Genomic DNA, 105,977 nt, shown 5'->3' with positions numbered 1-105,977 from the left:
GGTCACACCCGTTCCCATCCCGAACACGGAAGTTAAGCCCTCCAGAGCCGATGGTACTCCGCGGGAAACCGCGTGGGAGAGTAGGTCGCTGCCGGATTCTTTTTGAAAGCCCCTGGTGCCGCAAGGCGCCAGGGGCTTTGTCTTTGCGGGCTTGTGTCACGAAGCTCAGGCGCACGCTTCTTCGTGGATTGATCCGACGGGATGCGAACGTACAGCCGCCTGGCTTTGAGGCTGGCCTGACCCTGGCTGCTTTGCTTGAGTGGCGCTCCTTCCCCCCTCTCTGGACAGGAGCCTCTCGCATGCATCTGCTTCGAATCTACGCCGCTGGTCTGTTCGCACTGGGGCTCCTGCTGGCGCCCGCGGAATCCAAGGCGCAGCAGTCCGGCGTCCGCCTGGGCGTGGGGGCGGACTACTGGGTCGACACCAGCGCCGCGTTCAACTTCACGCTGGGCGTTGAAGGGCATGTCGCGGGTCCACTCTTCGTGGGTGCCCGGTTCGGCGCGGTGCTCGTCACGGACGGCAACATCATTGGCGTTCCGTTGGACATCTCGCTTCGCGCGACGGTGGGCCGGAACGTCTACATCGAGGGTCTCGCGGGCCCGTGGATCTTCTTCAAGGGGGACACCTTCAAGGCCCATGCGGCGTTTGGTTTTGGCCTCCAGGGCAAGGCCGCGAGCATCGGCATCGAGGTGGGCTACCTCGATCCGAATCCCATCATCGGCCTGCGGCTGGGCTACAAGTTCTGAGGTCCTGGCTCAGTAGTGCGGTGGCCGCTCCTGTTGGCGGGCGTCCACCAGGCCCGGCTCGGCGTCCAGCTTGCGCTTGAGCTGGTCCAGCTCCCCCCGGAGCGCGTCGATGACGCGCCCTTGCTGGTAGAGCACGTCGCTCAGCTCCTGCAGCAGCTCCTGCTGCTGCGTGTAGCGGATTTCCAGCTCGACCAGGCGCTTGTCTTCCATTGCCGTCTTCTCCGCTCGGGGACCGTGCCCCATGAATACCCTTGAATACCTGCAGCGCGCCCGCGAGCTGCTTGGACGCGGACAGCCCGAACTGGCGGAGTCCGCGCTGAGTGATGCCATCGATGCGGCCGTGGCGGCGGAGGACCTGGTCCTCCTCACCCAGGCACGGTTCGCGCTGGGGGAGTTGCTCTTCCAGCAGGGCCGGGATGAAGAGGCAATCCCCTTCCTCCAGGCGGTGGTGCGCACCGAACGGGCCGACGGGTCCGTGGACTCGCCGGTCATCGCCGCGGCGCGGATGCTGCGCCAGATTCGGGGGCAGGAGCCGCGCTGAACTTCACGGCAGTCGGCACTGCTCCCGGATGGCGTCCATCCGCTGTGGGAAGCGCCGCTCCAGGTCCGTGCGCGTCTGACGTGCTCCCTCGAGCTTTCCCGCCTTCACCTGGAGGGTGCAGAGGGTGCCCAGCGCCCGCGTGTCGGACACGTCCAGGCGGTCCGCCTGACGAAGGGCCTCCTCGGCGGCGGTCTCGTTCCCCAGCTCGAACCAGGCGATGCCCAACTGGAAGTGGCCTTCCGTGAGCTTCGGGTCCTTCTGCACTGCCTGCTGCAACAGCCCCACGGCTTCGCGGCTCCGGCCATTCTTGGTCAGCACCAGCCCCTGTTCCACCAGGAGCCGGGCCGTGGGGACCTTGCCCTCCAGGGAGGTGAAGACCTTCAGGGCGTCCTCGGGCTTGCCCATCCGGCTGAGCAGCCGGCCGTAGCGCATGCCGATGAGGGGATCGCCTGGAGTGTGGCTGTACGCTCGGGACAGGGCCTCCGTGGCTCCGCCGACGTCGCCCTTCGCCTCGCTCAGGTCCGCCTGGAGCAGCTCCGGCCTTGGGTCCGCCGGCGCGAGCTTCCGCGCCTTTTCGAGCGACTGGTCCACGCAGCGGGACATCCGCTCCCGGTCGCAGATGCGCGCGAGCAGGAGTTGGGTCTCCAGGGCGTTCGGGTCCCTCCGCTCGGCTTCCAGGGCCAGGTCGTGCGCTTCCGCGGGGGCTCCTTCTCGCAGGAGCTCGGCCGCCTCGCGCAGGTCCGCCGCCGTTGCCTTGTCGTTGTGCTTCAGGGGCACCAGGAACCGCAGGCGGCCCTCCACGTTCTCCGTGGCCCTCGCGATGGCCAGTTCCTGCTCGGGCATGTCGCGGGGCAGGAACAGGGGAATGACGTGGATGGCGAGCGCCGCCCCGCAGACCCAGATGACGCCCCGGAGACCCTGGTTCCGGCGTCGGCCGCTCCGCTCCTCCGGTTCGTTCGCTGGGTCGCTCATGGGGCGTTTCTAGACGGCCCGGAGGTGTGGGCGCAGCCCCGACGGCAGTTCCAGCTCGCAGCTCCAGCAGAGTTCGAAGTTGGCGGGGTTCTCCTCGCCACAGCGTGGACACGTCACAGAACGGCTGGCGGCTTCCTGGTTGGCCTGGAGCTCCGCGAGGACCTGGCGCCCGGCTTCCAGTTCCTGGGGCCACAGCCACAGTTCCACCCAGGCCTCGGTGCTGGGAATCTCTCCGCTCAGTGGGACCAGGGACTCGCCGCGGATGTCGACCGAGAGCCCGGCCAATTCCAGGGCCCCCGCCAGCATCCGTGCCTCTCCAACCGTGCGGTGCACGGAGAACTGCACGCGCTTCATGCTTCTTGTCTGTCAGAACCGGGCCTCCAGGGCAACCGGCCCCGGCTGCTCCCCTGCTGTGCCCCGGGCGACGCGGCCCTCACGGACCGTACGGCCTCCGTCATTCATCGTGACGGAGCTGGTGGGGGAGGACGGCGTGGGCGTGGCGAGGGGCTCGCGCGTGGAGCTCCGCCGACAGCAGGGCGTCCAGCTCCGCGAGCAGGCGATCATACCCGCCTCCCTTCGCGGGCAGCCGCTCGGTGGCGAGCCTCAACCGGGGCGTCTCCTCGTCCTCGAAGGCCAGGGTCACCGCCAGGATGTCCGGGCTTCCTGCTTGGGGCGCGAGGGCGGCGGGTTCGGGCTCCTGCTGCAGGGGTTCCAGCAACGGGGCCAGGCGGCGGATCTCCTCTGGCGTCAGGTCCCGCTCCACCACCGGTTCGCCCTGCTCCAGGACTCGCAGGTGCTTGAGGCCTTCCACTCGCAGCGCCTGCGCCCCGGTGTTCGTCTGGCCACTGCGCTCGTAGGTCACGGTCTTCACGCGCCGCACCTCCCCGGGGTCAAGGAGTAGGCATTCGCATCCTCCCTGGCATCCGGAGGAGACCGCGGCGAGCGATCCCTGGACGGGGAGGGCAGTCCGAGCGACCGGTGCTGGACACCAGGCAGCGCCCGCTGGGCCCCTGCGCTTCCTGGAGGCGTCTCCCTACCGTGCCTTCCGTCCGGGCGCCCATGTCCGGACACACGGAGGACGCCGCACGATGAGCAAGCACAAGACCCCGAACCCGAATGATCAGCGCTCCAACACGAAGAACCCCGAGCGCCCGGAGCACAAGTCCGCCCAGGACAACCGCTCCAACCAGATGAACCCGAACCGTCCTCCGAACCCGCCGTCCAACATGCCGTCGCACGGCGGTGGGGGCATGACGGGCGGGGATGATTCCTCGAAGCGCTGAGTGAAACGGGAGAGGCCGGCCGCGCGTTCGGGCCGGCCCCTCCGGGGGCGTTGTCCTAGCGGACGCGCGGCGAACACTCGCCTTCGCCGCGGTAGTGGCCCACGGTTCGCACGAGCGCCGTCACGAAGTCGCGCAGCGTCCGCACGCTGCCCGCGCCTCCCGTGCCGTACTGGTCCGAGGGCAGAGTCGTCAGGTTCACCAGGCCCAACTCATCCAGGGTGATTTCGCCATCCGGGCCGACCACGCCCGTGCTGTCCGCCGCGGCGATGGCGTCGAAGCGCATCTTCGCGTCCGGCGACTGGAGGTCGTCGAAGAACAAGTGGTCGCCGTGGATGGTGAGCTGCACCGTCTCCGTGCTGCCCTTGGGCACCGTGACGCCGTTGCCGATGTCCTCGTTCTCGCAGTGCTCGTAGAGGGTGTTGGTCGCGAAGCCCCAGTGGAAGCGCTTGGTCGCCGCACCCTTGGTGGCCGTGCCCTCGACGTAGACGGACCAGCCTTCGGTGTTCATCCGCGTCACGTCCTCCGCGTCCGCATTACCGGCGGTGGCGTTCGTGACGGGGGCGATGGCGTAGCTCACCTCGTCCCATTCCTCGGCGGCCAGGTCGCTGAACTTCGCGACGTCCACGGGGCCCGGACGGTGCACGTCGTAGACCTTCGCGGCCGTCTGCTCGGCGGCGGTTTCTCCCTCGTGGTTGGCGACCTTCACCTCGCTCAGCTTCACGAGGAATTTGGTGTACTTCACCGTCCAGCCGTCCTCGAAGGCGCTGGCGGGGATCTCCTTTTCGATGAAGTCCTCCCCGTACGCGGTGAACGTCACGTTGCCTTGACCCGACGAGCAGGCGACCAGGGCCAGGCAGGACACTCCCATCAGCCAATGCTTCCTCATTCCGCTGCTCCTTCCACCCACGTCACGACGTAGGCGCTGGTGTCTTCCACGCCGCGCACCAGGCCGTTCTGGGCCTGGCTGTTGGCGGGGAAGGTGGAAACGCCAGCCGCGTCAGGAAGCGACGCGGTGGCGAAGTCGATGCGGTCCATCCAAGTCCCCAGATCCACCGCGATGCGCACGAAGCCGGCCTCTTGCTGGAGGTCGCGCTCGAAGCGCACGCCTTCGATGGCCTTGGGCAGATCCACCGTCGCGTCGAAGCGCACCGTGGCTCCGGACGTGTGGGTCGCGGTGCCTCGCACGTGGGCCTGGTGGCCTCCGAGGACGTTCTGTGCGTCCGTGGCCGCTGTGGGCGTCACGAGCGTCAGTTCCAGTGAGCCGTACGCACCGGTGACGGCGTTGGCGTCACCCAGGTTGCCGCCCGCGAGCAGATCCACGGTCCGGGTGTTCAACACCTCGCCCAGCGCGTCGCCCGGGACGTAGTGGCCGGGGTGCGCGTGCGCGGTGCCCCCGATGAGCGAGTACCAGTCGAAGCGGGGCAGGCGTTGCGACAGCAGCACGCGGCCCTCGAAGAAGCGCACCGAGCCCACGGAGAGCTGCGCGGCTTCGGGCGTCACCGTCCAGCCGTACTCGTTGGGGGCCGTGGGCGCTGTCGCCGTCATCGTCACGGCGAAGGTGCGGCGCTCCGCTTCGGTCTTTCCTCCGCAGCCCAGACTCATCAGGGCCACGGTCAAGGCCAGTGCAATCGGGTTCATCACAGGTGGACCTCCAGGGTGAGCGAGGCCACGCGTGGTGCCCCCGCGGTGAAATGTCTGGCTGGAACGAGGCTTGGCTGGGCGGTGGGGTCGAAGCGCGAGCTGTAGACGAACTCGCCGTCGCGCCAGCGCGTGTTGAGCAGGTTCTTCACGTCGAGCCGCAGCGCGAGCGCGCCCCGGCGCAGCGCTGCCTGCACGTCCGCGAGGAACACGGTGTGGCTGTATTCGTCGTAGGGCAGGGGCCTGGGCCCGATGAGCGTGAGGCCCGTACCTAGCGACAGCACGGAGTCGATGCCGGGCAGCGGCTTCTCCCAACCGATGTCCGATCGAGCGACCAGCGGCGCGAAGTAGGGGAGCTTCGCGTTTGTCTTCGTCACCGTCGCGTTCGCCACCGTGGCGCTCAGCGCGGCCGTGACGCCTTCGAGCGGACGCGCCTGCAGGGACGCGGAGATGCCCGTGCGCAGCGTCTCTCCCGTGAAGACGGTGGTGCCCACCGTGTGGTCGAAGAAGAAGTCGTCCGCTACCTGCGAGCCGAAGACGCTCGCCTGGAAGGACAGACGTTCTCCATCCCTCCTCGTGCCCAGCTCCGCGCCGTGCACGTTCACGAAGGGCGCCTGCTCTCCTTCCGCGAGGCTTCGCGCCTGCGGGGAACGGAAGCCGTCTCCGTAGCTGGCGAAGAGGGCCCAGGTGTCCGTGAGCGCGTATTCGACGCCAGCCTTCGCGCCCCAGTGCACCCCGAAGGCGCTGCGCGAGTAGCCCTGCCCGTCGTAGTAGCGCGGGTCTCGGAAGGCGAGCGCGTCGAAGACCTCCACGCCCAGCGCGTCCGCGCGGCCTCCCAGCCGGAAGGCCCAGCGTCCCAGTGGGAGCCTGGCTTCGGCGTAACCCCAGACGTCCGTCTGGGTGATGTTCGCGTCCACTTCTTCCGCGAAGAAGGTGCCGTCCGTCTCGCGGTAACGGCGTTGCGTCTGGTGGATGCCGTCGCGCCTTCCTCCCAGGCCCAGCTCCAACGCTACGGGGCGGTCGAAGAGCGTGACCTGGCGGCGGTGCTCGGCTCGCAGGCCCAGGGTGGAGCCGTCGTGGGTCTGCTCCAGGCCGTCGCCCCGGTCGTCCACCCGGTAGCCCGTGAAGTTGTTGCGCAGGCGCAGGTCCGAGAGGATTCCGAAGGCCTCCAGGCGCGTGCGCGCGGTGCCCTCGCGCGGGAGGTCCACGCCCATGAGCAGCTGGTGCCTGGAGACCGTGCCTCCCTGGCGGTCGAAGGAGCCGGAGTAGAAGGTGCGGCGCCCGGCTTCGAGGTCGTCCTCGCGCACCACTCCGGGGGAGTCGAAGCGCGTGACGTAGCTTCCTCCCAGGATTCGCGCGCTCAGGCCGTGGCCCAGGTCCAGGTTCGCCTGGGCGAGCAGGGTGGCCCGGCCGTAGCCTCGCTGGGGGCCGAAGCCGTCGCTCTCTCCGATTTCCGCCGCCGCGAAGGTTCCGGGGTCTTCGCCCGGGCGCACCGTCACGACGAGCCGGCGCATGTTGAACTGGCCCAGCGTGCCGGCGAACTCCACCCCCTTCTCGCGGGCGCCCAGGTCCATGCGCACCGTTCCCGCCACCGCGAAGTCACCCTGGAACGCGCGGTAGGAGCCCTCCGTCACCTCCAGCGATTGGACGAGCTCCGGGATGATGAAGTTGGTGTCCGCGTAGCCGAGCGCGTGGATGTGGCTCACCTCGTTCACCGGCAGGCCTCCGACGTTCAGCTCCACGTCCTGGCCGTGGAGCGCGTCGAAGCCTCGGAGGAAGAGCTGCTGTGCCTTGCCCTCGCCGCTGTGTTGCGAGGCCACGAGGCCCGGGACCACGCGGAGCACGTCCGTCGCGTTCATTCGCGGTGCCGTGTCGAGGATGTCCCGGCCGATGGTGACCTCGGCGGCGCTCTGGGCCGGACGTGTGCCTCGCACCACCGTGGACCGCTGCTTCCCGGTGGCCTCCGTGAGCTGTTGTGTCTCGGGTTGCTGATGTTCCGGCGTGGCTTCTGTCTCCACGTGACCGGTGACTTCCTGGCGCGGCTCTTCCTGTGCGGCGGGCATGGCCGAGGGAAGACTCGTCGAGAGCGTGGCGAACGCGATGAGCAACATGGTCACGGTGGGGACGACACGAGGAGACGACGGCACGTCCCCGGCTCGCGTCGGGACGCGTTCCGGAGCGTGCGGGTTGAAAGACAGACGGGGCTCGAGGACACACGCTCACGCAGGCCCGTGTCTGGCCTGGGCCAGACGGTCCGCATGCTCGCGAGTCATCCTTCCGGAAGTCCGACGGGGGCTAGGGGCCCTGCGGCATCGCCGCGGACCGCAACCGCTGACCCGGTGACCACTCCGGGCTTCGCTCCGGCTCCACGCGCCAGGACACCCAGCGCAACTTCGGCGGCACGAACACCGTCCAGCTCGCCGCCACCGCCAGCAGGTGCTCCACCGAGCCCGTCAGGTGCTGGTGGCCGTGGCCCTGCTTCGCTCCTTCCGGCGTGCCCTGTTCGGACTCCGTCGGACACGCGGCCCGGGTCGCGTCACATGCGGCCTGGGTTCGGTGGACGTGGGTGCTGACGCCGTGTTCGTGGCGCCCCAGGCCTCCGCCGTGTCCCACCACCGCGTGCAGCACCGGCGCCACCGCGAGCCCGTACACCAGGACCCACAGTCCCAGGAACGCCAGGTCTCGTCGGTCTCGGGTATCCCACACGGCGGTTCGGGGTACGGCGGCGGAGCGTCCAGGACGGGGGAGGTGAGGCGGCTGCCTGCCTATCCGTCCTCCCCACGACACGCAAGGCGGCCTCCGCCGCCCGCTGCCAGACAGTTCCTTGCCGCCCAGTCCCATGACCCCGTGGACCGCTTGACGCATTGCATCGGAATCCGCTGCGGCCACAGACTTCCCGTCATAGACTCGTCACGTGCGTTCCGAATCCGCCGTTCTTCGTTCCCTGCCTGCCTCTACCGAGGTTCCCGCCCCGCCCTCGCGCGCCGACCGTCTGCGTGCGCTGGGGAGTGAGTCGTTCGACCTGCTCGTCATTGGCGGCGGGGTGACGGGGGCGGGTGCTGCTCGGGACGCGGCGCTGCGGGGCCTGAAGGTGGCCCTGGTGGAGCGCGAGGACTTCGCCAGCGGGACGTCCAGCCGCTCGTCGCGCCTCATCCACGGTGGCCTGCGCTACCTGGAGCATGGCCACCTGGGGCTCGTCTTCGAGTCGAGCATCGAGCGGCGCCGCCTGCTCCACCTGGCGCCTCACCTGGTGCGCCCGCTGGCCTTCATCTGGCCCGTCTACGAAGGGGCTCGCGTGCCGCGCTGGAAGCTCAACGCGGGCCTGATGCTGTACGACGCCCTGTCCCTGTTCCGGAACGTGAAGGCGTATCAGCGCCTGTCGCTCAAGCAGTTGGTGGAGGCCGAGCCCGGCATCCGCTCCGAGGGGCTCAAGGGCGGCGCCCGCTACTACGACGCGGCCACCGACGATGCTCGCCTCACGCTGGCCAACGCGCTGGGCGCGAGCGAGGCCGGCGCGGTGGTGCTCAACCACGCCTCCGTGAAGCGGCTGGTGCTGGAGGACGGCAAGGTGAAGGGCGCGGTGGTGATGGATCACCTCACCGGCCTGGAGCACACCGTGCACGCTCGCGCCGTCGTCAACGCGACCGGGCCCTGGAGCGATGAGATCCGCCAGCTGGATTCGTCGCAGCAGGAGCGCACGGGGCCCGCGGTGCGCGGCAGCAAGGGCGTGCACATCGCGGTGCCCCGCTCGCGGCTGAACATCGGGGATGCGCTCACGCTCCTGTCTCCCGTGGATGGCCGCGTGATGTTCATCCTGCCCGCGGATGCGTTCACCCTCATTGGCACGACGGAGACCGCCACCCGCGCCCATCCGGCCGAGGTGCGCGCGAGCGAGGCGGACGTGGCCTACCTGCTCTCCTCCGCCAACGCCTTCTTCCCCGAGGCGAACCTCACCCGCGAGGACATGGTCAGCGCCTGGGCCGGCATCCGCCCGCTCGCGGCGAGCGGCTACCACGGCAACAGCGACGCGGGCAGCGCGAGCCGCGAGCACTCCATCGACGTGAGCCCGTCCGGCGTGCTGGCCATCAGCGGCGGCAAGCTCACCACCTTCCGGGTCATGGCCCGCGACGTGGTCAACGCCGTGGAGCGCCACCTGTCCCGACCGCACAAGAAGCCCGTCACCCACGAGCAGCCCCTGCCGGGCGGCGACATCCTCAAGCTGGACGCGGAGCTCGCGGCGGCGAAGCAGGAGGTGGGGGATGCCGCCACGGGCGAACACCTGGTTCGCGCATACGGCAGCCGCTGGCACGCGGTGTGGGCGCTCACTCGCGAGTCGCCCGCGCTGGCCGAGCCGCTGGTGGAGGGCCTGCCCTACCGCCGCGCCGAGGCCGCCTGGGGCGTGTCCCACGAGATGGTCCAGACGCTGGCGGACCTGCTCATCCGCCGCCTCAAGGTCGCGTTCGAGACGCGCGACCAGGGCCGCGCCGCCGCCGTCCGCGCCGCGGAGGTGATGGCGCCTCTCCTGGGGTGGGACGCCGCGGAGACCGAGCGTCAGCTGGCGGCCTATGCCGTGGATGCCCAGCGCATCTTCGGCGTGGATCCTTCCGACGCCTGACGTCCTGCCAGGTGGCCGGGCACGGTGCGTCATGCCGGGCCGGAGGTCCTGCCGCGAACGAGGCGCTCCCCACGAGCGTTGAGCGCCTCACGATGGACCGGCACCGGATGGCCGTCGGGCGCACGACAGCCGCCCGAGCAGTCGTGCTGCGTCCATGCTTAAATCGTCTGGGGAACGGGAAGCAGGGTCGGCCCGTTCTTCCCGGCCCCCTTTTCGGGGGCGGCAGGTCACGGCGCGGTAATCCACGTTGGCCGGGCGAAGGAGATACACCCCATGAAGCGTTGGCTTTGGCTTGGGCTCGGGTTGTCCGGACTGGTGGCGAGCGGCTGTGGCAGCGACCCCGAACCCATCGATGTCCTGCCCCAGGCGTGTCCTGGCACCGCGGAGGTGTCGCTGCCGAAGCCGGGCGTCTCCCCGCTGAGCACGGACACGGCGCCGGACGGCGTCATCATCACCTACAAGTCGAAGGTGTCCGCGAGCGCGCTGGCAGCTTCGGCGGACATCGCGGCGGCCGTGGAGCGCGAGGGCGGCACGGTGAAGCGCCGCATCCCGAACATGAACGTGGTGTCCGCCCGGCTGTCGCCGGAGGCCATCTCCGCGCTGAAGCTCCACCCGGACGTGCTCTCCGTGACGCCCAACCGCCGCGTGCGCGCGCTGGGGCTGCCCACGCCCCCGCCGCTGGCGTCGTGGCAGGGCGCGTACAGCACGCAGGGGTCGGTGGGCGAGTACACCGAAGGGCTGAAGCTGATCCAGGTCCCCCAGCTGTGGGACGCGAACAACGACGGCGTCATCGACCCTGGCGCGCCCACGGGCGAGGGCGTGAAGGTGTGCGTCATCGACAGCGGCTGGGACAGCAAGCACCCGGAGCTGAAGGCGGCGTTCGTCATGGGCAAGGATTTCGTCGACGACGATGACGACCCGTCCGACCAGAGCGTGTCCCAGGGCGTGGTGAAGGTGGGCGGCGGCCACGGCACGCACGTGTCCGCGACCATCCTGGCGCAGTTCGGCGCGGGCTCCGGCGCGCGCGTGGCGCCCGGGGAGGAGCCGAACGGCGTGGTGGGCGTGGCGCCGGGCGCGTCGCTGCTCGTCGCGCGCGTGCTGGACACGGACGGCGGCGGCCGCACGGATGACGTCATCGCGGCGGTGGACTGGTGCCATTCACAAGGGGCGAGGGTTGCCTCGCTGTCGCTGGGCGCGCCGGATCCGTCAGAGACCGAGCAGCTCATGTTCGAGAAGGTCTGGGAGAACGGCAACGGCATGCTGTCCGTCGCGGCCAGCGGCAACGACGGCAAGCGCGGCATCGCGTATCCGGCCGCGTACCTGCCGTCGGTGATGGCGGTGGGCGCGGTGGACCTGCAGGGCGAGTACGCGCCCTTCTCGCAGTTCGGCCAGGAGCTGTCCGTGGTGGGGCCCGGCGTGAACGTGCTGAGCGCCACGGTGCTGGGGGCGGCGTCGCTGTCCTCGGTGACCGCGGCGTCGGCGCCCGTCACCTCGTCGCCGCTCACGTACACCGCGCAGGGCACGTACACGGGCCGGCTGGTCAACTGCGGCCTGGGCGCGGACCGGGCGGCGTGCGGTGAGACCGCCACCTGCGACGGCTTCGTCGCGTACGTGGACCGCGGCGACCTGTTCTTCGAGGAGAAGGCGCGCAACGTCATCCAGGCCGGCGCCCGCGCGGTCATCATCGGCAACAACGTGGCGGACGACGCGGAGGGCACCTTCACGCTGGGCTCCTCGAACTCGCACTGGGTGCCCACGGTGTCGGTGTCCATGGCGGCCGGCGCGTCCCTCAAGAAGCTGCTGGGCCAGGATGTGACGGTGTCCATCACCGGCCTGGACTACCAGCGCGAGTCGGGCACCTCCATGGCCACCCCGCACGTGTCGGGCGTCGCCGCGCTGGTGTTCAGCGCCCGGCCGGACCTGAGCGCCGCGCACGTGCGCGCGGTGCTGGAGAAGACGGCGAAGGACGACAAGACGACGCCGGGCAAGGACGAGAAGTACGGGTATGGCCTGGTGCAGGCGGCCAAGGCCGTGGAGCTGGCGCGCACGCTGCCCCAGGGCGGCGGTCCGCTCCCGCTGCCGTAACCGCGCGCCTTCGCGCCCGTGGGCCTGACGCCCCCGCGTCCCTTCGTGGGACCGGGGGCGTTTCCTTTTCCCGAGCAGGCGCCGGGTCGTGGGTTGGCAGCCCGGGCGGGCAGGCGACCGCAAGTCCTCCGGGCGGGTGGTTCGCGCCGCGTGCGCGTGCACCTTCCCACGAAGGGAGGCACGCGGCGCATGAAGCGAGACACCTGGCTGGGATTGGGGATCGCGGGGCTGGCCTGCCTGCTGATGTGCGCCGGGACTCCATCCGGCGGCATGGAGGATGACGCGGCGTCCGAGGAGACTCCTGCTCCCGCGGGTGCGCGAGTCATCACGCCGCGGACTCCCGCGGCCACGCCGCAAGCTCCGGCGCCCGTGCCGCAGCAGCAGCCGGGGACGGGCGGCTCCGGGACGAACACGCAGGCTCCCGCTGGGACGGCTCCTGGCACCACGCCCGCGCAGGGCACCGAGGCTGGGTCGGATCCGAACAGCCCCAGCGCGGAGCCAAACCCGGAGGGACAGACGACTCCGCCCAACCCGGGCCCGGAGACGAACTCGGGCACGGGGGGGACGGGCAACACGGGGACAGGGGCTCCCTCCACGGCGAAGCCCTCCGCTCCTGGCGCCTCGCAGGGCGTCGCGGTGGTGGACGCCATCTACCGGGGGAAGGTGCGCTCGGTGTCCGACACGGTGGTCGTCATAGACAACGATGGCTCACGCCTGCCGCTGGAGATCAGCACCCAGACGCGCGTCGTCCGCGACGGTGAGGACATCGGTGTGACGGAGCTCAAGGAGGGCGAGCGTGTGCGCGCCACCGTGAACCTGGTGGGCCGGAGCCACACGCGGGAGATCGCCGTGCTGACCGGCGCCGAGGCCCGGCGCGACGCCGAGACTCAACGCCGCCGGTAGCCCCCGGCCCCTCCGTCAGCCGCATGGCCCCGTCCGCGTCTCCCGGACGATGACGGTCTACAACCGATACCGAACCCTGTTGCACAAGTTGGCCCTCGTCCGCGCCTGCGCGCCCGGCGGGGATTCACCCGAAGCGGATGCGCTGCTCGACACGATGGACGAGGTCTGGGACGCCCTGTCCGACGGCGAGCGCGCCGCCATGGAGCGCGAACGCGCCCGGTTGGCCTTGTCCGCGGACATGCGCGCCGTGCCCGCGTGAGGCCTTCGCGTCACTCCCGCACGGACCCCATGGGCGCACCCGTGGGCCCATGGGGAAGGTGCGAGGACGGCCGTGACGGCGGCAGTTCCCGGCGCTGACGCTGACGCCACACCGCCCGCGTGTAGTCCACCACCGACGCCAGCGACAGCAGCGCGACGAGCGCCACGAGCGGCCGCACCAGCGGCGGGTAGAGCAGGACGCACAGCAACACCGCGAGCTGCAACGTCGTGACGACCTTGCCCAGCATCCGCGCCTTGAGCTCGACGGCCCGCATGTCCGGCCGCACCCTGGCGACGATGAAGCCGATGGCCGTGCCGATGTCCCGCAGGAGCAGCAGCGTCAGCTCCACGGGGTCGATGAGCCCGTCCAGCAGACACACGATGAAGGCCGTCACCATGAAGGCGCGGTCCGCCACCGGGTCGATGAGCGCTCCCATGCGCGTGGCCAGTCCCCGGTGCCGGGCAATCCAGCCGTCCAGGAAGTCCGTCGCCGCCGCCAGCACCACCAGGAAGGCCCTCATGCGCAGGTCCGACACCGCGATGAACACCGCGGCGAGCGGCAGTCGCGACAGGGACAGCGTATTGAGCAGCACGAGGCTTGCCCGACGGTGCATGGCTTTCAAAAGGTAGTGCTCGGCCCCCGGGGCGCACCTGCCCGGCATGGCGAGCGTCCAGCGAAGAACTCCTCCGGTGCCCTCGTGGATCCACGTTCAACGAAAGGACCCCGCGGCCCGCGTACGGTGTCCCAGGGCATGGCCCGGGATTTTCCCCGGCCTCCGTCCTCCTGGAGTCCGCCTCTTGAACGCGATGGGAACCTTCCGCCCCCTGCTGGCACTGGCCACCCTGCTCACCGTCGCGCTGCCGCTGGCGAGCTGTGAAGCGGCCGGACGGGCGAAGGTCGCGACCCGTGCTCCCACGGCGGAGGAGCGGACGCGCTACCCGTGGCTGCCAGCCTCCGCCCAGGTGCGCTCGCTGGAGGAGACCTTCGCGCCTCCGGAGGGCTACGCGCGCATGCCCCTGGAGGCGGGCTCCTTTGGCGCCTGGTTGCGCGGCCTGCCCCTGCGCTCCGATGGCTCCCCCGTGCGCGACTTCCAGGGCAATACCGTGCTGGCGGCCTCCGACTCCCGGCTGGCGGCGGTGGGGGAGCTGGACGTGGGCACCGCGAACCTCCAGCAGTGCGCGGACTCCATCCTGCGCCTTCACGCGGAGTGGCGCTGGGCGTCCGGCCAGTCGGAGCGCATCGCCTACCGCTTCACCAGCGGCCACCTGGCGTCCTGGCCCAAGTACGCGGCCGGGGAGCGGGCGCGCGTCTCCGGCTCGAAGGTGACGTGGGTGCCGGGGAGCGCGGCGGCGGACAGCTCGCGGGCGGCCTTCCGGAACTACCTGAACCTGCTCTTCACCTACGCAGGCACCCTGTCGATCCAAGCGGAAGGCTCCCGTCCCACGCGGGAGCAGCTGCGCCCCGGGGACTTCTTCGTCCTGGGCGGCAGCCCCGGCCACACGGTGCTCGTGCTGGACGTAGCCACCAACGCGAAGGGTGAACGGATGGCGCTCGTGGGCCAGGGCTTCACCCCCGCGCAGGACTTCCACGTCCTGGCGGGAAGGGACGGGGCCTGGTTCCCGCTGGAAGGGGAGAGCCTGGCGACGCCCTTCTGGGCGCCATTCCCCATGACGTCCCTGCGACGCCTGTCCTCGCCCTGATCGACTGGAAACCTGAAGCACCAACGAGGTGCAGCCTGGGGGACGGGCGCCCTCCTGGTGGGTCTCCTGGCGGACGGGAAGGCGTGAAACGGGCAACTCCCGAGGGTTCTTCTGGAATCGACGGGAGGCAGGAGGCAGGTTGCGGCGTGGAGTGTTGTCCTGCCGTCAACGGGCGACACACCGAAGCCGGGCCCGTCCCCCGCCGAGTGCCCGTCAGCCTAAAGGGAAGAGGAGCCCGTCCCCCGAGCCTCCACCATGTCCTCCGCCGCCGCATCCGTGCCCGCGTCTTCTCCCAGGGCCAGCATCCTCATTGTCGACGACACGCCCGGCCACCTCCTGGCGCTGGAGGGCATCCTCTTGCCCCTGGGGCAGCGGCTGGTGCGCGCCACCTCCGGACGCGAGGCCCTGCGGCGCGTGCTGGACGAGGACTTCGCCGCCGTCCTGATGGACATGAACCTGGGCGACATGACGGGCGTGGAGGTGCTGGGCCTCCTGCGCGAGCGCGAGCGCAGCCGCCGCACGCCCGTGCTGCTGATGACCGCGGGCGACGGCGACGAGAAGGAGTGGCTGGCGGCGTACGCGCACGGCGCGGTGGACTACCTGCGCAAGCCGCTGCGGCCTGAAATCCTCCTGGCGAAGGTGTCCATGTTCGTGGAGCTGCACCTGGCGCGCGAAGCCGTGCAGCGGCGCGAGGAGTCGCTGCGCGAGCGCGAGCGCGACGCCCTGGAGGCCGTCCATCGCGAGCGGCTGCACGCGTTCTTCATGCAGGCCCCGGTGGGCATCTCCATCACGCGCGGGCCGGACTTCGTCTTCGAGCTGGCGAACCCCTACTACGAGCTGCTGGTGGGCAGGCGGGTGACGCCGGGACAGGCGCTGACGGACGTGTTCCCGGAGATGGCCTCGCAGCCGGAGGTCATGGAGGTGCTGCGCGGGGTGGTGCGCACGAGGCAGCCCTTCGTGCGGCCGGAGTTCGAGGTGAAGCTGGTGCGCGACGGCCAGCCGGACTCCGTCTTCTTCAACGTCATCTACCACCCGATGGTGGAGGTGGACGGCACCGCGTCAGGCATCATCACGCTGGCCACCGACGTGACGGAGTTCGTGCGCGCGCGCCGGCACACGGAGGCGCTCACGCAGGATTTGCGAAAGCAGCAGGCCGCGCTGGCGGACAGCGAGCAGCGCCTGCGTCTGGCGCTGACGGCCACGGCGCTGGGCACCTTCGACATGGACGTGGTGACGGGCGAACTCAGGTGGGACGCGCGCTGCAAGGCGCTCTTCGGCCTGCCGCAAGATTCGGAGTCGTCCTACGAGTTGTTCCTCGCGGGCCTGCACGTGGAGGACCGGGACGCCGTGCAGCGCGCGATCGCGCTCAGCTGGGACCCCACGGGCAGGGGCGACTACGACGTGGCCTACCGCACCGTGGGGTTGAAGGACGGCGTGGAGCGCTGGGTGCGCGCCACGGGCCGCACGCACTTCCATGACGGCAAGCCGGTGCGCTTCGTGGGCACCGTGCAGGACATCACCGCTCGCAAGCGCGCCGACGCGGAGCGGACCCGTCTGATGGCGGGCGAATTGCGCCGCACCGAGCAGCTTCGCGGCCTGTCGCGCGCGAGCCTGGCGCTCAACGCGGCGGGCAGCGTGCCGGCCATCCTGGAGCTCGTGACGCTCAAGGCGCGCAAGCTGATTGGCGCGAACCAGTCCTTCGTGCGGGTGGCGGATGGACGGGACGCGCCGACGCTCGGCGCGCTGTCCGCGGTGGAGCATGATCCGCAGGCGCCCGGCGCCGCCCAGGTGGGCGTGGACGAGCGCGGACTCTTCGCCCGGGTGTGCCAGGAGAACCGGCCGCTGCGCCTGACGCGCGCGGAGCTGCGTCAGCACGCGGCCTACTCGGAAGCGCCCGCCGCGCCGCAGCCCGCGCTGCCCCTGAAGGGCTTCCTGGCGGTGCCGCTGGTGGGGCATGACGGCCGCAACCTGGGCCTGATGCAGGTGTCCGACAAGCTGGAGGGCGACTTCGACGCGGAGGACGAGACCATCGCCGTGCAGCTGGCGCAGATGGCCAGCGTGGCGCTGGAGAACGCGCGCCTGTACGAGACGGCGCAGGCGGAGCGGCGCAACCTGTTCGCGGTGCTCAAGCAGCTGCCCGCCGCCATCACCGTGCTGCGCGGGCCGGAGCTCGTCTTCGAGATGGCCAACGACCTGCGCCTGAAGCTCACCGGGTCCCGGCCGCTCCTGGGGCTGACCGTGCGCCAGGCGCTGCCGGAGCTGAACGAGCAGGGGCAGGTCGCCCAGTTGGAGGCGGTCTACCGCACCGGCGAGACCTACCGCGGCCACGAGGTGCCCATGCGCCTGGGCCGTGACGTGGGGCAGGACGCGCCCGAGGGCTACTTCAACCTCACCTTCCAGCCGCTGCGCAACGCGGAGGGCAAGGTGGACGGCATCGTGTCCGTGTCCTGGGAGGTGACGGAGCAGGTGCTGGCGCGCCGTCGCATCGAGGCGCTGGCCGCGGAGCTGAAGGAGCGCGAGCAGCAGTTCCGCACGCTGGCGGACTCCATCCCGCAGCTGTCGTGGATGGCGGAGCCGGAGGGGCGCCTCTTCTGGTTCAACCAGCGCTGGTACGACTACACCGGGACGTCGCCCTCGCAGGTGGGGGAGAAGGACTGGAGCGAGCTGATCGACCCGGAGGACGCCGCGCGCGTGCTGGAGCACTTCAACGCGGCCCTGCGCGAGGGGACGTTGTGGGAAGACCAGTTCCGCCTGCGCCGCGCGGACGGCAGCTACCGCTGGTTCCTGTCGCGCGCCAGGCCCGTGCGGGACGGCGAGGGGCGCATCGTCCGCTGGTTCGGCACCAACACGGACATCGACGACGAGCGCCGCACGCTGGAGAGCCTCAAGCAGGCGGAGGAGGAGATCCGCCACCTGAACACGGGCCTGGAGAAGCGCGTGCGCGAGCGCACCGCCCAGCTGCAGGAGGCGAACAAGGAGCTGGAGTCCTTCAGCTACTCCGTGTCGCACGACCTGCGCGCGCCGCTTCGGCACATCACCGGCTTCGCGCAGTTGCTGGAGCGGCGGGCGGGCGCGAAGCTGGACGACGTGGCGAAGGGCTACCTCTCCACCATCGCGGGCGCGGCGAAGCAGGGCGGCACGCTGGTGGATGACCTGCTCGCGTTCAGCCGCATGGGCCGGGCGGAGCTGCGCCAGTCGCGGGTGGACCTGGGCCAGCTGGTGGAGGAGGCCCGGCGCGACCTGATGCCGGAGGCCACCGGGCGGCAGGTGGAGTGGCGGGTGGGGAGCCTGCCCACGGTGGAGGGCGACCCGTCGCTCCTGCGGCAGGTCATCCACAACCTGTTGGCGAACGCGCTGAAGTATACCCGCCCCAAGCCGGAGGCCCTCATCGAGGTGGGGGCACGCGAGACGGAAGGCGAGGTCGCGGTGTGGGTGCGCGACAACGGCGTGGGCTTCGAGATGCAGTACGTGGATAAGTTGTTCGGCGTCTTCCAGCGCCTGCACACGGCCGAGGAGTTCGAGGGCACCGGTATCGGGCTCGCGAACGTGCGGCGCATCGTGTCTCGCCATGGAGGACGGACCTGGGCGGAGGGCGCCGTGGGGCAGGGCGCGTCCTTCACCTTCACCCTGCCCCGCGCTTCTCCCGTGGAGAAGAAAGTCGAGACGCACGCGTGATTGACCTCAAGCGGATCCTCCTGGTGGAAGACAGCGCCAACGACGTGGCGCTCACACTGGCGGCGCTGGAAGAGGTGCACCTGGCCAACGAGGTGGTGGTGGTTCGCGACGGACAGCAGGCGCTGGACTACCTCTTCCGCAAGGGCGAGTACGCGAACCGGCAGGACGGCCACCCTGCGGTGGTGCTGTTGGATTTGAAGCTGCCGAAGGTGGACGGGCTGGAGGTGCTGGAGAAGGTGAAGGGCGCCCCGGAGCTGAAGGCGGTGCCGGTGGTGATGCTCACCTCGTCGCGCGAGGAGCGGGACCTGGCGCGCAGCTACGGCCTGGGCGTGAACGCCTACGTGGTGAAGCCCGTGGCCTTCCCGGACTTCGTGTCCGCGTTGCGCGAGCTGGGGTTGTTCTGGGCGGTGGTGAACCAGCCGCCGCCGGGCTCTCCCGGCACGACGGGAGCCCCCAAGTGAACGCACGCGGCGGTGCCGCGCTGGACCTGACGCCCCTGCCTTCGATGGAACGGCCCCTGTCCATCCTCTTGCTGGAGGACAGCCCGCTGGACGCGCAGTTGGTGGCCGCGCAGTTGGAGGAGGGCGGGCTGCCTTCGACGCTGGAGTGCGTGCAGGGGCGGGCGGCCTTCGTCGCGGCGCTGGAGAAGGGGAAGTTCGACCTCATCCTGTCGGACTACAACGTGCCGGGCTTCGACGGGATGAGCGCGCTGGAGGCGGCGAAGGCCGTGTGTCCGGACACGCCGTTCCTCTTCGTGTCCGGCGCGCTGGGCGAGGACCGCGCCATCGAGCTGCTCAAGCGCGGCGCCACGGACTACGTGCTGAAGGACCGGCTGGAGCGGTTGGGCCCCAGCGTGCGGCGGGCGCTGCGCGAGGCGGAAGGGGTGCGGCTGCGCAAGCGCACGGAGGAGGCGCTGCGCCGCTCCGAGGAGCGCTACCAGCTGGTGGCGCACGCGAGCTTCGACGCCATCTGGGACCTGGATCTCCAGACGGACACGATGCACTGGATTGGCGACGCGACGGAGGAGGTCTTCGGCTTCCCCCTGGAAGAGGTGGACGCGGACGCGGCGTGGTGGCGCCGGCACATCCACGGCGAGGACCGCGAGCGGGTGCTGTCAGGGCTGCAGCGGGCGTTCGATTCGGACGAAGACCGGTGGCAGGACGAGTACCGCGTGCTGCGCAAGGACGGGGAGTACGCGTACGTGGCGGCGCAGGGCTCCATCCTGCGCGGAGCGAGCGGGAAGGCGCGGCGCATCGTGGGCGCCATGCGCGACATCACGGAGCGGCGGCGGGCGGAGGAGGAGCGGCAGAAGCTGGTGCACGAGGCGCAGGCGCGGGTGGAGTTCGAGCAGCAGCTCATTGGCATCGTCAGCCACGACCTGCGCAACCCACTGGGCGCCATCCTCACGGGCGCATCGCTGATGCTCCGGCGCGACGACATCCAGCCGTGGCACGCGAAGGCGGCGGCGCGCGTCCTGTCCGCGGCGGAGCGGGCCACGCGGATGATTCGCGACCTGTTGGACTTCACGCAGGCGCGCATGGGTGGCGGCATCCCGGTGCACGCGGCGCCGTGCGACTTCCATGCGCTCACGCTGCAGGTGGTGGAGGAGGCGCGCACGGCGCATCCGGAGCGCATCCTCCAGATGGAGCAGGTGGGGGACGGGCAGGGGGCGTGGGACTCCGACCGGATGGCGCAGGTGCTGTCCAACATCCTGGGCAACGCGCTGAAGTACAGCCCGGAGGACACGCCGGTGCGCGTGGAGAGCCGGGGCGAGCAGGACGCTGTCGTGGTGAACGTGCGCAACGGGGGGGACCCCATTCCCCCGGAGATGCTCCCGCGCATCTTCGAGCCGCTCCAGCGCGGCACGACGGCGGGGCGCTCCGAGCGCAGCATCGGGCTGGGGCTCTACATCGTCCGGCAGCTGGTGCTGGCGCACGGCGGGACGGTGGACGCGCGTTCGTCCGCGGCGGAGGGCACGGTGTTCACCGTGCGCCTGCCGCGGGTTCCGCCGAAGGAGCTGACCGTTCCGGCGCTGGAGTAGGGCGCCTCAGGGCAGGTCGGTTCCCCCGAGGAACAGCACGTCGTTGCAGCGCCGGATGCGCGCCCGGGTGCGGAGGCCTCCACGCCAGAGGCCGTACTTCTTCAGGGACTGGAGCCCGTACATCGAACACGTGGGCGTGTAGATGCACTGCCGCTTCCAACGGTGGGGCACCGCGTGGCGGTACAGCAGGACCAGCCCCACCGCGACCAGGCACAGCGGGTTGAGCCACCAGGGCAGGCGGGTGGGCTGGGGCGAGGGTGCGGCCTGGAGCTCGCGGGCCTCCTCGGGGAAGAGGGCGAGGGCGGAGTAGGGGTTGCCTTCCCAGGGCGGAGGGCCCGGGCTCATTCCTGCTTCGTCCGCTCGAAGACGCACACCAGCCAGGAGCCCGTCGCGGTGCCACAGCCCTTGGTCGCGGTGACGGCGCGGTACTCGCTGGAGTGCAGCTTCCAGCCCTGCGCGGCGTAGTTGTTGAGGAACTTCGCGAAGTCGCCGCAGCGCTTGGGGTTCCAGCCTGGGTCCGTGGAGTTGCAGCCGGGGGCGGGCGGGACAAAGGCATCCACGTGATACTCGTACATCCAGGGCTCCTTCGGGGTGTCTGGGATTGGCGGCGGATGCTGTCTCAGGCCGGCCGCGTGGCAAGAATTCATGCTTCAACCCATTGCGTGGGTTTGGCCATACCCCGTGCGTGGGATGGCTCGGACCTCGACGGGCCGGCAGGCTCGCGTGGGACGCCGCGTATGGGGTTCGCGTGCCTGCCTGGAGGACGGACAAGGAGGGGCCGCTCCAGCAGGGGACCTCCGCCGGTTAGGATGCGGGGCTGGCCTCATCGTGGAGGATGGACGCATGTCGAAGCCGCTGGAAGTCGTGAACGCCGTGCTGAACGCGGGCTTCGATGGTCTGGGGCCGCTGTGTAGCGCGACGGGGCTGGCGGACGAGTACCTGCGGGACACTCGCTACGCGGACCACGAGGCGCGCATCAATTCGCTCATCCACTGGGAGACGGGGAAGCTGTTCACCACGGGCTTCCTGGCCGGGCTGGGCGGCCTGCTCACCCTGCCGGTGTCGCTGCCCGCGGGCCTGGGCGTGTCGTGGATGGTGCAGGCGCGGCTGGTGGGTGCCATTGCTCGCATCCACGGGCATGACGTGGAGGAGGACCGCGTGCGGACCCTCACGCTGCTGGCCATCGTGGGGGACATTGGCAAGGAAGTGGTGAAGCAGGCCGGTATCGAAGTGAGCCAGCAGCTGGGCATGCGCGCGCTGGAGGCCGTGCCGATGCATGCGCTGAGCAGCATCAACCGCGCGGTGGGCTTCCGGCTGGTGAGCAAGGCGTCGCAGAAGGGCGTCGTGAACCTGTCGAAGGTGGTGCCGCTGGCCGGTGGGCTGGTGGGCGGCGCGGTGGATGCGCTCGCGTGCCGCGCGGTGGGGGCCACGGCCCGGCGGTTGTTCGCTCCAGGGCTTGGGGCCCTGGTGCCCGTGTCACCTGGATGACCGGGCGCGGGGCTTGTCGTTGACGGTGGGCCTTCGCGCTGGAGTCATCCGGGCGCATGGGCCGCCTCCTTGTCCTCCTTGTCGCGCTGGGCCTCGCTGTTGGAGGCTGCCGGCGCTCGTCCGAGGAGGCGGGCACGGGGGGCCGCACTCGCATCGTCTTCAAGTTCCAGCCGCTGTGGGGTGACCCGAAGCCGTTCCGTGAGCTGCTGGCGCAGTACGAGCGCGCCAATCCGGACGTGGAGTTGGTGACGGAGGCGCTGCCGAACTCGTCGGACCTGGCGCACCAGTTCTTCCTCACGTCGTTGCAGGGCCAGGCCACGGACTTCGACGTGCTGGTGGCGGACGTCGTCTGGGTGCCGGAGTTCGCTCGCGCGGGCTGGGTGGCGGACCTGTCCGAGGACTTCCCCCCCGAGCGCCTGCGCCAGGAGTTCCTGCCCGGGCCGGTGGACGCAGTCGTGATGAACGGGCGCACGTACGCGGTGCCCTGGTACGTGGACGTGGGCGTCCTCTACTACCGCACGGACCTGGTGCCTCGCGCGCCGCGCACCTACGAGGAGCTGCGGCGCTTCACCCGCGACGCGATGGCGAAGACGCCCGGCATCCAGGGCTACGTGTGGCAGGGCCGGCAGTACGAGGGCCTGACCTGCAACGTGTACGAGGCCATCTGGGGCCACGGCGGGCAATCCCTGGGCGAGGACGGGCGCGTGCTCCTGGAGACGGAGGCCGCTCGCGAGGCGCTGGCGTACCTGCATGGGCTCATCGCGGACGGGTTGTCTCCTCCCACGGTCACGGGCTTTGGCGAGGAGGAGTCGCGGCGCGTGTTCCAGGAGGGCCGCGCGGTGTTCATGCGCAACTGGCCCTATGCGTGGAGCGAGGCGCAGGCGGAGGGCTCTCCCATCCGGGGCAAGGTGGGCATCGCGCCGCTGCCGACGAAGGATGGACAGCCAGGGTGGGGAACGCTGGGCGGGTGGCAGCTCGCGGTGAACGCGCATGTCTCGCCCGCGCGGCGCAAGGCCGCGGCCCGGCTCATCGCTCACCTGACGTCGCCGGAGGCGAACCGCGTGCTGGCGCTGCACTACGCGCGCAACCCGCCGCGGATGGCCCTGTATGACGACCCGGAGCTGCGTGCGGCGGAGCCGTTCATCGCGAGCCTGAAGGAGGCGCTGGTGCGGGCTCGCCCCCGGCCGGTGACGCCGTACTACCTGCTCATCGCGGACGTGCTGCAGAGCGAGTTCTCCGCGGCCGTGGCGGGCCTGCGGACTCCGGAGGTGGCGCTCACGCGGGCGCAGAAGCAGGTGGATCACCTGACCGGTGAGCAGCCTCCGGAGGAGGAATGAGGGGCGCGGGTTCGCAGGCTCGGGAGCGGCGGCAGGCGTACCTGCTGGTGGCGCCCGCGGTGGTGGTGCTGGCCGTGGTGGCGCTGTACCCGGTGCTGGCGGCGATATGGCTGAGCCTGCACCGGTTCATCCTGGTGTTCGGCGAGCGGCGCTTCACTGGGTTGGAGAACTACGCCTACCTGATGGGGGACGTTCGCTTCTGGTCCGCGCTGGGGAACACGGCGTACTTCACGGCGGTGGCGGTGACGGTGGAGCTGCTGCTCGCGGTGCCGTTGGCGCTGCTGCTCAACCGCGCGTTCCCGGGGCGGGGCTTGTTGCGCGCGTCGGTGCTGGTGCCGTGGGCGATTCCCACGGTGGTGAGCGCTCGGCTGTGGGCGTGGATGTTCAACCCGGACTACGGGCTCATCAACCGGCTGCTGGGTGGGGCGGAGATCAACTGGCTGGGGGCGCCGGGGTATGCGTTGCACGCGGCCATCCTGGTGGACGTGTGGAAGACGACGCCCTTCGTGGCGCTGCTGGTGCTGGCGGGGCTGCAGGGCATTCCGGAGGACCTCTACAAGGCGGCGCGCGTGGACGGGGCGTCGGGGTGGCGGCAGTTCCGGTCCATCACGATGCCCCTGCTGAAGCCCGCGCTGCTGTTGGCGGTGCTGTTCCGGTCGCTGGATGCGTTCCGTGTGTTCGACGCCATCTACGTGCTGACGGAGGGCGGACCGGCGAACACGACGGAGACGCTGAGCATCTACGCGTACAAGACGCTGATGCGCTCCGGGGACTTCGGGTACGGCAGCACGCTGTCGGTGGCGACGTTCCTGTGCGTGGTGCTGCTGGCGGTGGTGTGGCTGCGCTGGCTGGGGCGCGAGGAGGGGCGGCGATGAAGCGGCCAGGGTTGGGCACGGCGCTGGCCGTGGTGGCGTTCCTCACGTTCTTCCTGGGACCGTTCCTGTGGCAGGTGCTCACGAGCCTGTGGCCGGACGGGGAGTTGACCCGGCCGTGGCCGTCGCACCTGACGGGGGCGAACTACGAGAGTGTGTTGTTCGGGCGGCCGTTCCTGTGGGCGGTGTTGAACTCGCTGGTGGTGGCGACGCTGACGACGGTGTTCTGCCTCACGGTGGGCGCGTCCGCGGCGTTCGCGCTGGCGAAGCTGGAGTTCCGGGGGAGGGGACTGCTGCTGTCCGCGGCGCTGGGCGTGTCGATGTTCCCGCCCATCGCGACGGTGAGCCCGCTGTACCTCATCCTCAACGCGGTGGGGCTGAGGGACAGCCTGGTGGGGCTGGCGTTGCCGTACACGACGTTCGCGCTGCCGCTGACGCTGTGGGTGCTGACGTCGTTCTTCCGCCAGCTTCCGGACGAGCTGTACCGGGCGGCGCGGGTGGATGGGTGCACGCCGGTGGGTGCGTTCCGAAGGGTGTTGTTGCCCCTGGCTGCGCCGGGTCTGGCGACGACGGCCATCCTGGTCTTCATCTTCGCGTGGAACGAGTTCCTCTACGCGCTGACGTTCCTGTCCACGCCGGAGAAGCGCACGGTGCCGGTGGCCATCAGCCTCTTCGCCAGTGAGTACAAGGAACCGTGGGGAGAAATCGCCGCCGCGTCGGTGGTGGCCACGTTGCCGCTGGTGGTGCTCACGGTGCTGTTCCAGCGGCGCATCGTGTCCGGACTCACGGCTGGCGCTGTGAAGGAGTAGGCGCGGGCCTAAAGCTGCTCTCGCGTACGTCTCAAGTGCTCCGCGATTTTTCGCTGCACGTCTTCAATGCTCATGGAGTCATCGAAGGCTTCCTGCGAGGCGTCACTGCCGCTTGTGTTTTCATCCAGGCTGAGCAGCAGCTTGTACGCAAGCCAGGCACGTTCCAAAGGGGGCAACTTCAATGCCTGTTCAAAGACCTCTTCAACGGTAACGGCTTCCATGGTTCCTCCTCGGTCGCGGAGGAACCTTCCTACCTGAAGGGTCTGACAGCTACCGGCCTACCGCTTCGACCTCCGCCCACAGGCGCTTGCCCTCAAGGGCCGTGTCGAGCGGTGCCCGTCGCTCCGAGATGCGCAGGAGCACGGCGGCCAGTTGATCCAGGTGCATGGGCTTCAGGTGGTGCAGCAGCGGCAGCTTGCCCAGTGTGTGCAGGATGCCGGGCGGTGCGTGGTATTCGCCCTCCAGCGCAGGGGGCCGCACCATCGTGTAGGGGATGCCGCTCTCCCGGACGATGCGCTCCGCTTCCGCCTTGGCCTTGAGGTACGCGCCCACCGGGCTTCCCGCTCCCACCGACGTGAGCAGCACGAAGTGGTCCACCCCCGCCGCCTTCGCCGCGTCCACCAGCTGCCGCGTGGTGCCGATGTCGCTCGTCTCGTAGGTGTCCCCCGCCGCGAAGCGCTTGCGCATCGTGCCGATGAGCTGGAGCACCGTCGTGCTGCCCTTCATCGCCTCCACCAGCGCGGGCCCGTCCGCCAGCTCCAGCACCGCCTTCTTCGGCCAGTGGTTCGCGGGCTCCGTGTTCGCGCTCTTGGGGCGCACGTGCGGCGTCACGGAGACGCCCTGGGCCAGGGCCTGCCGCATCAGCGTGCGGCCCGTCGCGCCCGTGGCGCCCGCGACGAAGAGATGACGAGGAGCTGCGCTGCTCATGGCGATGCCTCCCGGCCGCGAACCTCGCGGCCCCTGGAGCGCTTCTTGAGCACACGGCCCGCCCCTTGCCCACTGTTTCCAGGGGGCACGCGTGAAAGCGGACAGCCAGCCTCAACGTCCGGCGCGCTCGGCCTGGACCTCGCGCGCCTTCGTGAGGTCGTCCAGGAAGATGGCTTCCAGCTGACGTGCCGCCTCCACGTCCTCCAGTACGAGTGAACCCTCTTCCAGCAGATTGAACGACAGCGCGTCGTAGTTGATGGACCCCACCAGGATGAGCCGGTCATCCACCAGCATCGTCTTCGCGTGCATCATCGACGGCTGGTACTCCCAGAGGCGCACGCCCGCCGCCCGCAGCGTGTCGTAGCTCTGACGCTGGAGCAGCGTGATGGCCCGCTGATCATTCTTGTCCCCCGGCGCCAGCACCCGCACGTCCACTCCCGCGCGTGCCTTCTCCACCAGCAATGCCGTCAGCGCGTCGTTGGGCGTGAAGTACGCCTGCGAAATCCACAGCCGCTTCTTCGCCGCCTTCACCATCAGCTGCGTCAGCCGCTCCGCGCGCGTCACCTCCGGGTTCGCCGTGCTGCTGACGAAGGCCGCCCAACCTTCACCCGCGGCGTCCAGGCCGGGCTGCTCCACCGACAGCGTGGGGAAGTCCGTCTGGGGCAAGAGTTCGCCCGTCGACTCCTGCCAGTTCTCCGCGAACGCCTGCTGGAGCTGCGCCACCACCGGGCCCTGGACGCGCACGTTGGTGTCTCGCCATTCCTTTTCGTTGCGCGCGTCGCCCAGCCACTCGTCCTGGATGGCGAGCCCGCCGGTGATGGCCACCTTGCCGTCCACCACGAGAATCTTGCGGTGGTTGCGCGCCAGGTTCTCGTCCGCTGGCAGCGGGCGGAACAGGTGCGCTTCGCAGCCGGCTGCTTCCAGCCGGGGCTTCACCTCCGTCTCGAAGGGGCCGCTGCCCAGCGGATCCACCAGCACGCGGCAGTGCACGCCCTTCCGGGCGCGCTCGGCCAGCGCTTCAATCATGCGGTCGGACGCACGGCCCGGCCGCCAGATGAACATCACGATGTGAATGGAGGCGCGGGCCCGGCCGATTTCTTCCACCATCACGTCGAATACGGCGCCGTTGTTCGCCCACCGGATGCGGTTGCGCGGTTCCATCCGCACGCCCGTCGTCTGGTACAGCGCCGATGCGAAGCCCGCCCCACGCGACCCCACCTGCCCCGTGAGCTGGAATGGACGTGACGACTCCTTCGTGTTGCACGCGGACGGACATCCCGCGAGCAGCAACGCCCCCATCATTCCCACCAACCATCGCCCGCCCTTGTCCACGTCCGTTGCCCGCGCCTCCTGACCTTCAGGGGTAGGCACCCCGGGGTGACGTGTCACCCGTGAGCACGAGACGAGTGTTCTCTGTCCACGGTGTGGGTGTGCGCACAGGGTGGTGAGGTAGGCATGTCGATCTCCGGCGACGTGGGCCGTCTTTTTCGGCGAAACCCCCAACTGTCTCCCGAAAGGTCCGTCCCATGGCCCGCTACCTGATGCTGCTGCACGAGAACCCCGCCCACTTCGCCGCCATGTCCCCCGCCGAGTTGCAGGCCATCGTGGAGGAGTACGCCCGGTGGAGTGACGGGCTGCTCCAGGAGGGGCGCCTGCTCCAGGGCGAGAAGCTGCGCGACGAGGGCGGCCGGCGCCTGAAGCAGCAGGGCGGACAGTTGCTCGTGTCGGACGGGCCGTACGCGGAGGTGAAGGACGTGGTGGGCGGCCTCTTCATCCTGTCCGCGGATTCGTATGACGCCGCAGTGGCCCTGGCCCGGACGTGTCCGCACCTGCGCTACGGCGGTGAGGTCGAGCTTCGCGCCATCGAAGAGGTCTGACGGCGTGTCCTCCGTGACGCAGGCGCTGGAGTTGGCGTTCCGCGAGTGGTCCGCGGGGCTCGTCGCGGCCCTGGCCCGGCGCGTGGGGCTGGGGCGGTTGGACCTGGCGGAGGACTCGGTGCAGTTCGCCATGCTCCAGGCGGCGCGGACGTGGGGCTTCCACGGCATCCCGGAGCAGCCTCGCGCGTGGCTGCTGCGCGTGGCGCTGAACCGGCTGACGGACCTCTTGCGGCAGCGCGCGCCGGAGGTGCCGGAGGACTCGGAATCCGTGGAGGAGGCCACGCCGACGGAGGAGCCCACGCGCTTCGTGGCGGAGCTTCCGGATGATGCGCTGCGGTTGCTGTTCGCGTGCTGTCATCCGGCGCTCTCCCGCGAGATGCAGGTGACCCTCACGCTGAAGGTGGCGTGTGGCTTCTCCGTGCGCGAGGTCGCCGCCGCGTTGCTCGCGGACGAGCCCACCGTGGCGCAGCGCCTGGTGCGCGCGAAGCGGACCCTGCGCGCCTGTCGAGCCACGCTGGAGGTGCCTTCTCCCGAGGCGCTACCGGAGCGGCTGGGCGCGGTGCACGCCGCGCTCTACCTGCTCTTCAATGAGGGCTACGAAGCCTCCGAGGGCCACGACCTGTCCCGCGCGGAGCTGTGCTTGGAGGCGCTGCGCCTGGCGGAGGTGTTGCTGTCGCACGCGGGGACCGCGACGCCGGAGGGCCATGCGCTGGCCGCGCTGTTCTGCTTCCGCACCGCGGGGCTTCCGGGCCGCGTGGATGCGCGGGGCGCGTTCGTGCCGCAGGAGGCGCGAACCGGGACGGAGTCTTCGCCCCTCTTGATGTCTCGAGGGCTCTGGCACCTGCGCGCTTCCATGGGGACGGTACTGACGCCGCTGCACCTGGAGGCGGAGATCGCCTTCGTGCATGCGAAGACGTCCACACCGGGGCCCGAGGACAGCGCTCGGTTGCTGCGGTTGTACGACGCGCTACTGGCTCTCAAGCCGTCGCCCATCGTCGCGCTGGGACGCGTGGTGGCGCTGTCGCGCGTGCGCGGGCCGGCCGAGGCGCTGGAGGCGTTGGGGCCGTTGCGCTCGGAGGCCGTGCTGCGGCGGTATCCGTACCGCTTCGCCGTGGAGGGCATGCTGCTGGAGCAGGTAGGGGCGCGGGGGAGGGCGGCGGATTGCTTCCGTCAGGCCGCGGCGCTGGCGCGGACGCCTCCGCAACGTGAGTACCTGCTCTCCCGGGCCCGAGCCTGTGAGTAGGAAGCCGCGTGCTACCGTCCCGCTCCGTCGAGACACCGGGAGCGGACATGGCGTTGAGCACGTCGGCGGACTTCAAGTCGGATCTGGGGATGGATCCCCGTCACCTGCTGCCCCTCGTGTCGCGACTGGATGATTTCATCCGGCCGTTCTGCGCCGCGCTCGATGCGTTCCATGCGGACTGGAGTGGCTGGGGCAAGGCCTCGTACTTCTTGACGGGCAAGCAGACGTGGGTGGACGCGAAGCTGAAGGCGCTCGATACGGCGGAGCATCTGCTGTACCGGCTCTGCGACGTGGAGCAGGAGCGGCTCGCGCATTCCACGGCGTCGCGGCTGCTGTTGATGCAGCTCCTGGTGGAGATCCAGGAAGCGCACATCGAGATGGTGGACTACGTCCACGTGAACAACCTGAAGCTCTACACACCGGACCGCGGGACGCTGGGGACCGCCGCGTTGAACCAGCTGGACGCGGACTGGAATGCGCTGCGCAACGGCACGGGCGCGGTGAAGCTGCCCACCGGTGCGCAATACGCGCGCGGCAACCGCGAGGTGCGCGCCATCCACGCCCGGTTGCTGTCCCGTTCGCATGGCCGGGAGTTGATGCGGTGGATCCTCAGGGACACGGAGGCGGATCCGGAGTGGCCGGTGACGCTGGTGTTGACCCAGGCCTTCACGCCCTCCTCCAACTTCCGGCAGAAGGTGGTGGTCAACAAGCAGCGGCTGCAGGCGACCTCCGATGAGCTCAAGCGCCTGGAGGCCGAATACGAAGGGATGACCCAGGAGCTGTCCCGCATCGAGGAATCCGCGCGGCGAGGCAATGAGCCGTGGGGCGAACTGCGCAGCCGCCTGGCGTCGACGTCCAGGCCCTACGCCGAGCTGGCCGAGGCACGTGACGCGCTAAGCCCGCGCATGGGCGCGATGGAGGTGGAGATCGGCTGGTACGACGAGGACGGCCACGGCGAGGATTACCTGCTGAGCGAACCCGCGCCGGGGCTCGCGGGCAAGCGCCCCAGCGGGGGACGCGGCTCACAGCTCAGCCTGCGCTCGGGACTGCGTGACAGCACGCAGCGCAACTACTCCCGCGACCAGCACCCCATCCCCGCGCCGGCGTTCATCGTGTACGGGCACGAGCTCATCCACATCCTGCAGAACCGCTACCCCACGCGGATGGTGTTGCAGCCCCAGCCGTACACGAACGTGCACGCGAAGCACGGCTACAGCAACACCACGGAGCACGAGACCATCCGCGCGCTGCGCAAGGTCCGCACGGCGGAGCACCTGCCCTTCTACGAGAACCAGCTCCGTGATGAGCACCAGCTCACGAAGCGCAAGCACCACACGGGCACATCGGCTTTCGAGTTGGGCGAGACGGACTAAAGGGGCTGCCATGGCCTCCAGTTACCGGGAACAGTGGAAGGACCTGCGGCGGCGCGACCGTCTGGTGCTCGTGGGGTTCCTGCTCTTTCCGCTCGTCCCTGTCGTGGGATGGGCCCTGCAGGGGCTTCCAGGAGGAAGGCGAATCCTGTTTGCCTTCGTGCTGGGGTCGATGCTGTTCACCATTACTGCATCGATTCGAGCGGGGGCTTTCCGATGTCCCCGCTGTCGAGAGCGGTTCTTTCTCGACGGGAACTACAGGAACTCCTTCACACGGAAGTGCCTGCGCTGTGGTCTTCCGAAGTGGGCCGACCAGGGCTGAGCGTCAGACGCGTATCCTTTGCTGCCCTCGCTAGGGCATTCCTGGGAGGCGCGTATGAGAATGATGTTGCTGATGCTGGTCGTAGTGCTGCTGGCTACGGGATGTGCCTCCTCGCCGCGTCCGCGGAACTTGAGCTACGCGCCGAGTGGAACGTCCGTCTTCTCTGGACCGGAGCAACGGTCGCTGCGCCGTCAGGGCGTACGTGACAGCGATGCACTGACGCGTGATGCAGTCCTCGCGGGCATTGCCGACGTGAAGGGCTCCCTGGGCGGCGTTGAAGCCGCGCTCTCCAAGCTGGCGGACCGTCCACCGCCCCTCGTGGGATGGAGCCTCAACGGTGTCTTCACCCGCTACCTCGACCATGGCTCCAGTCAGGTGAAGTGGATGAAGGGTTCGCTCGGGAGTGCCACCGCGCTGACACGCGTGGCTTCGGATGTGGGGAACTCGGACATGGAGTAGGGGCTCCTGCGGATGACGGGGCCGAAGCTCCAGGCGGCCCTGTTCGGCAGCCTGCTGCTGGCCACCTGGGTGGACTTCCTCCACCTCGCGGATGCGGTGCTCCAGAACTGTCCGACGTGCAGTGTCGAGAAGCTCTTCGTCGACCTGCATCGTGTGCAGGAGTTGATGGAGCCTGTTCTCGCGGACCTCGCCTCCCAGGACCCGGAGCGGGTGGAGGCGGCGGCGATTGCGATGCCGGAGTTGATGGGGAAGCTGACCCGTGAATTCGACGCGATTCATCGGGAGGCCCGCGCGAGTATGAAGCTCGGTGGGCAGGTCCTCGCGGCGGTGCGGGCGGTGGAGATGGTCGCCATGATTTCCACGCTGAAGGTGTCGCTGCCGCGGCTGCCTCCCTCAGCGCCTGCGTCGCTGGGCGTGGGCTTCGTGATGAGCTCGGGCGGAGTGATGACGGGCTCGCGGCTGGTGGTCTCCGCCGAGTGGGTGGAGATGATGCGGAGGCTCGTAAGGGCGGGCGTCATCTCCGTTCCTGCTGTCAGCTCCGCCGTCCTCATCCATGGCGGACAGGTGCTGATGGCGCAGGCGCCTCGGGACCTGCCCAAGGGCGTGCGCGATGCGTTGGGGGACAGTCCTGAGGTGCGCGGCATGCACGAAACCGGCAGGGCAGGGGCGGGCATGTCCGATGCCCCGAAGCATCATGTGCTGCCTCAAGAGCACCGTGAATGGTTCGAGCGGCGCGGATTCAAGGGCGACATGGACATCGACAAATTCTGTGTCCGGATGGAGCAGGCCCACCACGAGGCGATTCATGGCGGCGGTAACTGGGGAATGGGCCGCGAGTGGCCCGGCGAATGGAACCGAATGATCATGCTGGCACTCAACAAGGCTGAGAGCGAGACAGGGCGGATGTTGACGCGAAATGAGATCCTGCGGATCGTCGCAAGAAACATGAGAAATCATAAGATCCCGATGAACTTCGTTCCTGGGAGAAGGAGATGAGCGGGGACCGTTCTTGGGAGGGCAATTGGAAGGCTCGGCTGTTCGAGAGGGTCCGCGAGCGTGGTTTCAGCTCATTGACGGCCTTTGCCGAGGCGCGACCTGCCGTCCCGCTGTACCTCCTCGCCGAGGAGCTCGGGAAGGATGACATCGCCGGGATCCAGGTGTTGAGAGAGCTGCTCGACGAAGCGAAGCGTCGCAAGCAAGTCACACGCTTTGCTCGTGATGTGCTCGTGCGCGAATTGTCTGAAGGACTTCCTGACGGTTGGCCGACCACGATGGACGACGAAAACCGCTTCCAGGTCGCCCAGGCACTCGGCTGCTGGTACGGGCACATTCCAGAGACCCACCTGGAGCGTGCCGATCAGCTCATGGCCGCGCTTCGCGCCAACCCACCCCCAGCGGGCTGGCGCCCTCTAGGCCCTGACGATGAACTTCTCCGGACACTCATGCCTGACAAGGAAGCCTGAGCGGGAGCCGCGAACTTTCAAGCTGGTGAGCGAAGTGTTTGGAGAGCTGACCGATGACCGATGGACGCCCATGGCAGGGCAATTGGCGAGTCCGCTTGTACGAGCGGGTCCGCGAGCGCGGTTACGATTCTCTCACTGCCTTTGCCGAGGCACGTCCTACAGCCTCATTGGTTGCGCTGGCCAGGGAGTTGGGGCCTGACGACATCGCCGGAGCGCAGGTCTTCAGCGGACTGGCAGCCGAAGCAGAGCGCAGTCATCGGGTTACGCGCTTGGTGCGCGGGCAACTCGTGCGCGAACTTTGGAGGAGCCTGCCCGACGGCTGGCCTGCCGTGCTGGATGACGCCAATCGTTTCAAGGTCGCCAAGGCACTTGGCTTGTGGGCCGGCTTCACCCCAGAAACCCACAAGGAGAGCATGAGGCGGGCCGGTGACGCGCTTCTCGCCAACCCTCCGCCTCCCGGCTGGCGTCCCCTGGGCCCTGACGACGAGCTGCTCCGCATGCTCCTCCCCGACGAAGAGGCGTGACTACTTACGAGTGTCCCCCGGAGGCGTGGCCACCACCTCTCGCCCCAGCTCCAGCAGCGTGGCGCTCTCGGACGGATCCGGGCGCTTGTCGCGCAGCGTGACGAACTCCTCCGCCGCAGTGGGGTGGATGCCCACGGTGGCGTCGAGCTGCTTCTTCGTCACGCCGCACTTCAGCGCCACCGCGAGCCCCTGGATGATCTCCGGCGCATCCGCTCCCACCATGTGGAAGCCCAGCACGCGCTCCGTGCCTCGCTCCACCACCACCTTCATCATCGACCGCTCATCCCGGCCCGTCAGCGTGTGCTTCATGGGCCGGAAGCTGGAGACGTAGACGTCCACCTTGCCGTGGCGCTCCATCGCCTCGCGCTCCGTGAGCCCCACCGTGCCCACGGGCGGCTGGCTGAAGACCGCGGACGGGACGTTCTCGTGGTCCATCGTCACCGGGTTGTTCCGGTACAGCGTCTCCACCATCGCTCGGCCCTCCGCGATGGCCACTGGCGTGAGGTTGAGCCGGTCCGTCACGTCCCCCACCGCGTAGATGCTCTCCACCGATGAGCGTGACTGCGCGTCCACCACCACCGCGCCGCGCTCATTCAGCTTCACACCCGCCTCCTCCAGGCCCAGGCCCTTCGTGTTGGGCACTCGGCCGGTGGAGTACAGCACCGCGTCCACCTCCAGCGTGTCCCCCATGCGCGTCAGCAGGCTGAGCGTGCCGTCCTCGCGCTTCTCGATGTCCTGGACGAACGTCTCCGGGCGGATGTCCACGCCCTTCTTGCGCATCTCCTGCGTCAGCGCCGCGCGGATGTCGTTGTCGAAGCCTCGCAGCACCGTGTCGCCGCGAATCAGCATGGTCACCTTCGCGCCCAGCGCCGCGAAGATGCCCGCGAACTCCACGCCGATGTAGCCGCCTCCCACCACCGCCACCCGGCGCGGCAGCGTGGGCAACTCCAGCGCCTGCTCGGACGTGAGCGCGTGCTCGATGCCCGTCACCTCCGGCAGGTAGGGCCGCCCGCCCGTGGCCACCAGGATGCGCTCCGCAGTGTAGCGCTTGCCCGCGACCTCCACCGTGTGCGCGTCCACCACCCGGCCCCGGCCCTCCACCAGCGTCACGCCCGCGTCGCGCAGCAGCCGCCCGTAGATGCCCGTCAGCCGGTCCAGCTCCTTCGCCTTCACCGTCTGGAGCTTCTTCCAGTCCAACGCGGGGCTGTTCACCGTCCAGCCGTAGCCGGCCGCGTCCTCCATGTCGTAGCGGTAGTGCGCCGCGTACACGAGCAGCTTCTTGGGCACGCACCCGCGCAGCACGCACGTGCCGCCCACGCGCCCCTCCTCGCAGATGGCCACCTTCGCCCCGGAGGCCCCCGCTCGCCGGCTGGCCGCCACGCCGCCCGACCCCGCGCCCAATGTGAACAAGTCGAAGTCGTAGCCCGCCATCCGGTGTCCTCCCTGCATCAAGAAATGGTGTTTCCACTCTTCAGAGGGAAGGAGCCCTTCCGGGCCCTGCCCGCCGGGTTGCTCCCCAGGGTCCGAAGCGCCTACTGCTTCGGCTGCCCCGGACGCATTCAATCCCCCTCCCGCACGAGAAGGGGGGATATCCTCATCCGTACGTAGGGCGGCTCCCCCTCATGTCTCACCCCCCCTCCTGTCAGACCTCCTCCCGGGCGGACGCCCCGGACATCGACACGTCTCCGGGCATGGATCCGGAAGTCGTGGGGCGCCGGTACCGCATCCTCGACCTGCTGGGGCGCGGCGGCGCGGGCACCGTGTGGCGCGCGCAGGACGGACTGTCCGGGCCGGTGGCCCTCAAGCGGCTGCACAAGACGGTGGCGGACCTGGCGCGGCGGCCCGGCCGGGGCACCCCTTCCGCCTTCGCCACGCAGGGCATGGCGCTGTCGCTGGCCCATGAGTTCCAGACGCTGGTGTCGCTGCGCCACCCGCACGTCATCCGCGTGCTGGACTACGGCTTCGACGCCGAGGGCCGCCCCTACCTGGCCATGGACCTGCTGGAGGACGCGCGCACGCTGGTGGAGGCCGGCACGGACGCGCCCCTCGCGACGCAGGTGGGGCTGCTCATCCAGACGCTCCAGGCGCTCGCGTACCTGCACCGGCGCGGCATCATCCACCGCGACCTGAAGCCCGGGAACGTGCTGGTGGTGCGCGGCCAGGTGAAGGTGCTGGACTTCGGCCTGGCCGTGGGGCGCGACCAGCAGGGCCGCCGCGCGCAGCCCGCGGGTACCCCCGGCTACCTGGCCCCGGAGCTCTTCGAGGACCAGCCCCCTTCCGAGCTGACCGACCTGTTCGGCTTCGGCGCCATGGCGTGCCAGATGTTCTTCGGCCGGCTGCCCCACGCGGGCCAGGTGTTCGCCACGCCGGGCTTCCCGCCCGCGCTCAAGGCCCTGCTGGAGCAGCTGGTGGCGCCCGAAGCCCACCGCCGGCCGCGCGACGCGGAGGCCGTCATCACCGCGCTGAGCGACGCCGTGGGCCAGCCCCGGCCCGCCGAGTCCGCCGCCACGCGCGAGAGCTTCCTCCAGTCCGCGCGCTTCGTGGGCCGCGTGGCGGAGCGCGAACACCTGACGGACGTGCTCGACGCGGCGATGGCGGGCCAGGGCGGCGCGTGGCTCATCGGCGGCGAGAGCGGCGTGGGCAAGTCGCGCCTCCTGGAGGAGGTGCGCTCGCTGGCGCTGGTGCGCGGCGCGATGGTGCTGCGCGGCCAGGCGGTGGACACCGGCGGCGTGCCCTACCAGGAGTGGCGCGCGGTGCTGCGCTGGCTGCCCATGCTCACGGAGCTCTCCGACCGTGAGGCGCGCGTGCTCCGGTCGCTGGTGCCGGACCTGGACGCGCTGCTGGGCCGCGAGGTGCCCGCCGCGCCGGAGCTGGACGCGGACATGGCGCAGCTGCGCCTGCACCAGACGGTGGAGGACCTCTTCGCCCGCCTGTCGCAGCCCACCGTGGTCATCCTGGAGGACCTGCATCAGGCGCACGCCGAATCCCTCCAGCTCCTCGCGCAGCTCGCGGCGAGGTCGCCGGGGCTGCCGCTGCTGTTGCTCGTGAGCTTCCGCGACGACGAGTCCCCGCAGTTGCCGGAGCACCTGCCCGGCACTCGCGTGCTGCGGCTGCAACGGCTGAACGCGGAGGAGATCGCCCAGCTGGGCGAGTCCATGCTGGGCGCCGTCGGCCGCCGGCCCGACGTGGTGTCGCTGTTGCGCCGCGAGTCGGAGGGCAATCCGTTCCTGCTGGTGGAGGTGGTGCGCGCGCTCGCGGAGGACGCGGGGGGCCTGGACCGGCTGGGCGCCGTCGCGCTGCCCCAGCGCGTGTGGGCGGGTGGCATGCGCGCGCTGGTGCAGCGCCGGCTGGAGAAGGTGCCTCGGGAGTCGCGGGAGCTGCTGGACGTGGCGGCGCTGCTGGGCCGGGAGCTGGACCTGGCGGTGCTGGAGCGGGCCGCGCCCGGCGTGGACGTGGAGGCGTGGCTCACCGACTGCGCGGCGGCGGCGGTGCTGGACGTGGCCGACGGCCGCTGGCGCTTCGCTCACGACAAGCTGCGCGAAAGGTTGCTGGAGGACCTGTCCCCGACGCTCCGCCCCGCGCTCCACCGGCGCGCGGCCCTGGCGCTGGAGGCGGCCCACCCCACGGGCCACGCCGCCGCGCTGTCGTACCACTGGGGGCAGGCCGGGGACGCGGCCCGCGAATCGCACCACGCGCGGATCGCGGGCGAGGAGGCGCTGGCGGTGGGTGCGTGCCGGGAAGCGGTGCCGCTGCTCTCGCGGGCGCTGGCGGTCGCGCCCCAGGCCACGCCGCTGGAGCGGGGCCGCGTGGAGGCGCTGCTCGCGGAGGCGCGCTTCCAACTGGGAGACCTGGAGGCCTTCCGCGTGCACGCGGAGTCGGCGCTCGCGCACTTCGGATGGCGTGTGCCTTCGTCGCGCGTGGCGTGGGTGCTGGGCACGCTGACGCAGGCGCTGTCCCGGCTGGCGCAGAGTGCCCGGCCGGATGCGTACGTGGATGATTCCAGGCGGCGCCGGGAGTCGCGGCGGGTGGCGGGCCGGCTGCTGATGCGGCTCACCGACGCGTTCATCTACGCGCAGGAAGCGCTGCCGGTGCTCTGGAGCGGCCTGCGCATGCTCAACCTGTGCGAGCCCGCGGGGCCCACGCCGGAGCTGGCGCGCGGCTACACGGTGATGGCGGTGGTGGCGGGCACGGTGCCGGTGCACCGCGTGGCGGACGCGTGGGTGAAGCGGGCGCAGGAGGTGGCCGAAAGCGTGGGCCGCCCGGCGGACCTGGCCTACGTGCTCAACCGCAACGCGGTGTGCGCGGTGTACCAGGCGCGCTGGCAGGACGTGGAGACGTGGCTTTCGCGAGCGACGGCCATCGTGGACTCGGTGGGGGACCTGCGGCTGGCGGAGGAGTGCCGCGCGCTGCTCACCGTGTCCGCCATGTACCGCGGCCAGTTCGCGCGGGGCCTGCCGCTGATGGACTGGCTGGAGGCGTCCGCGGTGCGCCGGGGCTCGGCGCAGACGCAGCACTGGGCCCAGCATTACCGCGCGCACATGCTGCTGCGGCTGGGCGAACACGCTCGGGCCCGCGTGGCGCTGGAGCCGGCGCTCGCGTGGACGGAGGCGCACGGCGGCGCCACCGACCGCATCATCGTGGACGGCACGCTGGCGCTCTTGTGCCTGCGCGAGGGCGACACGGCGGGTGCTCGCGCGGCGGCGGAGAAGGCGCTGGTGCGGCTGTCCGCGGGCAAGCCGGTGGCGCACTTCGTCTACTTCGGCGCGACGGCGGTGGCGGAGGTGCTGCTCACCCTCCTGGCGCGCGAGACGCCAGGGCCCGGATTGCAGGCGCTCACGCACAGCGCGCGGTCCGCGCTCCAGGAGGTGGAGCGCTTCGCGCGGGTGTTCCCCTTCGGCGAGCCCTCCGCGTGGCTGTGGCGCGGCTGCGAGGCGTGGCTCGCGGGCAAGCACCGCAAGGCCTTCCGCGCGTGGAAGCGCTGCCTCGCGGAGTCGGACGCGCGGGGCATGCCCTACGAGGCGGCGCGCGCTCGGCTGGAGTGGGCGCGGCATCTGCCCTCGGACGACGCGGAGCGCGCGGAGTTGCTGCGGCGCGCGGCGGAGGATTTCACCCGGCTGGGGGCGCGCGAGGACCTGTCGCGGACCCTGGCCGAACAAGGGACGGCAGGGTGACGAAGCGATGATGTGGCTGCGGGACGTGGCGTTGCTGGCATGCCTGGATTGCCGGGGCCAACTGGTGTGGCACGGGCAGAGCGAGGACGACCGGCTGGACGAGGGACGTCTTCTCTGCGGTAGCTGCGGCGAGACGTGGGAGGTGGCGGACGGGCTCGCCCGGCTGTACCGCGAGGACCGCGTGCAGGGCACGGACCGCCTGATGCGCCATGTCTACGACGGGCTCCCCGCGCTGCACGACCCGCTGACGGCGGTGCTGACGCCGCTGTTCCAGTCCGTCTCCGAATCGCGGATGCGCGACGGGTACATGCGCAGGTTGGAGTTGGGCGCGCTGAAGCCGCACGACGACGGACAGCCCGTGCGCGTGCTGGAGGTGGGCGTGGGCGCGGGCGCGAACCTGCCGCGCATCCGGGGCGCGCTGCCGCCGGGCCTGCCCGTGGAGGTGTGGGGCCTGGACCTGAGCACCGGCATGCTGGCGCATTGCGAGAAGCGGCTGCGCAAGGGCCGGGGCGTGAAGGACACGCGGCTGATGGTGGCGGACGCGCACGCGCTCCCGTTCAAGGACGGCCTGTTCGACCGCGTCTTCCACGTCGGAGGGATTGGGGGCTACCGCCAGCCCGCGGTGGCGCTGCGGGAGATGGCGCGCGTGGCTCGGCCCGGCACTCCGCTGGTGGTGGTGGACGAGCAGCTGGACGCGGCCTTCCGTCCGTCGCTGCTCCAGCGCGCCGCCTTCCGCGCCCTCACGTTCTACACACGCGACGCGAAGAGCCCTCGCGACCTGCTGCCGCGCAACGCCGAAGACGTCATCGAGGAACAGGTGTCACCGTTCTACTACTGCCTCACGTTCCGCGTTCCGGCCGTCACGGGTTGAGCACCAGGTCCAGCAGCTTCAGCGTCATGCCGCCCGTGAAGTCGATGGTGGCGCCGTTGAACCACGCGGCGTCGTCGCCCACGAGCACGGTGACGAAGCGGGCCACCTCGTCCAGCGTGCCCATGCGCCCCGCGGGGTTCATGGCCGCGTGGCGCGCTTCCAGCCGGGCCAGCGCCTCCGGCGAGTAGACGTGGCGCAGCGCGGGCGTCATCACCGTGCCGAACTTGAGCAGGTTGACGCGGTGGCCCTTGGGGCCCAGCTCCATGGCCAGGTGGCGCACGTACATCTCCAGCGAGGCCTTGGCGGCGCTGATGAGGCCGGTGTTGCCCAGGTGCGTCTCGTCCAGCGGGTTCTGCAGACCCAGCAGGCGCGCGCCCGGGGCCAGCAGGTCGCGTTGAACAAGCGCCTGCGTCCAGTACACGAACGAGTGCGCCATGCAGTCGAACGTGCGCTGGATGCGGCGCGGGTGCAGGCGGTCCGGGCCCTCGGAGAGGAAGCGGCCCACGGACGCCCCGGCGATGGCGTGCACGAACAGCTTCACGCTGCGGGGGCCGGTGCGCTGGAGCAGCTCGTCCGCGCCGGCCTCGGCGGCTTCGGGCGTGGAGGCATCCGCCTGCCGCAGGTGCACGTCCCGGCCCGCGTCGCGCACGCGCGTCTCCATCTCGCGCGCGGTGTCCGGGTAGCGGCCCCGGTGCACGCCGAAGACGTTCAGCCCCGGCTTTCGCGCGACGGCCTCCGCGATGGCAGCGCCCGAGCCGGAGGAGGCACCCAGGATGAGCGCCCACGCCGGGGGAGCACCCTCCGATGCGGCTGGAGGAGATCCGCAGGGGACAGGGGGCTCGTGCATGGTGCTCATCATAGGAAGCCACGCGGGGTGGGGCTCGGGAGACGGCAGGGGTCCTCGACGGAAAGGGGAACGGAGTGGAAAGATCCACCCATGCCCTCAGTGAAGCTCCTCTTCGCGTGCCGGGTCGTGCCCGTCCTCGCACTGCTCGCGGCCTGTGCCCATGGCTCCTCGGACGAAACGAAGTCGGAGTCCGAACAGGAGCTCACCACGCTGTACCAGCGCACCTGCGGTGGGAGGCTGGCGCAGGCGTGCTTCGAACAGGCCGAGCGCCTCCGCGTGGGCGACGGCGTCACGAAGGACGTCGCTCGCGCGGCGACGCTCTATGAACTGGGCTGCAACGGCGACGACCTGCGCGCGTGCGTGGCGCTGGGGGTGTTGAAGGAAGAGGGGCGGGGCGTCGCGAAGGACGAGGCGGAAGCGGCGCGCCTGTACGCACGGGGCTGTGAGCGGGACCTGCCGGAGGGCTGCGGCCACCTGGCGCTGCTGTACGGCGAGGGCCGGGCCGTGGCGAAGGACCTCGCGCAGGCGGTGCGCCTCTACGAGCGCGGCTGCGCCGGGGATGACCGGCTGTCGTGCAACAACCTGGGCGTGCTGAAGCTGATGGGCGGCTTCGGCGTCGAGCAGGACGTGGCGGCGGGCATGGGGATGCTGGTGCAGGCGTGCAACCGGAGCCTTGGGGTCGCCTGTCTCACGGTGGCGCGCGAGTTCGACCAGGGCGTGCGTACACGCAAGGATGCGCGGCTCGCGTCCAGCTACTTCCGCATGGCGTGCGGCATGGGAGCGCAGGAGGCGTGCACGTCCGCGAACGCGGCGGTGGTGGCGAAGCCGGAGCCCACGCCCGCCGTCACGCCGGAGGAGGGCGCGAAGCTGGATGGGGTCCGCGCCATGTGTGAGCTGGGCACCGGCGTGGGCCTGGGCATGGCGTGCCACATGATGGGCACCGCGTACGAGAAGGGCGCGGGCGTGGCGGTGAACCCCGGCCGCGCGACGATGTACTACCAGCGCGCGTGCGACCACGAGGTGCCGGAGGCCTGTGGCGACGTGCGGCGCATGCTGGGGCTCACGGCGGACGGCGCGAAGACCGAAGGGCCGAAGCAGTCCGTGCTGCAGTCGCTCCAACTGGACCCGGCGAAGACCGCTCCGGAGAAGCCGAAGCAGTCCGTGTTGCAGTCGCTCCAACTGGATGCGGGCAAGGTCTCCGCGAACGCGAAGCCCGCGCCGCGCGCGTCCGTCGACCGCTGGAAGGAGGAGTGCCAGGACGGAAAGGGCGAAGGGGATGCGTGCGCCCGGCTGGGGGCGGTGCTGCTGGAGGGGAGCGCCGGGCTCCAGGTGGATGTGAAGCGGGGCATGAAGTTGCTGGAGGACGCATGCCTGAAACGCGCGCCCGCCGCCTGCGTGCGGCTCTGGAGCGTGCTGTCCTCCGGTGATGAGGCTTTGAAGATTGGACCGGCTCCACTCGTGGGACTCGCCTTCCTGGAGACGGGGTGCGAAGCGCGCGACGGCGGCGATGCGTGCAACCTGCTGGGCATGGCCCTGACCAACACCCCCCGCCCGTACGCGAACCTGGGGAAGGGCATTCAGGCCTGGCGCGACGGATGCCTCGGACATGAGGACACGAACAGCTGTGTGCTGTTCCTCGCCATGACGCGGAAGCTCGCCGCCTCGGGGCCGGAGGCGTTGAGGGCGGACGCGCAAGGCAGCATCCCTGGTATCCAGGCCCAGGCCTGCAAGGCGCGCATGAAGGACGCCTGCGAAGCGCTGGGCCAGCCGATGCCGAAGGACGTCCTGCGGGTGCGCCACCTGCGGACGGACTGCGACGCGGGCGACCCGGATGCCTGCGCGGACCTGGCCCTCAAGTACCGTCAGGCCAACGAAGGCAGCCGGTTCGCCACGGTCGAGCGCAACCTCGAGGAAGAGCTCCGGGTGGCGGAGAAGGGGTGCTCCGATGGCAGCAGCGACGCCTGCTGGCAGCTGGCGAAGCGCTCCAGCGAGGAGAGGGTCGCGGGCGCTCCCCGCGACCTGGAAGCCGCCCTCGCACGCTCGGAGCTGGCCTGCGCCATGAAGTCCGGGGACGCGTGCGAGCTGCTCGCGAAGCTCCTGCGGGAGCACCGCCACCTGGGGCCGGATGCGCCCCAGGTCCAGGAGGCCCGGGCGCGAGCTTGCCTCTACCTGGCGGCGGGGTCCTGGAGCGCGAGGGAGTGCGGGAAGTGAGCGTTCCGTCGCGTCATCCGTGCCGGAGCTGAAACCCCGCGGCCACGGGCTTCGTGAAGTTGCGCCGTCCGCTGGTGGAAAGCCCGCTGCACGAAGGGATGGATGGGTTGTTCCCGGGTCCGTCCGCGTTTACCGATGAAGGACGCATCCCCAGCGCCGTGGAGAAGGAGCCTCCCTTCGTGCGTACTCCAGAGAAGGTCGTATTCGGCCACACCGTCGAAGGCCTGCTGGTGGCCCTGGAGGGGCATCTGGAAGGCCCGCTCCGGACGCGGTTGAAGGCCGTGGGGCTGGACCTGGACCAGAAGCTGGCGCCCGCCTATCCCCGGGACCAGTGGCACCAGATGTTGCTCCTGGGGGCGCAGGTGCTCTTCCCCCATCACTCCGTCGCGCAGGCGCACTGGCACCTGGGCCAGCGCTTCGTCACGGCCTACTTCGCCACCCGAATCGGCCGCGCGCTCCAGGGCGTGCTGAAGTTCCTGGGCCCCGCGCGCACGTTGGAGCGCACGACGCGCAACATGGCCTCCGGCAACAACTACCTGCATGTGGACGTGGAGCGCCTGGCCGCCACCGAGTACCGGCTCCGGGTGAATGAAGGCGGCATCCACCCGGAGTTCATCGGGGCCCTGTGCCACTTCGGCACGTTGACCACCGGCGTGAAGGGGCTCACCACCGTGGTGGAGGGCCGCGAAGGGCCCTCCGCGACGTACCGGATGCGCTGGTAGCGGCCCCGTGCTCAGCCGTGGGAGATGACGAACTCCTGCGCTCCCACGCGCACCTGGAGCAGGCGCTGGATGCCCGACCCCAGCTTCCACCGGATGGCGAGCTGATCCATCCACGCGACGAACGCGGTGACGCGGAAGTCGTCGCAGGCCAGGTCGTCCAGGGACGTGAACACCTGCTGCACGGCGGAGGTCGCGTCGTTCTCCGCGATGACGGCTTCCGAATGGATGGCCTTGTTCAGCGCGATGAGCTTGTCGAGCAGGTCCCTCCAGAACACGTACACCTTCCCGTACGGCTGGCTCCCGATGTCGCCTGCGTAGCGTGACGACTGCACGAGCACATCCGAGAACGTGCCCGTCCCGCCGCTCTGCTCCCAGTGCGACGCGACGAAGCCGTCCGGTCCTGCATGGTTCTTCAGGTGCCAGGCCACGCTCGCCTTCGCCCGGTCGAGCGTCCAGTCCTTCGCCCCGTCCTTGAGGTACGCGTCCCAGAGCGGCGTGTAGAGCTCTTCCCTGCGCTGGAGACTGGTGCGCACGGGTTGGCTCGCCCGGGGCATGGCTCGCGCCAGGGCTCGTGCGAAGGCGTTGCGTTCGAAGGCGGGTTCGGAGCCCAGCTTCGCCAGCAGCCGCCGGAAGCTGGGGTTGTCCACGCGCAGGTCCAGCCGCGTTTCGGTCTTCGTGCCGGCGGGCGCCGCGCGGAAGAGGCGGTCCACCAGCGCCGGCGCGTCCTCCGGACGGACCGCGCCCCAGACGGTGGCTGCGTCCACCGCGCGTTGGATGAGCTCCTTCGACAGGCCGTCCTCCACCTGGCTCTGGGCGAAGAAGGAGTATTCGAACTCGTCCGCGCTGGGCGTGAGGCTGAAGCGCGGCATCTGGGCGCTGAAGTCGAGCCCCCAGCGGGAGGTCTTCCCGTACAGCACGCCCGAGCTCGTGTAGCTGCGCGCCCCCAGGAACGCGTAGCGGCGTGGGCCCTGCCGGTGGTCGCGGGACGCGTGCTGGACGACGGCCTTGAGCTTCCGCCGGTCCTCCTGCGAGGCGAAGTTGACGTCGCGCCAGCCCAGGCCCAGGCCCCAGACGCGCTGGGACTCCACGGACTTCATGTGGAAGTAGCGCCGCAGCCAGGCGTCATTCACCCGGTGCTGGATGGAGGCCAGGTCGCCGGAGACGAACGCGCCGTGCGCGCCCGCCAGCTCCTCCACGGGCACCTCCAGCTCCAGGAGCGTCGCGTCCTCGGTGCTGCGCGCGTACTCGTATTCGAAGCCGGCCTTGAGCGTGCCGCTGACCACGCTCTCGACGAAGTCCTTCAATTCTTCGTACGCGGCCGTCACCGACGCGAGCGTGGCCTCCACCGGCTTGTGGAACCCCAGCTGCTTCAGCAGCGCGGCGGCGACCTGGAGGAGCGCGGGCGTGAGCGAGCCCTGCTCCAGTCCGTCGACGATCTTCAACGCGTCCTGCACCTTCGCGTCCACGGCGCCCAGGATGGAGGCGAGCAGCGGCGACGAGTACCCCAGCGAGACCCCGGCGGATATCTGGGCCGCCGCGGAGTCCGAGGTGGCCTTGCGGACCGACACGCGGAACGGTCCGTCCTTCGGCCGTGAGAAGACGATGCGGAACTCGTCCTGGAGCGACACGGTGCCGCCGATGGACGCGCCCACCTCCGCCTTCAGCTCGAACACCAGCTGCCCGGCCAACCGCTTCGCGAGCGCCCCCACCAGGGACGTGCTGATGGCGGACCAGGAGACCTTCACTCCGGCCTTCAGGGCCACGCGCGTCTGGAACGACAGGGCATCACCGGGTTGGAGTGCCTGCACATCCCCCAGCACGAAGGGCAGGCGCAGGGACTTCGCGTCCGAGCCCAGCGCGGCCTCCAGGATCTGGGTCGCGGCGTGGTGCCGGTAGTCCGCCACCTTCACCTGGAGTGATCCGCCGCCGCTCAACTCGACGAAGGGGAAGTTCCCCTGGCCGTTGGCCTCCGCGCTCAGCTCCGCCGCGTACTTCAGCCAGCACGCGGTCCCGTCCGGGGAGAAGAGGGGCTCCACCGAGGCGCCGTCCAGCTGCTTCGGAGGCACGCCGATGATGCCGTACGCGTCCTTGTCGCTCCGGTCGTTGAAGAGCTCGACGGGGACCTTGAGGGCGCCCGTGAGGGACACCTGGCCTCCCTGGATGGGGATGGCCTTGTTGCCGTTCAGCTCCGCGTGGCCCAGCGCCTGTTCGTGAGCGGCGTTGCCCAGCGCGAGCTTGAGCGTGTTCACCGCGGGAATGTGGATGCTCCAGCTCATGAGACTCCCCCACCTTGGATTGCCTGTGTCCCTGGGACCGCTGAGCAATCATTGACGTGGGGCCTGCCTGGCCGCTTCTGACGGCGGGGAGGTGCGACTGTCCTCACCGCGAAATCGTCATCACCCCGGGGATGTAGGGGTTGTTCACAAGTCGGTGTTCGGACTAACCAGGGGGCACCCAAGCCACGTCATCCCCCGAGCCGTGGCGGAGGAGCCCCTCGTGTCGAACCCCTCGGAGATCGTCTTCGGCCATACGGTCGAAGGTCTGCTGTTGGCCTTGAAGGGCCGGCTGGAAGGCCCGCTGCGCGCGAAGCTGAAGGACGCCGGGCTGGACCTGGACCGGAAGCTGGAGCCCGCGTATCCGAACGCCATCTGGCAGAAGCTCCTGCAGATTGGAGCGACGGAGCTGTTTCCGAACGTGTCCATGAACGAGGCGCAGTGGCTGCTGGGTGAGCGCTTCGTCGTGGGCTACTTCGAGACGAACATGGGCCGCGCGCTGCAAACGGTGCTGAAGCTGCTGGGCCCCGCGCGCGCCCTGGAGCGCACGTCGCGCAACCTGGCCTCCGGCAGCAACTTCCTGCACGTGGAGGTGGAGCGGCTGTCGGACTCGGACTACCGCATCAAGGTGAATGAGGGCGGGACCTACCCGGAGTTCATCGGCTCCATCTGCCACCACGGGACGATGACCACCGGCGTGAAGGGCCTGACCACCGTGGTCGAGTCCCGCCAGGGCCGCGCCGCCATCTACCGCGTGCGCTGGTAGTCACGCGCCGCGTCCAGCGGGTGCCCTTGCCACCTGGGGGGCCCTGCTTGATGCTGAGGTCATGACGCAAGGGCCGCCCACGGATGACGCCTCGGATGCCCTGCGGGAGCTGGGCCGCCGGCTCTCCAGGCGGAGGAAGGAAGCCGGGCTGGAGGTGGAGGCCCTGGCCGCGCGTGCGCGGGTGTCCGCGCATCTCATCCGGACCTTCGAGCTGGGCGAGCAGGCGCTGGGGCTCAGCGCGTTGACCCGGCTGGCCTCGGCGCTGGGACTTGCGCCTACGGCCTTCTTCCACACGTCCGCGCCTGTCGAGCAGGTCCCCGTGGAGCCCGCGGCGCTGCTGAAGGGTGGCGCGGTCAGCGCTTCGCTCTCCGATGTGGATCGGGACTTCCTCCTGGAAGGGCTCCGGCAGGCACGGGCCTTCAGCCTGCTTGGAGCGCTCCGGCAGGTCCCCCGGTTGGCGGAGCAGTTCCCTCCCGAGCCGCCCCCCGCGAAGAACGCCCACCAGGCGGGATATGCGTGCGCCCGGAGGGTCCGAGCCCTGCTGCCGGAGCGTCAGGGCCCGCTGCGCAATCTGGGCCGGCTGATGGAGAGCCATTTCGACGTCCTCGTCCTCCGGCATGCCTTCACGAATCCCGCCGTGCATGGCGTCAGCTGCCGCTCTGGCAATGCCCGCCTTATCGTCATCCATTCGGAGCTGACGCGTGAGCCGGTGCGCCGCTTCGTGCTGGCTCACGAGCTGGCGCATCAGCTCCTCGACCTGTCGGAGAGCGACGTCCAGACGGACGAGGGGCGCTTGGACTCGTCGCGCTTCTGGATGGAGAACCCTCCCGCGGAGAAACGGGCGAATGCGTTCGCCGCCATGCTGCTGGCACCCGAAGAAGCGGTGACGCAGAGCCTGGGGGCCGCGAAGCCGGAGGGCTATGGCCTGAAGGAAGCCCGTGAGCTGGTCATCCGGGCTCGCACGCACTTCGGCCTCAGCTTCGCCGCCATGGCCTGGCACCTCTACAACCTCCGGTACATCCGGGAGCGGGAGACCGTGGAGGCCCTCTTGATGTCCCCGGACGAGACCGTCCTGGAGGGCTTCGAGGACGAAACGCGCTTCACGGGCATCGAACGTCGTGCCCTGGATGCGCACGCCCACGAGTTGATCTCATCGAGCCGGGCTCGCGAGCTGCTCGGACGCCCTGTCGAGGACCTGCTCGCGACATGAGCCGATACGTCGTCGACACCGACGTGCTGGCGAACGTCCAGCGCGCGGGGCATGCCGTCACGCTGGGGGAGTTGGGGACCCTGCCCGTCGTCATCACCGACACGGTCTGGGATGAGTTGACCGTGGGCGCCTCGCTTGCCGGCGCTCCGGAGCGTCTGGTCCAGGAAGCGGAAGCGATGCTCAAGGCCATCGCGGGCGCGCCCACCGTGTTGGTGCCGCAGAGCCCGGAGGCCCAGACGCTGGTCCAGCTCCAGCTGCCGCCGGTGACAGAGGGGATGGGGGAGCACTCGGTGATTGCCTATGCCTGTCACCATCCCGGCGCGACGGCGATCCTGCATGACCGACGCGCCCTTCATCGGGGCATCGAGGAGCTTCGCGGACGGGTCCTCTCCCTTCATGGGTTTTTGGACGTGCTTCGTCGGGAGCACGGGCTCGCACTGAAGGCCGCACACCAGATTTCAGAGTGGTACTGCGTCCGGAACAAGCCGCAGCGCCGCCCGCTCTGGTGGTAACGCTCAGGACGGACGCGCCGCGTCCAGCAGTCCCTGCACCGCGCCCGTCACCTCGCGGTGCACCGTGAGCAGTGCCTCCCGGTCCGTCGCGTCGAATCCCGGGGTCAGGTGGGTTGTCAGTGACTCTCCAACCCATTGGGTCATCTTCACCGGGAAGGACAGGGACAGCGGCCACAGGCCCGTGGCGCCCACGCCCAGCCACAGCGGCAGCCTTCCGGGCATCCCCACGCGCTTGCCCCACGCGTAGCCGTCGTTCAGGCCCACGTAGGCGTCGTCCATGCCGTGGCCCGCGATGGGGACGATGGGCAGGCCGTAGCGCACGGCCAGGCGCAGGTAGCCCAGCCGTTCTCCCCAGTCCACGCGGTAGCGGTGCCGGAAGTCGCGGCAGCCCTCGCGTGTGCCGCCTGGCTGCACCAGCACGTGCTCGCCCTTCTTCACCGCTTCCTCCAGCAGCGGCCCGTCGCTGGTGACGAAGCCCAGCCCGTCCGCCACCTGGCGCATGCCGGGGATGCGGTCGAACGCTCCGTGCGCGATGCCATGGGGCAGGTAGCCCAGCCGGTCGTGCAGCGTCACAGTCAGCATGCACAGGTCCACCGCCAGGGGCCGGCCGTGGTAGCCCACCAGCAGCTTCGCTCCAGGGCGCAAGAGCGGCTCCAGGTTCACCACTTCGTAGCGGTGGTAGCGCTGGAGCAGGCGGAACGTCGTCAGCCACGCGGCCCGTGCCGCTGTCGCCGTGACCGTCACCCACCCACCCGGTACAGCACCGCGCCGTGCGCCACGCCCGCGCCCACGCCCACCATCAACACGCGGTCCCCCGGCTTCACCGGCCGCGTGCGCCACAGGCGATCCAACCCCGTACCCAGCGACGCGGAGCCCACGCTGCCCGCCGTGTCCACCACCGTGACGCTCTTCTCCTCCGGCACCTCCAGCGCCTGGAGGATGGCCGCGAACATGCTCCCGTTCGGCTGGTGCGTGAGCACCCACTCCACGTCCGACACCGTCAGCCCCGCGCCCTGCAGCACCGTCGACGCCGCGCGCTTCAGTTCCCCCAGCGCGACGCGGGTCATGTCGCGCGCGGGCGTGAGGAAGCGCATGCCCTCGCGCTGGCCTGTCTGGTGCGGGTTCTCCAGCACGACGTCCGGCGGCAGCGTGCCGTCGTTGCCGAACGCGGCTCCCAGCACGCCTTCGCCGGGACGCGCTTCGCCCAGCACCACCGCCGCCGCAGCGTCACCCAGCACCAGGTAGGGACGCGGGTCTTCCGGCCGCGTGGTGCGTGACAGCAGCTCCACGGACACCACGCCCACCGGCCCCAGTCCCGTCGCCGCCGAGCGTGCTGCCAGGTCGAACGCGCTCAGGAAACCCATGCACGCATTGCTCACGTCCATCGCATCGCACGTCCCGGACAGCCCCAGCGCCGCCGCCACCCGGCTGCCGTTGGCCGGCGTGGTGACGTCTCCGCCCATCGACGACACGAACAGGATTCGCCGGAGCGCCGTCGCCGGGAGTCCCGCCGCCTCCAGTGCGCCTCGCAGGGCCTGGGCTCCCAGGTCCGCCGCGCGCATGCCCTCCGGCGCGAAGTGCCGCGTGCGGATGCCTGTCTTTCGCTCTACCTCCGCCGCATCGCGGCCGACTCGCGCGCAAACCTCCGCGGTCGTCACCGGCGGACCCGGCAGCACACTCGCGGTGCCGAGGATGCGGACCGGAATCACGCCGCCCTCCGGCCACCGGCCGCGCTCCTGCGTCCTCGCAGCGCTTCCCAGGCCTGCTTGAACTCCAGCAGCTTCTGCTCCAGGCCCATGTCTCGCGCGGCCTCGTCCAGCACCTCATCCACGTGCGTGAAGCGCATGGAGCCGAGCAACGGATGCTCGCGCGTGCCCACGTCGTAGCGCAGGTCTCCTCGCGCGGACTCCAGGTCGCCGTTGCGGTGCAGGAGCAGCACTCCGCTGGCCAGCAGGTCCTTCGCTCGTGCCACGGGGTTGAGCGCGGAGAGGAACAGCCCCACCGCTCCCGGCAGCAGCGGCCGCGCTGCGTGGTGGTGACCCGCGGGGAAGATGTTGCTGGAGAAGACCAGGTCCGCGCCCGCGTGGAGCAGCACGTCCACCGGCACCATGCTGGTGAAGGCCCCGTCCACGTAGCGCGCGGGAGGCTGGAGCGTGGGCGCCCAGACGCCCGGCGCCGAGCCACTCGCGCGCACCGCCAACGCCAGCGGTCCCTTTTCCAGCACCACGCAGCGGCCCGTGGTCAGGTCCGTCGTCACCGGCAGGAAGCCCATGGGCAATTCCTCCAGCGCCAGGTCCCCCAGGTCGCCGCGCACCAGCCACTCCATGGCCTGCGTCGTCACGACGGAAGACAGCGCGGCGGCGGACAGGTGCCCGACCCGCGCGCGGTGCTGGAGCCGGCGCAGGCCGTCCAGGCCTTCACGCCCGTCGCGCGCGGTGCCGCAGTAATACGCGCCCACCAGCGAGCCCATGCTGGCGCCGCTGAGGAAGTCCACCGGCACGTCCAGCGCCGCCAGCCTCCGCAACAGGTGCGCGTGGTAGAAGCCCCACACGCCGCCGCCACTGAGCGCCAGACCCACGCGCCGGCCGGTGATGGCGCGCGCCCACCGCGACAGCGCATCCCTCGTCCCTGCGTCCAGGCCCAACGCCGCCAGGGGCCGAGAATCCCCGGGCCGCACCACCAGCCGCTCCCAGTCCAGCCGCAGCCGGCACCCGGGCGGCGGCGCCTCCTCGTCCCATCCGTCCTCGTCCGGCAGCGAGCGCCCCTGCAACATCGTGCTGCCCTGCGACCGCCACGGCGACAGCAGTACGGTGAGCAGCACCGGCGCTCCCTGCGTCCCCACTCTGTTCGTCTCTCCTCCACCCGGCGGCACCAGCCGCACCTCGCGCGGTGTCAGCACCTCCGGCACCGGCACTCCATCCACCAGCACGCAGTCGAAGTCCTCACCTTCGGCGAGGAGCGGCGCGCCCGGAGTCACCGTGCGGCGGAACACGCCGTCGGCTCCGCGCACCGCGCCTTTCGTGCGCTTCGCCCCCGCGCGCACGAGCAGCACCCGGTCCCCGAAGTCGTGGACCATCACCTTCGCCACCAGCTCCACCAACACGGACCGCGTCGCGGGCGGCAGGTCCAGCCCCTGCTGCGCGTGGAACGTCACCACGTCCGGCCGCGCCGCCGCGCTTCCTCCAGGGCTTCCAGGCCGAAGCACCGCCGCCACCGCCTCCAGCTCCACTCGAGGAAGGAAGAGGGCATGCGACGCGGACACCGCCGTCACCGTGACGGGCCAGGTGCCGCGCGCGAGCGCCTCCACGCCCAGCGACATCCCCGAGCGCAGGTGCAGCAGCACCGTCCCTCCTGTCGTCATCCGCCACTCGCCCGAGCGCAGGAGGTAGATGCCGTCCACCGGCTCGCCCTCGCGGCAGATGCCCTCGCTTGGCTGGGGCTCCACCGGCCGGGCCCGCTCCAGCAAGCGGAGCAGGGCGGACGCACGCGCGTGGCGCAGCACGGGGGCTTGCTTCAACGTGTACAGCCAGCGACGCCGCTCATCGACAGTCAGAGGAGAAGGCATGCGTCGCCCAAGGATAACCAGGACGCTCCGGCGCGGGGTAGCGCGCCGGAGTGCCTGCCCGCTCCGTGCGGGTCGTCGTTACGCCGGCTGGGGTCGCGGTGGCTCCCCCTCGGGAGGGATGGCCGGCGGCGGCGGGTTGCTCGGACCGCGAGGTGAATTGCCGTGCTTGCGGTGTTTCAGGACCTTCGTGCGCGCGCCTTCCACCAGCGCGTAGAGCACCGGGATGAAGATGAGGTTCACGAAGGTGGAGAAGAGCATTCCGCCGAAGACGGCCGTGCCCAGCGACTTGCGCGCGGAGGCGCCCGCGCCGCTGGCCAGCATCAGCGGCACCACGCCGAAGAGGAACGCGAAGGACGTCATCAGGATGGGCCGCAGGCGCGTCTCCGCCGCGTTGATGGCGGACTCCACCACGCCCTGACCCTGCGCGCGCAGTTGCTCGCCGAACTCCACGATGAGGATGGCGTTCTTCGACGCGAGGCCCACCAGCATCACCAGGCCCACCTGACAGAACACGTCGTTCACCAGCCCGCGCAGGTTCTGCAAGAGCAGCGCGCCCATCATCGCGACGGGCACCGCGAGCATGACGACGAAGGGCAGGGCGAAGCTTTCATACTGCGCGGCCAGCACCAGGAACACGAACACGATGCCGAGCGCGAAGATGACGAGCACGGTGTTGCCCGCGCTCTTCTGCTCCTGGGACAGGCCCGTCCACTCGAAGGTGAAGCCCGGCGGCAGGGCCTGCTTCGCCACCTCCTCCATGGCGTTCAAGGCCGTGCCGGTGGAGGTGCCGGGGCTGCCCTGGCCGTTGATGTTGGCGGAGCGGAAGAGGTTGTAGTGGGTGATGTTCTGCGCGCTGGTGATGGGCGTCACCCTCACCAGCGCCTCCAGCGGCACCATGGCCCCGGTGTCCGAGCGCACGTAGAAGCTGCCGATGTCCTTCGGGTTGTCGCGGAAGGGCGTCGCGGCCTGCACGAACACGCGGTAGACGCGGTTGGCGAAGGTGAAGTCGTTCACGTACTGGCTGCCCAGGTACACCTGGAGCGTGGAGAACAGCGAGGACAGGGGCACGCCCATGGCCTTGGCCTTCTCCCGGTCCACGTCGATGTTGAGCTGCGGCGAGCCCGCGGTGAACGCGGAGAACACGCCGCGCAGCCGCGGGTCCTGGCCCGCCTTGCCCACCAGTGCCTGCGTGGCCTGCGCCAGTTCCTCCAATGTGCGGCCGCCCTGCTGGTCCTCCAGCACGAACTCGAAGCCGCCCACGCTGCCCACGCCACGGATGGCGGGCGGTTGCAGGGGCAGCACGCGCGCGCCGCCCACCTGGCTCAGCGGACCGCGCAGGCGCTCAATCAGGCCCGCGACGCTGGACTCCTTCGTCTTGCGCTCGTCCCAGGGCTTCAGGTTGATGAAGAGCGAGCCGTAGTTGGCGCCCGTGCCCAGCAGCGAGAAGCCGCCCACGGTGAAGATCTGCGTCACCTCCTCCTGCTGCTTGATGATGCCCTCCACCTGGATGAGCACGTTGCGCGTGTACTCCAGCGACGTGCCCTCCGGGCCCTGCACCGCGATGATGACGTAGCCCTGGTCCTCGTCCGGGATGAAGCCCGTGGGCGTGGCCCGGTAGAGCAGGCCCGTGGCGACGAGGAACACCGCGAAGATGCCCACGACGACCCACCGTGCCTTGCCCAGCATCACGCCCAAGAGCTTCCCGTAGCCGCGCCGGAGCGCGTCCAGGCCCTCGTCGAACTTGCGTGCGAGGACGAACTTCTGGCCCTCGTTCGGGCGCAGGAGGCGCGCGCACAGCGCGGGGGACAGGGTGAGCGCCACGAGCGCGGAGAGGCTGATGGAGAACGCGATGGTGAGCGCGAACTGGCGGTAGATGGCGCCGGTGGTGCCGGGGAAGAAGGACACCGGGATGAACACCGCGGACAGCACCAGCGCCGTGGCCACCACCACGCCGGACACCTGCTGCATGCCCCGGTGGGTGGCCTCCTTCGCGTCCACCTTCTCGTGCTCGATGACGCGCTCCACGTTCTCGATGACCACGATGGCGTCATCCACCACCAGGCCCGTGGCCAGCGTGAGGCCGAAGAGGGTCAGCGTGTTGAGCGAGAAGCCGAACGCGTTGACGAACATGAACGTGCCGACCAGTGACACCGGCAGCGTCGTCACCGCCACCAGCACGCTGCGCCAGCCGTGCAGGAAGATGAAGATGACCAGGATGACCAGGAGGATGGCTTCACCCAGCGCCTGGAGCACCTCCTCGATGGAGGCGCTCACCGCGGCCGTGGTGTCGAACGCCACCTGATAGGTGAGGCCCGGCGGGAAGTTGGCGGACAGCCGCTTGAGCTCCGCCTCCACGCCCTCGCGCACCTCCAGCGCGTTGGAGCCGGGCAACTGCGTGATGCCCAGGCCCACCGCGTCCTGGCCGTTGAAGCGCAACAGCTGCTGATAACTCTCCGCGCCCAGCTGCGCGTTGCCCACGTCGCGGATGCGCACCAGGGCGCCGTCAGCGCCGCGCTGGATGACGATGGCGCCGAACTCGTCCGCGGACGTGAGCTGGCCCTTCACCTGGAGGGACAGCTGATACGCCTGCTCCTTGGAGGACGGGGCCTGGCCCACCTTGCCCGCGCCTACCTGGACGTTCTGTTCTTGAAGCGCGTTGACCACGTCCTGCGCGGTGAGGCCGCGGCGGGCCAGCTCCGTGGGGTCCAGCCACAGGCGCATGGCGAAGCGGCGCTCGCCGAAGATGCGCACGTCGCCCACGCCCTTCACACGCAACAGCGCGTCGCGGATGAAGACGTCCGCGTAGTTGCTGATGAACTCCGTGTCGTAGCGCTTCTCCTTGTCATAGACGCCGAAGGAGACCAGCAGCTGCGTCTGCGCCTTGCGCACGGTGACGCCCAGCGCGTTCACCTGCGCGGGCAGCTGGGGCGTGGCGGTGGCCACGCGGTTCTGCACGTCCACCGCGGCCAGGTCCACGTCGCGCGACGGGTCGAACGTGGCGGTGATGGTGGACTGGCCGTCGTTGGTGCTGGTGGAGGACATGTAACGCATGCCCTCCATGCCGTTGAGCTGGCGCTCCAGCACGGTGGTGACGGCGCTCTCCACCGTCTCCGCGGACGCGCCGGTGTACGTGGCGGTGATCTGGACCTGCGGCAGCGCCAGCTCCGGGTACTGCTCGATGGGGAGGCTGGGAATGGAGATGGCGCCCACCAGCGTGATGAGGATGGACAGCACGCTGGAGAAGACGGGGCGCTTGATGAAGAAGTCGGTGAACATGGCAGCCCCCTACTGACCCGCGTCCGAGCCACCGCCCATGCCCTGGGCAGGGGGCAGGGGCATGCCTGCTGTCTGGCCCTGCGACTGCCGCGCGGGCTTCGGCTGGATGGGCATGCCGTCCCGCAGCTGCTGCACTCCGCTGATGATGACCTGGGTGCCCGCGTCCAGGCCCTTGAGCACCTCGTAGTCGTTGCCCTCCACCAGCCCCAGCGTCACGGGCTGGCGCTTCACCACGGTGCCGGCGTCGCCTTCCCCCACCACCATGGCGAAGGACTGGCTGCCCTGCCGTGTCACCGCGGTGGTGGGCATCTTCAAGGCGTCGCGCACGTCGTAGACGAGCTGCGCGCGCACCAGCTGTCCGGCCCTGAGGCCCACGGTGTTCTCGAAGGCGGCCTGCACCTCCACCAGCTGCGTGTTGGGATTGGGTGTGGTGGCGACGAAGAAGGCGGGGGCGCGGACGATGGGCTCGCCATCCTCGTTGAGCACCTCCAGTGGCGTCTCGCCAATCTTCACGCGCGCGGCCTGGTCCACGGGCACCTGCACGGACAGCTCCAGCGCGCGGCTCTGGTCCAGGATGGTGAGCGCCGTTTGCGGCGTCACGTAGTCGCCCAGCTTCACCGGGATGTCGCCCACGACGCCGTCGAAGGGGGCGCTCACGTTGAAGAAGCCCAGTTGCACCTGCTGGTTCTGGATTTGCGCTTCCGCCGCCTGGGCCTGGGCCTCGGATTGCGCCGCCTGGGCCACGGCCTGGTCGTAGTCCTGGCGGCTGACGAGTCCTTCCCTGAGGAGCTGCGCGCTGCGCTCGCGCGTCCTGCGCGCGAACTCGCGGTTGGCGACGGCGGAGGCCTTCTGGGCCTGGGTGGCGCGCAGGGAGGCTTGCTCCTGGCGCGGATCCACCACGAGCAGCACCTGGCCCGCCTTCACCTTCTGGCCCTGGCGAACGGGAATCTTCTGGATGTAGCCGGCGACCTGCGGGACGACGGTGATGCTGCTGCGCGAGATGAGGGTGCCCACGTATTCGCGGGTGTCGCGCACCGGGCCGGGCTTCACCGCCATCACCTGCACAGGCGTGGGCTTGCCTCCGCCCTGGGTCTGGCTGCCCGCCTGGGGGCCGCCTCCGGGCGCGGCCTGGCCGGGGTCCTTGCCGCCGCTGCACCCGCCCGCCGACAGCGCGAGCACGAGTCCCCACGCGCCCCAACCGCCCCTCACCAATCGCATGCCGCCTCCGACAGGAATGCATCCACCACGGCCTGGCGGTACTGGAAGTCGCGGATGACGAGCTCCAGTTCGGCCTGCCGCAGGGCCCCGGCCGCGTCCACCAGCTCGAGGCTCGTTCCGGTGCCCACCTCGAAGCTGCGGCGGGTGAGCCGGTCATTCTCTTCCGCGAGTTTCCGCTGGCGGTCCGCCAGGTCGCGCGTCTCCTGGGTCACCTGCACGGCGCGCTTCGCCTGGGTCACTTCGATGACGATGTTGCGCTCGCGGCCGGTGACCTCCGCGCGGGCCTGCTCCAGCTGGCCGCGGGCCTGGCGCAGGCGGCCCTCGCGCGCGCCGCCATCCCAGAAGGGCAGCACCAGGCTGGCGCCGACGTTCCAGATGGGCACCTCCGCGAAGCCCGGGTTGACGGTGAGCGCGGTGGTGCTGCTGGTGAGGTCCAGGGTGGGCGCGTACAGGCGATACACCTCGCCGATGGCGCGCTCGGCCACCACCTGGCGCGAGCGGGCGGCGGCGATGTCCGGGCGGTTCTCCAGCTCCTCCAGCGTGCGGCAGGTGGCCTTCGCGCCCTGGAGCAGCGTGGTCAGCTCCAGGCCCGGCTTGAGGCCCACGGCGGACGGGGTGCCCAGGGCCAGGCCCAGGGACTCGCGCGCCTTGCGCAGGTCCTCGTCGCCGGTGACGACGTTGCGGCGGGCGATCTGTGCGTCCTGCTCCACGCGGACGACGTCCAGTCGGGTGCCCGCGCCCAGCTCGAAGCGGCGCTGCGCCAGGGCCAGCCGCTCCAGCGAGGTGCGCAGGTTGACGCGGTTGACCTCCGCCAGGCGCTCCGTGGAGGACACGGAGACGAGCGCCTGTGCGAGGCCGCGGGTGAGCTGCCGGCGCGTCTCCGCGAGCGACAGGCCGGCGGTGCGCCGCGACTCCTTGGCGCTGCCCAGGGCATAGAGGCTGGCCAGGTCCACCACGGGCACGTTGGCGGTGAGGATGCCCACGCCCAGCAGCTCCGTGGGTGTGAAGCTCCCGCCGCCCGTCACCGCGCCGCCCGTGCCGCCGCCGAAGGCGACGATGCCCGGGTTGAGGACGTTGTACTGCGCGGTCAGGTTGCCGGAGACGGAGGGCAGCAGGTTGGCGAGCGCGATGCGCCATGTGCCCGCGGCGACTTCAATCTGGCCCAGCGCTGCCTGGAGGTCGGGGGAGCGCTGGCGCAGGAGCGTGAGCGCTTCGTTCCAGGACTGGAGTTGTAGGGGCGCGGCGGGTGCGGGCGTGAGCAACGGATCCGACACGTTCGCCTGGAACGGCGGTGGCACCTCGGGGACGTCGTCCGGGTCCTGGGCCGACGGCGTGCGGGTCCGGTCGGGCTGCCGCGCGGGAGTCCGTGCGTTTGGCGCGGCCGGTGTCCGCGCGGGTGCGTTCGGAGCCGGGGCACTCGGCGCGGCCGGAGGCTGCTCGGGTAGGTTCAGGACCGGGGCGTTCGGCGCGGGCGCGTTCGGAGCCTGGGTGTTCGGTGTCGCGACGGAAGGCGTGGGCGGCGGAGGCGCGGGTGGAGCGCGCTGCGGTGGCGCGGTGTATTGCGCGAGGACGGGACGGAGGGGTCCGGAGCCGTGCTGTGCTGGCGCCTCACCGGGGATTCCGGTGGGAACCAGCAGGGCTGCGAACACGAGCGCGTTCATAAAGGGATGCTCCCCAGGTAGGGGCGAAGCCAGCCCCCGGCCACGGTTCGCGCCCCCCGGCGCTCCAGTGGACAACACAGCAGGGCGAGGTTGTGCTCAGCAGTCGATGAACGGACCTCGGGCCAGGAGCGGGAGGTCCGGGGTTGCCCTTACGGACGCAAGGGCGGAGAAGGTGGAGGGGCTCGTGGAGACATGGCGCGTCCTGACGGTGGCTGGGGCAAGGGAAGAGCCAACGTGCGTCGCGATCGCCGAGCGGGCGTCTGTCTTCAAGGGAGGGCGGGCGTTCAACACGCCACGGGTGGAGCCCCGCTACTCGTAGAACTTGCCCGCGAACAGGATGCTCGCGCACCGGTGCCAGGGATTGGCGGAGCGGTCCTGGTCCTGGGAGTCCTCGCCCCAGGAGGCGCCTCGTTCGAGGAACGCCCCGATGGTGCCGTTCTCCCATCCGAGGGGGCTCGGTGCGTGCGGAGCAGGAGGCCGACGGGCAGCCTCCGCGCGGTCCTCCTCGAAGTCCTCGCTCAACGCCTGGACGAAGCGCAGGAAGGACGCCTCGTCCGTGACCTCTTCCAGGAGTTGGTGCAGGTCATGGGCCATGGCGCACTCCGGTTCCAGCATCCGGGGCAGGCGCCTGGATGAACGGCAAGGGCACGGAGCCATCCGGTGGATCGAAGGACCGACCGACCTCCGAAGTGGGAACCAGGATGCCGGGCCCAGCATCCGTGGGCGCCATCGATTCATCCGGCTCTCCATCCCGAAGGCGGCGGAGGATCCGGCCATCGCTCCCGACCGCGTACTGCGCGCCCGAGTGCAGCGCGGGAACAGTCAGTCCACAGGCCCGGGGATCCTCATCGATCCGGACGAAGAGGATGCCTTGCCGCTGCATGACCCTGTACCGGTGTGACTCGCGCCGGTCGACGCAGGGTGTGTTGGCATCTTGTGGGCCCAGGAAATCGGCGGCGGCGACGTCGAGCGCATGCAGGACGGTGCCGCTCAGTTCGACCGCGCCTCTCTCCGCGCTCGCTTCCACGGCAGGCTGCTCGAAGAACCGGGGGAACTCGATGGACGCGTCATTCGTCCACGCATCACGCGTGGGCGTGGGCCGCAGGCAGCCCGCCAGGAGCAACGCTGCCGGAAACACGCGCCACGCCACGCTCACGCCGCGCATCCTCATTGCGGCAACATGCCCAGCCGCTGCTTCGCGGACTTGTTCTGCGGATCGAACCGGAGCGCTTCCTCCAGCCGCTCGCGGCCCTTCGCCGGGTTGCCCTGCACCACGTAGAGGTCCGCCAGCCGCACCAGCACGTCCGCGTTGTAGGGCTGCAGGTCCAGCGCCTGTTCGAACTCACGCGTCGCCGTGGTCACGTCCCTGCGGCGCATGGCCAGCTGCCCCAGCATCACGTGCGGCTGCACCAGGCCGCGCGTCTCCGGCTCCGTCGCCAGCGCCTGCAACGCCGGCATTCCCCTCGCGTCTCCGAACGCCGCCAGCGTCAACGCCGCGCCCTGCCGCACCCACAGCGAGCCGTCCTTGAGCAGCGACGCCAGGTCGTCCGTCGCCTCGCGCGCGTTCGCCGCGCCCAGCCCGTCGATGATGTCCGAGCGCAACGTGCTGTCCGTCGTCCCCTTCAACGCCGCCCGCAGCGCCGGCACCGCGTCGTGCTTGAACCGGCGCGCCAGGAACTTCGCCGCCGCGCCCCTCAGCGTGCCCGCCTCCGCCGTGTCCGCCAGCACCGCCTCCAGCGCCCCACGGCTCTGCGCCGCCGTCTTCTCGTCGAACGCGTCCGCCAGCCGCAGCCGCCGCGCCTGCCGCGCCTCCGCCTTCGGCCACCACTTCACCAGCGCGTCCTGCATCGCGTCCGGCGTCTTCTTCTCATGACAGGTGTTGCACGCGTTGGGGATGTCATGGCGCGCCGTGTTCTGGGGCGCCGGCACGTCCAGCGCGTGGTCCGCGAAGTGGTCCAACACGCCCGACACCACCGGCGGCATGTGACACGCCAGGCAGTCCTGCGCCGCCGCTGCCTTGTGGTGCGTGTGCTGCTCTCCCTGCGCCACCACCTCCTGATGACAGCCCTGGCACGTGGACGCGTTCACCGACGTGCGCGCCGCCACCGGCTTCTGCTTGCGCACCTCGTTGGGCGCGTTCGCGTCGTGCGGCGCCGTGTGGCACGTCAGGCAGGTGGCCCCGCCCTTCAGGTGGCACTGGGACTGGATGAGCGCCTGGTACTCGAAGCTGGAGGTGCTGGGCCGCCCGTCCGCGAAGAAGTCCCCGGAGCGGTCGTTGCCCACCAGCAGCACCATGGGCTGATAGCTCGCGTCGTAGCGCTGGCCGGGCAGGAAGTGGTGCTTCGCGTCCAGCATGGGGAACAACGTGCGGCGCGGCCCGTGGCACTGCGCGCACACCGCGAAGCCCTCCTCCTTCGACAGCTTCGCCGGCTGGATGATGTCCTCCGGCGCCTGCGACTCCGCGTGCTGCCCGCCGGGCCCGTGGCAGGACTCGCACGCGACGCCCGCGTCTGCGAACTTCGTCTCCCACTGGTGGCTCGCCCGGTCATAGTGCGCGTCCAGCCCCGTCACGTGGCAGTCCAGGCACGCGTGCTGCGCGCTGCGGCGGAAGTTCGTCCAGAAGAACGGGTGGTCCGGCGACAGCGCCCCCTGCTTCTTCTCCGAGTAGTCCACCCACTCGGCCTTGCCCGTGACGTGGAAGTACACCGGCATCACCTGCCAGCGGCCGTCCGGCAACAGCGTGATGGGGTCCTGCATCCGCTTGCCGCCCACCACCCACTGCACCGGCCACTCGCCCAGGTTCCCGTCCGCGCCCTTGGTGCGCATCAGGTACTGGCTCCCGTCGCGGCGCATCCAGGCCTCGCTGGACTCGCCCTTGAAGTGCGTGCTCGCCGTGAATGTGCCCACCACGTACGGCTTCGTCGCCGGAGACAGCGCCCGCGCGTGCCAGTCGTGCTTCCAGCCCGTGTGCTGCTCCTCGTGGCAGTCCGCGCACACCTGCGAGCCCACGAAGTGATTCGGCTTCGCGGGCGGCGCCTCCACCGTCTTCACCGGCACGGGCGCGGCCACACTGCCCGCGTCCAGCGGGGTCTCCGGAGCCGGAGTCGGCGCCTGTGTCACCGGTGGGGACACGGAGGGCGTGGGCGCGGACGAAGAGCGCAGGAAGAAGAACAGGCCCGCCGCGAGGACCACCACCGCGAGGGCGACAAGGACAGGGCGAGAGGAGCGCATCCGGAAGGTGCCGCCCATGCTCCTCCCAAGCGCCGGGCCGCACAAGCGGCGCTCCGCGCAAGCCCTTCTCCTCCAGTGGACAATGACCTCCCAGGGAGGGCTGCGGTCCTGGCGAGCCCTGGATTAGGGTCTCCCTCCAAGCCAAGGGAGGCCGTGCCCATGCCCATGCGATCCGTGAATGGAACCCGGCTGTACTACGAGGACACTGGTGGTTCCGGGGACGTGGTCCTCTTCAGCCACGGGCTCCTCTGGAGCACCCGGCTGTTCGACCCGCAGGTGGAGGCCCTGCGCGGCCGCTTCCGCTGCATCGCGTACGACCACCGGGGGCAGGGCCAGAGCGACGTGCCGCCCGAGTCCGCCATCGACGTGGAGACGGTGTACGCGGACGCGGTGGCGCTCATCGAGTCCCTGGGCGTGGCGCCCGTCCACTTCGTGGGCCTGTCCATGGGCGGCTTCGTGGGCATGCGGCTCGCGGCGCGCCGGCCGGACCTGCTGCGCTCGCTGGTGCTCCTGGAGACGTCCGCGGACCCCGAGCCCATCGCCAACGTGCCGCGCTACACCGCGCTCAACCTCGTCGCCCGCTACGTGGGCCTGGCCCCCGTCGCGACCGCGGTGATGCGCATCATGTTCGGCGCGTCGTTCCTCTCCGACCCGGGCCGCGCGGAGGAGCGGGCGCTGTGGCGAACGCGCCTGACAGGCAACCGCCGCGACATCTACCGCGCCGTCAACGGCGTCATCAAACGCAAGGCCATCACGGAGGAGCTGCCGCGCATCCGCACGCCCACGCTCGTCATCGTGGGGGAAGAGGACCGTGCGACAGTGCCCGCCAAATCGGAGCGCATCCACTCGCTCATTCCCGGCTCCCATCTGGTGCGCCTGTCGCGCGGAGGCCATTCGTCCTCCGTGGAGGAGCCGGCGCTCGTCAACGCGGAGCTCGCCCCCTTCCTCACGCAGCACGCGTCCAACCAGGCCGCGCACGCGGGCTGACGCGCCGTTAACCAGCACTCCAGGAGGGTTTCCCCATGCCAGTCGCGAAATGGAACGGCACCGTGCTCGCGAAGAGCGACACCTACGAGACGGTGGAGGGCAACATCTACTTCCCGCCCGACAGCCTGGCGCGCGAGCACTTCAAGCCCAGCGCCACGCACACCACCTGCCCCTGGAAGGGCGAGGCGAGTTACTACTCGGTGGAGGTGGACGGGAAGACGAACGCCGACGCGGCCTGGTACTACCCGGAGCCCAAGCCGGCCGCGTCCAACATCCAGGGCCATGTGGCCTTCTGGAAGGGCGTGACGGTGGAGCGCTGACTCAGAGGCCGGTGAGGTACTTGCCCCAGCGCAGGCTGTTGCGCATCTGGGTGACGATGAAGGCGGGCACCCACTGGAGCAGGTTCGCCTCCGGCTGCACGTCGTAGCCGTTCCACAGGTCATCGTCGATGCGGTTGGGGTCCAGGACCGTGGGGGCGGGCGCGGGCGTGCCTCCGAAGCACTCGCCCCGGGCGAAGAAGAGGTTCCACAGCGTGGCGGCCTCCGCGTGGTCGTCCGCCATGAGGCGCGTGTCCACGCCCAGCAGCGAGCCCAGCAGCTTCCAGAAGGAGTACCAGCGCTGCTCGTTGTACTCGTAGCCCTTGTTCACCCACGCCTGCGCGACGACGTGGGAGAACGTCAGCAGCGTGAACGCGACCGCGCTCTGGTTGTAGCAACGGTCCCGCCCCGTGTGATGGGACTGGTAGTGGCTCAGCGCGACGTTGTGCATCTGCGCCAGTAGCAGCGTCGTGGCCAGGGTGCGCGTGCTGTAGATGCTGCCCCAGCCCATGTTCATGTTGCCGTAGAGGATGCGCAGCATGATCTGCGCCGTCTCGATGACCCGACGGGACACGACGGCTTTGATCTTGCTGTGCCGCCGCTGCTCGAACAGCGCGGACACGTCCTTGTGGTAGTACGTGGCCTTGAAGGACACGCCCGCCAGCTGGTTCACGGACGTGGCCTGGAAGAAGACGTAGAAGGCCTCGTCTCGCGCGGCCTCGAAGTCGCGGAGGAACTGCGCGGCGGACTGCGCGCCCGTCACCGCCGCGGTCGCATTGGCGTCGTGGTCGTAGAGCACCTTCGCGAGCCGGTGGTCGCTGTACGTGGTGCCCCAGAAGCCCGTGATGTCGGAGAAGGCCTTCAGCGCGGGCCGCCACCCCTGGAAGGCGGTCACGGTGCTGACATGCTTCGACCAGTGTGTCCGCAGCCCCTGCAGCAGCTCCGGCTCCGCCGCGTTCATGATGCTGAACAGGCTGTTGGCCGCGTTGAGCGGGTCGCCCAGGATGGCGTCCAGGTTCTGACCACGGAAGATGAAGGGCATGGGGCGGGCGCTCCGGCGGACGGCGTTCCCGGCGCAGTGTAGAGAACTGTTGAACCTGTAACAAACCGCCCGCCATGGAAAACCCGACACGTAGGGGATGTGACGGGGCACGTGGGGATGGGGCTTCGCGGGCGGACGCGAGCGGCGATGCTGGGGCCTTTCGCGGGGCGTGGCCCTGAGTGGAGGAGCGGAGCCTTGGCGACGGTGTCCCTGCAGGACGTGCGCAAGGTGTACCGGGGTGGGGTGGCGGCGGTGAAGGGCGTGACGCTGGACATCGCGGACGGCGAGTTCGTGTCGCTGGTGGGCCCGTCCGGGTGCGGCAAGTCCACGACGTTGAACCTCATCGCCGGGCTGGAGGAGCTGTCGGGCGGCGAGCTGCGCATCGACGGGCAGCGGGTGAACGACCTGTCGCCGCGCGAGCGGGACATCGCGATGGTGTTCCAGAGCTACGCGCTCTATCCGCACCTGGACGTGGCGGGGAACCTGGCGTTTCCGTTGAAGGTGGCGGGGATGGGGGCGAAGGACGTGGACGCGCGCGTGCGCGAGGTGTCCGGCGTGCTGGGGCTGGAGGCGCTGCTGGCGCGCCGGCCGAAGGAGCTGTCGGGCGGGCAGCGGCAGCGGGTGGCGCTGGGGCGCGCGTTGGTGCGCAGGCCCAAGGTGTTCCTCTTCGACGAGCCCCTGTCCAACCTGGACGCGGCGCTGCGCACGCAGATGCGCGGCGAAATCAAGAAGCTGCACGAACAGCTGAAGGCCACGTTCATCTACGTCACGCACGACCAGTCGGAGGCGATGACGCTGTCGGACCGCGTGGTGGTGATGAGCCAGGGCGAGGTGCAGCAGGTGGCCCCACCGCGCGAGCTGTATGACGCACCGGCGAACCTCTTCGTGGCGGGCTTCTTCGGCTCGCCGCGAATCAACCTGGTGAAGCCCCAGACGCTGGGTCTGTCCGAAGGTGACGCGGTGCTGGGCCTGAGGCCTGAGCACCTCCAGGTGGGGCAGGGCGCCATGCCGGAGGACGCGCGCGAGGGTCGCGTGTACCTGGTGGAGCCCATGGGCGCGGAGGTCTGGGTGACGGTGGAGACAGGCGGCGAGCGCCTGGTGGCGCGGGCGCCCGGGGACTTCCGCGCCGCGAGCGGAGACACGGTGTGGCTGCGCCACGACGCGCGCTACCTGCGCCGGTTCGACGCGAAGACGGGGCGCGCGGTGTGAGTCACGGGCGGAGCCGCAGCCGGGCTTCCGCCAGGACGCAGCTGGCCTCACGCGCGACACGCGCATGGCGCGTCATCAGGGCTTCCTGGGATGCACGAGGCTGTGCCTCGAACAGGTCCCAGAGGTACTGCTCCTCCAGGACAGGGACGCGATACCCCAGCTCCTCGCCATAGCGACGCAACCGCTCCAGGGTGGCGAGCAGGTACTTCCAGTTGGTCAGCGGGCGCAGCAACAGCACCTCCCGTCGCTGGTGGGACTCGGATGCGAGGGAATGCACGTGCCCCCGCCACCGGCCTTCCTCGTACTCCACTCCGATGGCCGAGAGGCCCAGGTCGAACCTGGAAAGGCGCTCCTCCAGGCTCGCTGGCGTGCAGTCATGGGCCACTTCGAGTCGCTGCCCCGAAAACTGGAAGGTCGTCTGGAATGGAGGGTTGTCGTCCAGCAGCACGGCTCCGAGTGCTTCCAGGTGCAGCAGGAGCGCCTGCCGGTCCTGGAGGGTCGCTGGCCAGAGGTCCAGGTCATGAGGGGAACGACCATGGAGCAGTGTCTTGAACGCACCCCCGGCCAGGAAGAATCGACCTGGAAACGCGCGGGAGACAATCGGAGCGAGCTGGTCCCGAGCAAAGGCGATGACCGAGTCCGGCGCGAGAGGCGAGCACCTCATGCCGGATCCAGAAGGCGTGCACGCAACTCGCGTACGGTGACGCCCTGCTCGTCGATGACCTGGAGCGCGCCGTCCAACGTCTCCACGCGGGACTGTCCGTTGTAGAAGGGCTCCACGATGGCGAAACGCCGGGTGTAGAGCGCGTCTCCCGCGGCGTCGACGTGATGCCAGCCGCCTGCGTCCCGGGCACGCGCGAAGCCCTTGTGGAAGACATCCAGGTCCAGGAACCGGCGCGCGTTCAGGGGGTGCCCCTGCTTGTCGATGTGCAGGTGGAGACCCGAGGACTCCTGCACCACCGCGCAGCCGTCCCGGAAGTCTCCCGCGTAGGCATACCGTTCCAGGTAGGCCGCATCTCCCCGGCCGTCGATGTGGAAGTAGCGGCCGTCCTTCGCCCGGACCGGACAGCGTCCGTCCTGGAAGTTGCCGCACCACGCGTGGCGCCCTGGGGTGAGCTCCTGCCCATCCACTCGCAAGTGGAACGCACCCGCTGCATCCACGACCGCCGCGAGCCCTTCATAGAATCCAAACGTCCGGATGAAGCGGCGGGAAGAGAGAGCGTTCCCCCTCAAGTCGATGTGGAATGCTCCCGAGGCGTCCCTGACGGCCGCGAGCCCTGGCTCGTGAAAGGAAAGGACCTCGGTGAAGCGCGCGGCATAGAGCGGCTTGCCGTCCACGAGATGATGGGTCCTGTCAGGCGAGACCCGCGGATGGGAGCTGGGGTTCAAGGGGCCTCCTTCACCGGCTGACGCATGTTGCATCCACGGCACAGGGGATGGTCCTGATAGCCGTTCAGCAGCCGTTGATAGGCCGGGCCCGTCCACACCTCCTGGATGCCCACCGCGTTCAGGTTGCCCAGATTCCCGAGCGTTCGTCGTTCCTTGTCGGGAGCGCAGCAGGGGTCGAAGCGGCCCACGGCGCTCACCCATGCCTCCTTCCCCAGGAAGGGGCAGTGCGCGCCTGGCGCGAGGTCCGTGACGGCCTCCGCGCCCAGGGGGAGGATGTTCTCCAGGAGCACCTTGCTCCCATCTGGCCGACGGCACTCCTCCGCGACGGCATGGGCCTGCCGGACGGCCTCGTTCCAACGGTGGATCGCGGATGCGTCGCGCCTCATGGACAGGGGCTGGATGGCGGCGAAATGGGCCCAGAGGTGATGCCCCTTCACCCGGTCGACGCCCAGTCCCGCCGCGAGCCGCACGATGTCCGCCAGCTCGCCCACGTTCGACTCCAGGAAGGTGAGCTGGAGCGTGACCCGGCAGCGGTGGCCTCCCTGGTGGGCATGCGCATCACGCTCGGCCAGGAACTGGCGGAGGTTCTCCAGGACCTGCTCCCAGCGCGTCCCTGGCATCACCGTTTCGTGGGTCTGCTTCGTGGCCCCATTCCAGGACACCTTCACGTCGGAGGTGATGGGGACCAGTCTGCGTGCCCACGCGCGTGCTCCGCGCCTGGGAAACGTCCCGTTGGTGGTGAGGTTCAGCCACACCCCGTGCGCCATGCACAGGTCGATGATGTCGTCGAAGTGGGGATAGAGCAGCGGCTCCCCCATGGTGGACGGAATCACCTCCCGGAGGGGCGTGCCATCACTGTCCTCCATGACCCTTCGCAGGAGCTCGAGGGGCATGCGGCGCTTCGGCTGGCCTGCTTCCCTGCGCAGCCGCTGGGTGTCGCTGTGGTGCGAGTGGTCCTCGCACATGATGCAGTGCAGGTTGCAGTCGTCGGGGTTGGTGTCGAAGGTGATTCGCCAGGGGCCGGGCCGGGTGGCAGGACGGCGGGCACGGTGTTCCCGGATGGCGCGTGCGTAGAGCGCCTCCACGGCCTCCACATGGGCTTGCATCCCCTGCACGTCGCCGCTTTCGCCCCAGAGGTGCCCACGGCTGCCCAGGCGCACCGCCAGGTCCGGGGCATCCACGAGCTGCTGCATGGCCTGGGCAAGCGACCCGGGGTCGCGGTGGGTGAAGAGCACGCCATTTTCTCCATCCCGGACGTACTCGCGCATCCCTCCTGCATCCGCGGTGATGACAGGCACCCGCGCCTGGAGCGCCTCGTGGATGACCAGCGGAGAGTTCTCCACCCAGATGGAGGGCACGACGATGGCATCCACGTGGTTGAAGACATCCGGAACGATGTCCGCGTTGCGGTACTCGGGAAGCCACTCCACGCGCGTGCTGGCATCTCCCGGGAGGGCGCGGGCCATGGCCTTGAGCGTCTCCGTGTGTTCGCCGCGAGGCCGGCCCCAGATTTTCAGCCGGGCCTTGCCGCGCACCTGCCCGAAGGCCTGGATGAGATGGTGGATGCCCTTGGCCGGGATGTGGGTGCCGATGTAGCCGAAGACGACGTCGGGTTCGGGCGTTCGCTGCCGGTGGCGCAGTCGCTCCAGGTCGAAGCCGTAATCCAGATACACCGCCTTGTTGGCGGGCAGCCCGAAGTCCCGCTGGAAACGCTCCAGCAGGTAGCGCGAGGGAGCGATGAAGAGGTCCACGTGCTCCATCATCCGGCGCACATGCTCCATCCGGTCGCGCACCCACTGACTCCAGTGCGCGACGTCCTGCTCCCGCGTTTCGGGGCCTCCAGAGAAGTAGCGCGCGTAGCAGCGCTCCGCGCACTTCCGGTCCTCCTGGCCTGAACATGCGGACCAGGGCTCGCTCCCAGGTACGGAATGCATCTGCATGAACTGCCCCCGGGGACACATGAGCCAGTAGTCGTGCAGGGTGAAGACGATGGGGATTCCACGGGCCGCGCCTACCTCCAGCAGGGACGTGGACAGGTGGTTCAGATGGCCCACGTGGATGACGTGGGGACGGAAGCCGTCCAGCACCTCCTCGAAGCGTTGATCCACCCCTTCATGCCGGTAGCGGTCACGACTGTTGGGGAGGTTGACCAGGTGCAGCAGGACACGTGGGTCGTCCGGATCGCGCTCCTGCGTCAGCGCGTAGTCTGGGAGGAACGGGTCCTCGCGGCGGGTGAAGACCTGGACCTCGTGCCGGCTCGACAGGCCTTGTGAAAGTGCCTGGGTATACACCTCCGAGCCTGCGTTGAAGCGCATGGGATAGCCATGGATGACCTGAAGGACTCGCATGAGAGGGCCCGGGCGTCATGGCTCCTGGCCACGACACTGGTTGAAATGAGAGGGTGTGGAACGCCGCGACACGGCTCCGCCCACATGCGCGAAGCCGTGTCTCCATGTGGGTGGCTGGATCTCTACTTCAACGCGGGCGTGGCGGGCGCGGGAGCCTGAGGCTTCTGGGTATCCACTTCCTCTTCGGAGGGACGACCTTCTTCGCCACGAGACTGCCAGTACGCGTCATGCTCGGAATTGAGCTGACGCGAACGGTTATCGATATCTGCCTGCGAGGGTTGGTACTGCTTCGAAGACCTGCTCATGGGCATCTCCAGTGTCGGATTTGCCGGCGGTGCTCGTGGTCATGCCGGATTCAACGGCCAACCAAGCCTCCGTCCAGACGGACGGCCACGGACCCACGTGGAAATTCCTGGCCAGTTGGGGTTCTGCGGGCTGCATCAAAACCATACACAGGCGGGTCGCGCATCGCAACCCGCCTTGGGGTGGGTGTGAGGAATTGGGCGGGGAGGTTGTCAGGCGTAGACCTGTTCGCTCTCCACGACCGGTTCCAGCCGGCGCTGGAGGGCGGCGAGCCGGTCGTAGCGCTGGTGCAGCGCTTCCTTGAGCTCGCGTTGTTCCGCGTGGGCGATTTCATCCAGCAGCGTGTTCAGTGCGGAATCCACTGCGTCCTTCAACACGCGCGATTCGTCGTTCGACAGTTCCAGCAGCATGGGGGCCTCCTTGAGGCAACGTTAGGCACCGCGCGACGGGGCCGCGCGCAGGGCAGGCACACAGGCGTGGAAGAAGGCGGCCCGAGGGCCCACCGGGCTGCCTGTCACATCGCGCACGGCGGCGGGAGCGACCCCACTCTTGGTGAGGACCCCATGAGCGCGAGGAGCGACGCGATGATTCACGCAGGAGAGGTTCGCGAAGGCATGTCGGTGCGCACCGCCGACGGACAGCGGCTGGGCCGGGTGGCGGGCGTGGGCGACACGCACTTCGAACTGGAGCAGGGGGTGGTGCCCATTCCCCGGCGCGACTACCTGGTCGAGTACAGCGACGTGGAGGCCGTGAGCGGGGATGAAGTCCTGCTCAAGCCGGCGGACCACTCGCAGCTCACGCTGGAGGAGGACGACGACGGCGGAGCCCTGCCGCCGCGCCACAGCGAGGGCCTGGAAGCGGAGCCCGCGAACGACCCCGTGGGTCCCATGAGGCACTGATGCGGAAGGGCCCGGCGCGCCTCCGGGACTTCGGGATTTCCAACCCGGAGGGCAGGGCAAGACCCTGGAATCACAGGGTCTTGCAGGAGCCTGGGTGTCAGACCGGCGGGTTAAACGGACCCCTCGACCAGACGTCCCGGTGGGGCCATGCGACGGTTTTCGACTTCTTGCGTCACGATGCTGTGGTTGGGAGTGGTGTTCGCGTGCGGGCCCGCGCCGCGCGCCGATGCGGGCGGCGTGGAGGCGCCGGTGCCGGGCGTGTTGTCCACGCCGAGGCGGCTGTTGCCCTACCTCGCGTTGGACGACGGGAGGGTGCTGGCGGCGGGAGGGCATGACGGCAACCGCACGCTGGGCAGTTGCGAGGTCTTCGACCCGGAAACAGGGCACTGGAGGTCCACGGGAGCGCTGCGCACGGCGCGGCGCAACCACGCGGCGGTGCGGCTGCTGGATGGGCGCGTGCTGGCGGTGGGCGGCTCCAACGGCGTGACGGTGGGCGCGCTGGCGAGCGCGGAGCTGTACGCGCCGGACACGGGCGTGTGGACGCAGGCGTCGCCCATGAGCGAGGCGCGCAACGACCCCGCGGTGGTGGTGTTGCCGGACGGGCGCGTGCTGGTGGTGGGCGGCACCACGACGCAGGCGGCGAGGACGGCGGAGGTGTACGTGCCGGAGCGCAACGCCTGGGAGTTGGTGGAGGCGCCGGCGGTGCCGCGCGAGCACCACGCGGCGCTGCTGACCGCGGAGGGCGCGGTGCTGGTGGTGGGCGGCGAGCACTCCTCACGAGGCACACTGGACTCCGCGGAGCGCTTCGATCCGGCGAAGGGCCTCTGGACGCAGGCGCCCACGCTGCATGAGCCGCGAGGGGAAGCCGGAGCTCTGTGGCTGCGCCGGGGCACGGTGCTGGTGGTGGGCGGAGTGAACGAACTGGGCACCCTGGCCACGAGCGAGGAATACGTCCCCGCCCCCGCCGTGGCCCAGGTCACTCCGGGAGAGTAGGCCCGGCTTCGTTCATGAACGGGGGATGTCCGGGACTGGAGGGCGAGGCCGATTCGAGAAGCGTGGCAGCTGTAGTTCTGCTGAGCTTCCGCGCATGACCTCTGGCCCTCCGCACCACGCGTCCATCAGCGACCCCGTGGCCGACGACTACTGGTCCTTCGAGGATGACCACGGACACCAGCACGTCTCCCGCGTCACCCTGGGCCGGCCCGCGCCCATCCCCCAGGATGCCAACGGAGATTGGTACTGCCCGCTGATCATCGGCCACGCGGTGCCCATCACCGTCAGCATGGTGGGCGTCGGTCCCGTGGATGCCCTGCTCAACGCCGCGCGGTTCGTCCGCGAGCACTTCCACGAGCTGCGCAAGGTCAGCCCCCGCGCCACGCCCCCAGGCTCCACGGATTCGAAGTGAAGCCAGGACAGTGTGTCTGGCTTTTCCGCGAATGACTGACAACGGCGGTTCCTGACGGCCTTTTTGCGCCGCGCGGCGCGACAGGGCGCGTGACAGACTGCGCGCCCATGCGCTCCTGGAAACACTTGCTCGTCGTCCCGCTCGTCTGTTCCTCCGCCTGCGCCACCGCGCCCGCCGCCCCCTCGAAGCCCGAGGTCCCGGTTGCGGCCGCTCCGGCCGCTCCGGCTGCTCCCGCCGCCCCGGTGCGCCCCTTCGGCACGCTGCGCGAACAGTCCGTGCGTCAGCAGGCGTGGCTCAAGGAACGGCTGGAGACCGGCGTGCCCCAGCTCATGCGCAAGTACGGCGTGCGCATGTGGGTCGTCCCCATGCGCGAGTACAACGAGGACCCCGTCTTCAAGGCGCTCGTCTCCCCCACCACCTTCGCCGCCCGCCGCCGCACCATCTACGTCTTCTTCGACCGCGGCGCGGCCAAGGGCGTGGAGCGGCTGGCGCTCGGCGGCAGCACCCAGGGCGGCCTCTATGAAGCCCGCCGCGCTCCCATGATGGTCGACCGCGGCGGCTCGCAGCGCGCCGCGGAGCTCCTGGGCCCCGAACAGTGGCTGCTCCTCAAGCAGGTCGTGGAGGAGCGCAAGCCGGACTCCATCGCCATCGACGTGTCCCCCGCCATCGCCTTCGCGGACGGCCTCACCCACGGCGAATACGAAGGCATGGCCCAGGCCCTGGGCCCCACCTGGACGAAGCGCCTCAAGCCCGCCGGCGGCCTGCCCCTGGACGTGCTCGGCTGGCGCGGCGCTGACGAGGTCCGCTTCTACGCCGACCTCCAGAAGTACGCCTGGAACCTCATCCAGACCGCCTTCTCCAACGCCGTCATCACCCCCGGCACCACCACCACCCAGGACGTGGAGTGGTGGATGCGCCAGCGCCTGGCCGACGAAGGCCTGGACACCTGGTTCCAGCCGGACGTGGACGTGCAGCGCCAGGGCTCCACCGACGAACAGCTGGGCGACAGCCCCGTCATCCAGCGCGGCGACGTGCTCCACTGCGACTTCGGCGTCACCGCGCTCCGCCTCAACACCGACACCCAGCACATGGGCTACGTGCTGCGCGACGGCGAGACGGACGCGCCCGAAGGCCTCAAGGCCGCGCTCAAGGCGTCCAACCGGCTCCAGGACATCGTCACCGGTGAAATCAAGCCGGGCCGCACCGGCAACGAGGTCCTGCGCGCCTCGCTCGCGCGCATGAAGTCCGAAGGCATCAACGGCAGCGTGTACTCACACCCCATTGGCCTGCACGGCCACGGCGCCGGCCCCATGATTGGCATGTGGGACCGCCAGGAGGGCGTGCCCGGCAACGGCGAGCACAAGGTGATGCCGGACTCCTGGTTCTCCATCGAGCTTCAGGCCACCAGCCCCGTGCCGGAGTGGAAGGACCAGCCCGTGCGCTCCGCCCAGGAGGAGGACGTCGTCGTGGACTCGCAAGGCGCCGTGCACTGGGCCTTCCAGCGTCAGACGTCCTTCCACCTGGTGCGCTGAAGGCCTACTTCGCCGCGCCCGTCATGGACTTGAGCAGCGTCACCAGCGCCTGCTTCTCCTCGCTGCTCAGGTCCAGCTTGACGATGGTCTCCGTGCGCACGCCCACGAAGGTGCCGGCCGGGTCGCCGCCCTCGTTGTAGAAGTCGATGACGTCCTCCAGCGTCTTCTCCGCGCCGGTGTGCATGTACGGCGCGCTCAGCGCCACGTTGCGCAGCGTGGGCGTGCGGAACGCGCCCTCCACCTCCGTGGGCTTGCTCTGCGCCTGCGCCTTCAGCGTGGACAACCGCGCCGCGTCGATGCCCGACGGCGCGTCGCTGTAGGGGCCCGCGGCGTTGAGCGGCCAGGACACCAGCGTGTCCACCACGTCCGCCTGCCCGCGCCGCCCCGCGCCCGTGTCCTTCAACCCCAGGTTGTGGAACTTGTCGTCCGACAGCGAGCGGCCCTTGTGGCACACCACGCACTGGCCCTTGCGCACGAACGTCTTCAGGCCCAGGTACGCCGGGTCCTTCTCCTGCGTGCCCGCCTCCACCGCCTGCAGGAAGCGACGCACGTCCGCGTCGAAGGGCGCGTCGGTGCGGTTGAGCGTGCGCTGGTACGCCGCCAGCACCTTGCCCAGGTTCGCCATCAGCCGGTCGGAATCCGACTCGTCCGCGGGGGCCTTGCCGAACAGCTGCGTGTACCCCGCCGTGTACGAGGGCTCCTCGGACAGCCGCGTGCGCACCACCGTCGCGTCCGAGTCCATCTCGATGGGGTTCGTCAGCGGCAGCACCGCCTGCGACCAGAGCCGGTCCGCCCGTCCGTCCCACATGAACCAGCGGCTGTAGCCCACGTTCAACAGGCTGGGCGGGTTTCGCTCGGACTGGTGGCCTCCGCAGCCCTCCGCCGTCGCCGTCTCCACCGTGTAGGACTCACCCGCGTGGCAGCTCTTGCAGGACACCGTCCCGCAGCGCGACAGCTTCGGGTCCTCGAACAGCCGCTGCCCCAGTGACGCCGCGTCCGGGTTGTCCGCCCACTTGTTGGTGGGGTCGGCCTCCGGCTTCACGCTCTGCGTGTGCAGGGCGCTCAGCTGGTCCAGCTCGTCTTCGGTCGGAAAGGGCACTTCGGATTCGCAACCCGCCCCCAGCAGGGCCAGGGCGAGCACGGCGGTACGCGGACGGAAACCAGTCATGGGCCGATGCAGCTTCGCGCCCTTGTGTTCAGCAATCAATGGTTCCTGTCCCCCCGCCGGGCATGCGGCCATCCACGCACGAAGGCCGGGGACCCCTTTCGAGGGCTTGCCCCGGCCTTCACGGCGTGAAGCACTTCAACGGGACTTCGGGAGCGCTACTCGCAGGCCAGCTTGAAGCTCACCACCGGCGCCGAGAATTTGGCGATCTTCATCTTCGTGGGGCCCGGGGTGACCGTGGGCGCCGCGCCGTTGGCGCACTTGAGGCCCGCGTCCAGCACCAGCTCCACGTTCAGCTCCTTGTCCTCCGGCAGCGCGCTGACGTTGTAGCTGCAACGGTTGTTGCGGCTCTGCTTCACCTCGCCCCGGCCCAGCGCCACGGCGTCACCCTCCGTCACCTTCACCCCGACCGACGTGCACGGATCACCCTGCAGGCCGCTCGCGGGGTACGCGACGCTGCCCGTGACCGTGGCGTTGCCCGCGCGACCCGAGGCCGCCGCGCCGCTCGAAGAGGCGCAACCCGTGGCGGCAACGACGAGGGCGGCAACAGCAATTCGAAACATGGATATCCTCAATTCAAGAATGAGATGTTTTTCGCGCCGGGTTGGCCGCCTTCCCGGCAGCCATTGGCGCGCGCCACGTACAATCCCGGCGCGCATTCATTCCACGCAGCAGCGCATTCTCGATTTCATCACTCGGAGCATTTTTGGGTTCCCCAACAGCCACGCTCCGCGTCCGTGATGCGCTGCTTACGTCTCCCATGAATTGAGAAGTGGGTGCGTCACGGCAGCCGTTGCAGGGCGTCTCGCGCGCGCACCAGGCCGTGGCCGAACACGGGGTCCCGGCCCGCGATGCCCAGGTCGCGCGCGGAGGACTCCAGGGCGTCGCGCACCTGTTGGGGCGTGAGCTCCGGCCGGGCGCTCCAGAGCAGCGCGGCCACGCCGCTCACGTAGGGCGCGGCCATGGAGGTGCCGGAGACGTGGGTGTAGTCCACCGGAATCAGTGACAGCCGCGCGTCCGCGCCCAGCCGCTCGCGCAGCACGGTGCTGGCCGCCTGGTTGACGCTGACGGCGGGGGCCCAGCGGCCGATGCGGGGCAGGGAGAGGATGTCCACCGCACCGCCCGCGGGGGCGTCGTCGGAGCCGAAGACGACGGCGCGCGCGCCCTGCATCATCACGTTGGCCATGGCCTCGGACACCGGCACCGCGCCCGGCCGCACGTAGGCGACGAAGCCGTCACAGGTGGCGCCCAGACACGCGGCCAGGGAATCCCCCAGGCCGCAGTCCACCAGCCGCCCCGCGGTGTCACCCGTGGGCGAGTACAGGAGCGAGCGCGACATGGGGGACGTGTCGTCCAGGGACATCTCCGCGAAGGCGCCCAGGCCCCGGGGGAAGGTGGACAGCACGTCCACGCCGGGCGCCACCAGCGCGAGGTCCGCGCCCATGTTGGAGAAGCTCGCGCGCCGCTCGTTCGCGTCCACCGCGCCCACCGCGAGCACGGACGGGTCGGACGCGGGGTACAGCACCGGGCCGCCCTGGTTGCCCGCGGCCGCCACCACCAGCAGGCCGTGATCCGCCAGCGCGCGGAACGCCTCCACCGTGCTGCGCGTGGGGTTGCCACCGCCCAGCGACAGCGACACGACGCGCGCGCCCTGGGACTCGCACCACTCCATGGCGGAGAGGACCACGCTCATCTGCGTCTGCCCGGACAGGTCCAGAACGCGGGCGATGAGCAGCGACGCTTTGGGAGCCACGCCCACCATGCCGCCCGGCGCGCCCCGGGGGCCGGTGTCGCCGCCCTGGCCCATGCGCGCCGCGATGATGCCCGCCACGTGCGTGCCGTGGCCCTGGCCCCACTGGCCCTGGGGGCCGCGGTCATTGGCGTCGTCGTCTTCATCCAGGAAGTCATGGCTTCCCGCCACCGCGCCCTGGAACTCCGGGTGGTCCATGTCCAGGCCGCTGTCGATGACGCACACCCGCACGCCCTCGCCCGTGGGCGCGCCCACGTCCAGCACGCCGTCCCGGTCCGCGTCCCACACGTCCGGGGCCTGCACCAGGTGCAGGCCCTCGGTGTACTCGTCCCCCGGCATGGGCGTGACGGCCGTCACCTGGCGCGGCAGCGGCGCGAGCAGCCCGGGCGTCAGGCCCTGGGCGACCCAGATCTGGTCCGCCTCGATGCTCTCCACCAGGGGGCTGCGCTCCAGCAGGAGCCGCTCCTGGGGCGACACGCGCGCGGCCACCGCGGGGATGTTGCGGTAGACGGCGCCCACCTTCGCGCCGGTGCTCGCCGTGAAGCTGGCGCCGGACGCCGTGACGCTCGAGGCCTGGGTGCGGTCTCCCCGGCGGAAGCGGATGATGACCGGCTCGCGCCCGTCATCCTGCACCCGGGAGGGCAGGTTTCCATCCAGCCCCTGGCGGACCGTCATCCCTCCGGCGACGACGCCCGGGCACACCTGGCCCTGCGCGGAGGTGCGTGGGGACGACTCCGGCGCACATGCGGCCAGCGCCAGCAATCCGACGAATGTCCAATGCCTCATGATGCGACTCCTTCCAAGCAGGACGCCCCTCCTGAGGGCGGTCCCCCTACATGGCGGAGGACCGGGAGGTGCCCGCCCCCCTCACAGAGGAAGGAAGCGGCGTGCTGCGATGAGGGAACGCATCCCCAGGCTGACTCGCATCGTCTCCAGGCCCCGGGTGCATCCCGGACGTGCGCGGGTGCACAACAGACCTGTTGTCAGTCGGAACACAGGCTCGGGAATTCCGTTGGCCCCGGGACTTTCTCTTTTTCGCGCCGGGGGTGTCCGAAGGCTGGCAAGGAGGGGTGGCGCGACGTGCGCGGCTTGATTCCATGGGGGAGTCCATGCTGCGCTCCGGAGCCGAAGCCATGAGCACCGCACCCACAGAGTCCCCCCGTTTCTTCGGGCGCTATGAGCTCGTCCACCTCCTGGGCCAGGGCGGCATGGGAGAGGTGTACCTGGCGAAGCTGTCCGGGGCGGCGGGCTTCGAAAAGCCCTGCATCGTGAAGACCATCCTGCCGGGGCTGGTGAAGGACCGGCAGTTCCTGGACCGGTTCCACCACGAGGCCAAGGTGCTGGTGCACCTGGTCCACTCCTCCATCGCCCAGGTGTACGACATGGGCGAGGCGGACGGCACCTACTACATGGCCCTGGAGTACGTGGCGGGCGTGGACCTGGGCTATCTGCTGGAGCAGGCCCGGGTGCAGGGGCGGGCGGTGCCGGCGCCTGTGGCGCTCTACATCGGCCAGCGCATGGCGGAGGGCCTGGGGTACGCGCACCGCAAGACGGGCACGGACGGCGAGCCCCTGGGCATCGTCCACCGCGACGTGTCCCCGCACAACGTGATGGTGTCGTACGAGGGCGAGGTGAAGGTCATCGACTTCGGCCTCGCGAAGTCCACCGCGCGCAGCAAGTACACGCTGCCGTCCACGGTGATGGGGAAGCTGGGCTACATGTCCCCGGAGCAGGTCCGCGCCGAGCCGCTGGACCATCGCAGCGACATCTACTCCTGCGCGGTGGTGGTGTGGGAGATGCTGGCGGGCCGTGGGCTGGTTCCCCACGGCACCGTGGGCGAGATGATGGCGGCGATGTCGCATCCGGTGGTGCCGCCGCTGACGGACTTCCGTCCGGACGTGGAGCCGTCGCTGGAAGCCGTGCTGCGCCGCGCGCTGGCGCCGTCGCCGACGGACCGGTACGGGCGGGCGGATGAGTTCGCGCGGGCGCTCAACGCGGAGCTGCTGCGCTCGGGGAATCCCATTGGAGCGGAGGAGGCGGGTGAGTTCGTGCGCGCGCTCTGCCCGGAGGCCTTCGCCGAGCAGCGCAAGCTGACGTCCAGCGTGCACGGGGAGCGGAGAACGCCGTCGCCCGCGCCCCGGGGCGGTTCGGGCACGGGGCTGTACGGCGGTTCCGGCAGTGGCTCGGCGGATGTCCAGGCCACGGCGCCGGGGACCGGCGAGGAGTCCGCCGGGAACAGGCCCAACACCGGGCGCATCGACGTGGATGGGCCAGGGCTCGGGCCGGGGGGCACGTTCGTGTCCCATCCCTCGGGCTCTGGCGGCGTGGCGCCGAGCACGTCGGGCTCAGGCGGTGTGGCCCTGCCCACGTCGGGTTCGGGAGGCGTGCGGAGCACGTCGGGCTCCGGTGGGGTGGCGCGGGGCACGTCGGGCTCTGGTGATGTGGCGCGCGGCACGACGGGTTCCGGTGGCGTGGCGCGGAGCACCGACGAGGTGGACGCGGCCGCGCTGGGCGCCACGGCGGTGCACCTGGCCGCCGCGCCGTCCCAGGGCGCCGGGGTGGCGGGCACCTCCGGACAGCTGCCGGCGCAGACCGGGTCTCGCAGGCCGGTGGCGCGGATCGCCGTGGCGGCGCTGCTGCTGGTGGGCGCCTCCGTGGGCATCACCGCCTACGTGCTGCGCCCGAATACGGCCGAGCAGCCCGTGGCTCTCCAGACGCTCCCGCCGGCCGCGCCGGTGGTGGCCGCCGCGCCCCCGAAGGTGGAGGAGCCGCCTCCCGCGGTGACGCCGACCGAGGAGCCCCCTCCCGAGGCGGCGGTGGACGCGGGCGCGGGGGAGCCGGAGGCGAAGCCCGGGCCGGTGGTGAAGGCTCCGCCCGAGGTGAAGCCCGTCCCCGGACCGAAGCGGCCCGCGACGCCGCAGGTCGAGATGGTGCCCGCTCATCTGACCGTGGCGAAGATTGGCGAGACGGGCGGCGGCCAGCGCGTGGTGAACGCGACGGTGCCCCAGGGCACCAACGCGGGCTCGGTGTTCAAGGTGGTGGGCCCTCCGCAGCGGGGGACCCGCAAGCGTCCGGTGCTGGGGACGGCGACCGTGGTGTCCATCCAACCGAACCGCGAGCGCATGAACGTGCGGCTGGACGCGGATGCGGATGCGGCGAAGGAGCCGCGCTTCCTGCTGCTGAGCGGGCGCCCGTCGGGGCCAACGCTGCCCACGCCCGTGGCCGAGTCCCCGCCGGCCGTGCCGCCCGCGCCCGCGCCCGAGCCGAAGCCCGTGGAGCGCTCACGCCTCCTGGGACAGGCGGAGATCGACGGCATCCTGGGGAGCAGCTTCAACAGCACCCTCTATGTGATCAGCTCCGACACCCGGACCTGGCACAACTGCGCCATCGTCCTGAGCGGACGGAGGGGGGCGCGGATGGCGCGGCTGGAGCCCTACCAGACGCACACGGTCAAGGTGGAGGAGCGCTACTTCAAGGTGAGCGAGAAGCTGCCCGCCGTGCCGGAGAAGGCCGTGTGGGTGAACTGCGACGAGGGCGAGGACACCTTCGCGCTGCGCAAGCGCTGAAGCGCGAGGACGCGAGCCTCCGTCGGCTCGCGTGACGTCTCAGGGCCCCAGCCGCGTGGCGGCCACGGGGCACTCGTTGCGCAGGAACTCCGAGACCTCCGTGTCGCCGCCGTTCGCGTTGCGCACCGCGCGGGACAGGGATGTGCGGCACTGCCAGGTGGCCTCGCGCGTGCCGTGGCAGCAGTGCCACCCGGTCAGCGTGCGGTCCAGGTACTGGAGCATCTCCTGGCGCGTGGGCGTGACGATGCTCCACACCGCGCCCGCCAGCACCACCAGCCCCACCAGCGGCAGCGGCAGGCTCCGCGCCCAGCCACGAATCCCGCCCGGAATCACGGCCGCGTGCACGCCCAGCTGCGCATCCAGCGGCCGGTGTTGCAGCACCACCTGCAGCAGCAGCTCCACCGGCGCGGTGAGCGAGCGCAGCAGCCCCGCGCCCAGGCCGGGCGCCCGTCCTTCCGCCCGCTCCAGCTTCAGTCCCAGGGCGTGACGGCCCGGGGTGAGCCCCGTCAGCCCGCCCACGCAGGACAGCACCACCCAGGCGACCCCCATGGCGAACCCCAGCAGCGCCGGCGTGGACACCCACTCCGCCGCGCGCACCGCCCCCCAACCCACGAGCGCCGCGCCCGTGAGGTCCAATGCATCCGCCACCCAGAGCCGATTCTGGAACCGGGCCTCGGTGGGCGGAGTGTCCATGGAGAACAACGTCCCGTCGCTCATCAGCCTCTCTCGTGTACGAGCGGGGCGCGAGCATAGGCGGCCCGCCGCGTACAGGCGCGCTTCAAAACGCCGGGCCTGGGGGTGTCACTACAGATCCAGCACCAACCGCTTGGACCGGGAACGTGACACGCAGACCAGCATTCGCGCATTTCCCGCGGGCTCTTGCTGGAAGAACGTGTCACGGTGGTCCGGAGTGCCCTCGCACACGCGGGTGACGCAGGTGCCGCAGGAGCCCGCCTCACAGTCGCTCTCCACCTTCACGCCGTGGGTGCGCAGCACGTTGAGCACGCTCTTGCCGGCCGGCACGCGCAGCACCTGGCCGGTGCTCTTGAGCGACACCTCGAAGTCCTCCTCCGGGGTCGCGTGGGTGGCGGACGTGCCCTCCGCGGTGAAGGCCTCGAAGTGCACCTTCTCCCAGGGCCACTTGTGCAGCGTGGCCGCCTCGCGAACGGCCTTCATCAGGCCCGCCGGACCGCAGCAGTACAGCCGGGTGCCCGGGCCGCGCGTCGCGAGCAGCGCCCGCACGTCCAGCCCCTTGGAGGGGTCACCCCCGTCGTGGTGCACGTGCACGCGGCCCGCGAAGGACGGCGTGGACAACAGTTCCAGGAAGGCGGTGCGGTCCGCTTCGCGCGTGCAGTAGTGCAGCACCCACTCCGCGCCGGTGCGCTCCAGCAGGCGCGCCATGGCCAGGAGCGGCGTGATGCCGATGCCGCCCGCGATGAGCACGTAGCTGCGCCCGTACAGGAGGGGGAAGTCGTTGAGGGGCTCGCTCACGGTGAGCACGTCGCCCTCGTGGACGTTCTCGTGCATCGCCTTGGAGCCACCGCGGCCGTTGGCGTCACGCTGCACGGCGATGACGTAGCGGTGCGTCTCGCTCGGGTCGTTGCAGAGCGAGTACTGGCGCATGCCGTCGAGGCCCGGCACCTGCACGTCCAGGTGCGCGCCGGCTTCGAACTCGGGCAGGGGGCTGCCGTCCTGGGAGACGAGCTCGTAGGACTGGATGCCCTCCGCTTCACGGGTGATGCGCGCCACCCGGAGGCGCAGCGTGTTCGTCGTCACGGTATTGCCCCTGTTCCCTTGCCCGCCGCCCGCGCGAGACCGATCTGGCCGCGCACGGTGCGCATTCCCGCGCCGCCCGGGGAGTGGGGCCGGGTGCGGTTTTCCGACCGATACCGGACAGAAGGGGCATGCCGCCCGGCTGCCCTCCGTCCGGACACGGGGGCCAGGGGAGCAGGGGTAGGCGCGGCCGTGAATCCATCCCCACCCTTCACCCCGTGCCGCGCTGCGCCAGGGCCTGACCGGGCCCGAGCGGCTTCGCGATGGGGGTGGCGCGGCCCCCCGATTCGACGCAAAGGGAGACGGCCCATGGATGCCATCACGTTGCTGAAGGCGGACCACAAGACGGTGGAGCAGCTGTTCCGCAAGTTCGAGAAGGCGGGCGACCACGCGCTGGCGCACAAGCGCAAGCTGGTGGACGAGATGGTGCGCGAGCTGTCCATCCACGCCGCCATCGAGGAGCAGGTCTTCTACCCGGCGGTGCGCGCGCGTTCGGAGGACCTGTCGCCGGACGTGCTGCGAGCGCTGGAGGAGCACCACGTGGTGAAGTGGGTGCTGTCGGAGCTGGACACGCTGCCGCCGGAGTCCGAGCGCTTCGACGCGAAGGTGCACGTGTTGATGGAGAGCGTGCGCGCGCACGTCACGGAGGAGGAGCAGTACCTCTTCCCGGAGGTGAAGAAGGCCTTCAAGCCGCAGGAGCTGCGGCAGGTGGGCGAGGCGCTGGTGCTGGCGAAGAAGGGCGCGCCCACGCACCCGCATCCCGCCGCGCCGGACACCCCGCCGGGCAACCTGCTGACGGGCGCGGTGGCGGCGGTGATGGACATGGGCCGGGACGCGCTGCGCGTCGCGCGTCGCAAGGCCGTCACGCAGGTGCGCAAGTCCGCGCCGGGTCCGCTGCGAAAGCCGTTGGAGTCCATGATGTCGGTGGACCAGGCGGGTGAGTCGCTGCACTGAGCGACCGTCCAGCGCAGGACGCCTCGGGTCCGGTGAATGTCCGCCGGGGCTGGGGCGTCCGAAGGGGCATGAGAGGCTTTCGCGCAGGAAGCGCGAAGGTTCTCTGTGCCTTGGGAAGGAGGCGCCATGTCCGCTGTTCGCAGGATGTTGACGACGCTGGTGGTACTCGCGGGCTTCACGGCCGCGGCGCAGGTGCAGGGCCCGGCCGGTTCACCGCAGCCCCGGCCGCCGGTGGATCCGCAGGTGCGCACGCTGCGCGTGGAGGGCACGGGCGAGGTGAAGGCGCAGCCCGACGAGGCCTTCATCGACGTGGCGGTGGAGACGTCCGCGCAGAACGCGAAGGCCGCGGGCGAAGAGAACGCGAAGCGGATGGAGAAGGTGCTCGCGGCGCTGACGGGTGCGGGCATCGCGAAGCGGGACCTGCAGACGCGCAACTACAACGTCTATCCGGAGTACACGCCGCCGCCGCCGCAGGGCGGTGAGCCGAAGCTCAAGGGCTACCGGGTGAGCAACCTGGTGAGCGTCCACGTGACGGACCTGTCCAAGGTGGGGAGCCTGTTGGACAAGGCGTTGGCGGCGGGAGCGAACCGGGTGGACTCGGTGCGCTTCGGGCTGAGCCGCCAGGACGCGGTGCAGGGCGAAGCGCTGCGGCAGGCGGTGGCGCGAGCGCGCAAGTCAGCGGAGGTGCTGGCCGCGTCGCTCAACGTGAAGCTGGGCGCGGTGCTGGACGCGAGCACGGTGACGGAAGCCCCGCGCCTGTATCCGGCCACCTTCGCCATGGACATGGCGGAATCGCGAGCCGCGCCCACCACGCCCATCCAGCCGGAGGAGCAGACGGTGATGGCGAAGGTGACGCTCATCTTCGCGATTCAGTAGGCCCGCGGTCCCGGCTGAATGCGAGACACTCCAAGCCGCGTCCCGGCTTGGAGTGAATCCATGCGTACAGGTGTCTTATTGTGTTGCGCGGTCATGCTCTTCACGGGCTGCGCGCCGGCTGTCTCCAGCAGGGCCCTGCGCTACTCGCCCCGGGAGTCCGCGAGGGAGCGAACGCCAGGAACGAATGCCGACCGCGCCATCGCCAGCTCCGGCGTGCGCATGGATGCCTGGGAGCAACTGCTGACGGACGCGGGGCTGGACGCACGGGACGAGCAGCCCCTGTGGGACAGCACGCTCACGCCCACGCAATCCGTGCGGCTGCTGGGCGTCCTCCTGCGCAAGCCCGTCACGCTGGACACGCTGCCGCCCCGAATGGTGGCGGGCTTCCTGCTGCGAGAGGTGCTGGAGCGAGGCGGGACTTCGCGGGAGGAGTTGCTGCGCCGGGTGGAGCGATTCGCTCGGGAGCAGGTCGCGGTGTTGCGACCGGATGGCTACCTCGCATGGGCACTCACGGGTCGCACCCAGCAAAAGGTGGCGCCCGTCGAGTGGAGGGACGGAGCCTTCCGGGCGAATGGCTTCGAGCTGGGGCGCTTCTACAGCGGCAAGGGCGGTGTCTTCCGCGTCATGGATGCGCAGCTCCAGGTCTCGGACTGGCGTCCCATGGCCGAGGTGTACGACGACGCTGACGTCATCAGCCGCACCCTGGACGGAGCCGAGGACGCCTTCGTGGAGCTGTACCACGCGCTGGGACAGGTGCTCACGCGTCCCGTGGACAGCATCGCGGGGCTGAGCCACCTGCCGGCGGGCGTGGCGGCGCTCATCGCTTCCTCCCCCGCGTACTGGGAGCGCTTCCAGTCCATGACCCGTGGCGAGCAGATCCGCGAAGTGTCGCGGCTGACGACGGGAATGCTCGTCACATGGGGCGCGGCCTCGGCCACGACGCGGACGTTGAAGGGGATGGCGCTGGGGGCGGAAGTCTCGGTGCCTGTGCTGTCATTGTCGGCGCAGGGCGCGCTGGCGTTGGAGCGCGTCGCGGTGCCAGCAGGGCGTGCGGCGGCGGTACTCAGCGGTGGCCCTGGGGCGGCCATCATCCTCCAGCGAGTTGATGACGCAGCGGGCTCGGGGGGCGGAGGGGGCGCAGATGCGCAGGGATCCTCGCCGTCGAGTGGGCCGAAGGGCTATTCGTCCTTCAAGTCCTTCAAGCGGGCCATGGGACCCGCAGGGAACGGCAAGGAGTGGCATCACATCGTGGAGCAGACGGAGGGGAACGCGTCTCGCTTCGGACCCCAGGCTCTCCACAACCGGGAGAACGTCATCCCGCTCGACAAGGAGCTTCATTCTGGGGTCAGCGCTCTGTTCTCCTCGAAGCGCTTCGACATCACCAGCTCCTTCAAGACAGTGCGAGAATGGTTGAGCACGCAGTCCTTCGACGCTCAACGCGACTTCGGCCTTCGGGCCATTGAGAAAGTGAAAAATGGGGTCTGGTGATGTCGCTTGAGAAACTCGTAGAGGCATTCGCCCAGGACATCGCGGCGCAGACGGACTGCATCGTCCGAGGAGATGCAAGGGCGGGCAATAAGCACGCCGAAAAGGCGCTTGCCGCGTTCATGGCGTTGCGTGAGAAGGGCGACGCCGGCCGCGATGCACTGGCTGCGCTTTTTTCTCACCCGCGTATGGATGTCAGGGTCACTGCTGCTGCTTTCCTGCTCCGGCACAAGACCGCAGAAGCCACTGCGCTTCTGGAAGATGCAGCAAAGGGCCAAGGTCTGGCAGCCCTGGGTGCCCAGCAGACCTTGCGGAATTGGCAGGATGGGTTGTGGGCCCTGGACCCTGCGTGACTCAGCCTGGCCAGGTGCGCCCCTCCAGTAGGCGCCGTTCGCCACCGCGGTCCCGACTGTCATTTCACGAGGAAGTCGGCCAGCGAGGACACGTCTGACGCACAGTGGCCGCCATAGAGCGGGTGCCATTCGGTCCTGATGCCTCGCTGACGGGCAAGGTTGGCGAGGCGCTCGGTGCCTTCGTAGTTGCCGTAGGCATCGTAGAGGCCGCAGGAGAGATAGAGCTCCGGATGGTCCGGTCCCGCCTGCGCGACCAGGTGCAGGGGCGAGACGCGGCGCCATTCGGCTTCGTCGGCCACGTACTGGCGCGCCATCCGCCAGACTCCGAACACGATCTTGGGATCGGCGCCGGTGCGCTCCATCGAGGCCTGGATCGTGTCAAAGGAGGAGAACGGGGTGTCGGTGTAGACGCCCGGACAGAGCGCCGCGACCTTGGCGAACTGCGCCGGATGGGAAAGGCCCGCGACCAGGACGTTGAGCCCACCCATCGACTCCCCCAGCAGCATCCGCCGCCGGGGGCGTCCCACCTTCGCCTCAATCGCAGGCAGACGGGCCATGAAATCATCGAGCAGTCCGCTGTCCTCCTGCTGGCCCTTCGGAGTCAGGAGCCAGGTCGAGCCGTAGGAGACGGTCACGACCGTGGGAGGTAGGGCTCCGGTGGCCTGCCATTGCGCCTGCAGCATGCCGGTGAGGTAGGTGTCGTCGTTCCAGACCGTCTCGTCGAGACTGCGCCCGTGGTGGTGATAGACGATGTCGCCGTTGGTGCCCCCGGCGGCCTTGTTGATGCAGTAACGCAGGGGCCCTTGCGCGTCGCACTGCTGACTCGCGGGCGTGAAAGAAGCCCTCTGGTCGCCGCGGCTGCGTGTGATTCGCGTCCACGTGAACCAGAGCACGAGGGCAAGCAATACAACAGGCAGCAGGTATCGAACCCGCCGTCCAGGGCGAGGCATTGTCATGACTGGGCGAGTGCGATTCTTGAAGGGATGTCGCGCGAAGTCAGCGGCCTCGGCAGGGTCGAAAGGCTCAGGACGTAGCCGAGGATCGCGCTGCCTCCGTAGCCCACGACCGGGGTCGGATGATTGCCAAACGCGGCGGCAACGGTCGCCGCGAGCCACGCAGCCCCGAAGGCGAGGTAGGTCGCGCGGCTGTCCCCGTCACAGGACCCACCGAACAGCACAGGGACGAGCAGCATGACCGAGCCGGCCACGACGGCCAGCCCGGCAAGGGCATGGACCTGGAAGGACGAAAAGAGGACCTGGTCGACGAAGGGTGCGGCGGGAAGCGCGTCGGGGCGCAGCAGCGTCACCACCAACGCCAGGAGGCTGGCCGTGAACGCCAGAGACGTCGGCCGGTCCGCGCGCGTCACCGCGACGGTCGCCAGCGTCGCGGTCATCATGGCCGCCATCGCACGGTCGGGCTGGAGCGCCATTGCCACGGCGGCAACGATGATCCCCGTCGTCGCAAGCGGGGTGCGCGTCCGGGAGAATCCGGCAAGCATGAGCGGCAGAAGGACCAGGCTCGGTTGCACGCTCACTCCGCCGAGCTTGACCCAGCGAGCTGCCCCCTCGACGCGGAGGCCGACGGATGCGGTGGCGAGCAGCAGGACCGAGAGGCCGAGAATCAGGGCTCTGGACCATCGCCCGCCCGCCCCCGGGATGCGGCTGACGAGGGCCAGCAAGACAAGACCGAGGACGAGCGCGCCAGCGTTGATGCCGAGGTAGCCGACGGGCGCGCCGGCAAGCGTCATGTAGACGAGCCCCATGGCGACCGAGCCCGCCGCGCAGAGCGCACCGACGGCACGCGGGCTGTGCAGCGCGCCGAAGGGCTGCATCAGGAGCAAGCCGATGGCACGCGGCGCCAGGCCGCGGAAGCTCGCAAGCGCGAACGACAGGGCCTGGGTGTCCTCGGGGATTTCCGCGACCTCGTAGCGGATGGCCAGCCCCCAGTCGCGCATCGACGGTGGAAGGAGGGACTGCAGGGCGCGGCACAGCAGGTCCGCCGCAAGTCGTTGGACCCGGACGCTCATGTCGTTGCCCCGCGAAGGACGGAGCGAGCAGCCACCTTGCGGTCTGGCGGATTGTCGCGCGCGAGCTGGACCCCGGTCTGGGTCAGGCGATAGGCGTGCCTTGGCGGCCGCCCACCCTCCGCCGGCTGCTGCCACTCGGCTTCGAGATAGCCCTGGGCTTCGAGGCGGATCAGCAGCGGATAGAGCGTGCCCGACTTCACGTCCGCGATGCGGCACAGCTCATACCCGTGCGACCAGCCCGCCCCGGCCTCCAGCAGTGCGGCAAGAACGGAGCGGGCGTGATTCGACAACGCGCGAGTTCGCGGCATGCCCTGCAAATCTACCTATGTAGATTTAATGTCAAGGCCGACTGCGGCTGCTTCCTTCACGTCAGCGGACGCTCAAGTTCACGATGGCGTTGGTGCCCATGACGGCGCCAAAGGTGTCGGCGATGGTCACCAGCGCGGACTTGTGCAGCACATCATGCGCAATGGTGCCGCCGCCGGGCGCCTCGATGTCCCGGGTGGCCGAGGCGTCGTCCGCCACGATGACGTTGTAGCCGAGGGGAACCGCGTCCCGCGCCGCGCCTGACACGCAGGCGTGGGTCATCAGGCCGGAGATGATCAGCGTCTTGATTCTGGAGATCTGCAGCTCGTGATGGAGCTCCGTGCCCTGGAACACGCTGATCTGGTTCTTCTTGACGACCTTGTGGTGGGCGGCCGGCTGGAGGTCCTTGTGGCAGAAGGCCGTCGGGCTGTCGTGGGCGAAGAGGGGAGCGCCGGACGGGCTCACGTGCCACACGTGGAAGACCGGCAGCTTGTGCCGATCCGCGAAGGCGATGAGTCGCCTGGCGTTATTCAGGGCGCGCGTCCCATCCGGAATGGGCAGCTTTCCGCTGAAGTATTCTTCCTGGAAGTCAATCACCAGCAAGGCGGTGCTGAAGGGGTCAAGCGAGTCCAGGGCGGATGCGCCGAGGATGGTGCGGATCGTGGGGTGCGACACTCTGTTCTCCGGGTCGGGGATGGACGGCCCCGCGAGTCTACTCACCGGACGCTCAGGATTTCCTGAGTTCCTTGTTGTTACTCCGGGGCCTGGGCCAGCAGCGCGGCGTCCCGGAGCAGGGCTTCCAATCCGCCCTCTCCCTCGGTGACCCGGTAGTAGCCGCGAAGCTGTCCCCGGGCGTCCACGAGCACGAAGTGCTCCCCGTGGAAGACGCTGAAGAAGTCGTCCTCGCCCGCGTCCGCGTCGCGGCCCATCATCACCCGGAAGCCCTCCAGGACCGTCGTCTCCACCTGGTCCAGCGGGCCCGTCAACAACGTCCAGTTGGCCGTGTCGATGCGGTGGTCGCGCGCATAGGCGGTCAGCCGTTCCGGCGTGTCATGGCGCGGGTCCACGCTGAACGAAGCGAAGCGCACGTCCAATCCCTGCTCCCGGGCCTGTCGCTGCACCCGCAGCATCTTCTCCGTGAGCAGCGGGCACACGGTGGGGCAGCGGGTGAAGAAGAAGTCCGCGACGTAGAGATGGCCCCGCATGTCTGCGTCGGAGAAGGGACGTCCCGTCTGGGCGGTCAATTCGAAGCGCGGGAGCGGCCCGTACAGGGGCAGGTTCTCCGCGGCGACGCGCGCGCGTTCGCGTTGAACGTGGGGCCACGCGATGGACAGCAACGCGATGACTCCTGCACCGGCGAGCACGAATAGGGATGTGGGCTTCATAGAGGGGGGCAGGAGCGCAGACAGCGCGCGTCCGTGATGACGCGTTCGGAGGTGGATGGGGTCTGGCTCGAGTCGTAGACGCCCCGGACCTGGAGGCGTTGATCCACCAGCAACAGGAGGCGGCCGCTGTCCCGCAGCGGTTGCCAATCCGGATGGAGCACCGTGGAGTCGCGCGATGTCGCGATGACGACCCGGAGCGGGACGCCGTCAGCCTCCAGCCGCTCCTGGACCTGTCGCAGGAGGGGAACAAGCGTGAATTGGATCAGGGTGAGCTGTCCCTGAAGCTGCCCGGGCTCCAGCGGCTGACCCCGCTCATCGCGAAGGGTGAGCGAGGGCAGCGGGCCATACACAGGTGGCGGCACCTCCAGCTCCCACGAGGCGTTCGAAGGGGGCGCCTCCGACCAGGCGAAGTCCAGCACCATCACGAGCGCCGCGCATGCGAGCACGGACACGGTCAGCCCCACGGCTCCCAGCACCACGAACACCCACGAACGGGGCTGCGCGGAAGAGGACGAAAGGGCGGACATGATGGCGCACCCTCTCTCATCCAGACCGCATGTGCGATGCGACACCTTGTCGCAGAACGCAGGCCCGCCTCTTCCGCTACACGGCAAGGATGATGAAGGCACTGCTGATGGGAACGCTGTTGCTGGGCGCGACGCCCTCCGCCACTCCAGACGCGGGACAGGTGAGCGCGGCCTCCTCCGTGGGGACAGTGGCCAGCGCATCCGGTCGACTCCGAGTCGAGGTCCTCTCTTCGATGACACCGCTCCGAAGAGGCGTTCAGGCGTTCCAGGTGCGGATCACCGACGCCGCGTCGGGAAAGCCGGTGCCCGGTGTCGTGCTGTCCGTCCAGCCCTGGATGCCCGCGATGAACCACGGCATCTCAGAGGTCCCCCGCGTCACCGCGCGAGACCCTGGGACCTTCGAGGTCTCCGACGCGGACCTCTTCATGCCCGGCGTCTGGGAGCTGCGCTTCACGCTGAAGGGGACGGTGGAGGACTCCGCGACCGTGACCCTCAAGCTGGGGCGGTAGGCGCGGCGGCCGCACCTCTTCGAGGTCATCAGGCTGCCAGGAGCCGTCGAAGGCAGGCGAGTCCGGGTCGTAGATGCGGAAGTCGAATGACGTTGCCGCAGTGCAGGTGTTCAGCGGACTGGTAGCCGAAGCAGAGCGCACCCACCGGGTCACGCGCCTGGTGCGCGGACAGCTCACGAGGAAGTCTGAGCGGGAGCGGCAGTTCCTCGCGCTATTCGGCGGGCATGGGCCTCAGGACTTGAGCGCCGCGGGAGCCGTTTCGCGCGGCATCAAGCCGCTGAACTCGTAGATGAACGCACCGTTCTCCGTGACGTCCACGGTGCAGGCGCCCGCGCGGGACAAGCCTTCGAGCACCTCCTTGGCTTCGGTGAACGAGAGCTGACTGCTCGCCGCCACCTCGGCGATGGTGACGCGGCCCCCGTGCTCCTTCGCGCAGGTGAGCACGGCGCGCTCGACGTCGCGGGAGTCCAGCGAGGGCCGCACCGCGACGGGCGCATCCCTCAATTCGGGCGGCAGCTTCGCGCGCCGCGCGGAGCGGACAAGCGCCAGGCCTCCGAGGACGAAGACGGCGCCGAGGATGAACCCCGCGATCGTGTGTTCCGCGGTGCCCTGGATCGGCTTGTCGAGCTCCAGGCCAATGCCAAAGACGCCGAACGCGGCGAGCGCCCAACCGATGATGCTCTTCATGCAACCCCCTTCGCGACGGGACCACCCATCCGTCCCCCAGCGCGGGTTCATAGCAGAAGGCGTCGTGTCTCAAGCGGACGCAGGGGTCCACCCGGAGTGCGTTGGCGCGCCGACCCACCCGTGGAGTTGAATGGCACCGAGAGGCCCCATGCCGACCGACCCGTCCAATCCCTCCTCGCGCCTGCCCGTCGTCTTCATCCCGCACGGCGGTGGCCCCTGGCCCTTCGTGGAGATGGGCCTTCCGAAAGCGGAGCTCCAGGCGCTCGCGACCTACCTGCGCCAGGTGGGCCAGCAGCTCGCGGCGCCACCCAAGGCGCTGCTCGTCATCTCCGCCCACTGGGAGGAGCCCGTGGCCACGGTGATGACGTCCGCCGCGCCACCCATCCTGTATGACTATTACGGGTTCCCGCCGGAGTCGTACCGCATCCCCTGGCCGGCGCCGGGCAACCCACGGCTCGCGGCGCGCGTGCGCGAATTGCTCTCCACGGCGGGCTTCGCCACGTCGGAGGACCCGGCGCGCGGCTACGACCACGGCACCTTCATCCCGCTGAAGCTGACGTACCCGGAGGCGGACATCCCCTGCGTCCAACTCTCGCTGAAGCAGGGGCTGGACCCGGCGGAGCACCTGTCCATGGGCCGGGCGCTCGCGCCGCTCCGCGACGAGGGCGTGTTCATCATCGGCAGCGGGATGACGTTCCACAACCTGCGCGCCTTCGGAGACCCTCGCGCGCACGAGGTCTCCGCGAAGTTCGACGCGTGGGTCCAGGACGCCGCCACCTCTCCCGCGGACGAGCGTGACGCGAAGCTCACGCAGTGGATGCAGGCCCCCTATGCGCGGCTCGCCCATCCTCGCGAGGAGCACCTGCTCCCCTTGATGGTCGTCGCCGGTGCCGCCGGTGCGGACCGGGGCACCACCGCCTGGTCCGGCTCCATGATGGGGACGCGCATCTCCGGCTTCCAGTTCGGCTGACGGCAGCGGGCTTCAGCCCTTGGGGGCCGGGGCCTGCTTCTTCTCGGCCAGGACCTTCAGGACCTCCTGCGCGGTGGCGGCGGAGGACGCCGGGTTCTGTCCCGTGACGAGCCGCCCGTCGCGCACCGTGAAGCTCTTCCACAACGGGCCGGACTCGTAGCGCGCGCCCAGCTCGCGCATCCGGGTCTCCAGCGGGAAGGGGACGATGGCGTCGAACTTCGCCGCCTGCTCCTCCGCGTTGCTGAAGGCCGCCACGCGCTTGCCCGCCACCAGCGGCTTGCCGTCCGGTCCCTTCACGCCCACCAGCGCCGCCGGGCCGTGGCAGACCGCCGCCACCACCGCGCCCCGCGCGTAGCCCGCGGACAGCAGCTGGTGCGCCGGCACGTGCTGCGCCAGGTCCCACATCACGCCGTGCCCGCCCACCACGAAGTACGCGTCGTAGGTGTCCTTCACCTGGGCGAGCACCTTCGTGTTCGCCAGCTTCTTCGTCGCCTCGGCGTCCGCGAGGAAGGCGCGCGTGTCCTCCGTCTGCTCCTTCTCGCTGCGAGGATCCACGGGCGCCTTGCCGCCCAGCGGCGACGCGATGTCCACCTGGGCCCCGGCCTTGGTGAACTGCTCGTACGGCGCGGCGAGCTCCTCCAACCAGAAGCCCGTCTTCTCCCCGGTGTTCCCGAACTGCGAGTGGCTGGTGACGATGAGCAGCACCTTCACGGCGGTGAGCGCTTCCATGGGACGTCCTCCTTCGAGCCCCAGTCCGTGGGGCGATGGGCGATGAAATACGTCCCCGCCGTCCCCAAGAAAACCGAGAGCCTCTTCACATAAACTGAAGCCATGCTTGGTAATCACGAAGCGCTCTGGACGCTGTGGGAGGTCAGCCGGGCGGGCACGCACGCGACCGCCGCCACGCGCCTGGGCATCACCGCCTCCGCCGTGGGTCAGCAGCTCAAGGCCCTGGAGCGACACGTGGGCGTGGCGCTGTTCGAACGGGTGGGGCGCCGGGCCCGGCTCACTCCGGCGGGCGCCGCCCTCGTCGCGAGGCTGGGCGAGCACCTGCCCGCGGTGGACGCGGCGTTGGAGGCGGCCTCCGAGGCCCAGCGCGCGGTGCGTGGCGAGGTGTCCCTGGGCGGTCCCTGGCCCTTCTTCCGGTACTGGCTCCGGCCCCGCATGCCGGGCCTGCTGGCGCGGCACCCGGAGCTGCGGCTGGACGTTCGCTTCGACGTGCCCAGCCGCGTGTCACGGCTGTTGCTGGACGGCGCGTTGGACCTGGGCATCGTCGGACTGTTGCCGGACGCTCCGGGCCTGGAGGTCCGACCGGTGGCCCAGGAGGAGTTCGTCGCCGTGGGCGCGCCTTCGTACCTGAAGCGTTGGGGAACACCGCGCGGGGCACGCGACTTCGGTGCGCACCGCTTCATCGCCTTCGATGCGGACCTGGCCATGCTGGCGCCGTGGTGGCGCGCCACCTTCGGACCGAAAGAACCCCTGCCGGCGCAGGTGGTGTGCCGCGTCGCGAACCTGGACGAGATGCTGGCCCTGGTGGAGGCGGGCGTGGGGCTGGCGGTGTTGCCCGACTACCTGGTGGCGCCCGCAGTGCGCGAGAAGCGGGTCGTGACGCTCACGCCGGAGCTGGGCCGACGCTCCGCACGGAAGCCTCGGGGAACGCTCTATGTCGCGTGGCGCAGGGCCGCGGCACCCACGGCCCGCTTCCTCGCGGTGCGCGACTGGCTCCTGGCCGCATAGGCGCTGCTTCCGGAAGGCCCTGGGCCAGGGCGCGAGGTAGCGCATGCCCGCCCGCCCTCCGGACAGGAAGGAGAGAGTTCCAGGCAGCCAGGCCCAGCCCCACACGGTCGTGGTTCCCGGCGGGGCAGGGTGTCCCCATCTTTACCGGGGGAGAGCGGGCTCGCGCGCCATGGACGGGACTCCGTCGGGAAGCGGGCTCCTTCGCACGACACGGGAGGACGTGGCCAATGCGGAGAATGCGCGGGACGGCGGGCCTGCTGATGCTGGGCCTGGTGGGACTCGGGGGGCTGTCGGCGTGCCACGGCGGCGAGCCGGGGCAAGACGGCCCTTCCGCGAAGCACCGCGAGGGACGTTCGGAGGTGCTGCGCGGGCTGATGGCCTCCAAGGAGACCGTGGACCCCAAGGCGCTGAAGACCGCGGGCTCGGAGGTGAAGGGCGAATCGGCCCCCGCTCCGGCTCCAGAGGGAACGGGCGGCTCCGGTCAGCAGCCCCGGCCCATGGGCTGGGCCGCGGGCCGCGTGTCCTGGGTGGGCGACGACGAGCTGCTCTTCGTGGACGGCCAGGGCCAGGAGCAGGAGGTCTTCGTGGACGAGGCCACGCGGCTCAAGCGCGACGACGAGAACGTGCAGCTGCACGACATGTCCGAGGGCGATGAGATCCGCGTCACCTACGAGGACCATGGCCAGGAGTGGATCGCCCGGGACGTGGAGGCGGTGCCCGCGGAGCCGGAGCCCGGGCCCGACCCCCAGGCCCCGCCGCTGCGCTGACTAGAACGCGCCTCCGTCCGCGCGCCGGCCCGGTGAGGACTGCAGCCCGGGCGTCAGCGTGGTGTGCAGCACGAAGCCCGCGTCCGGCGACAGGTCCGGGGAGCGGTTGATGGACACCGCGTCCACGGTGCTGAAGTAATCGACGCTGTCCACGACGCCGCCATCCTGGCGCTTGAGCTGCACGGTGTCCGACGTGTTGTTGAGGCTCAGCGTCCCGCTGGAGGCCGCGACGGCGTCGGGCGTGCCGGCCGGGAAGCCCGCGGACCCACCGAAGACGACCAGGGGCCGTCCTGGTTGAAGCACCGTGCCCGGGGCGAAGACGTGCCGCGTGCTCAGGGCGTCCCACAGGCTCCAGCCGGACAGGTCCAGCGGGGCGGTCCCCGTGTTGTAGAGCTCCACGAACTCGTGCGCGGTGCCGCCGGGGAGCGCGGGCTCGTTGGCGAGCAGTTCGTTGATGATCACGCGGGGCGCCGTGCGCGTGAACCAGATGCGGCCGGGGGTCATGTCGAAGCGCGACGCGTTGGCCGTGTCCACCACGCGCACGCGCACCAGGTCGCTCTCCACGTCCGGCACGGTCCACGTGAAGGTGCCCTCGCTCGCGCTCACGGAAGGGGCCACGACGAACCACTGGTCGCCGCTGTCGTAGGTTGCCTCGATGCGCACGGTGCTCACGCCCGCCGAGCGCCACGTGACCGTCAGCGGGGTGCCCACGACGAACGTGCCGTCCAGGGGCGCGGTGACCCGCACGCGCGGACCGGGAACGCCGCTCAGGTCGTAGCGGGTGATGACGGGGTAGTGGTCGCTGACGGTGCGGGCGTAGTCCGGAATGGTCGCGTCGGGCCGGAGCACCTGGACGCCACCGGGCACCGCGTCCACGGCGACCTCGTCGGTGACGAGCGTGTGGTCGATGACGTCGTTGTACTCCGTGGTGGTGCGGATGGTGGCGTCGGTCAGCACCTTCGTGAGGAAGGTGTAGTGCGTGGGGTCGTCCAGGAAGTTCGCGTAGGGCGTGGGCAGCGCGACGCCGTTCTGCGTGGAGATGGAGTGGTCCAGGTCATCGTTCCAGTCGCCGATGACGAGCACGCGCGCCTCGGGCAGCCACTGGTCCAGGTAGCTCTTGAGGGCGGTCGAGGAGCGCTGGCGCTGGCCGTAGGACGTCATGTCCTCGAAGGCTTTCATGTGCGTGACGATGACGACCAGCGGCGCGTCCTCGCCATGGATGCGGGTGGTGAAGTCCACGCGCAGCGGCGGGCGTCCGCCGAAGTCGGCGGCCTGCGCGGTGAGGATGATCTGGGCGCTGCGGTAGGTGAGCGAGCTGTCGTAGACGATGCCGGGCTTCTGCTCGCCCGCGGAGTACGTCGACGTGCCGCTGAGGACGTAGGTGGTGTTGTTGGCGAGGAAGCCGCGGTAGTTGCCGGACAACCCCGACAGGAGCGTGTTGAAGTCCACGGTGTCCACCATCTCCACCAGGCCCCAGACGTGGGCCTCCGCGTCGCGAATGACACTCGTCGCCCCCGCGACCTGGAGATCGTCGGTCACGCCGCCGTCGGAGGTGGAGTTGGCCGGGCCCTGATTGGGTGCGCCGAACCACTCCAGGTTCCAGTGGCCCACGGTGAACAGGGAGAGGGGCGGCTGCACCATCACGATCAGCCGCGCGGACGCGGTCTGTCCCTCCGCGTCGCGCACGGTGGCGGTGAAGAGCGTCGAGCCCGCGGCGGTGGGCGTGCCGGACAGGGCGCCGTCCGTGGAGAGCGTGAGCCCCGCGGCCAGCGTGCCGGTGAAGCTCCAGGTGAACGGTGCCCGCCCGCCAGAGGCGGTGAGGCTGAAGGCATAGGGCTGCCCCACGCGTCCGTCCCCGAGCCCCAGGGAGGTCACCGTGAGCGCCGGAATGCCTGCATCCGGCATTCCCGCATCGCCGCCATCGGAAGTCGAGCCGCCATCGGAAGTCGAGCCGCCGTCACCCGACGAGCCGCCATCGTTCAGCACACCGGCGTCATCTGACGAGCCGCCATCGCCGGAGGCGCCGCCATCGCCAGGCTCACCTCCATCGACAGACTCGCCGCCGTCGACAGACTCGCCGCCGTCGACAGACTCGCCGCCGTCGACAGACTCGCCGCCGTCGACCTGCTCGCCGCCGTCGACCTGCTCGCCGCCACCGTCGGACGCGCCGCCGTCGGCTTTTACTCCGCTGTCGGGAGGCTCGACCGGCGTCGGAGGCGTGGAGCTGGGACACGCGGTGAGCAGCAGGGCGAGCAGGGGCGCGACGATGCGAGGGAGGGGCATGGAAGCCATCCGGTCCAGACACCGGAAAGGGACCGCGGCCCATCGCGATGACGGGCGGTGCATCCCCATGCTCCCAAGAGTCGCACATCCCCCCGTCATCCAAGAAGAAGGGCCGCGCTCCCCGGTGGGGGAACGCGGCCCTGGGTTACTGCGATGTGTCAGACGCGGTGACTACGGCGTCGGCGCGCCCGGGGTCGGCGTGGTCACGAACGCGAAGTCCGCGTTGTTGTTGTTCGTGTCGTTGCCGTTCGGGGTCCGCTGCAGGGAGCCCACGGCGGAGTTCGAGTCAGAGGCGACGGTGCGCGTGCCCTCCTCGAAGTTCAGGGACTTGGGACCCGCGGCCGTGGTGATGGTGAACGTGCTGTTCTGGGGATTGGTGGCAGCCGTCTCGTAGAAGACGCTGTCGAGGAGCGTGCCCGCCGCGTAGTCGAGCAGGCCCGCGCCGTCACCGGTGCCGTTCTGGATGATGTCGGTGCTCGCGCCGGAGGCCGTCTTGAGGATCAGCCGCAGCGTGCCCGCCGGCAGGTTCGCCGTGGCGAAGTACGGCGCGGACGCCGCGACGATGTAGCCACCCGCGGGCAGCGACGTGACCGCGGCGCCAGCCGCGTCCGTGGTGTCGGCCAGGTTGAACTTCAGGTACTCCTCGCGCGGGGTGGCGGTGGAGTCGCCGTTGACGAACACCAGCTTGACGTTGGTCAGGTCCGCCGCCGCGGTGCCGCGGTTGTAGATCTCCAGGAACTCCGCGTTGTCGGTGCCCACGTTGTCGTAGTCGATCTCATTGATGACCAGCGCCGGGCCCGTCGGAGGAGGCGTCAGGCCGGTGAACGTCGCGGTCTTGGCGGCCGCGTCCAGGACCTTGCCGGCCAGGTCCTTCACCTCGCCGTTCACGGTCACCGTGTACGGCGTGCCAGCCGTCAGGTCCGCCGTGGTCAGCGAGACCTGGTTGCCCGTCGTCGTCGCCGCGGAGACGGCCACGGTCGGCGTGATGCCGAAGTCCTCCGCCTGCACGCTGGCCGCGTCGAGCTTCCGGTCGAACGTCAGCCGCACTTCCGTGCCGCTCAGCGGGCGCGCCTCGGTGAGCTTCGGCGCGGGGCACGAGGTGATGGTGAGCTGCTCCGGCGCGAACACGGACACCTGGGGCTGGGCGGTGAAGCGCCAGACGACGCCGGTGGGCACGGCCACGTCGCAGCCGGAGACCAGGTCCAGGTCCGTGGCCAGGGTGGTGGGCACGCGCAGGCGCAGGGGGCTGGCGGTCGGCTCACCCGTGGTGTCCAGCGGGAAGGCGGTGAAGGCCGCGCCGCTGCCAGCGCCCGCCTCCAGCTTGCCGGACACGGTGACCAGACGGCTCTCGTAGACGCTGGTCGTGCCGGCGTCCTCGAAGGTGCTGACGGCGTTCGCGTCCACCTTCAGGCCCGGGGGCGTCGCGGTGTCCAGGTTCCACACGCCGTGGTTCTTGCTCACCACGGTCAGGTCCGTGACGGTCTTCGCCACGTTGAGCCCGCTGATGATCTCCTTCTCCGTGACGTTCAGCGTCACGCGGTCACCCACGGCGACCGCCGTGGTGGACGCGGAGCCGCGCACGAACATCGCCGGCCCGTTGGGCTCGGCCTGCAGGAAGAAGCCGGAGGCCTCCGTGGCCGCGCTGCCCGCCACCTCGGGCTTGATGAAGGTCACGAACGCGCCGCTCACGAGCTGCGGCGTGGTCAGCGCGCCTGCGGGGGCCGCGATGAACGCGGCGATCTGCGCGCTCGTATCCGCCGGCGGCGTGGTGACGCTGGAGGGCGTGCAGGTGTTCGTCGCGATGTCGCAGGACTCGGTCAGGGCGCAGGCCGGGGTGCACGCCTGGGGGCCACCCGTGCCGGCGTCCGTCGTGGTGCCGGCGTCCGTCGTGGTGCCAGCGTCGGTGCCCGCGTCCGTCGTGGTGCCGGCGTCCGTCTCAGTGCCGGCGTCCTCTTCCGGAGGAAGGTTCAGCGTGCGCAGCTCGCACTTGTTCTCCACGCAGGTGTACGCCTGGCCCGCGGGCGGCGCGCCCTTGTCACGACAGTCGAACTGATCGACACACTCGTCGCCGCAACCCGTGCCGACCGTGACGAACACGGTGGTCACGAGCGCCGGCAGCCAGCTCCGCTTCAAGCTCTGCTTCAGCATGTAAATGCCTCCAGGGTGTCCAGATTGCAGGTGCGGTCCCCCTTACACCCGAAAACAGAGGGGCGTCCATTTGCCCAACCACCTGCCACGTCCCTGTCACCCGAAAGGATGCACAGGGGCCTGGGAATCGAAGGAAGTCAGGGACTCTTTCGTGCAGGGGTGGACGTTGGACCCGCGTACAGGTCGATGACCTCGGTGATGCCGCGCTGGCACACCGCGCAGAAGGGCACCCGGTCCCGGGTGAACATCATGCAGTCCATCTGCGGCCGGAAGTAGCCCTTCGCCTCGTAGTGCGCGCCCTCGAAGGCGCCCACCTTCCCGGAGAACTTCTGCGTGCCCAGGAATTTCTCCTCCCAGTCCCGCTGCGCCACGAACAGCGCGTCCATCTCCGACTCGGGTTTGCGCTCTGAACGAATCTTCTGCCGGCGTTGCTGCACCTGCAGGGCGTGCGCGTCATAGGCGGGCTGATTCCAGGGCGTGGGCAGCGGGGTCCCCGGCGCCACCAGGTCCTTCCACTTGAGCTGGGCGGGGTCGTGGAGCGCGGTGACGTTCTTCTCCCAGGGCTCCACCCGCTCCGCAGGCGCGGCGCCGTAGATGGGGGCGGACGTGTAGTACTCGTCCGCCAGCCCCGCGAAGTGGTGACCGAACTCGTGGACGAAGACGTAGGGGGCCCAGAGGCTGTCGGCGGCCACGGTGCTGAAGAGGTTGTAGATGCCTCCTCCGCCGTAGGTATTGCCGTTGGAGAGGATCTCCACGAACTCGTAGGGCGCGAAGGCGGCGGTGTCACGCAGCGCGGCGTTGTCGAAGGTGAGGATGTAACGCTCGGCGCCAAAGGCGTCGTAGGTGGAGCCCAGGGGCGAGCGGCGGTGGACGCCGGTGGAGGGCCGGGAGATGCCGGACTCGGACGCCTTGGGCATCAGCCCCCAGACGTTGAAGTCCGCCTTGCGCTCCTTGAAGGGGGAATAGCTGAAGAGGATCTCCACCAGCTTGCGCGCGTCCTTCTCGAACTTGGCGCGCTCCGCCTCCGTGTAGCCGTCCCCCATGATGAGGAAGTCCACCTTGTCCTGCGGCGGCCCGTTCTCCAGCAGCTTCAGCAGCGGGCCCGGCGCGGGCGGCGAGGACGGATCCACGAAGGGGTCCTTCGGATCCACCACCAGCGACCAGATTTCGCGGAAGGCGTTCTGCGCGTCGCGCTTCTTCAGGATGACCTGGACGGGGCTGTCCGGCGCGGGGAAGCGCAGCGACTCACTGAAGGTGCGGTGGGCCTGCTTCGCCTCGTCCGTCAGCTCCCACTCGCCGAAGATGGAGGCGAAGCCGCGCGAGAACAGCAGCCGGTTCGTCTTCCGGTCCCGCACCTCGAAGAGGTACTTGCCCAGGTTCGTCTCGTCGATGGCCCGCGCCGGGTGGCCCGGCCAGGGCAGGGGCTCCACCACCAGCCGCTCCAGGCTGAAGCGCTCCTCGGTGGCGTTGCCGGTGTGGAAGTAGTCGACGCGGAACGTCCGGGGTGCGGCGAGGGCGGTGCTCGCCGTGAGCAGCAACAGCAGGAGGGAAGCGCGCATGTGGCGCGACTCTACGCGCCCGGCGCTTCCCATCCAGGAACCTCCGGCCGGGACCGTCCGCTCAGAACGTTCCGGACACGCTCGCCGCCGCGCCCGTCTCGTCCGCCGTCACACCCAGCGTCACGGGCGCTGGCTTCGCGGGGGAGGACACGAGGAAGAGCACCGCCCCGGTGACGACTGCCGCGCCGCCGCCCACGAGCAGCCCCGTCATGACGTGGCTCTTGCCCACCAGAGAGTCGCGCAGCGCGACGGCCCGCGCATCCGTGCTCACCAACTGGCCGCCATTGGCCGCGCGGCGGTCCTCCAGGCCGTTCAGGTCCTTCTGGGCCAGCAGCCGCACCACGCCCGCGCCACCCAAAGCCGCCACGCCCGCGCCCACCGTCACGTACGACGCCGTGCGCAGGCCCGTGCTGGGGGCGGCGTCGCTGGAGACGTCCTCCGACAGCAGGTTGGGCGCGGTGAGGTCCGCGCCCGTGCCGGAGGCGCTGGCCGTGCCCCGCGCGCCGCCCGCGTCCCAGGGCGCCTTGCCGTTGGCGTTGTTCATCACCACGAGGTTGGAGGGCGAGCGTCCGGTGGTGACGAAGTCCACCAGCGCGGAGAGGGCCTCACCGGGCGCGTCCAGGCCCTGTGTCTTGAAGCCGCCCTCGCGCAGCTTCTGCCCGCCGTCGACGTTGAGCACCGTGGCGGCGAACCACTTGGGCCCGCTGCTCGGGCGCTCCAGCCGCACGACGATGACCTCCTCCACGCCCAGCGTGCCGCCCAGGCGCACCGCGTGGCTCCAGGTGCGCTCCTCGTTGCCGTCCGCGGCGGCGAGGCACGGGAAGGGCGCGGCCGTCACGGACCCCTCGTAGGCCAGGTCCACCAGCAGCGGCGTGTCCGCCCCCTGCGCCTGCACCTGCCGGGGGAAGCTCACCGCGTCCCCCTTCACCATCGTCAGCTCGTACGCGCCCGCGGGCAGCTCCAGCGTGAGCGGCGTCTGCCCCACGCTCAGGCCCTCCAGGTACACGTCCGCCGCGGGCAGCGTGGACTTCAGGGACAGCTTCACCTTCGGCGTCCTGGCCAGGTCGCGGCGCAGCTTCTCGAAGGCCTGCCGGATGGAGGGGGCGTACTGGTCTGGGTCCAGCTGGTACTTCGGCTGGAGGCGCAGCACCTGGAGGAAGGCCGCGTCGCTGTCCTTCGTCTTCCCCATCGCCCGGTGGTTGAGCCCGTGCAGCAGCTGCGCGTGGGCGAAGAGCTTCCAGCGCGGCTCGCCCGGCGGCAGGCGGCGGATGTCGCGCAGGGCATCGTCCAGGAGCTGGGTCGCGCGGGCGTTGCGGCCCTCGTAGAACTGGTCCTGCGCGGCGTCCAACTGGCGCTGGAGGTCCTCGAAGGAGCGCGAGGAGTCGGGGAAGAGGCGCTCGGCGAACTCGGGCGCGCTCAGCAGGTGCTGTTCGGGGCGGGCGCGGAGGGCGTCGTAGAACGCCTTGGACTGGCCGCTCAGCTCGGCGTCCCGGCAGTCGCCGCTGGAGACCACCAGCCGGTGGGGCGCGGCCCCCGAGGCGGCGGCGCACAGCAGGCACAAAAGCAGCGCGAAGGCGGACGGCTTCGGACGGAAGGGCATGGTCACGTGGGTGTGGAAGGGATGGCCGGACCGGCGATGCAGGCCGCGTTCCGTCCTCTACCGGACTGTCCACCCTCCAGGCCAGCGACCCCGGAGCCTGCCTCCCGGTCCCGCACGTGGACCCCCGTCCGGATTCCGGGCCCCCTGCCTCGCTGGTTGCCCTCCGGGTGAGTCACCTGTGTCCCGGGTGCGACGCCGGGCGTCATCCCCACCTTTCCGTCCACGAACCCTTTCGAATGCTCGGGCCGTCCAGAGCCGGCGGGCCCGCCAACAAGGACCCCACTCCATGGATCGCATCTGGAAGAAGAAGGTCATCGTCATCACGGGCGCCTCCAGCGGCATTGGCCGGGCCACCGCGCTGCTCCTGGCGAAGAAGGGTGCCCACGTGGTGCTCGCCGCGCGCCGGGAGGACCCCCTGGAGGAGCTGGCGGCCGAGTGCGAGTCCCACGGTGTCCAGGCGCTGGTGGTCCCCACGGACGTGGCGGACGCGGAGGCCGTGCGGAAGCTGGCGGAGGCCGCGGTGGAGGCCTTCGGCCACTTCGATGGCTGGGTGAACAACGCGGGCGTCTACATGCTGGGCAGCCTGGAGGAGACGCCGGACGAGGCGTTCCGCCAGCTCATGGAGACCAACTTCTTCGGCACGGTGAGCGGCGCGCGCGCGGCGCTGGCCCGGTTCCGTCGCCAGGGCTACGGGACGCTCGTCAACGTGTCCTCCACCTTTGGCACCGTGCCCGCGCCGTACCTGAGCGCCTACGTGGCCTCCAAGTTCGCGGTGCGCGGCTTCTCCGCGTCGCTGCGCCAGGAGCTGCTGGGCACGGGCATCGACGTGTGCACGGTGATGCCCGCCGCCATCGACACGCCCCTGTGGCGCCACACCGCCAACTACACCGGCTGGCGCATCCGCCCCGTGGAGCCCGTCTACACGCCGGAGCGCGTGGCCCGCACCATCCTCCGCGTGCTGCGCCACCCCCAGGACGAGGTGATTGTCGGCCCCGCGGGGAAGAGCTTCGCGGCGATGCACGGCCTGTTCCCTCGCACGTACGAGCGCACCATGCGGGCCGGCACGGACGCGCTGCACTTCAAGGACGAGCGGCAGCGCCCTACCCCCGGCAACCTCTTCCAGCCCATGGAGGAGGGGGACACGGCCTCGGGCGGTTACCACGGCACCGGAAAACAATGGCTACGTCGTCTGTTGGTGGCCGGAGGGCTGGCCGCCGCGGCGGTGACGCTGCGCCGGCGTGCGGCCGAGCGGCACCTGGAAGCACGGCTGGCCCACGCCCTGGGGGTGTGATGCCCATGTTTCCGGGGGAGTCCCCATGCCGGGGCTCTTTTCGTGACGGGGCCATGACATGAACTGGGGAAGAGTCGCGCCCGCCATGAACATCGCCGTCCTCGTCAATCTGCGTGCGCGTAAAGGGACCGAAGGGATGGGCGGGCTCGTCAGAGACCTGCTCCCCCGGGCCCGGGTGGCCCTGACCCGTTCCCTGGAGGAAGCCCGGGAGTGGGTGGACCAGCTCCGGCACGACCCGCCCAGCCTGCTGCTCGCGGGCGGAGGCGACGGCACCATCACGGGCCTGCTCAACGAGCTGCGCTCCCAGGGTGTGGCCCTGCCGGCCATTGGCGTGCTGCCGCTGGGGACGGGCAACGCCTGGGCCCGCGTCACCGGGGCGCCGCGTCCTCATGTGGCCCTGAAGCAGATCGCCGCGTACGGCGAGCGCCTGCCTCCCCTGCGTCCCTTCTCCCTGGTGCGGGTGGAGGGCCGGGTGGCGCCCTTCGCGGGCACGGGCTGGGACGCGGAGATGATTCAGGACTTCAAGAACCAGCTCGCCGCGGCCGGTCCGCTGAAGAAGTCGCAGGCCGGCCTGCGCGGCTACCTGGGCGCCATGTTCACGCGCACGGTGCCTCGCCATCTGTTCGGCGAGGGCAACCCGAACGTCTCCGTCTACAACCTGGGCGCGCCCGCGCTGACCATCGACGCGACGGGCGCGGTGCGGCCGCTGCCCAACGCCGGCGAGGGGCAGCTCTTGTACCAGGGCCCCGCGGGCGTGGCGGGCGCGGCGACGACGCCGGAGTGGGGCTTCGGCTTCAAGGCGTTCCCGTTCGCGCAGGCGGTGCCGCACCGGCTGTCCGTGCGCGTGTACGGCGCGGGAGTGATGGAGGCCACGCGCAACATGTTCCGCCTGTGGCGCGGCGAGCACCCCATGCCGCGCATGCACGACTTCTTCGTGGAGCGCCTGCGGATGGACTTCGACCGCGAGGTGCCCTTCCAGATGGGCGGCGACGTGCTGGGCATGCGCCGCTCGCTGGAGTTCGACCTGGCGGAGGAGAACGTCAACCTGGTCGACTGGCGTCGCCTGGGGCGGCTCGTCGCCGTCTAGCCCGCCGCACCCTCCGATGAGCGCATGAAGGCGCTTGCCGGCACCGTGTCCTCTGGACACGATGCTGGCCGGAGGGTTTCCCCGTGAGCCACACCTATGAGTACCCGCGCCCTGCGGTGACGGTGGACTGCGTCGTCTTCGGGTTGGACGAAGAGGACCTCAAGGTGCTGCTCATCCAGCGCGGCGTGGAGCCGTACCAGGGCCGGTGGGCGCTGCCCGGCGGCTTCGTGCGCATGGACGAGTCCCTGGAGGACGCCGCGCGCCGTGAGCTGGAGGAAGAAGCGGGCCTGCGCACCAGCCACCTGGAGCAGCTCTACACGTTCGGTTCTCCGGACCGCGACCCCCGGGGCCGCGTCATCACCGTGGCGTACTTCGCGCTGGTGAAGCTGTCCCAGCACCACCTCCAGGCGTCCACCGACGCGCGTGAAGCGGCGTGGTTCTCCGTCTGGGATACGCCGAAGCTCGCGTTCGACCACGCGGACGTGCTGTCCACCGCGCTGCAGCGGCTCAAGGGCAAGGTGCGCTACCAGCCCATCGGGTTTGAACTGCTGCCGCCCAAGTTCACGCTGTCGCAGCTCCAGCGGCTGTACGAGACGGTGCTGGAGCGCGAACTCGACAAGCGCAACTTCCGCAAGAAGATCCTCGCCATGGACCTGCTGGAGGAACTGGACGAGGTGGAGCAGGACGTCTCCCACCGCGCCGCGCGCCTCTACCGGTTCGACCACAAGAAGTACAAACAGCTCGAGAAGGCCGGCTTCAACTTCGAGCTCTGAACACCCCCACCTCCCGCCACACCCATCGGCGCCCGCTGACAGGTTGTCCCACGTCGCCTTGACTTCGTGTCATGTGGACACTATGTTGGTGTCGTAGATACACTAAGCTGGACGGCGTGGGGCCGTCCACTCGCCAGCAGGTTCCGGGTCGTGCGAGCCCTTTTCGAGGGCCACGGGAGAGCCATGTCCACGCTGCCCTTCGATGTCGCGGTGGGTTCGGTGCAGGGGCGGGAGCACGCGCGCTCGGGGCGCAACAACCAGGACGCCGCCTGCGTCCGGGAGAGCGAGCACGGGCTGGTGGTGGTAGTGGCGGACGGGTGTGGCAGCCAGCCGTGCAGCGAGTTGGGGGCGCAGCTGGGCGTGCGGCGGCTGGCGCAGGCGGCGCATGCGAGGCTGGCGCGGGGTGAGACCGTGGACGGCGCGGACTTCCTGACCGGGCTGCGCGCGGACCTGCTGGAGCTGATGGAGGGCCTGGCATCCACGCTGGGGCGCGACGTGCTGGGGGACCTGCTCTTCACGCTGGTGGGGGCGGTGATGACGCCGGCTCACACGCTCGTCTTCTCGTCTGGGGACGGGGTGTGGATGCTCAACGGCGAGGTGCACGCGCTGGGGCCGTTCCCGGGCAACGCGCCGCCGTATCTCGCGTATGCGCTGCTGCGCGGCGAGGACGTGCGGCTGGAACGCCGGGCGATGGTGCCCACGGAGGATGTGCACGCGCTGCTGGTGGGCACGGACGGGGTGGGGGACCTGCTGGACCTTTCGCAGGCGCGGCTGCCAGAGCGCGATGAAGCGGTGGGCCCGCTGTCGCGCTTCTGGACGGAGGACCGGTACTTCACGAACCCGGACGCGGTGCGACGGCGGCTGGCTCAGCTCAATCGCGAGTCGGTGCGCGCGGACTTCGCGGAGCGGCGGCTGCTGCGCACGCCGGGGCTGCTGACGGACGACACCACGCTGGTGGTGCTGCGCCGCCGGATGGGGAGGGCGTGAGGCCATGGACGTCTGGCTGGAGGGAAAGAAGGTCCGGTTGGATCCGCGGCAGGCGCTGGGCAAGGGCGGCGAGGCGGATGTGTATGACCTGGGCGACGGCCGCGCGCTCAAGGTCTTCAAGCCGCCCGAGCACCCGGACTACCTGGGCCTGTTGCCCGAGCAGGCCGCCGCGAAGGCCCGGCTCGTGGAGCACCAGCGCAAGCTGCGCGCGTTTCCCTCGGGCCTTCCTGCGCGAGTGGTGACGCCGCAGGCCCTGGCCACGGACAAGAAGGGCGCGGAGGTGCTGGGCTATGCGATGCGCAAGCTGGACGGCGTGGAGCCGCTGCGCCGGTGGAGCGAGCCCTCGTTCCGGCGCGCGGGAGGCAAGGCCGCGGACGCGGTGACGGTGCTGGCGGGGCTGCACCGGGTGCTGGCGGCGGTGCACTCGGCCAGTGTGGTGGTGGGGGACTTCAATGACTTGAACGTGCTGACGGTGGGCACGGACGCGTACTTCATCGACGCGGACAGCTTCCAGTTCGGTCCCTACCTGTGCCCGGTGTTCACGGAGAAGTTCCTGGACCCGCTGCGGCTGGACCCGAGCGCGCAGACGCTGACGCCCGCGCGGCCGGCGACGGTGGAGAGCGATTGGTATGCCTTCGCCGTCACCGTGATGCAGTCGCTGCTGTGCGTGGGTCCGCAGGGCGGCATCCACAAGCCGAAGACGCAGGCGGCTCGGTTGAACGCGGTGGGACGGATGCTCCAGCGCGTCACGGTGTTCCATCCGGACGTGCAGTACCCCAAGCCCGCGCTACCCCGGGCGTCGCTGCCGGATGACCTGCTGCACCTGTTCCACCAGGTGTTCGTGGAGGACCGGCGCGGCGCATTCCCGCTGCCGGTGCTGGAGGGACTTCGCTTCACGGTGTGCGCGTCGTGTGGCCTGGAGCACGCGCGGGCCGCGTGTCCCACGTGTCAGCCGCACGCGACGGTGGCTGCCACGCCGGTGTCGGCGGTGCGCGGTCAGGTGACGGCGAAGCGGACGTTCACGACCCGCGGCGTGATGGTGCACGCGAGCGCGGAGGACGGGACTGTGCGCTTCGTCTACCACGCGGACGGCGCGTACCGGCGCGAGGACGGGCGCACGGTGATGCGTGGCGCGCTGGACCCGACGCTGCGCTGGGCGGTGCAGGGGGATGTGACGCTGCTGGGGCAAAGGGGCCGCGTGGCGGTGTTCACGCCGGGCCGGGAGCAGGAGTTCATTGGCGTGGATGTCTGTGAGAACCGGCCGGTGTTCGCGGCCAATGCCAGACACCGGTTCTGGGC

The 105,977-nt window shown here is 70.1% G+C and carries 99 protein-coding genes, 1 rRNA gene and 1 pseudogene; 52 read left to right on the top strand and 49 right to left on the bottom strand.

The features are described 5' to 3' along the window. Together rrf and D7Y11_RS02225 are read left to right on the top strand one after the other, a co-directional pair. Positions 1 to 97 (top strand): 5S ribosomal RNA (gene rrf / locus D7Y11_RS02230); the annotation flags it as partial. Positions 98 to 299: 202 nt separating this feature from the next. After that, a complete protein-coding gene (locus D7Y11_RS02225; RefSeq protein ID WP_120567841.1) occupies positions 300 to 746 on the top strand; it encodes a hypothetical protein in 447 nt (148 codons plus the stop codon). Between the two features lie 9 nt (positions 747 to 755). Here D7Y11_RS02225 and D7Y11_RS02220 read toward each other — a convergent pair whose 3' ends face one another. Further along, complete coding sequence (locus D7Y11_RS02220) at positions 756 to 956, bottom strand: SlyX family protein (protein ID WP_120579288.1); 201 nt, start codon at positions 954 to 956, stop codon at positions 756 to 758. A 31-nt stretch (positions 957 to 987) separates the two neighbouring features. On the opposite strand from D7Y11_RS02220, the gene D7Y11_RS02215 reads away from it, so the two are divergent. Then, positions 988 to 1,287: a hypothetical protein gene (locus tag D7Y11_RS02215; RefSeq protein WP_126932913.1), complete on the top strand. Its 300-nt coding sequence runs from the start codon at positions 988 to 990 to the stop codon at positions 1,285 to 1,287. Positions 1,288 to 1,290: 3 nt separating this feature from the next. Here the strand turns inward: D7Y11_RS02215 and D7Y11_RS02210 are convergent, their stop codons facing one another. From D7Y11_RS02210 to D7Y11_RS02200, 3 genes are all read right to left on the bottom strand, one after another. Then, entirely contained in the window at positions 1,291 to 2,259 is a 969-nt protein-coding gene (locus tag D7Y11_RS02210; protein ID WP_126932912.1) for a tetratricopeptide repeat protein, read from the bottom strand. 9 nt (positions 2,260 to 2,268) lie between these two features. Beyond that, a complete protein-coding gene (locus tag D7Y11_RS02205) occupies positions 2,269 to 2,613 on the bottom strand; it encodes a hypothetical protein (protein ID WP_120579291.1) in 345 nt (114 codons plus the stop codon). Positions 2,614 to 2,713: 100 nt separating this feature from the next. After that, positions 2,714 to 3,130, bottom strand: coding sequence for a hypothetical protein (locus D7Y11_RS02200; RefSeq protein ID WP_120579304.1), 417 nt, complete (start codon positions 3,128 to 3,130; stop codon positions 2,714 to 2,716). A 217-nt stretch (positions 3,131 to 3,347) separates the two neighbouring features. Between D7Y11_RS02200 and D7Y11_RS02195 the strand changes: the two genes are divergently transcribed. Next, positions 3,348 to 3,542 (top strand): hypothetical protein, encoded by a 195-nt coding sequence (locus D7Y11_RS02195; RefSeq protein WP_120579292.1) that lies wholly within the window; start codon positions 3,348 to 3,350, stop codon positions 3,540 to 3,542. A gap of 55 nt (positions 3,543 to 3,597) precedes the next feature. Here D7Y11_RS02195 and D7Y11_RS02190 read toward each other — a convergent pair whose 3' ends face one another. The 4 genes from D7Y11_RS02190 to D7Y11_RS02175 form a co-directional block, all read right to left on the bottom strand. Beyond that, positions 3,598 to 4,428, bottom strand: a complete 831-nt coding sequence (locus D7Y11_RS02190) for a hypothetical protein (protein ID WP_121755193.1) — start codon at positions 4,426 to 4,428, stop codon at positions 3,598 to 3,600. Then, the gene (locus D7Y11_RS02185; protein ID WP_120579294.1) at positions 4,425 to 5,180 is read right to left on the bottom strand and encodes a hypothetical protein; all 756 of its coding nucleotides are present in this window, start codon (positions 5,178 to 5,180) and stop codon (positions 4,425 to 4,427) included. The genes D7Y11_RS02190 and D7Y11_RS02185 overlap by 4 nt, the downstream gene beginning before the upstream one ends. After that, complete coding sequence (locus D7Y11_RS02180; protein WP_126932911.1) at positions 5,180 to 7,327, bottom strand: TonB-dependent receptor; 2,148 nt, start codon at positions 7,325 to 7,327, stop codon at positions 5,180 to 5,182. The genes D7Y11_RS02185 and D7Y11_RS02180 overlap by 1 nt, the downstream gene beginning before the upstream one ends. A 148-nt stretch (positions 7,328 to 7,475) precedes the next feature. Beyond that, on the bottom strand, positions 7,476 to 7,886 hold the full coding sequence (locus tag D7Y11_RS02175) for a hypothetical protein (protein ID WP_233597266.1): 411 nt from the start codon (positions 7,884 to 7,886) through the stop codon (positions 7,476 to 7,478). Positions 7,887 to 8,094: 208 nt separating this feature from the next. Here D7Y11_RS02175 and glpD point away from each other — a divergent pair, with 208 nt between their 5' ends. From glpD to D7Y11_RS02155, 4 genes are all read left to right on the top strand, one after another. Further along, a complete protein-coding gene (gene glpD / locus D7Y11_RS02170) occupies positions 8,095 to 9,795 on the top strand; it encodes a glycerol-3-phosphate dehydrogenase (RefSeq protein ID WP_121755195.1) in 1,701 nt (566 codons plus the stop codon). A gap of 273 nt (positions 9,796 to 10,068) precedes the next feature. Then, complete coding sequence (locus tag D7Y11_RS02165; RefSeq protein WP_126932910.1) at positions 10,069 to 11,880, top strand: S8 family serine peptidase; 1,812 nt, start codon at positions 10,069 to 10,071, stop codon at positions 11,878 to 11,880. 189 nt (positions 11,881 to 12,069) lie between these two features. Next, positions 12,070 to 12,783, top strand: a complete 714-nt coding sequence (locus tag D7Y11_RS02160; protein ID WP_126932909.1) for a hypothetical protein — start codon at positions 12,070 to 12,072, stop codon at positions 12,781 to 12,783. A 79-nt stretch (positions 12,784 to 12,862) separates the two neighbouring features. Then, entirely contained in the window at positions 12,863 to 13,042 is a 180-nt protein-coding gene (locus D7Y11_RS02155; RefSeq protein WP_233607176.1) for a hypothetical protein, read from the top strand. Between the two features lie 10 nt (positions 13,043 to 13,052). On the opposite strand, the gene D7Y11_RS02150 is transcribed toward D7Y11_RS02155, so the two are convergent. Beyond that, positions 13,053 to 13,655, bottom strand: a complete 603-nt coding sequence (locus D7Y11_RS02150; RefSeq protein ID WP_121755198.1) for a CDP-alcohol phosphatidyltransferase family protein — start codon at positions 13,653 to 13,655, stop codon at positions 13,053 to 13,055. 193 nt (positions 13,656 to 13,848) lie between these two features. Here D7Y11_RS02150 and D7Y11_RS02145 point away from each other — a divergent pair, with 193 nt between their 5' ends. The 4 genes from D7Y11_RS02145 to D7Y11_RS02130 all read left to right on the top strand — a co-directional run bounded on the left by D7Y11_RS02145 (position 13,849) and on the right by D7Y11_RS02130 (position 20,458). Beyond that, positions 13,849 to 14,742, top strand: a complete 894-nt coding sequence (locus D7Y11_RS02145; protein ID WP_120579306.1) for a DUF4846 domain-containing protein — start codon at positions 13,849 to 13,851, stop codon at positions 14,740 to 14,742. Between the two features lie 255 nt (positions 14,743 to 14,997). Continuing rightward, entirely contained in the window at positions 14,998 to 18,417 is a 3,420-nt protein-coding gene (locus tag D7Y11_RS02140; protein WP_126932907.1) for a PAS domain-containing protein, read from the top strand. Continuing rightward, positions 18,414 to 18,878, top strand: coding sequence for a response regulator (locus D7Y11_RS02135; protein ID WP_120579302.1), 465 nt, complete (start codon positions 18,414 to 18,416; stop codon positions 18,876 to 18,878). The genes D7Y11_RS02140 and D7Y11_RS02135 overlap by 4 nt, the downstream gene beginning before the upstream one ends. Continuing rightward, on the top strand, positions 18,875 to 20,458 hold the full coding sequence (locus D7Y11_RS02130; RefSeq protein WP_126932906.1) for an ATP-binding protein: 1,584 nt from the start codon (positions 18,875 to 18,877) through the stop codon (positions 20,456 to 20,458). Before D7Y11_RS02135 ends, D7Y11_RS02130 begins: the two co-directional genes overlap by 4 nt. A 6-nt stretch (positions 20,459 to 20,464) precedes the next feature. On the opposite strand, the gene yidD is transcribed toward D7Y11_RS02130, so the two are convergent. Together yidD and D7Y11_RS02120 are read right to left on the bottom strand one after the other, a co-directional pair. Further along, positions 20,465 to 20,803: a membrane protein insertion efficiency factor YidD gene (yidD, locus tag D7Y11_RS02125; protein WP_126932905.1), complete on the bottom strand. Its 339-nt coding sequence runs from the start codon at positions 20,801 to 20,803 to the stop codon at positions 20,465 to 20,467. Beyond that, positions 20,800 to 21,033: a DUF4177 domain-containing protein gene (locus tag D7Y11_RS02120; RefSeq protein WP_158619458.1), complete on the bottom strand. Its 234-nt coding sequence runs from the start codon at positions 21,031 to 21,033 to the stop codon at positions 20,800 to 20,802. The genes yidD and D7Y11_RS02120 overlap by 4 nt, the downstream gene beginning before the upstream one ends. Before the next feature lie 268 nt (positions 21,034 to 21,301). Between D7Y11_RS02120 and D7Y11_RS02115 the strand changes: the two genes are divergently transcribed. The 4 genes from D7Y11_RS02115 to D7Y11_RS02100 are packed head-to-tail and all read left to right on the top strand — an operon-like array spanning position 21,302 to position 24,964. After that, positions 21,302 to 21,946, top strand: coding sequence for an EcsC family protein (locus D7Y11_RS02115; protein WP_121776939.1), 645 nt, complete (start codon positions 21,302 to 21,304; stop codon positions 21,944 to 21,946). 56 nt (positions 21,947 to 22,002) lie between these two features. Continuing rightward, positions 22,003 to 23,283 (top strand): ABC transporter substrate-binding protein, encoded by a 1,281-nt coding sequence (locus D7Y11_RS02110; protein ID WP_126932903.1) that lies wholly within the window; start codon positions 22,003 to 22,005, stop codon positions 23,281 to 23,283. Beyond that, positions 23,280 to 24,158 (top strand): carbohydrate ABC transporter permease, encoded by an 879-nt coding sequence (locus D7Y11_RS02105; protein ID WP_120574661.1) that lies wholly within the window; start codon positions 23,280 to 23,282, stop codon positions 24,156 to 24,158. The genes D7Y11_RS02110 and D7Y11_RS02105 overlap by 4 nt, the downstream gene beginning before the upstream one ends. Next, positions 24,155 to 24,964, top strand: a complete 810-nt coding sequence (locus D7Y11_RS02100; RefSeq protein WP_014392992.1) for a carbohydrate ABC transporter permease — start codon at positions 24,155 to 24,157, stop codon at positions 24,962 to 24,964. The genes D7Y11_RS02105 and D7Y11_RS02100 overlap by 4 nt, the downstream gene beginning before the upstream one ends. An 8-nt stretch (positions 24,965 to 24,972) precedes the next feature. Here the strand turns inward: D7Y11_RS02100 and D7Y11_RS02095 are convergent, their stop codons facing one another. The 3 genes from D7Y11_RS02095 to D7Y11_RS02085 all read right to left on the bottom strand — a co-directional run bounded on the left by D7Y11_RS02095 (position 24,973) and on the right by D7Y11_RS02085 (position 27,223). Further along, positions 24,973 to 25,185, bottom strand: a complete 213-nt coding sequence (locus D7Y11_RS02095; RefSeq protein WP_120574660.1) for a hypothetical protein — start codon at positions 25,183 to 25,185, stop codon at positions 24,973 to 24,975. A 49-nt stretch (positions 25,186 to 25,234) separates the two neighbouring features. Beyond that, the gene (locus D7Y11_RS02090; protein ID WP_126932902.1) at positions 25,235 to 25,891 is read right to left on the bottom strand and encodes an NAD(P)-binding oxidoreductase; all 657 of its coding nucleotides are present in this window, start codon (positions 25,889 to 25,891) and stop codon (positions 25,235 to 25,237) included. Positions 25,892 to 26,002: 111 nt separating this feature from the next. Then, positions 26,003 to 27,223: a phosphatidylserine/phosphatidylglycerophosphate/cardiolipin synthase family protein gene (locus D7Y11_RS02085; protein ID WP_233607175.1), complete on the bottom strand. Its 1,221-nt coding sequence runs from the start codon at positions 27,221 to 27,223 to the stop codon at positions 26,003 to 26,005. A gap of 194 nt (positions 27,224 to 27,417) precedes the next feature. On the opposite strand from D7Y11_RS02085, the gene D7Y11_RS02080 reads away from it, so the two are divergent. The 7 genes from D7Y11_RS02080 (at position 27,418) to D7Y11_RS02055 (ending at position 33,149) form a co-directional block, all read left to right on the top strand. Beyond that, positions 27,418 to 27,768 carry a YciI family protein gene (locus D7Y11_RS02080; protein ID WP_120574657.1) on the top strand — a complete coding sequence of 117 codons (351 nt, stop codon included), beginning with the start codon at positions 27,418 to 27,420 and terminating at the stop codon, positions 27,766 to 27,768. Positions 27,769 to 27,772: 4 nt separating this feature from the next. Next, complete coding sequence (locus tag D7Y11_RS02075; protein ID WP_158624276.1) at positions 27,773 to 29,011, top strand: RNA polymerase sigma factor; 1,239 nt, start codon at positions 27,773 to 27,775, stop codon at positions 29,009 to 29,011. 47 nt (positions 29,012 to 29,058) lie between these two features. After that, a complete protein-coding gene (locus D7Y11_RS02070) occupies positions 29,059 to 30,384 on the top strand; it encodes a hypothetical protein (protein WP_126932901.1) in 1,326 nt (441 codons plus the stop codon). A gap of 373 nt (positions 30,385 to 30,757) precedes the next feature. Beyond that, positions 30,758 to 31,162 carry a hypothetical protein gene (locus D7Y11_RS44060; protein ID WP_233607174.1) on the top strand — a complete coding sequence of 135 codons (405 nt, stop codon included), beginning with the start codon at positions 30,758 to 30,760 and terminating at the stop codon, positions 31,160 to 31,162. Positions 31,163 to 31,231: 69 nt separating this feature from the next. Then, the gene (locus D7Y11_RS02065; protein ID WP_233607173.1) at positions 31,232 to 32,158 is read left to right on the top strand and encodes a DUF2380 domain-containing protein; all 927 of its coding nucleotides are present in this window, start codon (positions 31,232 to 31,234) and stop codon (positions 32,156 to 32,158) included. Beyond that, positions 32,155 to 32,625: an NUDIX hydrolase gene (locus D7Y11_RS02060; RefSeq protein ID WP_120574653.1), complete on the top strand. Its 471-nt coding sequence runs from the start codon at positions 32,155 to 32,157 to the stop codon at positions 32,623 to 32,625. The genes D7Y11_RS02065 and D7Y11_RS02060 overlap by 4 nt, the downstream gene beginning before the upstream one ends. A 53-nt stretch (positions 32,626 to 32,678) precedes the next feature. Continuing rightward, entirely contained in the window at positions 32,679 to 33,149 is a 471-nt protein-coding gene (locus D7Y11_RS02055) for an NUDIX hydrolase (protein ID WP_120574652.1), read from the top strand. Here D7Y11_RS02055 and gor read toward each other — a convergent pair whose 3' ends face one another. Next, a complete protein-coding gene (gene gor, locus D7Y11_RS02050; protein WP_126932900.1) occupies positions 33,150 to 34,580 on the bottom strand; it encodes a glutathione-disulfide reductase in 1,431 nt (476 codons plus the stop codon). 191 nt (positions 34,581 to 34,771) lie between these two features. On the opposite strand from gor, the gene D7Y11_RS02045 reads away from it, so the two are divergent. Together D7Y11_RS02045 and D7Y11_RS02040 are read left to right on the top strand one after the other, a co-directional pair. After that, complete coding sequence (locus tag D7Y11_RS02045) at positions 34,772 to 38,320, top strand: serine/threonine-protein kinase (protein WP_126932899.1); 3,549 nt, start codon at positions 34,772 to 34,774, stop codon at positions 38,318 to 38,320. Between the two features lie 7 nt (positions 38,321 to 38,327). Further along, complete coding sequence (locus D7Y11_RS02040) at positions 38,328 to 39,191, top strand: class I SAM-dependent methyltransferase (RefSeq protein ID WP_199753677.1); 864 nt, start codon at positions 38,328 to 38,330, stop codon at positions 39,189 to 39,191. Here D7Y11_RS02040 and D7Y11_RS02035 read toward each other — a convergent pair. After that, on the bottom strand, positions 39,181 to 40,038 hold the full coding sequence (locus tag D7Y11_RS02035) for an SDR family NAD(P)-dependent oxidoreductase (protein ID WP_233607172.1): 858 nt from the start codon (positions 40,036 to 40,038) through the stop codon (positions 39,181 to 39,183). The genes D7Y11_RS02040 and D7Y11_RS02035 overlap by 11 nt on opposite strands. Before the next feature lie 90 nt (positions 40,039 to 40,128). On the opposite strand from D7Y11_RS02035, the gene D7Y11_RS02030 reads away from it, so the two are divergent. Together D7Y11_RS02030 and D7Y11_RS02025 are read left to right on the top strand one after the other, a co-directional pair. Continuing rightward, positions 40,129 to 42,249, top strand: a complete 2,121-nt coding sequence (locus D7Y11_RS02030) for an SEL1-like repeat protein (RefSeq protein WP_126932898.1) — start codon at positions 40,129 to 40,131, stop codon at positions 42,247 to 42,249. A 74-nt stretch (positions 42,250 to 42,323) separates the two neighbouring features. Continuing rightward, complete coding sequence (locus tag D7Y11_RS02025) at positions 42,324 to 42,971, top strand: DUF2378 family protein (protein WP_233607171.1); 648 nt, start codon at positions 42,324 to 42,326, stop codon at positions 42,969 to 42,971. An 11-nt stretch (positions 42,972 to 42,982) separates the two neighbouring features. Here D7Y11_RS02025 and D7Y11_RS02020 read toward each other — a convergent pair whose 3' ends face one another. Beyond that, complete coding sequence (locus D7Y11_RS02020) at positions 42,983 to 45,247, bottom strand: hypothetical protein (RefSeq protein WP_126932896.1); 2,265 nt, start codon at positions 45,245 to 45,247, stop codon at positions 42,983 to 42,985. Positions 45,248 to 45,467: 220 nt separating this feature from the next. On the opposite strand from D7Y11_RS02020, the gene D7Y11_RS02015 reads away from it, so the two are divergent. The 3 genes from D7Y11_RS02015 (at position 45,468) to D7Y11_RS02005 (ending at position 47,732) form a co-directional block, all read left to right on the top strand. After that, positions 45,468 to 46,010, top strand: a complete 543-nt coding sequence (locus D7Y11_RS02015; protein WP_120574667.1) for a DUF2378 family protein — start codon at positions 45,468 to 45,470, stop codon at positions 46,008 to 46,010. A gap of 61 nt (positions 46,011 to 46,071) precedes the next feature. Beyond that, the gene (locus D7Y11_RS02010; protein ID WP_120574645.1) at positions 46,072 to 47,220 is read left to right on the top strand and encodes an ImmA/IrrE family metallo-endopeptidase; all 1,149 of its coding nucleotides are present in this window, start codon (positions 46,072 to 46,074) and stop codon (positions 47,218 to 47,220) included. Continuing rightward, on the top strand, positions 47,217 to 47,732 hold the full coding sequence (locus D7Y11_RS02005) for a hypothetical protein (protein WP_121752928.1): 516 nt from the start codon (positions 47,217 to 47,219) through the stop codon (positions 47,730 to 47,732). Before D7Y11_RS02010 ends, D7Y11_RS02005 begins: the two co-directional genes overlap by 4 nt. A 3-nt stretch (positions 47,733 to 47,735) precedes the next feature. Here the strand turns inward: D7Y11_RS02005 and D7Y11_RS02000 are convergent, their stop codons facing one another. The 9 genes from D7Y11_RS02000 to D7Y11_RS01960 all read right to left on the bottom strand — a co-directional run bounded on the left by D7Y11_RS02000 (position 47,736) and on the right by D7Y11_RS01960 (position 60,701). Continuing rightward, entirely contained in the window at positions 47,736 to 48,476 is a 741-nt protein-coding gene (locus D7Y11_RS02000; protein WP_121752929.1) for a lysophospholipid acyltransferase family protein, read from the bottom strand. After that, entirely contained in the window at positions 48,473 to 49,441 is a 969-nt protein-coding gene (locus D7Y11_RS01995; protein ID WP_126932895.1) for a 3-oxoacyl-ACP synthase III family protein, read from the bottom strand. The genes D7Y11_RS02000 and D7Y11_RS01995 overlap by 4 nt, the downstream gene beginning before the upstream one ends. Beyond that, complete coding sequence (locus D7Y11_RS45120) at positions 49,438 to 51,297, bottom strand: cyclic nucleotide-binding and patatin-like phospholipase domain-containing protein (protein WP_126932894.1); 1,860 nt, start codon at positions 51,295 to 51,297, stop codon at positions 49,438 to 49,440. Before D7Y11_RS45120 ends, D7Y11_RS01995 begins: the two co-directional genes overlap by 4 nt. A gap of 78 nt (positions 51,298 to 51,375) precedes the next feature. After that, complete coding sequence (locus tag D7Y11_RS01985; protein ID WP_121752932.1) at positions 51,376 to 54,573, bottom strand: efflux RND transporter permease subunit; 3,198 nt, start codon at positions 54,571 to 54,573, stop codon at positions 51,376 to 51,378. 9 nt (positions 54,574 to 54,582) lie between these two features. After that, the gene (locus D7Y11_RS01980; RefSeq protein WP_120574639.1) at positions 54,583 to 55,791 is read right to left on the bottom strand and encodes an efflux RND transporter periplasmic adaptor subunit; all 1,209 of its coding nucleotides are present in this window, start codon (positions 55,789 to 55,791) and stop codon (positions 54,583 to 54,585) included. Then, positions 55,779 to 57,452: a TolC family protein gene (locus D7Y11_RS01975; RefSeq protein ID WP_199753676.1), complete on the bottom strand. Its 1,674-nt coding sequence runs from the start codon at positions 57,450 to 57,452 to the stop codon at positions 55,779 to 55,781. Before D7Y11_RS01975 ends, D7Y11_RS01980 begins: the two co-directional genes overlap by 13 nt. Positions 57,453 to 57,761: 309 nt before the next feature. Next, positions 57,762 to 58,046 carry a hypothetical protein gene (locus D7Y11_RS01970; RefSeq protein WP_120574637.1) on the bottom strand — a complete coding sequence of 95 codons (285 nt, stop codon included), beginning with the start codon at positions 58,044 to 58,046 and terminating at the stop codon, positions 57,762 to 57,764. After that, complete coding sequence (locus tag D7Y11_RS01965) at positions 58,036 to 58,602, bottom strand: hypothetical protein (RefSeq protein ID WP_126932893.1); 567 nt, start codon at positions 58,600 to 58,602, stop codon at positions 58,036 to 58,038. The genes D7Y11_RS01970 and D7Y11_RS01965 overlap by 11 nt, the downstream gene beginning before the upstream one ends. 17 nt (positions 58,603 to 58,619) lie before the next feature. Further along, positions 58,620 to 60,701: a HEAT repeat domain-containing protein gene (locus D7Y11_RS01960; protein ID WP_126932892.1), complete on the bottom strand. Its 2,082-nt coding sequence runs from the start codon at positions 60,699 to 60,701 to the stop codon at positions 58,620 to 58,622. A 141-nt stretch (positions 60,702 to 60,842) separates the two neighbouring features. Between D7Y11_RS01960 and D7Y11_RS01955 the strand changes: the two genes are divergently transcribed. Both D7Y11_RS01955 and D7Y11_RS01950 read left to right on the top strand, forming a co-directional pair. After that, the gene (locus tag D7Y11_RS01955; protein WP_120574634.1) at positions 60,843 to 61,670 is read left to right on the top strand and encodes an alpha/beta fold hydrolase; all 828 of its coding nucleotides are present in this window, start codon (positions 60,843 to 60,845) and stop codon (positions 61,668 to 61,670) included. 35 nt (positions 61,671 to 61,705) lie between these two features. Continuing rightward, complete coding sequence (locus tag D7Y11_RS01950; RefSeq protein WP_120574633.1) at positions 61,706 to 61,990, top strand: DUF427 domain-containing protein; 285 nt, start codon at positions 61,706 to 61,708, stop codon at positions 61,988 to 61,990. A gap of 1 nt (position 61,991) precedes the next feature. Here the strand turns inward: D7Y11_RS01950 and D7Y11_RS01945 are convergent, their stop codons facing one another. After that, positions 61,992 to 63,029: an oxygenase MpaB family protein gene (locus tag D7Y11_RS01945; RefSeq protein ID WP_121752937.1), complete on the bottom strand. Its 1,038-nt coding sequence runs from the start codon at positions 63,027 to 63,029 to the stop codon at positions 61,992 to 61,994. Between the two features lie 195 nt (positions 63,030 to 63,224). On the opposite strand from D7Y11_RS01945, the gene D7Y11_RS01940 reads away from it, so the two are divergent. Next, on the top strand, positions 63,225 to 64,238 hold the full coding sequence (locus D7Y11_RS01940) for an ABC transporter ATP-binding protein (RefSeq protein WP_121752938.1): 1,014 nt from the start codon (positions 63,225 to 63,227) through the stop codon (positions 64,236 to 64,238). A 1-nt stretch (position 64,239) separates the two neighbouring features. Here the strand turns inward: D7Y11_RS01940 and D7Y11_RS01935 are convergent, their stop codons facing one another. The 5 genes from D7Y11_RS01935 to D7Y11_RS01915 all read right to left on the bottom strand — a co-directional run bounded on the left by D7Y11_RS01935 (position 64,240) and on the right by D7Y11_RS01915 (position 68,688). After that, positions 64,240 to 64,902, bottom strand: a complete 663-nt coding sequence (locus D7Y11_RS01935) for a hypothetical protein (protein WP_120574630.1) — start codon at positions 64,900 to 64,902, stop codon at positions 64,240 to 64,242. Beyond that, a complete protein-coding gene (locus D7Y11_RS01930) occupies positions 64,899 to 65,399 on the bottom strand; it encodes a hypothetical protein (RefSeq protein ID WP_126932891.1) in 501 nt (166 codons plus the stop codon). Before D7Y11_RS01930 ends, D7Y11_RS01935 begins: the two co-directional genes overlap by 4 nt. A gap of 224 nt (positions 65,400 to 65,623) precedes the next feature. After that, a complete protein-coding gene (locus D7Y11_RS01925) occupies positions 65,624 to 67,975 on the bottom strand; it encodes a glycosyltransferase (RefSeq protein ID WP_126932890.1) in 2,352 nt (783 codons plus the stop codon). Positions 67,976 to 68,097: 122 nt separating this feature from the next. Further along, on the bottom strand, positions 68,098 to 68,280 hold the full coding sequence (locus D7Y11_RS01920; protein WP_120574627.1) for a hypothetical protein: 183 nt from the start codon (positions 68,278 to 68,280) through the stop codon (positions 68,098 to 68,100). A 210-nt stretch (positions 68,281 to 68,490) separates the two neighbouring features. Next, entirely contained in the window at positions 68,491 to 68,688 is a 198-nt protein-coding gene (locus tag D7Y11_RS01915) for a hypothetical protein (protein ID WP_120574626.1), read from the bottom strand. A gap of 153 nt (positions 68,689 to 68,841) precedes the next feature. On the opposite strand from D7Y11_RS01915, the gene D7Y11_RS01910 reads away from it, so the two are divergent. The 4 genes from D7Y11_RS01910 (at position 68,842) to D7Y11_RS01900 (ending at position 72,114) form a co-directional block, all read left to right on the top strand. Continuing rightward, the gene (locus D7Y11_RS01910; protein ID WP_233596612.1) at positions 68,842 to 69,177 is read left to right on the top strand and encodes a DUF2171 domain-containing protein; all 336 of its coding nucleotides are present in this window, start codon (positions 68,842 to 68,844) and stop codon (positions 69,175 to 69,177) included. A 177-nt stretch (positions 69,178 to 69,354) separates the two neighbouring features. Then, positions 69,355 to 70,170: a kelch repeat-containing protein gene (locus D7Y11_RS01905; protein ID WP_199733720.1), complete on the top strand. Its 816-nt coding sequence runs from the start codon at positions 69,355 to 69,357 to the stop codon at positions 70,168 to 70,170. A 94-nt stretch (positions 70,171 to 70,264) separates the two neighbouring features. After that, on the top strand, positions 70,265 to 70,582 hold the full coding sequence (locus tag D7Y11_RS43145; RefSeq protein WP_158641882.1) for a hypothetical protein: 318 nt from the start codon (positions 70,265 to 70,267) through the stop codon (positions 70,580 to 70,582). A 107-nt stretch (positions 70,583 to 70,689) separates the two neighbouring features. Beyond that, entirely contained in the window at positions 70,690 to 72,114 is a 1,425-nt protein-coding gene (locus D7Y11_RS01900) for a M24 family metallopeptidase (RefSeq protein ID WP_126932889.1), read from the top strand. Positions 72,115 to 72,118: 4 nt separating this feature from the next. On the opposite strand, the gene D7Y11_RS01895 is transcribed toward D7Y11_RS01900, so the two are convergent. The 3 genes from D7Y11_RS01895 to D7Y11_RS01885 form a co-directional block, all read right to left on the bottom strand. Next, positions 72,119 to 73,282, bottom strand: a complete 1,164-nt coding sequence (locus tag D7Y11_RS01895) for a cytochrome-c peroxidase (RefSeq protein ID WP_126932888.1) — start codon at positions 73,280 to 73,282, stop codon at positions 72,119 to 72,121. Positions 73,283 to 73,437: 155 nt separating this feature from the next. Next, positions 73,438 to 73,842 carry a hypothetical protein gene (locus tag D7Y11_RS01890; RefSeq protein WP_120574622.1) on the bottom strand — a complete coding sequence of 135 codons (405 nt, stop codon included), beginning with the start codon at positions 73,840 to 73,842 and terminating at the stop codon, positions 73,438 to 73,440. Between the two features lie 218 nt (positions 73,843 to 74,060). Beyond that, the gene (locus tag D7Y11_RS01885) at positions 74,061 to 75,815 is read right to left on the bottom strand and encodes a S8 family serine peptidase (protein WP_126932887.1); all 1,755 of its coding nucleotides are present in this window, start codon (positions 75,813 to 75,815) and stop codon (positions 74,061 to 74,063) included. Between the two features lie 347 nt (positions 75,816 to 76,162). Between D7Y11_RS01885 and D7Y11_RS01880 the strand changes: the two genes are divergently transcribed. Then, positions 76,163 to 78,595, top strand: coding sequence for a serine/threonine-protein kinase (locus D7Y11_RS01880; RefSeq protein ID WP_121755362.1), 2,433 nt, complete (start codon positions 76,163 to 76,165; stop codon positions 78,593 to 78,595). A gap of 39 nt (positions 78,596 to 78,634) precedes the next feature. On the opposite strand, the gene D7Y11_RS01875 is transcribed toward D7Y11_RS01880, so the two are convergent. Next, on the bottom strand, positions 78,635 to 79,312 hold the full coding sequence (locus tag D7Y11_RS01875; protein ID WP_126932886.1) for an RDD family protein: 678 nt from the start codon (positions 79,310 to 79,312) through the stop codon (positions 78,635 to 78,637). A gap of 87 nt (positions 79,313 to 79,399) precedes the next feature. Further along, on the bottom strand, positions 79,400 to 80,371 hold the full coding sequence (locus D7Y11_RS01870; protein ID WP_126932885.1) for a PDR/VanB family oxidoreductase: 972 nt from the start codon (positions 80,369 to 80,371) through the stop codon (positions 79,400 to 79,402). A gap of 306 nt (positions 80,372 to 80,677) precedes the next feature. Between D7Y11_RS01870 and D7Y11_RS01865 the strand changes: the two genes are divergently transcribed. From D7Y11_RS01865 to D7Y11_RS01850, 4 genes are all read left to right on the top strand, one after another. Continuing rightward, a complete protein-coding gene (locus D7Y11_RS01865) occupies positions 80,678 to 81,322 on the top strand; it encodes a hemerythrin domain-containing protein (protein ID WP_126932884.1) in 645 nt (214 codons plus the stop codon). Between the two features lie 126 nt (positions 81,323 to 81,448). After that, positions 81,449 to 82,198 carry an SIMPL domain-containing protein gene (locus D7Y11_RS01860; RefSeq protein WP_126932883.1) on the top strand — a complete coding sequence of 250 codons (750 nt, stop codon included), beginning with the start codon at positions 81,449 to 81,451 and terminating at the stop codon, positions 82,196 to 82,198. A 93-nt stretch (positions 82,199 to 82,291) separates the two neighbouring features. After that, complete coding sequence (locus D7Y11_RS01855) at positions 82,292 to 83,686, top strand: hypothetical protein (RefSeq protein ID WP_126932882.1); 1,395 nt, start codon at positions 82,292 to 82,294, stop codon at positions 83,684 to 83,686. Beyond that, entirely contained in the window at positions 83,686 to 84,036 is a 351-nt protein-coding gene (locus tag D7Y11_RS01850; RefSeq protein ID WP_120574615.1) for a DUF2019 domain-containing protein, read from the top strand. The genes D7Y11_RS01855 and D7Y11_RS01850 overlap by 1 nt, the downstream gene beginning before the upstream one ends. 59 nt (positions 84,037 to 84,095) lie before the next feature. On the opposite strand, the gene D7Y11_RS01845 is transcribed toward D7Y11_RS01850, so the two are convergent. The 6 genes from D7Y11_RS01845 to D7Y11_RS01820 form a co-directional block, all read right to left on the bottom strand. Continuing rightward, positions 84,096 to 84,929, bottom strand: coding sequence for an alpha/beta hydrolase-fold protein (locus tag D7Y11_RS01845; protein ID WP_199753675.1), 834 nt, complete (start codon positions 84,927 to 84,929; stop codon positions 84,096 to 84,098). A 59-nt stretch (positions 84,930 to 84,988) separates the two neighbouring features. Then, positions 84,989 to 86,062 carry an FtsW/RodA/SpoVE family cell cycle protein gene (locus D7Y11_RS01840; protein ID WP_126932880.1) on the bottom strand — a complete coding sequence of 358 codons (1,074 nt, stop codon included), beginning with the start codon at positions 86,060 to 86,062 and terminating at the stop codon, positions 84,989 to 84,991. After that, positions 86,059 to 86,370 carry a PadR family transcriptional regulator gene (locus D7Y11_RS01835; protein WP_120574612.1) on the bottom strand — a complete coding sequence of 104 codons (312 nt, stop codon included), beginning with the start codon at positions 86,368 to 86,370 and terminating at the stop codon, positions 86,059 to 86,061. Before D7Y11_RS01835 ends, D7Y11_RS01840 begins: the two co-directional genes overlap by 4 nt. 61 nt (positions 86,371 to 86,431) lie before the next feature. Next, positions 86,432 to 87,043 carry a cysteine hydrolase family protein gene (locus D7Y11_RS01830; protein ID WP_126932879.1) on the bottom strand — a complete coding sequence of 204 codons (612 nt, stop codon included), beginning with the start codon at positions 87,041 to 87,043 and terminating at the stop codon, positions 86,432 to 86,434. Between the two features lie 77 nt (positions 87,044 to 87,120). Further along, positions 87,121 to 87,732, bottom strand: coding sequence for an SCO family protein (locus D7Y11_RS01825; RefSeq protein ID WP_233607170.1), 612 nt, complete (start codon positions 87,730 to 87,732; stop codon positions 87,121 to 87,123). A 17-nt stretch (positions 87,733 to 87,749) separates the two neighbouring features. Continuing rightward, positions 87,750 to 88,280, bottom strand: coding sequence for a hypothetical protein (locus D7Y11_RS01820; RefSeq protein ID WP_126932877.1), 531 nt, complete (start codon positions 88,278 to 88,280; stop codon positions 87,750 to 87,752). Between the two features lie 89 nt (positions 88,281 to 88,369). On the opposite strand from D7Y11_RS01820, the gene D7Y11_RS01815 reads away from it, so the two are divergent. Both D7Y11_RS01815 and D7Y11_RS44045 read left to right on the top strand, forming a co-directional pair. After that, positions 88,370 to 88,789, top strand: a complete 420-nt coding sequence (locus D7Y11_RS01815) for a FixH family protein (RefSeq protein ID WP_233596610.1) — start codon at positions 88,370 to 88,372, stop codon at positions 88,787 to 88,789. Positions 88,790 to 88,874: 85 nt separating this feature from the next. Beyond that, positions 88,875 to 88,973: pseudogene (locus D7Y11_RS44045) on the top strand (NUDIX hydrolase); the annotation flags it as partial. Positions 88,974 to 89,020: 47 nt separating this feature from the next. Here the strand turns inward: D7Y11_RS44045 and D7Y11_RS01805 are convergent. Further along, positions 89,021 to 89,476, bottom strand: a complete 456-nt coding sequence (locus tag D7Y11_RS01805; RefSeq protein WP_126932876.1) for a hypothetical protein — start codon at positions 89,474 to 89,476, stop codon at positions 89,021 to 89,023. 148 nt (positions 89,477 to 89,624) lie between these two features. On the opposite strand from D7Y11_RS01805, the gene D7Y11_RS01800 reads away from it, so the two are divergent. After that, positions 89,625 to 90,446, top strand: a complete 822-nt coding sequence (locus D7Y11_RS01800; RefSeq protein WP_120574606.1) for a class III extradiol ring-cleavage dioxygenase — start codon at positions 89,625 to 89,627, stop codon at positions 90,444 to 90,446. 12 nt (positions 90,447 to 90,458) lie between these two features. On the opposite strand, the gene D7Y11_RS01795 is transcribed toward D7Y11_RS01800, so the two are convergent. Beyond that, a complete protein-coding gene (locus D7Y11_RS01795; protein WP_346728603.1) occupies positions 90,459 to 91,157 on the bottom strand; it encodes a type 1 glutamine amidotransferase domain-containing protein in 699 nt (232 codons plus the stop codon). Positions 91,158 to 91,277: 120 nt separating this feature from the next. On the opposite strand from D7Y11_RS01795, the gene D7Y11_RS01790 reads away from it, so the two are divergent. Beyond that, a complete protein-coding gene (locus D7Y11_RS01790; RefSeq protein WP_126932875.1) occupies positions 91,278 to 92,183 on the top strand; it encodes a LysR family transcriptional regulator in 906 nt (301 codons plus the stop codon). 227 nt (positions 92,184 to 92,410) lie between these two features. After that, positions 92,411 to 92,950, top strand: coding sequence for a hypothetical protein (locus tag D7Y11_RS01785; protein ID WP_126932874.1), 540 nt, complete (start codon positions 92,411 to 92,413; stop codon positions 92,948 to 92,950). Here the strand turns inward: D7Y11_RS01785 and D7Y11_RS01780 are convergent, their stop codons facing one another. The 4 genes from D7Y11_RS01780 to D7Y11_RS01765 all read right to left on the bottom strand — a co-directional run bounded on the left by D7Y11_RS01780 (position 92,951) and on the right by D7Y11_RS01765 (position 100,540). Next, on the bottom strand, positions 92,951 to 95,233 hold the full coding sequence (locus D7Y11_RS01780) for a lamin tail domain-containing protein (RefSeq protein WP_233607169.1): 2,283 nt from the start codon (positions 95,231 to 95,233) through the stop codon (positions 92,951 to 92,953). Between the two features lie 171 nt (positions 95,234 to 95,404). Further along, positions 95,405 to 97,381: a lamin tail domain-containing protein gene (locus tag D7Y11_RS01775; protein ID WP_126932873.1), complete on the bottom strand. Its 1,977-nt coding sequence runs from the start codon at positions 97,379 to 97,381 to the stop codon at positions 95,405 to 95,407. Between the two features lie 137 nt (positions 97,382 to 97,518). Further along, positions 97,519 to 98,940 carry an IgA Peptidase M64 gene (locus D7Y11_RS01770; protein ID WP_121752727.1) on the bottom strand — a complete coding sequence of 474 codons (1,422 nt, stop codon included), beginning with the start codon at positions 98,938 to 98,940 and terminating at the stop codon, positions 97,519 to 97,521. Between the two features lie 61 nt (positions 98,941 to 99,001). Then, the gene (locus D7Y11_RS01765) at positions 99,002 to 100,540 is read right to left on the bottom strand and encodes a PEGA domain-containing protein (protein ID WP_120574600.1); all 1,539 of its coding nucleotides are present in this window, start codon (positions 100,538 to 100,540) and stop codon (positions 99,002 to 99,004) included. A gap of 286 nt (positions 100,541 to 100,826) precedes the next feature. Between D7Y11_RS01765 and D7Y11_RS01760 the strand changes: the two genes are divergently transcribed. The 5 genes from D7Y11_RS01760 to D7Y11_RS01740 form a co-directional block, all read left to right on the top strand. Next, a complete protein-coding gene (locus tag D7Y11_RS01760; protein WP_120574599.1) occupies positions 100,827 to 101,831 on the top strand; it encodes an SDR family oxidoreductase in 1,005 nt (334 codons plus the stop codon). 85 nt (positions 101,832 to 101,916) lie between these two features. After that, the gene (locus D7Y11_RS01755) at positions 101,917 to 102,918 is read left to right on the top strand and encodes a diacylglycerol kinase family protein (protein ID WP_120574598.1); all 1,002 of its coding nucleotides are present in this window, start codon (positions 101,917 to 101,919) and stop codon (positions 102,916 to 102,918) included. 83 nt (positions 102,919 to 103,001) lie between these two features. After that, complete coding sequence (locus tag D7Y11_RS01750) at positions 103,002 to 103,691, top strand: NUDIX domain-containing protein (protein WP_120574597.1); 690 nt, start codon at positions 103,002 to 103,004, stop codon at positions 103,689 to 103,691. A gap of 183 nt (positions 103,692 to 103,874) precedes the next feature. Further along, a complete protein-coding gene (locus tag D7Y11_RS01745) occupies positions 103,875 to 104,678 on the top strand; it encodes a protein phosphatase 2C domain-containing protein (RefSeq protein ID WP_126932872.1) in 804 nt (267 codons plus the stop codon). Between the two features lie 4 nt (positions 104,679 to 104,682). Then, the coding region (locus tag D7Y11_RS01740; RefSeq protein ID WP_126932871.1) for a hypothetical protein at positions 104,683 to 105,977 on the top strand (1,295 nt) is incomplete at its 3' end.

The organism is Corallococcus sp. AB018, from assembly GCF_003986945.1.
In the GTDB taxonomy this organism is placed as follows: Bacteria; Myxococcota; Myxococcia; order Myxococcales; family Myxococcaceae; genus Corallococcus; species Corallococcus exiguus.
The sequence above is the reverse complement of the archived record's forward strand: the minus strand, read 5'-3'. Positions and strand labels throughout refer to the sequence as shown.

Coding starts and splice junctions, on each gene's coding strand:
- D7Y11_RS02225 (WP_120567841.1), top strand. CDS start 300: ATGCATCTGCTTCGAATCTACGCCGCTGGTCTGTTCGCACTGGGGCTC.
- D7Y11_RS01960 (WP_126932892.1), bottom strand. CDS start 60,701: ATGGGCGGCACCTTCCGGATGCGCTCCTCTCGCCCTGTCCTTGTCGCC.
- D7Y11_RS01745 (WP_126932872.1), top strand. CDS start 103,875: ATGTCCACGCTGCCCTTCGATGTCGCGGTGGGTTCGGTGCAGGGGCGG.
- D7Y11_RS01900 (WP_126932889.1), top strand. CDS start 70,690: ATGCGCTCCTGGAAACACTTGCTCGTCGTCCCGCTCGTCTGTTCCTCC.
- D7Y11_RS02095 (WP_120574660.1), bottom strand. CDS start 25,185: ATGGAAGCCGTTACCGTTGAAGAGGTCTTTGAACAGGCATTGAAGTTG.
- D7Y11_RS02120 (WP_158619458.1), bottom strand. CDS start 21,033: ATGTACGAGTATCACGTGGATGCCTTTGTCCCGCCCGCCCCCGGCTGC.
- D7Y11_RS01925 (WP_126932890.1), bottom strand. CDS start 67,975: ATGCGAGTCCTTCAGGTCATCCATGGCTATCCCATGCGCTTCAACGCA.
- D7Y11_RS01760 (WP_120574599.1), top strand. CDS start 100,827: ATGGATCGCATCTGGAAGAAGAAGGTCATCGTCATCACGGGCGCCTCC.
- D7Y11_RS01935 (WP_120574630.1), bottom strand. CDS start 64,902: ATGAGGTGCTCGCCTCTCGCGCCGGACTCGGTCATCGCCTTTGCTCGG.
- D7Y11_RS02215 (WP_126932913.1), top strand. CDS start 988: ATGAATACCCTTGAATACCTGCAGCGCGCCCGCGAGCTGCTTGGACGC.
- D7Y11_RS01770 (WP_121752727.1), bottom strand. CDS start 98,940: ATGCGCGCTTCCCTCCTGCTGTTGCTGCTCACGGCGAGCACCGCCCTC.
- D7Y11_RS02005 (WP_121752928.1), top strand. CDS start 47,217: ATGAGCCGATACGTCGTCGACACCGACGTGCTGGCGAACGTCCAGCGC.
- D7Y11_RS01865 (WP_126932884.1), top strand. CDS start 80,678: ATGGATGCCATCACGTTGCTGAAGGCGGACCACAAGACGGTGGAGCAG.
- D7Y11_RS02145 (WP_120579306.1), top strand. CDS start 13,849: ATGGGAACCTTCCGCCCCCTGCTGGCACTGGCCACCCTGCTCACCGTC.
- D7Y11_RS02185 (WP_120579294.1), bottom strand. CDS start 5,180: ATGAACCCGATTGCACTGGCCTTGACCGTGGCCCTGATGAGTCTGGGC.
- D7Y11_RS02220 (WP_120579288.1), bottom strand. CDS start 956: ATGGAAGACAAGCGCCTGGTCGAGCTGGAAATCCGCTACACGCAGCAG.
- D7Y11_RS44060 (WP_233607174.1), top strand. CDS start 30,758: ATGAGAATGATGTTGCTGATGCTGGTCGTAGTGCTGCTGGCTACGGGA.
- gor (WP_126932900.1), bottom strand. CDS start 34,580: ATGGCGGGCTACGACTTCGACTTGTTCACATTGGGCGCGGGGTCGGGC.
- D7Y11_RS02110 (WP_126932903.1), top strand. CDS start 22,003: ATGGGCCGCCTCCTTGTCCTCCTTGTCGCGCTGGGCCTCGCTGTTGGA.
- D7Y11_RS01785 (WP_126932874.1), top strand. CDS start 92,411: ATGCGGAGAATGCGCGGGACGGCGGGCCTGCTGATGCTGGGCCTGGTG.
- D7Y11_RS01895 (WP_126932888.1), bottom strand. CDS start 73,282: ATGACTGGTTTCCGTCCGCGTACCGCCGTGCTCGCCCTGGCCCTGCTG.
- D7Y11_RS02205 (WP_120579291.1), bottom strand. CDS start 2,613: ATGAAGCGCGTGCAGTTCTCCGTGCACCGCACGGTTGGAGAGGCACGG.
- D7Y11_RS01780 (WP_233607169.1), bottom strand. CDS start 95,233: ATGCCCCTCCCTCGCATCGTCGCGCCCCTGCTCGCCCTGCTGCTCACC.
- D7Y11_RS01850 (WP_120574615.1), top strand. CDS start 83,686: ATGTCGCTTGAGAAACTCGTAGAGGCATTCGCCCAGGACATCGCGGCG.
- D7Y11_RS43145 (WP_158641882.1), top strand. CDS start 70,265: ATGACCTCTGGCCCTCCGCACCACGCGTCCATCAGCGACCCCGTGGCC.
- D7Y11_RS01815 (WP_233596610.1), top strand. CDS start 88,370: ATGATGAAGGCACTGCTGATGGGAACGCTGTTGCTGGGCGCGACGCCC.
- D7Y11_RS02150 (WP_121755198.1), bottom strand. CDS start 13,655: ATGCACCGTCGGGCAAGCCTCGTGCTGCTCAATACGCTGTCCCTGTCG.
- D7Y11_RS01915 (WP_120574626.1), bottom strand. CDS start 68,688: ATGCTGCTGGAACTGTCGAACGACGAATCGCGCGTGTTGAAGGACGCA.
- yidD (WP_126932905.1), bottom strand. CDS start 20,803: ATGAGCCCGGGCCCTCCGCCCTGGGAAGGCAACCCCTACTCCGCCCTC.
- D7Y11_RS02045 (WP_126932899.1), top strand. CDS start 34,772: ATGTCTCACCCCCCCTCCTGTCAGACCTCCTCCCGGGCGGACGCCCCG.
- D7Y11_RS01950 (WP_120574633.1), top strand. CDS start 61,706: ATGCCAGTCGCGAAATGGAACGGCACCGTGCTCGCGAAGAGCGACACC.
- D7Y11_RS02210 (WP_126932912.1), bottom strand. CDS start 2,259: ATGAGCGACCCAGCGAACGAACCGGAGGAGCGGAGCGGCCGACGCCGG.
- D7Y11_RS02035 (WP_233607172.1), bottom strand. CDS start 40,038: ATGCACGAGCCCCCTGTCCCCTGCGGATCTCCTCCAGCCGCATCGGAG.
- D7Y11_RS02100 (WP_014392992.1), top strand. CDS start 24,155: ATGAAGCGGCCAGGGTTGGGCACGGCGCTGGCCGTGGTGGCGTTCCTC.
- D7Y11_RS02070 (WP_126932901.1), top strand. CDS start 29,059: ATGGCGTTGAGCACGTCGGCGGACTTCAAGTCGGATCTGGGGATGGAT.
- D7Y11_RS02105 (WP_120574661.1), top strand. CDS start 23,280: ATGAGGGGCGCGGGTTCGCAGGCTCGGGAGCGGCGGCAGGCGTACCTG.
- D7Y11_RS01905 (WP_199733720.1), top strand. CDS start 69,355: ATGCTGTGGTTGGGAGTGGTGTTCGCGTGCGGGCCCGCGCCGCGCGCC.
- D7Y11_RS01945 (WP_121752937.1), bottom strand. CDS start 63,029: ATGCCCTTCATCTTCCGTGGTCAGAACCTGGACGCCATCCTGGGCGAC.
- D7Y11_RS02030 (WP_126932898.1), top strand. CDS start 40,129: ATGCCCTCAGTGAAGCTCCTCTTCGCGTGCCGGGTCGTGCCCGTCCTC.
- D7Y11_RS02190 (WP_121755193.1), bottom strand. CDS start 4,428: ATGAGGAAGCATTGGCTGATGGGAGTGTCCTGCCTGGCCCTGGTCGCC.
- D7Y11_RS01800 (WP_120574606.1), top strand. CDS start 89,625: ATGCCGACCGACCCGTCCAATCCCTCCTCGCGCCTGCCCGTCGTCTTC.
- D7Y11_RS02140 (WP_126932907.1), top strand. CDS start 14,998: ATGTCCTCCGCCGCCGCATCCGTGCCCGCGTCTTCTCCCAGGGCCAGC.
- D7Y11_RS01980 (WP_120574639.1), bottom strand. CDS start 55,791: ATGCGATTGGTGAGGGGCGGTTGGGGCGCGTGGGGACTCGTGCTCGCG.
- D7Y11_RS02010 (WP_120574645.1), top strand. CDS start 46,072: ATGACGCAAGGGCCGCCCACGGATGACGCCTCGGATGCCCTGCGGGAG.
- D7Y11_RS01890 (WP_120574622.1), bottom strand. CDS start 73,842: ATGTTTCGAATTGCTGTTGCCGCCCTCGTCGTTGCCGCCACGGGTTGC.
- D7Y11_RS01855 (WP_126932882.1), top strand. CDS start 82,292: ATGCTCTTCACGGGCTGCGCGCCGGCTGTCTCCAGCAGGGCCCTGCGC.
- D7Y11_RS01775 (WP_126932873.1), bottom strand. CDS start 97,381: ATGCTGAAGCAGAGCTTGAAGCGGAGCTGGCTGCCGGCGCTCGTGACC.
- D7Y11_RS02090 (WP_126932902.1), bottom strand. CDS start 25,891: ATGAGCAGCGCAGCTCCTCGTCATCTCTTCGTCGCGGGCGCCACGGGC.
- D7Y11_RS01875 (WP_126932886.1), bottom strand. CDS start 79,312: ATGAGCGACGGGACGTTGTTCTCCATGGACACTCCGCCCACCGAGGCC.
- D7Y11_RS01805 (WP_126932876.1), bottom strand. CDS start 89,476: ATGAAGAGCATCATCGGTTGGGCGCTCGCCGCGTTCGGCGTCTTTGGC.
- D7Y11_RS02160 (WP_126932909.1), top strand. CDS start 12,070: ATGAAGCGAGACACCTGGCTGGGATTGGGGATCGCGGGGCTGGCCTGC.
- D7Y11_RS01910 (WP_233596612.1), top strand. CDS start 68,842: ATGAGCGCGAGGAGCGACGCGATGATTCACGCAGGAGAGGTTCGCGAA.
- D7Y11_RS01835 (WP_120574612.1), bottom strand. CDS start 86,370: ATGCCGCGAACTCGCGCGTTGTCGAATCACGCCCGCTCCGTTCTTGCC.
- D7Y11_RS02055 (WP_120574652.1), top strand. CDS start 32,679: ATGACCGATGGACGCCCATGGCAGGGCAATTGGCGAGTCCGCTTGTAC.
- D7Y11_RS02020 (WP_126932896.1), bottom strand. CDS start 45,247: ATGAGCTGGAGCATCCACATTCCCGCGGTGAACACGCTCAAGCTCGCG.
- D7Y11_RS01920 (WP_120574627.1), bottom strand. CDS start 68,280: ATGAGCAGGTCTTCGAAGCAGTACCAACCCTCGCAGGCAGATATCGAT.
- D7Y11_RS01820 (WP_126932877.1), bottom strand. CDS start 88,280: ATGTCCGCCCTTTCGTCCTCTTCCGCGCAGCCCCGTTCGTGGGTGTTC.
- D7Y11_RS01840 (WP_126932880.1), bottom strand. CDS start 86,062: ATGAGCGTCCGGGTCCAACGACTTGCGGCGGACCTGCTGTGCCGCGCC.
- D7Y11_RS02060 (WP_120574653.1), top strand. CDS start 32,155: ATGAGCGGGGACCGTTCTTGGGAGGGCAATTGGAAGGCTCGGCTGTTC.
- D7Y11_RS01955 (WP_120574634.1), top strand. CDS start 60,843: ATGCCCATGCGATCCGTGAATGGAACCCGGCTGTACTACGAGGACACT.
- D7Y11_RS02040 (WP_199753677.1), top strand. CDS start 38,328: ATGATGTGGCTGCGGGACGTGGCGTTGCTGGCATGCCTGGATTGCCGG.
- D7Y11_RS01985 (WP_121752932.1), bottom strand. CDS start 54,573: ATGTTCACCGACTTCTTCATCAAGCGCCCCGTCTTCTCCAGCGTGCTG.
- D7Y11_RS02165 (WP_126932910.1), top strand. CDS start 10,069: ATGAAGCGTTGGCTTTGGCTTGGGCTCGGGTTGTCCGGACTGGTGGCG.
- D7Y11_RS01860 (WP_126932883.1), top strand. CDS start 81,449: ATGTCCGCTGTTCGCAGGATGTTGACGACGCTGGTGGTACTCGCGGGC.
- D7Y11_RS45120 (WP_126932894.1), bottom strand. CDS start 51,297: ATGCCTTCTCCTCTGACTGTCGATGAGCGGCGTCGCTGGCTGTACACG.
- D7Y11_RS01790 (WP_126932875.1), top strand. CDS start 91,278: ATGCTTGGTAATCACGAAGCGCTCTGGACGCTGTGGGAGGTCAGCCGG.
- D7Y11_RS02115 (WP_121776939.1), top strand. CDS start 21,302: ATGTCGAAGCCGCTGGAAGTCGTGAACGCCGTGCTGAACGCGGGCTTC.
- D7Y11_RS01880 (WP_121755362.1), top strand. CDS start 76,163: ATGAGCACCGCACCCACAGAGTCCCCCCGTTTCTTCGGGCGCTATGAG.
- D7Y11_RS01765 (WP_120574600.1), bottom strand. CDS start 100,540: ATGCCCTTCCGTCCGAAGCCGTCCGCCTTCGCGCTGCTTTTGTGCCTG.
- D7Y11_RS02080 (WP_120574657.1), top strand. CDS start 27,418: ATGGCCCGCTACCTGATGCTGCTGCACGAGAACCCCGCCCACTTCGCC.
- D7Y11_RS01975 (WP_199753676.1), bottom strand. CDS start 57,452: ATGAACGCGCTCGTGTTCGCAGCCCTGCTGGTTCCCACCGGAATCCCC.
- D7Y11_RS01755 (WP_120574598.1), top strand. CDS start 101,917: ATGAACATCGCCGTCCTCGTCAATCTGCGTGCGCGTAAAGGGACCGAA.
- D7Y11_RS01970 (WP_120574637.1), bottom strand. CDS start 58,046: ATGGCCCATGACCTGCACCAACTCCTGGAAGAGGTCACGGACGAGGCG.
- D7Y11_RS02195 (WP_120579292.1), top strand. CDS start 3,348: ATGAGCAAGCACAAGACCCCGAACCCGAATGATCAGCGCTCCAACACG.
- D7Y11_RS01885 (WP_126932887.1), bottom strand. CDS start 75,815: ATGAGGCATTGGACATTCGTCGGATTGCTGGCGCTGGCCGCATGTGCG.